Genomic DNA, 91,673 nt, shown 5'->3' with positions numbered 1-91,673 from the left:
CCACGCGGCCGGCACGGCCGGCCCGGACCAGGCGGCACAGACCGAAGCGGCGCTGACCCGGCTGCTCGACCACTACCGGCACACCGCGGCACGGGACGCGCGGCAGCCGGCCACGGCGGCGGCTACGGTGCGACGCCGATGCCCTGGCCGGTGAACTCGATCCAGTTGAGGTTGCCGAAACCGCTGGTCGGGCCGCCGGGGACGGTGGTGAACACGAGGTAGAGCCGGTGCGTGCCGCCCGGGTCGGCGATCGGCACGGTGGTGCTGGTGAAGGCGTTGTTGCCGCTGGTCGCGTTGACCGTGGCGGTGGCGACCACCGGCCCGGTGGGCGAGTCGAGCCGGAACTCCACGCCGAAGCGCGGCTGCCCGGCGGTGGCGGCGCTGCCACCGGAGGTACGCAGCGTCACCGACTGGATGTTCGTCAGGTTCACGGTGTTGTTGACCGCGATCCAGTCGCCCGGATCGAGGCTGCCGCGCTGCTGCCCGCCGCCGGTGTCGGCGCTGGTGCCCACGGTGGTCCCGGACTGGTCCCGGGCGAACTCCACCTGCTGCCGCTTGTCCTGGATGATCTGCTGGTCCACCGTGGTCAGTGCCGGCTGCCCGTTGGCCCCCCGGTCCGTGTAGGAGGCGCTGACGACGCCGTAGATGTAGCCGCCGTGGGAGGCGTCGTCGGCCTCCGTGGGCAGCACGCCGGAGCAGCCGAACTGGTTGGCCTCGCCGTGGCCGTGCTCGTCGTGGCCGAGCACGAAGGTCACCTCGACCTTGGCGCAGTCGACCGGTCCGTCCTCGGGGTCGGTGACGGTCACCGACCAGGGGATGCCGTCGCCCCAGTTGAAGAAGCCGCCTTCGACCGGGGTGTGCACGGTGACCGTCGGCGCGGTGTTGCCCACCGTGATCGTGGTGTTCGCCGACGCGCTCTTGCCGCTGGAGTCGGTCACCGTGAGCCGCGCGGTGTAGACCCCGTTGACCGTGTACGTGTGCGTCGGGTTGGGGTCGACCGAGTCGGTCGTACCGTTGCCGTCGAAGTCCCAGGCGAACGAGATGGAGTCCGCCGGGTCCGGGTCCTTCGACCCCTCGCTGGAGAAGGCGACGGTCAGCGGCGCCGTTCCGTTGGTCGGGGTGGCCGTGAGCACGGCGTTCGGCGCCCGCAGGCCCTTGACGTAGCTGAACTTCAGCATCGCCGCGTCCGGGTTGACGTTGAAGAACCCGTCGCCGTACGTCAGCAGGTAGAAGTTGCCGTCGGCGCCCCACTTCATGTCCATCGGGTTGTCGCAGAGGAACGGCTTGGCCGGCGTGGTGGGTGCCTGCCCGCAGTTCAGCACGTTGTTGATCTTCAGGATGTCGCCCTGGGCGTCGAGCCGGACCTCCTTGAGGGTGTCCCGGGTGAACTCGCCGAAGAAGATCGCGCCGTCGAAGTACGCGGGGAACTTCGTCTCCGACCTCAGCTCCGGGTCGAAGTCGTATTTCGCCGCGCCGTGCGGGCCCACGCCGCCCGTGCCGAGTTCGGGGAAGAGCACCGGGCAGGTCCGCGTCGGCGTCGACAGGTACGACTCGGGGCACGGCGTCGGGGCCTGGAACGAGTACCACAGCTCCGACTTCTCCACGGCGGGCAGTTCGGTCAGGCCGGTGTTGTGCCGCGAGGTGTTCCGCGGCGCCGCGCAGTCGAAGGGCGCGACCGGGGAGATCGGGCTGGTGGTCCAGTTCATCTCGATGTACGGCAGGTTCGGCTGCACGCACATCGGCCAGCCGTAGTTCGCCGGCTTGTCGACCACCATCATCCGGCCGGTGCCCGCCGGTCCCCGGCCGACCGCCGCGGTCGAGGAGTCGGGGGAGTAGTCGGTGACGTAGGCGACGTCGTTCTCGTCGAGGGTGATGCGGAACGGGTTCCGGAAGCCCATCGCGTAGATCTCCGGCCGGGTCTTGTCGCCCGGGTCCTGCGCCTCGGGGAACATGTTCCCCTCCGGCACCGTGTAGCTGCCGTCCGCCTGCACCGAGATACGCAGGATCTTGCCGCGCAGGTCGTTGGTGTTGGCGGAGCTGCGCCGCGCGTCCACGAAGGGCGCCTGGTAGACGCCGATGGCGCTCACCGAGTCGTTGTGCGGGGAGAAGCCGCCGGAGCCGCCGCCGCCGGCCGGGGTGTCGTCGCCGGTGACCAGCCAGAGGTTGTTGTCCGAGTCGAAGGCGATGTCGCCGGCCACGTGGCAGCAGGCGCCCCGGTCGACCGGCACCTGGAGGATCTTCTGCTCGGTGGCCAGGTCCAGGGAGGGCGTCTCGCCGTCGACGAACTTGTACCGGGAGAGCTGGAAGTACCCCTTCCACCGGTCCCAGGCCGCCGGGTCGGTGCTGGTGGTCGGCGCGCCTCCGGTGGGGGTGTCCAACGGGGGCGCGTAGAAGAGGTAGACCCAGCGGTTGGTGGCGAACTCCCGGTCGATCGCCGGCCCGTACATGCCGTCCTCGCTGTGGGTGTAGACCGGGATCTGGGCCAGCACCGTGGTCTCGTTGCTCTCCGGGTCGTGCAGGCGTACGCCGCCACGGCGGTCGGTCTGGATCACCCGGCCGTCGGGGAGCACGTCGAAGCCGATCGGCTCGTTGACGTTGGGCTGCGCCCCGATCACCGTCATCTGGTAGTTGGCCAGGACGGTGGCGCCGCAGTCGCCGTCGGTCACGCCGGCCGCCCACTGGATGGCGCCGCCGAGGTGGGCCCGCAGGTCGGTGCTGCCGAAGCTCTCCGGCGTCGCGCCGAGTCCGGTGTAGAAGGACCGGCCGCCCTGGTGGTCCTTGCACCAGGTGACCGGGTGGTCGAAGCCCATCGACCCGCCGGCGTACGTCTTCTCGTCCACGGTGGCCAGGACGTGCGAGACGCCCCGGACGTTGGTCGCGAAGTTGTACCACCGGTCGGTGTGCGCCCAGCGCTCCGGCAGGGTCGCGGAGGCGGGGTGCACGCGGTCGGCCACGGTGACCGTGGCCGGGGCCGCCGCCGTGGCGGCGCCCACGGCCCGGGTGCCGAGCACGTCGTCCAGGAACGACCAGCCCGGTTCGGCCTCGATCGCGGAGTGGACGCCGACGAAGCCGCCGCCGTCGCGGTAGTACCGCTCGAACGCGGCCTGCTGGCCGTCGGTGAGGACGTCGCCGGAGGTGTTCAGGAACACCACGGCGCGGAACTGCTTGAGGTGCGCCTCGTCGAACTTGCGGGCGTCGTCGGTGACCTCGACGGTGAAGCGCCGGTCGTTGCCGAGCTGACGGATCGCGTCGACCCCGGCGGCGGTGGCGGCGTGGGTGCCGTCGGCGGACCGGGTGAAGACGAGGACCTTGTACTCGATGCCGTTGCTGGTCGGGGCCGGAGCGGCGAGTGCGGGTGCCGGCTGCTGCTGGGCCGTCGCGACGAGCGTCGCGCCGACGAGGGTGAGAAGGCTGAGGTAGGTGGCGGCCCTTCGGCCGATCGGTCTGCGCATCGAACCTCGCTCTGGTCGGGCGGGTCCGCCTCAGCGCTGGGACGCCGCTGAGGAGGTCGCGGGGAGTACCAAAGAGCCTGGCCAGGTTCTACGCAGGACGATATTTGCGCCTCGGACCAAAGTGAAGAGGTTGGCGGCGGAAGTTTTCGATGGATGGGCCGAACTTTCGCTTCAATCGGCGAAAGTGGCCACAGGGATGGGACCGGGCGGCCGTGACGTGCCCGTACGCGCACGAGCGGGCCGGTCACCAGCTGGTGACCGGCCCGCGCGAAGGTGCGATCAGAGGGTGCTGTTGTTGGTGCCCGAGCCGGACGGCTTGCCGCGGGGGGTGGTGGTGGCCGACGTCGACCCGGAGGTCGAGCCGGTGCCCGACGAGCCGGAGCCCGCCTTCGCCCCCACCGTGGCCGGCGTCCCGGCGAACGCGTCGTCGGCGGCGGTCAGCTCCTGCTTGTTGCCGTTGCTGCTCAGCTTCTCGCCCAGCTTCGACTGGCCGAGCTTGTCCTTGCCCTCGCTGTAGAGGCGGGTCGCCTGGGCCTGCGCGACGCCGGCCGCCTCCTGGACGGTCGGGTGGTCGAGCACCTTGCGGCCCCGGATCACCAGCTCCTCGTACTTCTCCCGACCGGCACGGGCGCCCAGGACGAATCCCGCAGCCAGCCCGCCAAGAAACATGATCTTTCCGCGCATGGCGGCTCCTTCCGTACCTGACGCGCCGTCGTCCGGCGGGCTTACCCCGCCGGAGGCGACCAAATCGCGCCTGTCTCCTCTGTCCGCAGCTAACTACCCATCCTGCTCTCCGCTCATGCCTCCTTGTGCCGTGATGACGATTTGTCTGGTTTATTGTCGTGTCCGCGGGGCACGGGTCGCAGGGGTAACCCCCTGGACCAACACCCCCCGGAGTCCTGTACTCTTGTCTCCGTCGCACGGCGCGGGGAGATCCGCACCGGACGACGCAGCGGTCCCCCGTAGCTCAATTGGCAGAGCAGCCGGCTGTTAACCGGCAGGTTTTTGGTTCGAGTCCAAACGGGGGAGCTTCCACACCTGACGCCCGTCGGCCCCGCCGACGGGCGTTTGTCGTTCCGTGCTCCCGCCGGCCGCCGACGTTTCGGTGGTTTCGTGCCTCGCCGGCCGTCCGGTTTCCGCCACCGCGGGCGCTCCCGCCCGGCAGGATGGTCTGTGTCGACTTGGACTCACTCTGCGTCGATCGGTGCGTCGATTCTTGGGGTGGGTGCGGATGCCCGGAAGAGGAGGCCACGGCAGGATCACACTCGTCGCCGTGGCGGTCGTGCTCGCGTGGCTGGTCGTCGGGGCCGTCGCCGGACCGTTCTCCGGCCGGCTCGGCGAGGTCGCCACGAACGACAACGCCTCGTTCCTGCCCGCCGACGCGGAGGCGACCCGGGCGCAGGAACTGGCCGGACGGTTCGTCGCGCGGCAGACCACCCCCGCCCTGGTGGTCTACGCACGCGCCAGCGGCATCACCGACGCCGACACGCAGCGGGCGGCTGCCGACGCCACCCGGTTCGCCCAGGTGCCCGGGGTGGTCGGCCCGCTGCCGCCGCCGATCCCCAGCGAGGACGGGCAGGCCCTCCAGGTGGTGGTGCCGATCGACGACGCCGACGGCGAACGGATCGGCACGGTCGTCGAGGAACTGCGCGCCATCGCCGGCGGGGACCGCGACGGGCTGACCGTGGACGTGGCCGGGCCCGCCGGCCTGCTCGCCGACCTCATCGAGGTCTTCTCCGCCATCGACGGCACCCTGCTGGTCGTCACCCTCTGCGTGGTGCTGGTCATCCTGCTCGTCGTCTACCGCAGCCCGATCCTGTGGATCTTCCCGCTGCTCTCCGCCGGGATGTCCTTCGCGCTGGCCGCGGTCTTCGTCTACCTGCTCGCCGACGCCGACGTGATCAAGCTCAACGGGCAGGCGCAGGGCATCCTCACCGTGCTCGTCTTCGGCGCCGGCACCGACTACGCGCTGCTGCTCGTCGCCCGCTACCGCGAGGAACTGCACCGGCACGAGCGCCCCTGGGACGCGATGCGGACCGCCTGGAAGGGCGCCGCCCCGGCGATCGTCGCCTCCGCCGGCACGGTGATCGTGAGCCTGCTCTGCCTGCTGCTGTCCAGCCTCAACTCCAACCGGGCGCTCGGCCCGGTCGCCGCCATCGGCATCGCCGCCACCCTGCTGGTCATGCTCACCTTCCTGCCCGCCCTGCTGGTGCTCGGCGGGCGGTGGGCGTTCTGGCCGCGCCGGCCCCGGCCCGACCAGGCCGACCCGCGCACCGAGCACGGCATCTGGAGCCGGATCGCCGGCTTCGTGGCGCGGCGGGCCCGGCCCGTCTGGGTGCTCACCACCCTCGCGCTGGCCGTGCTCGCGCTGGGGCTGACCCAGCTCGGCGCGACCACGCTCGGGCAGTCCGACCTGTTCACCGAACGCACCGACTCGGTCGCCGGCCAGGAGGTGATCGCCCGGCACTACCCGGCCGGCACCGGCAGCCCCGCCACCATCTTCACCAACCAGCAGGCCGCCGGGCAGGTCGCCGACGCGGCCCGCGGCGTGCCCGGGGTGGCCGCTGTCCGGCCCGTCACCGCCCACCGGACCGGCCCGCCCGACCCGAACGCGCCGCCCACCGTCGTCGACGGCCGGGTGCAACTGGAGGCGACGCTCGCCGACCCGCCGGACAGCGACGGCGCCGAGCGGGCCGTCCGGGAGCTGCGGGCGGCGGTACACGCCGTGCCCGGCTCGGACTCCGTGGTCGGCGGCTTCACCGCGATCAACGTGGACACGTCGGACGCCTCGACACGGGACCGGAACGTGATCATCCCGGTCGTGCTGGCGGTGATTGCGATCATCCTGGCGCTGCTGCTGCGGGCGCTCCTCGCGCCGATCCTGCTGATCGCGACCGTACTGCTCAGCTTCGCCGCCACCCTCGGCCTCTGCGCGCTGATCTTCCGCCACGTCCTCGACTTCCCCGGCGTGGACACCTCGTTCCCGCTCTTCGCCTTCGTCTTCCTGGTCGCCCTCGGCATCGACTACAACATCTTCCTGATGAGCCGGGTCCGCGAGGAGTCCGTCAGGCGGGGCACCCGGGCCGGCGTGCTGACCGGGCTCGCCGTCACCGGCGGCGTGATCACCTCCGCCGGGGTCGTGCTCGCCGCGACGTTCTCCGCGCTCGCCGTGCTGCCACTGGTGGTGCTGGTCGAGCTGGGCGTGGCGGTCGCGGTCGGGGTGCTGCTCGACACCATCGTCGTCCGCTCGCTGCTGGTGCCCGCGCTGGCGTACGACATCGGTCCGAAGCTCTGGTGGCCGGGCCGGCTGTCCCGGACGAACGGTGAGCGGGAGGCGCGCGATGCTCGCTGAGACCGACGTCGTCGTGGTCGGCGGCGGCCTGGCCGGCCTGGCTGCGGCCCGGCGGCTGCACCGCGCCGGCGTGCCGTGGCGGCTGCTGGAGGCCGGCGGCCGGCTCGGCGGCCGGGTGGCCACCGACGCGGTCGACGGTTACCTGCTCGACCGTGGCTTCCAGGTGCTCAACACCGCCTATCCGCGGCTCGGCACCCTGCTCGACGTCGACCGGCTGCGCCTCGGCCACTTCACCTCCGGCGTGCTGGTGCGCAAGGGCGACCGGCTCACCCGCCTGGTCAACCCGCTGCGCGAGCCCACCGGCGCGCCCGGCACCGCCCTGGCCGGCGTCGGGTCGCTGCGCGACCGGCTGCGCCTCGCCGCGCTCGCCACCGGCTGCGCGACCCTCCCGAAGGGCCGGCTGCTCGCCGCGCCCGAGACCACCACCGAGATCGCGCTGCGCCGCGCCGGCCTCTCCGACAGGATCATCGAGGAGTTGCTGCGGCCGTTCCTCTCCGGCGTCTTCGTCGAACGGGAGCTGGAGACCTCCAGCCACGTGCTGTCGATGGTGCTGCGATCCTTCGCCCGGGGCCGGATCGGCCTGCCCGCCGAGGGCATGGCCGCGCTGCCCCGCGCCGTCGCCGACCCGCTGCCCGCCGAACTGATCGACCTGGACACCCCGGTCTCGGCGGTGGCGCCCGGCCGGGTCCGCACCCAGGCCGGCGACATCCGCTGCCGCGCCGTCGTGGTCGCCGTCGACCCGCCGGCGGCGGCCACGCTGCTGCCGACCCTGCCGGCGGTACGCATGCACAGCTACACGACGTACTACCACAGCGCCCAGGAGGCGCCGCTGGACGAGCCGATCCTGCTCGTCGACGGCGACCGGCGGGAGATCGTCGCGAACACGGTGGTGGTCAGCCGGGCCGCGCCGACGTACGCGCCGGCCGGGCGGCACCTGATCGCCACCTCCGTGGTCGGCCCCGCTGCCCCGCCCGAGCCGACCGTGCGGGCCGAGCTGACCCGGCTCTACGGACGGTCCACGGCGGACTGGACGCACCTGACCACCGTGTCGGTCCCGGACGCGCTGCCCGCCGCACCGCCGCCGCAGGGGCGGCTGCGCAAGCCGGTGGCGCTGGGGGAGGGCCTGTTCGTGGCCGGCGACCACCGGGACAGCCCCTCCGTCCAGGGCGCGCTGGCCAGCGGCTGGCGCGCCGCCGGAGCCGTCCTGGCGGAGCTGCGCGCGGGCTCCTGACGCTTGAATCGGCGGGTACGGGGCGCGGTGGGCCGGCTGCTCGCTGTTATCCTCGCGTTGCCCATCGTGCCGCCACCGCGGGGCGGTGAAGCCAGGGTTTCGTGCTGGCCGGTGATCGACCGGGCGGGATAGGATCCGGCGCGGTGCCGGGGCGGTAGCTCAGCCGGTTAGAGCAGTCGACTCATAATCGATCGGTCACGGGTTCGAGTCCCGTCCGCCCCACCCAAGTGTCGTTACTCGCCACCGCTCTTGCAAGGGCGGTGGCGAGTAGCGCCGAGGGTGTCGCTGGTGACGGCGTTGCTGGCTATGGCGGCATCCAGGCTGGCGGTGATGCGGTCGCGTAGCTCCTGCGGGAGGGCGATGGTGGCGTAGTAGCCCTCGATTGCGGTCTCTACGTCGAGGATGGGCAGCTTCGTGGTCGAGCGTTCCGAGGGCGATGGGGAGTAGTCCCAAGCATGCGGAGCAGCGCGTCCCAGGAGGGGGCATCCACAGAACGGGACGGTTGTTGAGTACGGGCCATGTCAATACCTCTCAGGTCAGATCTCGTCTGGACCTGGCGGAGACGCGGCCCGCAGGCCGAGGCCGGAATCGTTGGCGTCATGCGACTCCAACGAATGCAGATCTCGGCGCTGATCGTCCTCGCGCTCGTCGCGGCGCTTGCGCTCGTGCCGCTGCCGACGCTCCCCTACACCATGGGCTTCGCGCCGCACTGGGTGACCGTCCTGGCCGCCGTGCTGGGCGCGATCTTCGTGGTACGACCGCATCCGGCGGGGCTGCTGCCCACCGTACTGCTGCTCTGGTCGGCAGGCGGCGTCGTGCTCGACGCCTTCCGCGCGTTCTTCGCTGTCACGGGGATACCAGCGGGAGAGTTCGCGCGGGTCGACTGGCCCGGGATGGCGCTGCGCGGGCTCAGCCTGGCGGGCTGCGCGCTGCTGGGTGCGCTGCTGCTGCCTCGCATCAGAGTCCCAGGCGGGGTGTGGCTCGGGTACAGCGCGTTCGCGATCGGGTTCGTCTATCCCATGGCCAAGCTGTACTGGTCGTTCGGCGGTAAGCTGCTGCGTCCCGTGGGTTATGACGAGGGCTTCCCGTACGGCGAGCTGATCATGCTGCTCGTCGGAGCGGTGGGTTCGCTGGCCCTGGTCCAGAGGTGGGGGCGGTGGCTGCCGCGGCGGCTGGTGCTGGCGGGCGGCTGGACGGGCGCCGCCATGTTGACCACCATGGGGACCATGTCCGTTTTCGGCACGCTGTCTCAGCTGCTCGGCCTCACCCGAGGGCCCGTGCCGCTGTCCGATCCCGCGGCAGTGGTGACGGTCGGGCTCGTGTACGGGAGCTGGCTGCTGTTCGGGCTGGCGGTCGGCGGGGCCACGCTGTCCTACCAGCGGGCGACGCTGCGGTGATGCCACGGCGCGCGGACGTGGTCGTGGCCTTCGTCGTGGGGGTGCCGCTGTTCTCGCTGTCCGTGGTGGTGGCGGTGCTGTCGGTGCCGGGTGTTCGCGCGTCCCTGCTGGTGGGAACCTGCCTGGTGGCGCACGCGGCCGTCGCGTACCGGCGGTACGTCTGGGCGTTCTTCGTGGTCGCCGCCGCCTTCGCCGTACAGGTCGCCGTGACCGGGCTGTTCCTCGTGCTGCCGTCGGCGGCGCTGTTCCCGCTCGCGGTCTACTCCTGCGCCGCCTACGGCTGGCGCTACCCACCGCTGGTCGTCGGCATGGCGGGAGCGGGGGTGGCGGCGGCCAGGTTCGCGACCGACTCCAGTGTCGCGGCCGCTGACCTGGGGCCGAACCCGTGGCTGCTGTTCGGGCTGTTGGCCGCGGTGGCGGTCGCGGCGTGGGGGTTCGGCCTGTACCGGCGGACCCAGCTCGCCTACGTCGACCTGCTGCGAGAGCGTGCCCGCGACGCCGCGGCGCAGGCGACCGCGGCGGAACGGGCACGGATCGCCCGGGAAATGCACGACGTGGTCGCCCACGCGCTGGCCGTCATCGTCGCCCAGGCCCGGGGCGGCCGTTTCGCGCCTGCGCGCGCGGAGGAGATCCTGGCCACGATCGAGGCGACAGGGCGCAGAGCTCTCGCGGACATGCGGGCTGCCGTCGGCGTGCTGCGCACCGCACCCGAAGCGGCGGAGGCGGAGCGTCAGCCGCTGCCCGGCCTGGCCGACCTGCCGGAGCTGGTGGAGCGGACCCGGGGCGCGGGGCTGCCCGTGAAGGAGATTGTGCGGGGTGCGGCACACCCCCTCGGGCCGAGCGCGGACCTCGTCGCGTATCGCGTGGTACAGGAGGCGCTCACGAACACGCTCAAACACGCGGGCCCCGGCGCCAGCAGCACGGTCCGGCTGGAGTGGACGGACGATGCCCTGCACATCACCGCCAGCGACGCCGGCGGTTCCGCTGCCGACACGGTGCACGGGGGCGAGCCGGGGAACGGTCTGGCGGGGATGCGTGAGAGGGTGAACGCCGTGGGAGGGATCCTGGACGTCCGGACGGAGGAGGCAGGCGGGTTCGTCGTCGAGGCCCGCCTTCCGTACCGGATATGACCATTCGGGTCTACGTCGTCGATGACCAGGATCTGGTGCGTACCGGCACGGTGATGGTGATCGACGCGCAGGACGACATGCGCGTGGTGGGGCAGGCGGGCGATGGGGCGGAGGCGCTGGCCGGGCTGCGCGCGGTGGCGGCGGACGTGGTGCTCATGGACGTGCGGATGCCGCGCATGGACGGGGTCGAGGCGATCAGACGGCTGCTGGCGGCGGGAAACGAGCCCAAGGTGATCGTCCTGACCACCTTCGATCTGGACGAGTACGCCTTCGCGGCGTTGCGGGCCGGGGCGTCGGGGTTCCTGCTCAAGGACGCCCCCGCCGACGAGTTGCTGTCCGCGGTGCGGACCGTCCACCGCGGGGACGCGGTGATCGCGCCGTCCACGACACGCCGCCTGCTCGACCACGTCGCGCCGCGCCTGCCGGACGTCGCGCCGGACCCGCTGACCGAGCGTGAGCGCGAGGTGTTGCGGCACATCGCCTGGGGCGAGACGAATGCCGAGATAGCGGGATCCCTGTTCCTTTCTGAGGGCACCGTCAAGACCCACGTCGGCCGCATCCTGGCCAAGCTCGGGCTGCGCGACAGGGTCCAGGCGGTCATCTGGGCCTACGAACACGGCCTGAACAACCGTCCCTGATCTCTGGAGCAGGCGGGCAACAGCTCGCAGACGTCCTCTCGGGTCAGATGCCAAGCCACCAAAGGATTAACGGGCCACCGCTGACAGCCGGCCCGCGCGACGGCTGCCGACCCAGGGCGCCGCCGCCAGGCCCTGTGTCGAAGTCGGTCACAGCCACTCGTTGATGGCGGCGAGGTGGATTGTGGCCTCGTAGCGCACGGCCAGCTTGTCGAAGCGGGTGGCCACTGGCCGATTGCGTTTCAGCCGGTTGATACCGCACTCGACGGCGTGACGTTGCTGGTAGAGGTGCGGATCGAAGGCCGTTGGCCGGCCGCCTTTGGATTCCTTGGCCCGCCGGTGGGCGTCCTGGTCGGCCTTGCTCGGGATCGTCGCGGCGATCCCACGCCGGTGCAGGTAGGCCCGGTTCGCCCTCGACGTGTACGCCTTGTCGGCCAGGACCCGATCGGGGCGCGTCCTCGGTCGGCCGGTCGTCAGCTCGAAAGGTCCCGCCGGTCCGCCCTTCCGAGGGCGAACCAGAGCGCGGTCACTGATCGGGCGACGCCGTTACCGCGTCTGAAACAGCGAGTTCGCCTCCCGTTTTCGTCCCTGCACCCTGTGGTCGCCTCCTACCGTCTGCTTGGAATTCTGTGGTGAACAGCAGGCCGATCGCGATCACGCCCAGGGTGATGGACAGCGAGCGCAGGATGCCGACGTGGTTCGCAAGGAAGCCGAGAAGTGGGGGCCCGGCCAGGAAGGCTGTGTAGCCGATGGATGAGACGACCCCGACACGGACGGCCGCGTGCCTAGGATCATCGGCTGCTGCGCTGATGCCGAGCGGAAATCCCATCGCGGTGCCGAGCCCCCAGGTGATGACGCCGACCAAGGCAAGTGCTCTGTGCGGGCCGAAGATCGTGACCGCGAGGCCGAACATGGCGAGGACGGCGCTGGCGCGGGTGACGAGTCTCGGCCCGTATCGGTTGACGAGTGACGGCCCGAACCATCGGCCGAGGGTCATCGCGGCGACGAACATCGCGAAGCTCAGCGAGCCGACTGCTGCCGAGGTGTGGTGACCCTCGATCATGGCGGACGCGAGCCAGTCGTTGCCGGTGCCCTCGGAGAACGCCATGCTCAACACGAAGATGCCGAGAGCGAGCGTGCGTGGCTCGGTCCACGCACGCAGGGCGTTACGTGTCGGAGGGTGCGCGGATGGCTGGGCGGCCGTGGCCAGATATCGACGTGTGGACAGTGGCACCGCAACGGCGATAAGGGCTGCGACGACGGCCAGGTGAACGACGACCGGGATGTTGAACGCCGCGCAGGCTGCGGCGAAGCCGGCGCCGAGGACGGTTCCAGCGCTCAGGGAGGCGTGGAACCGGGACATTATCGACGTGCCGGTTTGTTGCTCGACGGCAGCGGCCTCGACGTTCATTGCCACGTCCCAGATGCCGGTACTCAGTCCGAGAAGCGCAAGCCCTGCGGCCGTGACGGTGAAAGCGCCTTGCGCGCCAATGCCAGCCAGGCAAAGCCCGGCCGCGCTGGCCAGGCTGGCCGCGGCCACGGCGCGGCGTGGGCTGGTGCGCGCCACGAGTGGTCCAGCCCCCAACAGCGACATGATCGATCCGATAGGCAGGGCGAGCAGCAACAATCCCAGCTGTTGCGGGCTCAACTGAAGCTGTGACTTGACGCTCGGGATGCGGGCCGCCCAGGTGGCGAAGGCAAACCCGCTACTCACGAACGCCAGGTATACCGCCGCTGTGGCAGCTCGCACCTGAGCACGGCTGTTACCCGCGGGCCCGACCAGCGGCGGTGACCCAACAGGACTATGAGTCATCCGCCACCTCCATGGGCACAAGGCGACGGATGTAGGCCATGACCTTCCCGGAATCGACCGGCCGGGTGGACAGGGTCGCGTGCAGGATCAGTCCTTCGATCAGCGCGTCGAGTGCCTCCGCGGTGTCGGGGTCGAAATGTCGCTGCAGCGAGCGGCGGGTGCTGTCCATCCACGCCTGCGTGATCACGCGGAGCTGGGGGTTGCGGGCGGCCGCGGCGTACAGCTCGTAGGCGAGGACCGCGCTGCGCTGGTTGTCGGCCAGGTCGGCCAGCATTGCCTCGACGACTTTCGCGCGGGCGTCGGTTCCCGGTTCGATCGCCGTCATCTGGGCGTCAAACGTTGCCGCTGCCGTCTCCGCGAGATGGGTAAAGGCCGACGTCAGAAGATGTTCGAGGGTGGCGAAGTGATATGTGACCGATCCCAACGGCACGTCCGCGGCAGCGGCCACCCGACGGTGGGTTGTTCCAGCCACACCATGCTCGGCGATGGTGTCCAGAGCGACTTCTATCAGCCGTTGGCGTCGATCCGGTTCGTACCGGCGGCGGCTCCGACCGGTGCCCTGCTGCCTGGCGGTCATCTGTCGTAGACCGACCGGATGACGCGAGCGGGGTTACCCACGGCGACAACGTCGGCGGGAATGTCCTTCGTGACGACCGCACCGGCGCCGATCACCGAGTTGTCGCCGATGGTGACACCGGGGCAGATCACGGCCATGCCGCCAATCCACACATTGTTGCCGATCGTGATCGGCAGAGCTGCCTCCCACTTGGCGCGGCGTGGTTCCGGGTCAATCGGATGCGTGGGCGTCAGCAGCTGCACGTTCGGGCCCATCAGCACGTCCTCACCGATGAGGATCTGCGCGACATCCAGAGCCATCAACCCGTAGTTGATGAACGTCCGGGCGCCGACGTGAATGTGGCTGCCGTAGTCGACGTGCAGGGGAGGACGAATCTCCACCTCAGCTCCCACCGAACCGAGCAGTTGCTCAAGCAGGGCGCGGCGCCCTTCAGAGTCTCGCGGATCGCTGTCGTTGAACGCCTTGGTCAGCACCATCGCTTGGCGCATCTCCGCTTCCAACTCCGGGTCCGCGCCCCGGTAGAGATCGCCCGCGAGCATGCGTTCCCGCATCGAACGCGGGTCGCCTTCGACAAGATCAAGAAGAGTCATGCGTACGATCGTACAAACAGCGTACGATCGTACGCAACGAGAGCGGGAGCGCCGAAAATCTGGCTGAGGTAGACCCAGATGGCCGCCTCCCCAGGGCGGGGCTGCGGCAGCGGGCTCGGCAGAACTAGCAACTACGGCCGCCGCCGATGAAGCGCCGACAGTGGCGACTGACGTCGATCCGGCTGTCCGCTTCGGGACTGAGCCATCTTCGCGGCCGACGCACTCGGCCAACCTGATCCTGACGCCGGGTGTCCGCCCGTCGTGGAGATCGGAGGAGCGATGAGGACCCACCCCCGATGGCGGTCGACCGGCACGATGCTGGTCGCGGCCCTGGCCACCGCACTGGTCGCCGCCCTGCTGCCCGCCTCGCCCGCGTACGCGCTGCCGTCCGGCAGCGGTTGGTCGGCCTCGTGGAGCTACTACCACCCCAGCGCCTACCAGTACGCCGGCACCCTGCCGGGCGTGCGGCTGACCGGGTACGCCACCGACAACTCGGGCACCAGCACGACGGTCGGCACCATCGAGGACACCGCCGCCGACGACCGCTGCGCCAGGGTGATGCTCTACGCCAAGGGCGTCGGCTACATCGCCGACCGGACCACCTGCGGCAACGGCAGCTATCTCACCTATTCCACCGGCAGTTACAGCCAGGGGCTCCTGGTGATCGTCTACCGGATGATCCCGGGCACGACCACCCAGGACAAGGGTTTCGCCATGTTCGTCCCCGGCTCGTCGGCCGACCCGGAGCTGCGGACCGTCGGCACCGGGGCGAGCTGGTCGTACTACACCTCGACGGCGTTCCAGTACACGGTGACCCGTCCCGGCGTGCGGCTGACCGGCTACGGCGCCCACCAGTACTCGGACCAGCGCTCCTCATTGAACACGGTGGAGAAGACCGCCGGCACGGTGGGCTGCGCCACGGGCAAGGTCACCGGCGGCGTGACCACCAGCGGCGGCACCTGCGTCAACGGCGGCAGCACGTCCTTCCACCGGTCCGACCTGACCAACATCCTGGAGGCGTCCGCCTGCTACCAGCCCTTCCTCGGCACCCGGCGGTGCGTGGCGATCACCATCCCCGAGCCCTGGTGACCCGGCCGACCCGACGCCCCCGGCCGGCCCGGGGGCGTCGGGTCCGTCACCGGCGGCTCTTGGGCAGGTCGAACTGGTCGGCGGCCTTGCAGTCGCGCGTGCCGCCGACGGCGCCCGGCCCGACCCGGTCGAGCGCCTGGCGCGCCCGGACCCGGCCCAGGTTCCAGGCGTACCAGGGGTCCGGCTCGTCGAGGTCGTCCGCGATCCAGCTCAGGGTGCAGCGGCGCACCGGGTCCGGCAGGCCGGACAGGGCGGGTGTCGCATCGGCGGAGAGCGCCCGCAGGTACCAGGCGTCGATCTTCCCCGTCTGCTCGTAGCGGGCGATGTTGCGGCGCGCCGCGTAGTCCTCGGGGTTGAGCACGGCCAGGCTCAGCAGCATCGCCACGGCGAGCGCCACGGTCAGCCGGGGGATCCAGGCTCCCCGCCACCGGATCCCGGCCGCGAGGATCATCAGGAAGACGGTGCCGAGCAGCAGCTCGAACGCCATCACGAAGAGACGTTCCCCGGTGAAGCTGTAGGCCTTCTGGTACGTGTACATCCGGGACAGCGCCGACACCACGATGACGAAGCCGAACGCGCTGAGCAGGCCGAGCAGGATCCGGAGCAGGTGGCGCTCGACCGGGCGATCCCGCCGTGCCCACCGGGCCACCCCGGCGAGCACCGCCAGCGTCAGCATCGTGACGACGACGAGCTGCCAGAACCCGCTGCGCGCGTACTCGGCGTAGCTGAGGCCGGCAGTGCGCAGCACGTGCCGCTCCCCGCCGAACAGGACGGTGAACTGCACCGCCACGAAACCGCCGAACAGCAGCGTCAGCGCGGTGATGACCGGTGCCCACTCCACGACGCCGAGGCGGGGCGTGCCGGGCCGGTCCACCGTCGACAGGTCGGGAGGCGCGGCCAGCGTGTAGACGGCGGCGACCGCGCTCAGTCCGCCGATGCCGGCGAGGAAGAGCCATTCGAACCTCGCGCCGGCGTCGACCTCGGGGATGAGCCCGTCGAGCACCACGGAGAAGGCGCCGTCGGCCGACGAGAGGAGCGCGCCGAAGACGACCAGCGCGGCCACCGTGGCCGCGGCGGACCCGACGACGCGACGGGCCAGGCCCGGGCTCGCCGGCGCCTGGAGGTGGCCGCCCACCCACGGCAGCCCTCGCAGCGCCGCGAACGGCGCCGCCACCAGGCTGAACAGGATGGAGCGTACGAGCCGGCCGCCCACGATCGCGAGGGTCGCGCAGCCGAGCGCGCCGAGGACGCAGAACGTCACCAGCCACCAGGCGTTGCGGAAGGCCAGGACCGAGAGCAGCGCCAGCGCGGCCCCCGCCCAGCCGGCGCGGACCCAGCGCTCGGCGCGCGGCAGGTCGGCGCCGGTGCGGCGGACCGCGACGACCACCGCGACGGTCAGGGTGAGCCAGCCCAGGAACCAGCCGATGCCGGTGCGGGTCAGCGGCACGAAGCACGCCAGCCCCAGCGCCCCGGCGAGGACGGCGGCCGGCACGGAGCGGTCCCGCGCCGCCTTCGGGCCCGGCCACCGCGTCTCGAGGAACGACGGCCGGATCGGCGGCGGCTGGTAGCCGCGGTACGGCGCCGGCCACGCGCCCGGCGTACCGGTCCCGAACGGCGCCTGGTGCGGGGCGGCGGTCGGTGGCGGGGCGGCGACCGGCGTCGGTGTGGCGGCGGGTGCCGGCGCGGCGACCGGTTGGGGCGGCGTGCCCGCCGCAGGCGCCGGGGTGGCGACGGCGGGCGGCGCGCCGGCACGGGAGGGCGACGGGTTTCCGGCGGAGGACGCCGTCGCCGCACGCGCGGCCTCCCGCGCCGGCTCGACGGCCGACGGCGAGCCCTTCGCGTCGGCGGCGGCCGTCGGGGCTGGTCGGGTGTCCGGGTCCGCCTGCCTCGGCACGACGGCCGGCCGGACCTCCCCGTCCGCCTGCTGCGGCACGGCGGCCGGGCGGGTGTCCGGGTCCGCCGGCGTCGGGGCGGCGGCGGTCGGGTCGGTGTCCGTGCCCGTCGGCGTCGGGGCGGCGGCCGGCACCAGCGGGATGAACACGGCGTACCCGCGCGTGCCCGGCGGGATGCTGACCGGGATCGCCCACGCGGGCGTGCCCTCCGCCCCGGGCCACACCATGGCGGGCGGCGCACCGTCGACGGGCGGCATGACGAGCAGGTACGGCGTCGCGTGCCCGGGGTTCTCACCGGCGGTGCTCGCGGGCCCCCCGGCGGTTTCCGGGGACCCCGGCACCGGTGGCGGCTGGGTCACGGGACCCTCCTCGATCGAATGGTCCGCACACTGTACGACCGATCCCGATCCCTTCGCCGCCCGGTGAACGCTCCGCGATCCGCCCCGCACGCGGAGGTGATGCCGGGTGGTCGGCGGGGTCGGCCGTCCAGGGTGGTCAGGCCGGAATCGCGGATGGCGCCGGTGGCCGTTCCGAGAATGCGCAACCAACCGGGTATGCGGGCCGCCGCCACGAAAGGCGCGAGCCGCCGCCACGAAAGGCGCGAGCCCGCGTTAACCTCCCGGCGCGGCCACCGCGTTCACCTGGCGGGAGGTACGCATGTCCGACAGCCCGCACCCGCCGCCACCGGAGGGCTTCGCCGAGTTCGTGGCGGCCCGGTCCGGCGCCCTGCTGCGCTCGGCCTGGCTGCTGACCGGAGACGCCGGCCGGGCGGAGGACCTGCTCCAGACCGTGCTCGCGGTCGCCTGGCGGCGCTGGCCCGGCATCGTCCACGGCGGGCATCCCGAGGCGTACCTGCGGCGGGCGCTCTTCACCACGTACGCCTCCTGGTGGCGGCGGCGGTGGCGGGGCGAGGTGCCGGCCGCCACGACGCCGGAGACGTACGGGGCCGGCGACGTGGCCGGCGAGTCGGCCGACCGGGACGCGGTGCGCCGCGCGCTGGCCCGGCTCAGCCGCCAGCAGCGGGCGATCGTGGTGCTGCGGTACGTCGAGGACCTGTCCGTGGAGCGGACCGCGCAGGTGCTGGGCTGCTCGGGCAACACGGTCAAGGTGCAGTCCTCGCGCGCCCTGCGCAGCCTGCGCGCCGACCCGGACCTGCGGTTGTTCACCGATCGGGAGGTCGTGCCATGAGTTCTGACGACTCCGACGTCCGGCGGCTGCTCGCCGACGCCGTACCGCCGCTGGCGGCCCCGCCGGACCGGTTGGCGGCGGTCGGCTCCCGGGTCCGCCGGCGCCGGCGGCGGCTGGCCGCCGGCTCGGCGGCGGCTCTGGTCCTGGCGGTGGGGCTGACGGTCGGGGTGCCGCAGCTCGTCGCCGGCGACCGGGGCGGTCCCCGGCCGTCGCCGGCCGCCACCGACGGGCCGGTCGACGAGGCCGCCTGCCCCGACGACATCGGCCGGCGGCCCGGGCTGGAGTCGGTGCGCTACGGCGACGACGTGCCACTGGTGCCGGCGGGCGCGGTGGAGGTCACCGCCTGCCAGGTGCCGGTCGGCGGCGGGCCGCGGGCGGCGGACCGCGTCGGCCCCCGGGTGCTCACCACCGGGGTCGACGAGATCGTCGGGCTGCTCAACGCGATGCCACCGACGCAGACCGGGCCGGACGGGCGGCCCCGGGTGGCCGACCCGACCGACCCGGGGCTGCGGTGCACCCCGGTGGCCCGGTACGAGGAGACCGCCTACGTGCTGCGCTACCCCGACCGGGCGCCGGTGACCGTGTGGACCGACGACAACTGCGCGGTCGCGGTCACCGACAGCCACGGGCGGGGGCTGGACCGCCGGCTGTTCGGCGCGTTCCTGGACCGGTACCGGGCGCAACTCGCCGCGGCCACCGACCCGGCCACCGTCGCCACCCCTGCCTGCCCGACGAGCATGCCGGTCGACCGGGTCCGGCTGACCCCCTCGAACCCCGGGCCGCCCGACCGGATCGCGGTCAACCAGGCCGGGCCCGACACCGTCCTGATGACCCCGCTGGTCGCGTTGGCCGCCTGCCGGTACGAGGTGGACGGCGGGAACGCCCGGCTGGTGCGCCGGGAGACCCGGCGCGACGGGGCGGACGCGCTCCGGCCGGTGCTCAACGCGGCCTTCGCCCGGTCGGTGCCGGCCAGCGACTGCGGCGACTGGCCGGGCTACCCGCCGCCGACCGCGTTCGACACCGTGACCGTGGCGGACGCGACCGGCGCCACCGCCGAGTTCTGGGTCCGGCACACGCCCTGCCGCAGCGCCGTCCGCGCGCACCACCGGGGCAGCGAGCCCACGCCGGAGCTGCTCGCCGCCCTCACCCGGTTGCTCGGGCCGCCACCGGGCTGACCTGCCGACGGCGGCGCCGGGTGGGGACCCGACGCCGCCGGGCCGGTCAGACGTACGGCCGGGTGGCGTACGCGGCCCGCAGCGCGGCCAGCCCCGCCGGCTTCGGCACCAGCGTGCCCCAGCCGGAGTTGAAGTAGTTGGTGCACACGATCCGGGGCCCCCGCTCGGCGTTGAGCTGGGCGATCGCGGCCGGCACGGTGGCGATCCAGGCCGCCTGGTCCGGGACTTCCGCCACCCGTACGCCCCACTCGGCGATGATCACCGGCCGGGAGAGCGCGACCGGGCCGAGGTCGGCCACCGCCCAGTCCTTCGTCCGGCGGAACCGGGCCAGCGCGGTGTGCGTGGGGCTGGTGGCGTAGGCGTTCCACTGGAGGAAGTCGAGTTTCGCCATCAGCGCCTCGGGGTGGGTGCGTTGGTAGGAGCCCCGGTCGAAGCCGCCCAGCCCCACCGAGAAGGTGGTCCCGGCGGGAAGCTGCCGCGCCTTGAACCAGTCCACGATGTACGTCATCGCCTGCACCGCCCGGGCGTCCGACTGGGCCCAGGTGTAGCTGACGCCCGCCTCGGTGGTGCCGAACTCGTGGTCGGTGTCCAGTTCGGAGGCGAGCTGGATGTTCACTCCGAACCCCATGGTCCGGTACTGGGACAGGGCACGGGCGAGCAGCCCGTCGCAGTGCCCGGCGAGGACCTGGCTGTAGCCGTACGCCCGGGGCCAGGTCGTGCCGGGCCGCTGCTGGATGGTCATCGCGGGCGCCGGGACGGTGTAGGTGACGCCGTCCACGGTGAAGGTCTGCGGCCCGGCGTTGGGCGCGCCGTAGTGCTTCAGCTCCAGCACCATGTTCATCCGCACCCCGGCCTTGCCGAGCGTGACCAGCCACGGTCGCTGGTAGCCGGGGAAGGTGTAGCCGTCGGCGAGGCTGCGGTACTGGGTCAGCGAGCGGAAGTTCCCGCCGGCCATGTCGGCCGTCGGGTCGGCGCCGCCGGAGAGGTAGTAGCCGCCCAGCACCGGCGCGGCGATCGTGTAGTCGGCGGTGGCGGTGGCGGTGCGCCCGCCGTTGTCGCGGACCGTGACGGTGACCCGGGGCATCACGCCACCGCCCGGTAGACGGCCACCGAGCCGTTGTCCGACAGCCGGGTCCAGGTGCGGCCGGAGTCGTCGGTGACGGTGACGGTGAGCGGGTCGATGACGGCGGTGACCTTGACCGGGGCGCTGCTGTTGCCCTGCGCGTCGGTGACCACGATCGTGACGGTCACCGGCTTCGTGTCGGCGTCGCCGTAGGTGACCGTCAGGGTCATCTGGTCGCCGGGCGAGTAGGTCGAGGCGTTCAGGGATGCGGTCGCGGTGGGAGCGGCCATTGCCGGCTCCTCTCGTGCTCGGTCGCCGGACCGGCTCCGGCGCGTGGCCACGGCCGGTCCGGCTGCGGAGGGATCGGGGGCGGGCGACGACCGGCCGCCGGGCACGCGTCGGCGCGGCCGGGGACCGGTCCGGGGGTACGACTCGCCGACCGCGCTCGGCTCGGGGTCGCCGCGCGCGGCCCGACGGCCGCCGGAGTGGTGACGTCGGTGTCGGTGAGGCGGCACCGGCCCTGGCGCCCGGGACGGTGGCTGCCGGAGCGCGGCCTCGCGGTGCGCGGGCCGGTCGGCGCTGCGTTACGCCGGGGGCCGTCGCGGGGCCGGCTCGGTGGTGGCGGCGTCGGCGGGGACGGTGCTGCCCCCGCCGGACCCGAGGAATGGGATGTGGCCCGCCATCCTTACGCCTCTCACCTGCTACAACAGTGCGACGCCGAGGTGGCCGGCGTCCTGTCCGCTACCCGACCGCCGTTTCGTCAGCCAGCCGACTGCGGTCGGCGGGGAACTGTGCGGTGCGTGTCGTCGCCGACCGGGACGGGCGTTGCCGGTTCGCCGCGCGGCGGGTTCGCCGCGCTGCCGACTCGCCGCGCGGCGGGTTTGCCGCGCTGCCGGTCCGCCGCGCGGCGTCCGGGCCGCGGCGTCCGGGGCGCGGCGTCCGGGGCGCGGCGTCCGGGGCGCTCGGGCGACACGGCCGGCCCCCCGCCCCGGCGTCAGTAGGCCAGCTCCACCGGCCGGCCGAGCACCCGGGCGCCGTTGTTGCCGAGCCAGCCCTCGGCCGCAGCCGCGTGCTGGCTGAAGGTGTGGATGTCCCGGAACCGCCGCTGGAGCGGGGACGAGTCCCGGGCCGCCCCGCCGCCGGCCGCCCGGTAGCAGGTGTCGACCGCGGCGGCGGCCCGCTCGGTCACCCACGGCAGGGCGGCGGAGATCCGGGGATGCAGCCCGGGGATCGCCGCCGGATCCGTGGCGCACGCCGCCCAGAGTTCGTCGGCCAGGTCCCGCAGCAACGCCCGCGCCGCCCGTACGTCGAGGTCGGCGCGGCCGAGCTGGAGGCGGAAGGCGGGCGAGTCGGCCAGCGACTGCCGGGCGTAGAGGCGCTGCCGGCCGCCGTCGAGCAGCGCGACCATGTCGTCCAGCGCGCCCTGCGCGATGCCGACCGCCACCGCGCCGAGGTGCAGGACGAAGTGGACCAGCGGTGCCACGAAGCCCGGCCCCGGCACACAGGGCGCGCCGGTGAACAGGTCGAAGCTCTCCTCCGCCGGGCAGAACGCGGAGGTCACCTCGACGTCGTGGCTGCCGGTGCCGCGCAGGCCCAGCGCGTGCCACGTGTCGTGCACCGTGAACCGGGAGGCCGGGAAGAGCATCGAACGCACCTCCGGCGGCGTCCCCGCCGGCCCGGGCAGCGGCTCGCCGTCCCCGGTCAGCACGCAGTTGCCGAAGATCCAGTCGGCGTGCCGCGCACCGCTCGCGTACGCCCACCGGCCGGTGACCTGGAAGCCGCCGTCGGCCAGCTCGGCCCGCCCCTGCGGGGCGAAGCCGCCCGCGACGACCACGTCCGGCCCGTCGGCGTAGAGCTTGTCGAACCGGTCGCGCGGCAGCATCGCCAACAGGTGCGGCGTCTCCGCGCCGATCATCACCGTCCACCCCGTCGAGCCGTCCGCCCGCGCCAGCGTCTCCAGCACCCGCAGCCCCGTGCGCAGGTCCGCCTCGTACCCGCCGTGGCTGCGGGGGACGAACATCCGGAAGCAGCCGGCCGCCCGGAGCGCGTCGAGCAGGTCGGCGGGGAGTGCCCGTGCCGCCTCGATCTCCCCGGCCCGCCGGGACACCTCCGGGACCAGCGCGTCCACCGCCCCGACCAGCCGATCCCGGTGCCGCTGCTCCATGGTTCCTCCTCGCGTCGTGGCCCACCCACCACGATGGACCCGTCGGCGACCCGGGGGCCAGGGACACCGGCACCGGATGCCCGGGACATCCCGCGCCGCGCGACGTCCACCCGGCCGGGACGAACCGGCCCGCATTCCAGGCGACTGTCGCCGGACCGACATTCGCACTGGAACGTCGGGGGATCACCAACCGGCCCCGCGACTGCCAGGATTCTCGGCATGTCGGTCCAGCAGCCCCCGCCCGCGGCGACCCACGGCGACCGCCGGCACCCGGTCGCCGCCTGGCTCGTCCTCGTCGGCTGTGCGCTGCTGTTCGTCGCCACCGCCGTCTGCTGGGTGCTCGCCCGCCGGCCCTGGGGACTGTCCCAGCTCTACTTCCTGGTCGACTTCACCGACTGCGCCGTCTACGGCGTGGTCGCCTGGCTGATCCTGCTGCGCCGGGGGCACCCGGTCGCCTGGCTGCTCGCCGCCACCGGGCTCGGCGGCGGGTTCGCCGCGCTCAGCGCCCAGTACGTCGACCTGCTCGGGGTGCACCCCGGGCTGCCCGACCCGGTGCTGCTCACCTCGGCCCGGCACTGGGCCTGGGCGCCGGGGATGCTCTCGCTGATCGTGGTGCTGCCCTGGCTGGTCCGGGAGGGCCGGCTGCCGCGGCCGGCCCGGGCGGCGGTACTGGCCGGCGCCGTGGTCGTCGCCGGCTACGTGTTGTTCCAGCTCACCTGGCCCGGGCCGGGCGCGAGCGGGTCGGGCGCGCCGCTGCCGATCGCCAGCGTCGGGTGGGCGGAGTTCGTCGAGCGGGTGCAGCCGGCCCTGCTGGTGGCCGTCCCCGCGCTCGGGCTGCTCACCGCCGCCGGGGTCGCCGCCCGCCGTCGCCGGGGCGCGCCCGCCGAGCGCGTCGGGCTGGGCTGGCTGGCCGTCGGCACGCTGCTGCTCGCCCTGAGCTTCGCGCCGGTGGCCCTCCCGGAGGGCTGGGCCCGGCCGGTGCCCGACGAGGCGCCCCCCGTCGCGATGCTCGCCTCGCAGGCGTTCTTCCCGGCCGCCGTGCTGGCGGTGGTGCTCCGGCAGCGGCTGTGGGGCATCGAGATCGCCGTCCGCCGCACCCTGGTCTGGTTCCTCATGACGTTTCTGCTGGTCGCCGCGTACGTGCTGGGGGTGTCGGTGCTGGACGCGCTGCTGCCGGCCACCCCGGCGGTGCCCGGGGCGCTCGTCACGGCGCTGGTCGCGATCGGCGTGCAGCCGGGCCGGATCCGGGTGCAGCGCCGGGTGGACCAGCTGATCCACGGCGCGGCGGCCGAGCCGCTGCGCGTGGTGCGCCGCGTCGGGCACCGGATCAGCGCGACCGGGGACGCGGCCGACGTGCTCACCGAGGTGGCGCGCAGCCTGACCGACCTGTTGCGCCTCGGCGCCTGCGCCATCGAGGTGGACGGGCCCGAGGGCTGTTCCGCGCGGGCCGAGTCGGCCGGGCCGCCCGGCGCGCCGCTGGTGCTGCCGCTGCGCCGGGGGGAGCGCGAGGTGGGCCGGCTCACCGCGTGGGCCCGGGCGGGGGAGCGGCTGGACGGGCGCACCCGGGCTGCGCTGCTCGACCTGGTGCCGCTGGTCTCCTCCGCGGCGAGCCTCGCCGCGACCAGCGGCGCGCTGGCCGCGTCCCGGGCCCGGCTGGCCGAGGCCCGCGACTCCGAGCGGCGCAAGTTGCGCCGGGACCTGCACGACGGCCTCGGGCCGGCGCTGGCCGGGGTGGCGCTCGGCGTGCAGGCCGCCCGGAACCTGCTCGCCGTCGACCCGGACGCGGCCGGCCGGCTGCTGGACCGGCTGCGCGACGAGATGGACCAGAGCGTCGAGCAGGTCCGCGACCTCGCCCGGAATCTGCTGCCGCCGGTGCTGGGCGAGCGGGGCCTGGTGCCGGCCGTGCACGAGCTGGCCCGGCGGTACGACGGCGCGCCGCTCCTGGTCGAGGTCGACGCGGCCCCGCTGCCGCTGCCCGAGCCGGTGGCCACCGCCGTGTACGGCATCGTGGCCGAGGCGCTGCGCAACGCGCACCGGCACGCCGCCGCCCGGACCTGCCGCATCGCGCTGACCGTGGACGAGGCGGGCCTCACGCTCACCGTCGCCGACGACGGGGCCGGGATCCCGCCCGGGGCGCCGCCCGGCGTCGGCATGCTGTCGATGCGCGAGCGGGCCGAGGGGGTGGGCGGGACGTGCGCGGTCGGTCCGGGGCCGGCCGGGGGCACCCTGGTCACCGTCCGAGTGCCCGCCAACCGGTGCGCCGTGCCCACCCGCGCCCCGGCGGAGCGGCCCCCGGACCGCGCGCCGTGGCCGCTGGAGGGCGTGGGCACCGCCGGCACGAGTCCGACGAGCCCACCGCACGCCGCGGTGTCGTCGCGCGAGGTGGTGGTGTCGACGCCCGACGGCCCGTCGTCGCCGGGCCCCGGCGACCGGACGGCCGTCGACCTGGCTGCGGGCCGGACGGTGGGGGTGGCGTCGTGACCGGGACGGATGGTGGGGGTGGCCCGGCTGTGGGCCGGACGGTGGGGGTGGCCTGGTGACCGGGCCGGACGGTGGGGGTGGCCTGGTGACCGGGCCGGACGGTGGGGGTGGCCTGGTGATCGGGCCGGACGGCGGGGTGATCCGGGTCGCGGTGGTGGACGACCATCCGGTCTTCCGCCTCGGCATGACCGCGCTGCTCGCGAGCACCGCCGGCCTGCGGGTGGTCGGCGAGGCCGCTGACGCCGACGAGGCCCTGCGGGTGGCCGACACCCTGCGCCCGGACGTCATGGTCATGGACCTGCACCTGGGCGGCCGGTCCGGGGTGGAGGCGACCCGGGAGATCGTCGGGCGGCACCCCGGGATCGGGGTGCTCGTGGTCACCATGCTGGACGACGACGACTCCGTCTTCGCGGCGCTGCGCGCCGGCGCCCGCGGCTACCTGCTCAAGGGGGCCGCGCCGGGGGAGGTGGAACGGGCGGTCCGGGCGGTGGCCAACGGCGAGGTGCTGCTCGGCCCGGCGGTCGCCGCCCGGGCGGTGGGCTTCCTGGCCGGCGCCCGGGCGGCCGGCCCGGTGCCGTTTCCCGAGCTGACCGACCGGGAGCGCGAGGTGCTCGACCTCGTCGCCCAGGGACTGAGCAACGTGGTGATCGCGCGGCGGTTGACGCTCAGCCCGAAGACCGTCCGCAACCACCTGTCCAACGTGCTCACGAAGCTCCAGGTCGCCGACCGGGGCCAGGCGATCCAGCGCGCCCGGCAGGCCGGCCTCGGCCAGCTCTGAGTTCCGCCGAAGCCGGCGGCGTACGCGTCGCGCAGGGCCGGTCAGCCGAACTCCATCGCCTCCGTGCTCCGGATCGGGCCGACCGGGTCGCCGTCGAGCAGGTGTCCGGCGACGTCGAGGCAGAGGTGCCAGCCCGCAGCGGCTCCCTATGCTCGGGGTCATGGAACTGCGGATCTTCACCGAACCCCAGCAGGGCGCGACCTACGACGACCTGCTCGCCGTGGCCCGCTGCGCGGAGGACGCCGGCTACGGTGCCTTCTTCCGCTCCGACCACTACCTGAAGATGGGCTCGGTGAGCGGCGACCCCGGCCCGACGGACGCGTGGACCACGCTCGCCGGACTGGCCCGGGACACCCGGCGGATCCGGCTGGGCACGCTGATGACCGCCGCCACCTTCCGGCTGCCCGGCCCGCTGGCCATCACGGTGGCGCAGGTCGACCAGATGAGCGGCGGACGGGTCGAGCTGGGCATCGGCACCGGCTGGTACGCCGAGGAGCACACCGCGTACGGGATCCCCTTCCCGTCGCTCGGGGAGCGCTTCGACCGGCTGGAGGAGCAGCTCGCCGTCATCACCGGGCTCTGGGCGACGCCGCCGGGCAAGACGTTCGACTTCGCCGGGACGTACTACCCGGTCAGCGACTCGCCGGCCCTGCCGAAGCCGGTGCAGGACCCGCGCCCGCCGATCCTGCTCGGCGGCATGGGCCCGAAGCGGACGCCCCGCCTGGCCGCCCGCTACGCCGACGAGTTCAACCTGCCGTTCGCCTCGGTCGAGGACTCGGCCGCCCAGTTCGGGCGGGTCCGGGACGCCTGCGCGGAGGCGGGCCGGGACCCGGCCGAGCTGTGCTGGTCCAACGCGCTGGTGCTCTGCTGCGGCCGGGACGACGCCGAGGTGGCCCGGCGGGCGGCTGCCATCGGCCGGGAGCCCGACGAGCTGCGCGCCAACGGCCTGGCCGGCACCCCCGCCGAGGTCGTCGACAAGATCGGCCGGTACGCGGAGATCGGCAGCGAGCGGCTCTACCTCCAGGTGCTCGACCTGGCCGACCTGGACCACCTGGAGCTGGTCGCGGCCGAGGTGATGCCCCAGCTCTGAGCCGCGCGGCGGTCCGGGTAGCCGTCCGGCGACCGTCAGGCCCGCGCGGCCGGCCGCCCGGCCCGGGGCGCCGGCCCGGGGTGGGGCACCGGGTGCGGCGCGGGCGGGGGCGCGGGCGTCGGTCGGGGCCCGGGCGTCGTGCCCACCGGGTCCGCCCCGGCCGGCGGCGCCCCCGACGGGGCCGGCCCGGTGCCGGTCGGGTCGATCTCCTCCTCGAAGGGGAACACGTCGGCGCGCGGGGCGGGATCGCGGTAGCTGCTCATCGGCGTAGGGTTCCCCGACGACGGCGGTGGTAACCGTCGCCGGGAGGCGGTCACCCGTCCACGGGCGACGCACCCCGACGACCACGGCCACGGGCAGGGGGATCGACGTGGAACTCGACGGCGCCGGGGCGGCCCGGACGGACGGCCCGCCGCGCCCCCGGGGCGACGCCGCCCCGCCCGGCGGCACGACCGGGGCGGTGCCGGGCGCCAACTGGGCGGGCAACGTCCGCTACGCCGCCCGCCGGCGCCACCGGCCGTCGTCCCTCGACGAGCTGCGCCGGCTGGTGGCGGGCAGCGACCACGTCCGGGCCGTCGGCACCGGGCACTCCTTCAACCGGCTGGGGGACACCGCCGGCGACCTGGTCTCGCTGGCCGGGATGCCCGCGACCGTCGCGCTGGACCCGGACCGCCGGACCGTCACCGTGCCGGCCGCCATGCGGTACGGAAACCTCGCCGCCCGGCTGCACGAGCGGGGGTACGCCCTGGCCAACCTCGCCTCCCTGCCGCACATCTCGGTGGGTGGGGCGGTGGCCACCGGCACCCACGGCTCGGGCGAGACGGTCGGCAACATGGCCACGTTCGTCGCCGGGCTGGAGTTGGTGACGGCCGACGGCGACCTGCTGACCGTCGACCGGGCGGCGGACGGGGACACGTTCGCCGGGATGGTCGTCTCGCTCGGCGCGCTGGGCGTGGTTACCCGGCTCACCCTCGACGTGGTACCCGCGTACGACCTGCGCCAGTACGTCCGCCTCGGCCTGCCCCCGGAGGCGCTGGACGCGGCGTTCGCCTCGGCGTACAGCGTCAGCGTCTTCACCGACTTCCGGGGGCCGCGGCTGCGGGAGGTGTGGCTGAAGCAGCGCGCGGACGCCGCCCCGCCGACGGTGGACTGGCTGGGCACGACGGCGGCCGACGCGCCGCGACATCCGGTGCCCGGCATGCCGGCGGAGCACTGCACCCCGCAGCTCGGCGTGCCCGGGCCGTGGCACGAGCGGCTGCCGCACTTCCGGCTCGGGTTCACCCCGAGCAGCGGCGACGAACTCCAGTCGGAGTACCACGTGCCGCGCGGCGCGGGGGCGGCCGTGCTGGCCGCGTTGGCGCCGGTCGCGCACCTGATCGCGCCGGTGCTCCAGGTCTGCGAGCTGCGAGCGGTGGCGGCCGACGGGCTCTGGCTCAGCCCGAACCACGGGCGGGACAGCCTCGCCGTGCACTTCACCTGGATCGCCGACCCGGCGGCGGTGTTGCCGGTGGTGACGGCGGTGGAGGAGCGGCTCGCGCCGTTCGCGCCGCGCCCGCACTGGGGCAAGGTCTTCGGGCTCGCCCCGGCGGCGGTCGCCGCGGCCTGGCCCCGGTACGCCGACTTCCTCGACCTGGTGCGCCGGCTCGACCCGGCCGGCACGTTCCGCACCGACCTGCTGGACCGCTACCTCCCCCGGGACTAGCGTCCCCGACGCCGTCGGTACAGGCCCCGGACAACGTTGGTCAGGCATCGACGCCCCCGGTCAGCCCTCAAATGCCTGCGCCAGGAGGATGGCGAGGCGCTCGGCCACGCCGGGGGCGTGCAGGTGGAGCCGAGCCACGTTCACCGCGTCCTCGCCGACCACCGCGAGCAGCGCCTGGCTGCTGACGGCGTAGACGCTCAGGTAACCGCCGGCGTTGCGGACGGTGGACTGGCGGAACGACCCCTGCCCGAGGCTCAGGCCGACCTGCCGCCCCAGCCCGAACGTGCTCGCGGCGAGCGCGGCCAAGTCGTCCGGCCGGCTGCCCTCGGGCATGTTGTGGGTGATGAGGAGTCCGTCCACGCCGCCCAGGACGCACCCGTTCACACCGGGGATCTGGAGCCGGAGTTCCGAGAGTTCGGTGTCGATCGCCCGGTACGGAAGAGAGCGGCTGCCGGCCAACGATTCCGGGAGGGGCTCCGCCGGCGGCAGCGTGCTGGTCTGCCGGACGCGGCGGGGAAGCGCTGTGTCGTGCGTTCCGGAGACGCTCACAACTCCAGGTGCTCCTCGACGCTTCGAAGCTGGTGGCGGGCGAGCGCCAGGTTGGCCCGGCTCTTGCTGAGCATCAGGTAGAGGAAGAGTCCCTTACCGCTGCGGCTGGTGACCGGTCGGATGATGTGGTACTGCGAGCCGAGCGTGATGAGGATGTCCTCGATCTCCTCGTCGAGGTTGAGCATTTCTATTGTGCGCATCTTCGCGCGGACGACGTCGGTGTTGCCGGCGGCGGCGATGGTCAGGTCCAGCTCGGCTGTACCTCCTGCCACGCCCAGCGTCATCCCGCTGGTGTAGTCCACCACCGCGGCACCGATCGCGCCCTCGATCTGCATCGCGCTCTTGAGCGAGACGTCAAGGTTCGCCACGAAACTCCCCCAGAGTCATAGAAAAGGCGTTCCCCGCACCGTGGGTGTCGTGGTGGACACGGGTTGGGCGATGCCTGCACAACAATGGTGAGAGGTTTGCATACTGGCTGGTCGGACCCATCGGGAGGACTCCCCGACCACCTGACCAGACAGCCGGGCCACGGTTGCGGAGCGGAAATGTGCCGGCCCAGTGGATGGAGCCCCAGCCTTCGGTCTGTTAGCGGGCCGGCGCTTCCTCCGGTCAGCCGCCGGGTCGGCCGGCCATCTGCTCGCGCAGGCTGCCGCGCTGCACCGCCCGGCTGATGTCGCTCGGCGAGACGATCCCGACCAGCCGGCCGTCGGTCACCACCAGCGCCCGCCCGTCGGCGCACTCGCTGAGCCGGGGCAGCAGGTCGTTGAGCGGCTCCTCCGGCCGCGCCAGCACCAGCTCGTCGGCGCGGCAGGCCACCTCGGCCAGCGTGGTGGTGGCCCGGCGGTCCGCCGGGATGCCGCGGACCCGGTCGAGGGTGACCAGGCCGACAGGCCGGTCGTCCTCGGTCAGCGGCAGCGCCGTGTGCCGGTACGCGAAGAGGTAGTGGTCGACGAAGTCGGCCACGGTCATCTGTCCCGACGCGGTCTGCGGCTGCGGCGTCATCACGTCGGCCACGTGTATCCCCCGCAGCGCGCTGCCCATCCGGGCCTGCCGCTCCTCCATGCCGGCGGCGCCGATCAGGAACCAGCCGATCAGGGCCAGCCACAGCCCGCCGAAGCCGACCCCGGCCAGGAACTGCCACAGCCCCAGGCCGATCAGCAGCGCGCCGAGCACCCAGCCGGCCCGGGCGGCGACGACCGACGCCTTCGTCCGGTCGCCGGTCGCCTTCCAGACCGCCGCGCGCAGCAGCCGCCCGCCGTCCAGGGGGGCGGCGGGGAGCACGTTGAAGACCGCCAGCAGCACGTTGATGCCGGCCAGCCACGCCAGCGCGCCGAGCGGCAGCCCGTCGACCCCGGCCAGGGAGAGCACCACCGCGATCGCGCCGAAGAAGAACCCGATCAGGAGGCTCACCAGCGGGCCGACGCCGGAGATGCGCAGCTCCGCACCCGGGTTGGGTGCCTCGCCGCGCAGCTCGGCCACCCCGCCGAAGAGCCACAGCGTGATGCTGCCGACCTGCAGCCCGTTGCGCTTGGCGACGATCGCGTGGGAGACCTCGTGGGCGAGCAGGCCGAGGAAGAAGACGACCGCCGCGGCGAGCCCCGCGAGGACGTACGCGATCACGGGCCGGTCCGGGTACGCCCGGGGGAACTGGTTGGCCGACAGCGCCCAGGCGATCAGCACGAAGATGACCAGGACGCTCCAGTTGACCCCGACCGGCACGCCCGCGATCCGGCCGAGCCGGAAACTCGCCCTCATGCCTGGGGACTACCCCCGGAAAGTGCTTCCATGCGTTGAAAGAGCAGGTCGAAGCCCTGGTGATGATTGACGAATGTTCAATTTACATATATCTATCTTATGGACGTCGCAAGTCTCTTGATCACCGCCACGGCCGGTGGCCGGGACACGCAGAGGAGCCCCCGTGAACCCACGTACCTTCCGTCGCGCCACCCTCTCGCTGGGCATCGCGGCCACCACCCTGGCCGCAGCGGTCGCCACCCCTGCGTATGCCCGGCCCGACCATTCCGCACCCGCACCCGCATCCGTGCCGGCGACCGTCGCCGCCAGCCCCGTGTTCACCGTGATGGACGGCGTGGCCCGTCAGGTGGCGGACGCCCTCGCCGATCGGGCCATCATGGGTGGGCTGAGCGCCTCCGCCGCGAACGGCCCCGTTGACCTGCTCGCCGTCAACCTGAGCGGACGACTCGCCGGCGACCTGCGCTCGGCCAACCAGCGGCTGTTGATCGCCAAGGGCCTGCCAGCCGGCACCGGCTCGCTGTTGCGGTTGCGGCTGGCCCACCCGGACATGCGTGCGGCACTGGCACGCGGCGAGGCGCCGCTGGTCGCCGCCACCCCAACCGACGACTCGGCGACGAGCGTGACCGCGTACGACCGCTCCGGCGGCACGGTGGTGCTGGACGCCGTCCGGGTGCCGCAGCGGCCGGTGCTGCTGGTCGACGTGGACACCGAGCGGGCGCTTTCCGCTGGTTTGACCGTGATGCGCGAGGAACTGGGCGCGTGGGGCATCCGCCAGGCGGCTCCGGTGCCGCCTGCGTCCCGTGCCTCGGGCGGTGAGGTGACCGCCGCAGCCGGTTACTGGGCCACCAAGGTTGATGCCGTCCGGCTCGGCGACGACAAGGAGCCGTGGATCAAGGGCGGTGCCGAGATCTACAACATCGTGGCCGGGTTCGGGCTGGACGGCAAGGTCAAGGTCGACCTGGTGCAGATGCCGTACCTGGACCACGACGGCACCACGTACTACCCGAACCAACTGCTGGTGCACTTCTCGTCGTACAAGTACAACCTGGCCGACGTGGTCATGATGGAGGACGACGGGGACACCAACTACTCCGCACTGGTCAAGGCGATCGCCGGCGCGCTGCTGGTGATCGTGGACGGCGGCGCGTACACCCCGCTGGTCAACGCAATTCTGGACGCCATTCCGACGTCCTGGTACACCGATGACCCGGACTTCGTGGATGCCTGGTACACCCTGTCCACCGCCAGCAGCGGCCGGAAGTACGGCGCGGCCGGCAACGGCTGGATGGACGTCACCGGATACTGGGTGCAGGAACTCTGACAGTGAGGATGTAGGAGCGGGTGACCCGGCTTCCCCGGGTCGCCCGCCGCCCGTCCGGGACACGGGCGGAAGGCTCCCGCATCACACCCCTGGATGGCTTGAGTCGCCATGCCGACATCTGGGCATGGATGCGGGTCGCCCGTCGGGATAGTTGCGAGGGTGGCGGGGCTGACCCTTGAGAGCGACGATCCGTACCTCTGGCTGGAAGATCTTGGTGGGGCGGACGCGGCCCGCTGGGTGCGGGACCGCAACGCGGAGACCGTCGCCGCGCTGACCGGCGGCGAGGCGTTCGCCGCCCTGCGGGCCGAACTCCGGCAGGTGCTCGACGCCGAGGACCGCATTCCCTATCCCGGGTGGCGTGGGGACGGCTACTACTACGGCTTCTGGACCGACGCGGCGCACCCGCGCGGGATGTGGCGGCGGACGACGCTTGACGAGTACCGCCGGCCCGAGCCGAAGTGGGACGTGCTGCTCGACGTCGACGCGCTGGCCGCCGAGGAGGGCGAGAACTGGGTCTGGAGCGGGGCGACGGTCCTGCGGCCCGGCTACCGGCGCGGCCTGGTCGGCCTGTCCCGGGGCGGCGCCGACGCCGTCGTGGTGCGCGAGTTCGACCTGGCCCGCCGTGCCTTCGTCGAGGACGGCTTCACGCTGCCCGAGGCCAAGAGCGACGTCTGCTGGATCGACACGGACCACGTCTACGTCGGCACCGACTTCGGGCCCGGTTCGCTGACCGCCTCCGGCCATCCGCGCACGGTCCGACGGTGGCGGCGGGGCACGCCGCTGAGCGAGGCCGATGTCGTCTACGAGGGTTCCGCGGACGACGTCGCCGTGTACGCCTCGCACGACCCGACGCCCGGGTTCGAGCGCGACTTCGTGGGCCGCAGCCTGGACTTCTACCGCACGGAGAACTACCTGCTGACAGCGGCCGGCGAGCGGATCCGGATCCCCGTGCCGGAGGACGCGCAGTGGGACGTACGCCGGGAGTGGCTGCTGATCCGGCTGCGCTCGCCGTGGGCGGTCGGCGGGGTGACCCATCCCGCAGGCACCCTGCTGGCGGCCCGGTTCGACGCGTTCCTCGCCGGGGAACGGGAGATGGCGGTGCTCTTCCGGCCGGACGACCGCAGGGCGCTGAGCTACCACTTCTGGACCCGGAACCATCTGATCCTGGCCATCCTCGCCGACGTGCGGAGCCGGCTGGAGGTGCTGACGCCCGGCGGAACGGGATGGCGGCGGGAGCCGCTGGCGGGGGTGCCGGAGTTCGACCACAGCGGGATCGTGGACACGGACCCGGACCACAGCGACGCCTACCTGCTCGCCTCGGAAGGGTTCCTCCAACCGGCGACGCTGCGGCTCGGCCACGTCGGCGGCCAGGTGGAGACCCTCAAGCAGGAGCCGGCGTCCTTCGACGCGGACGGCCTGGTGGTACGCCAGTTCTTCGCCACCTCGGCCGACGGCACGCGGGTGCCCTACTTCGTGGTGGGGGATCCGCAGGCGCCCGCCGGGCCGACGCTGCTCACCGGGTACGGCGGGTATGAGATCTCCCAGACCCCGTGCTACAGCGGGATCATCGGCCGGGGATGGCTGGCCCGGGGCGGCACCTACGTGGTCGCGAACATCCGGGGCGGCGGGGAATACGGCCCGCAGTGGCACCGCGCCGCGCTGCGGGAGAACCGCCCCCGGGCGTACGAGGACTTCGCGGCGGTGGCGGCCGAGCTGGTGACACGCGGGATCACCACGCCGGCGCAGCTCGGCATCGAGGGCGGCAGCAACGGTGGGCTGCTCATGGGGGTGATGCTGACCCGCTATCCGTCGCTCTTCGGCGCGGTCGTCGCGAGTGTGCCGGTGCTGGACATGCGGCGCTACCACCGGCTGCTGGCCGGCGCCTCGTGGATGGCGGAGTACGGCGACCCGGACGAGCCGGCCGACTGGGCGTACCTGCGCCGGTACTCGCCGTACCACAACGTCCGCAGCGGGTCGGCGTACCCGCCGGTCCTGCTCGTCACCTCGACCCGCGACGACCGGGTGCACCCCGGGCACGCCCGCAAGATGGCCGCCCGGCTGCGCGAGCACGGCCACGACGTGTCCTACTACGAGAACGTCGAAGGCGGGCACGGCGCGGCGTCGAACAGCGAGCAGCGCGCGTTCATCTGGGCGCTGACGTGTGAGTTCCTGTGGCGGAAGCTGGCCGGACGGCCGCGCCAGCCTCTGCCGCGCCAACTTCCGCCGGTCGACGCGCGGGCGGGCGGGTCGGCCGGAGAATCCGGCACCGACAGCCCGCAGGCGCGGGAGCGCGGCGTCCCCGCTGACCAGGCGCTCGAAGGATAGGGAACTACCGAATCGGCCGGAGCCCGCCGACAGCCCGTCCGCGCAGAAGCCGGGCCGACCGGCCCACCTTCGCAGCAGTTGCCGGGCTCGATGCCGTCAGGCGGTCGGGGGTGGCACGGGCAGCTCGTCGACCACCAGCACCTCGGTGCCGGGGCGCACCTCGGCCAGCAGTTTCCGCTGCCCGCTCTTGGTCAGCCGGATGCAGCCGTTGGTGGTCTTCCTGCCCAGCTCGCCGTCGTGGTACCAGCTGTGTATGCCGATGTGCGCCCCGCGCAGGCTGGCCGGCACCGACTCCGGGTCGTCGGGCACCGCGCCGAGGGCGAAGATGTCCACGCCCCCGTACACGTCCTGCGGCGGCGGGGTGCGGCCGAGGATGAAGGTCCGGCCCAGCGGGGTCTCCTGGCCCCGCTGGCCGAGGCTGATCTCCCAGGACTGGACGGCCTGGCCGGCGCGGTACCAGGTCAGCCGGTGCGGCTTGCGCTCGATCACGAGCTGGTCGCGCAGCGGCACGGTGGTGAAGCCGCCGGGCGGCAGCCAGGCGAGGGTGCGGTTGGCCGAGGGGAGCAGCACGGCCGTCCAGCCGGCGCGCCGCTGGGCGATCGGCATGGTCAGCTCGACGCCGTTGATGGTGGGGGCGAGGAAGGCCAGCGGCCGCCCGCCGGGGGCGGTGTAGGCGGCGATCTCGCGGGTCGGGTGCAGGCCCTCGGTCAGCGGCGTGGTGTCCAGGGTGTCCGGGTCGGCCGGGAATCCGGTGGGCGCCGGGCCGTAGTCGACCACCGGCAGGTCGTCGGGCGCGGGCGCGGCGACGGGCACCCGCTCCGGCGTCGCCGCCGCGCTGCTCGGTGCGGCGGCGGTCGGCGTGGGCGGCGCGACGATCGGAGGTGCGGTGGGCGTGCCGTCGGGGGTCAGTGCCCAGCCCGTGGCCCCGACGGCCGCCAGCAGCAGGGGTACGCCCACGGCGACGGCCAGCAGGCCCGCCCGCCGCCGGATCATTTGGTCAAAACGCACAAAACCACTGTAACGGGTGGAGAGCGACGAAACCCCCGCCCTGGCCGGAAAGTCGACCGGGGACGGGGGCCGTCGGTGGGGTGGCGGGTCAGCTGAGGCGGGCGCCGACGTGGATGGCGACCGCGTCGTGGGCGGGTATGTTCGCGGCGAACCAGCCGTTGCCGTCCACAGTGATCACCGGCCCGCTGCACGTGCCGTTGGCGAAGGTGCCGTGGATGACGTCGCAGTAGCGGCCGGCCGGCAGCCCGGCGTGGTAGGACCGGCCGGTGATCGCGTGGTCCTCGTCGTTGACCGTCAGATAGCCCTTGCCGGCCCGGCTGAAGGCGATGTGGTTGTTGCCGTTGTCGTACCAGTTGGCGACGCCGGCGCCCTCGGTGGCGTTGCGGAAGCCGACCATGTTGGCGATCACCGGCCAGCGGTGCTCGCACTCCCAACCGGAGTAGCAGGTGGTGTCCAGGGTCCGGCCCGAGCCGTCCGAGGGCGGGCCCTGGTCACGCTGGCTGAACGTGTAGCTCGACATGACCGTCGGGGAGCCGTACGGCCAGCCGAGCATGAACGCGTTGGCCAGCGCGTAGATGCCCCGGTCGCGATAGGTCAGCACGCCGCCCACGTCGCGCTGGGTGTCGTGGTTGTCCACGAAGACCGCCGCCGAGCCGCTGGGCAGGTGCCCCCAGCCCTCGCCGAAGTTGCGCAGGTAGGCGAGCTTCTCGGAGCGGAAGACCCGGGCCAGGTCCTTGCCGTAGCGGAACTCGTGCACGTCGCCGTTGCCGGTGTACTCACCCGGCTGGATCGGCTCGCCGGCCCCGTGGATGACCTCCTGCACCAGGTACGCCGGGCGGGACAGCTTGCCCTTGATGGCGGCGATGTCGGCGGCCGGCATGTGCTTGCTGGCGTCCATCCGGAAGCCGTCGACGCCGAGCGAGAGCAGGTCGTTGAGGTACCCGGCGATCCGCGTCCGGACGTAGTCCGACTCGGTCTTCAGGTCGGCGAGGTTGACCAACTCGCAGTTCTGCACCTCGTAGCGGTCGTTGTAGTTGGCGATGTCGTCGTTGCCGTTGCGGCCGCAGTGGTGGAAGTCCTGGGTCTGGTAGATCCCGGGGTAGTCGTAGTGGCCGTACGACGAGCCGGCCCAGCCGGTGCCGCCGTTGTCCTGCCCGGACATGTGGTTGACCACCGCGTCCACGATCACCTTCACCCCGGCGGCGTGGCAGGCGTCGACCATGGACTTGAACTGGGCGCGGGTGCCCTTGCGGGACTCGATCCGGTAGCTGACCGGCTGGTAGGCCAGCCACCACTGCGAGCCCCGGACGTGCTCCTGCGGCGGGGAGACCTGGACCCAGCCGTAGCCCTTGGGGCCGAGGGTGCTCTGGCACTCGGCCGCCACCGAGGCCCAGTTCCACTCGAAGAGGTTGGCGAGGACCTTCTTGCTGCCGGCCGGGGCGGCGGCGGCCGGGGGCGCCGTCGCGGCGGCGGGGACGATCAGGCCCGCGATCACGCCGAGGGCGACGATCGCCGACAGACGTCGACGTCTCTGCATCGGAGGACTCCTGACGGGGTGCGGGGGCGGGGCGGCGGCGGGCCGGGGGGAGGGCCCGATGCTGCCGGAAAATTGCAGCCCGGTCTGAAAGTTTCCGAAAGATTACAAGCGTGTTGCGGCGACTGTCAACGCATGGACATGCGTCACTGCGGTGAGGTGAAGGGCAGCCGCGCCGTCCGTGAGGGCGGCACCGCGGCTCGCCACGGCCGAGTCGCCCCCGCCGGCGGAAGACGCGAGGCGGGGGCGAGGGCCGAAGGTCAGCGGGCCGGCGTGAGGCGGTCGGTGCCCAACCGGTCGCGGAGCACCTCGGGCACCAGCACCGAGCCGTCGGGCTGCTGGAACTGCTCCAGGATGGCCGGGAACAGGCGGCTGGTGGCCAGCGCCGACCCGTTGAGGGTGTGCACGAAGCGGGTCTGCTTGCCACCCGGCTCCCGGTAGCGGATGGCCGCCCGGCGGGCCTGGTAGTCGCCACCCCAGGAGACCGACGAGACCTCCTTGTACTTGCCCGTGCTCGGCATCCACACCTCGATGTCGAGGGTCTTCCTCATCGCGGCGCTGGCGTCGCCGGCCGACAGCAGGGTGCGCTGGTAGTGCAGGCCCAGCGCCTCGACCAGGCTCTCCGCGTGGCCGACCATCGCCTCCAGCGCGGCGTCGGCCTGTTCGGGCAGGGTGAACTGGAAGATCTCCACCTTGTTGAACTGGTGGCCCCGCACCGTGCCGCGCTCGTCCGAGTGCGAGCCGGCCGCCTCGCGTCGATAGCAGGGGGTGTAGGCGAACACCTTCAGCGGCAGCTTCGCGGTGTCCAGGATCTCGTCCTGGAACGCCCCGAGGATCGCGGTCTCCGCCGTGGGCAGCAGGAACTGCCCGCGCGGCGCGGACTGCCGGTCCAGGTGGTAGACGTCGTCGTAGAACTTGGGGAACTGGCCGGCGGCGAAGCCGGCGGTGTCCAGCAGCAGGTGCGGCGGGAGCAGGAACTCGTAGCCGGCCTCGATGTTCCGCTCGATCAACCAGTTGACCAGCGCCCACTCCAGCCGGGCGCCCAGGCCCGTGTACATCCAGAAGCCGGAGCCGCCGAGCTTCACGCCGCGCTCGTGGTCGACCAGACCCAGCGCGCGGCTCAGCTCCACGTGGTCGCGGACCTTCTCGATGGCCGGCGGCGCACCGAAGGTCTTGACGACCCGGTTCGCCTCCTTGCCGCCGCCGACCACGTCGTCGGCCGGGAGGTTGGGCAGCTCGCTCATCCGGTCGCGCAGCCGGGTCTGCACCTCGTCGAGCTGACTCTCCAGCTCGGCGAGCTGCTTGCGCTCGGCCTCCGGGGCGGTCACCTGCGGCTCGGTGCCGGCCCGCTTCGCCTGCGCGTACGCGCGCGCCTCGGCCTTGCGGCGCTGCCGCTCGGCGTCGATCCCACTGATCAGGACACGGCGTTCCTGGTCGAGCCGCTGGATCTCGTCCAGGGCACGGGTGACCTCGGCGGGATCCAGTCGCTTCGCCAGCGCGGTCTCCACCGCCTCGCGATCCTTCCGGATCAACTCCATGTCGAGCATGCTGCTCCGTACGCCTCCGTCCGGACGTCAGGTGGACCCACCGATGCTACCGTCGCGGCCCGGTCGCGCCCCGGGCCGGTCCGGACACCGCCCGCCGCCCCCACGACCGCCCCGCGCGGCGCGACCCGCGAGCCCGACCGTGCCCGCCCTCGTGTAAGGAAGGGTCCCTTGCAATCGCCAGGCGATTGCAAGGGACCCTTCCTTACACCTCAGAGCCGGATCGGCATCAGGATGGAGAAGGCGTCGGCGTCGTCGGGGCGGCGGACGGCCAGCGGCGCGATCGGGCCGTCCAGCTCCAGCAGCAACTGCCCCGGGCCGGCGGCGTCGAGGGCCTGGAGCAGGTAGTCGCCGTTGACGCCGACCCGGAACGCGTCCTCCTCCCCGGCCAGCTCGTCCGCACCGAGCAGCCGCACCCCGCCCCGGCCGTCCGGCCCGAGCACGGTCACGGCGAGCGGGGCGCCGTCGTGCCGCCGGCTGACGACGGGGGCGTCGGCGCTGGTCAGGGCCGACCGCAGGGCGGCGGCGTCGACCGTCAGCCGGTGCGCCGGCCCGTCGCCGGGGTCGGCGCGCAGCAGGCGGGCGTAGTCCGGGAAGTCGTACGGCAGGACGGCGGCGTCGACCGTACGGCCGGCGACGGAGACCGAGATCGTGCCGCCGGCCACGGTCAGGTGCGCCTCGGGGGTGCTCCCCGCGCCCGTGTCGAGCAGGGCCCGCGCCTCGTCGACGAAGGCGACGGGGGCGAGCACCCGCGCCGGCGGCCCGTCGACCCGGCCGGCCGCCCGGGCCAGGGCCATCCGGTGCCGGTCGGTCGCCACCAGCCGTACGCCGTCGCCGTCGGCGTCGAACAGCACGCCGGTCAGCACCGGCAGGTCGGGGTCGGTGCCGACCGCGAAGCGGACCGCGTCCACGGCGGCGGCCAGGTCGACACGGGACAGGACGAGGCGGGTGGTCATCGGGCGCTCCTCCGGATCGATCAGCGTACGGATCCGGGAGAGCTCGCGGCGGGCGTCGGCGAGACCGTCCTCCAGGCGGCGCAGGTGCGCGTCCAACAGGCGGTGCACCTCGGCGGGCTCGGACCGCAGCGCGGCGGCGATCTCGGCCACCGGCATGCCGACCCGGCGCAGCCCGGCCACCAGCCGGGCGGGCGCCACCTGGTCGCCGGTGTACCAGCGGTAGCCGGTGACCGGGTCGACCAGGGCGGGGGTCAGCACCCCGGCCGAGTCGTAGAACCGCAGGGCGCTCACGGTCAGCCCGCTGGCCCGGGCCAGCTCGCCGATGCTGCGCAGGTCGCTCTCCACGGCGGTGATCCTGTCGTCTCAACCTGGTCGAGGGTCAAGCCACCGACCGCCCGGGCCGCCGGTCGTGTCCGGCCTCGTCGCCGGTCACGTCGGTCGGTCGGTCGGGGCCCACGGGTCAGCGGGGCTCGTCGAGCACCCGGAACGTCATCCCGGCCCGCACCAGCCGGTCCAGCAGCGCGTCACCCATCGCGGTCACCGGCGTGACCTGGCCCGAGGTCGCCGGCAGGTCGTCGGTGGCCAGGCAGAGCGCGGACTCGGCGAGCATCTTCGCCGTCTCGTCGTACCCGGGGTCGCCGCCGGCCACCTCGGTCCGCACGCGCCGGCCGCCGCCGGCGCCGACGAACCGGACCCGGAACCAGGACCTCGCCCGCTGCTGCGGCGTCGGCCCCTGCCCGGCGGCGAGCCGGCCGAGCAGCCAGCGCCGGGCCGGCGGCAGCTGCACCAGGCCGACCAGGCCGCCCAGCCCGACCGCGCCCGCCAGCACGGTGGGCAGCCGCTTCACGGCGGCGAAGTGCCGGTAGCGGAAGTCCGGGCCGTACTCGGGGCGGGCGGCGGCGGAGCGGCGTACCACCTGCGGGTCGATGGTCGGCAGCGGCACCGTCCACATGCCCAGCTCCCCGTCGCGGGCGATTCGCCCGGGCACCGCGCGCGCCCGCCGCCCCGTCGGGCGCGGCTCGACCTGCCGGCGCTCGCGCGCCGCCCGGGACGTCTCGGCCCGCCGGGAGAAGGCGAGCAGCGCCGAGTGGTACGTGCCGGCGGAGAACCGCCCACCCGCCCGGACGAAGCCGTCGACGGTGATCGGCACGCCGGCCGGCAGGTGCTTGAGCGTGAACCAGACGCCCAGGTCGTGCGGGACCGAGTCGAAGCCGCAGGCGTGCACCAGCCGCGCCCCGGTGCGCACCGCCTCGTCGTGGTGGCGCACGTACATCAGGTCGACGAACTCCGGTTCGCCGGTGATGTCCAGGTAGTCGGTGCCGGCGTGGGCGCAGGCGGCGACGAGCGGCTCCCCGTGGTGGACGTACGGGCCGACGGTGGTGGCCACCACCCGGGCGCTCTCGGCCACCGCCCGCAGCGAGGCGGCATCGGTGACGTCCGCGGTGAGCAGGGGCAGCCCGGCCAGCGCCGGGTCGATCGCGGCCAGCCGGTCCCGGACGGCGGCGAGCCTGCCGGGGTTGCGCCCGGCGAGGGCCCAGCGCAACCCGGGCGGGACATGGCGGGCGAGGTACTCGGCGGTCAGCCCGCCCGTGAAGCCGGTGGCCCCGAACAGGACGACGTCGTACGCCCGCTGCTCACGCATCCGCCGAGTCTGCCACCCACGACGCCGGGCGGTCGACGGCGGAGCGGTCCGCGCGGAGCACCTCGCCGGTCTCGGCGAGCTGCTTGACCTCCCGCAGCGCCTGGCGGATCAGCAGCCCCGGATCGTCGCCGACGAGGTGGGCGGCGATTCCGGTGGGGGCCGCGCCGGCCAGCGGCCGCGCGGCCAGTTCCGTGCCCCGGCAGCCGGGCGCCGGGCGCAGCTCCACCTGCACCGCGCCGCCGAGCCGGCGCAGGGGCTCCGGCCAGCGTCCGCCGGGTAGCACCTCGGCGGGCGCGCGGTCGACGGTCACCACCTGCCAGCGCGTGGGCCGCGGGTCGGCCCCGGCCGCACGGGGCCAGGCCCGTCCCTGCCGGCGTACGGCCAGCGCCCGCAGGGCCGCCGCCCCGGCCGTCGTGGCGAGGGCGAGCCCGGCCCCGGTCATCCCCGCGATGCGTCCCACCGGTCCCTCCGTCCCCGCGCGTCCACCTCGGTGTCCTTCGTCCCACCGGCCCCCGTCGGGCGCGGCCGGTCGCCCGCGTGCCACCAGGGTCGCCACGGCCCGGGTGACGCAGGCTCCCCTCGAAGGGGTGAACCGGGCCCGGCCGGGTAACCGCCCGCCGCATGGCCTGGGGAGTGGACGCGTCGTGAGGGTGGGGCCGGATGCCGGAGCACGTACGGGACACCGGGGTCGTCGCGGTCGCGGGCGGGCCGGCGGGGGCGCCGCTGCTGGCGTCCCGGCTGAGCCCGGCCGCGCCGCCGGAGCCGCTGCTGCTGCGGCCCCGGCTGCTGCGGGCGCTGGACGCGGGGACGGCCGGCCCGGTCACCCTGGTCTGCGCCCCGGCGGGGTGGGGCAAGACGACGCTGCTCGCCTCCTGGTTCCGGGCTGCCCGGGAGGCCGGGAGCCACCCGGGCCGGACGGGGGAGGGGCCGGTGACGGCCGCGGCCGAGGGCGCCCGGGACACGGCGGCGGCCGGCGCGAGCCCCGGCGACTTCGGCGCGGCGGCGGACGCGCCGGCGGGGCCCGCCCGGCCGTTGCCGGCGTGGGTGTCGGTGGAGGCCGGCGACGACGGGGACCGGCTCTGGTCCTACCTGGCGGCGGCGCTGCGCGCGGCCGCCGATCCCGCCGACGACGCGCCGGGCCCACCCGTGCCCGACCGCTCGCCCCGCCCCGACCAGCTGGAGGTGCTGGCCGCGGCCCTCGCCGCCCGGGAACGGCCGGTGCTGCTGGTCCTGGACGACCTGCACCGGATCACCGACCCGGCGGCGCTGACCGGGCTGGACTTCCTGCTGCGGCACGCCGAGCAGCGGCTGCGGCTGGTGGTCGGCGCGCGTGGCGGGCTGCCGCTGGCCGTGCACCGGCTGCGGCTGGCCGGGGAGCTGACCGAGATCGGCCCGGAGGAGCTGGCCTTCACCGGCGACGAGGTCGCCGACCTGCTGACCGCGCACGGGGTGATGCTGCCGGCGGCCGGGGTGCGCCGGCTGCGGGAGCGGACCGGCGGGTGGCCGGCGGCGCTGCGGTTCGCGTCGCTGGCGCTGCGCGGGCAGTCCGACCCGGCCCGCTGGGCCGAGCAGTTCGGTGGCGACCAGCCGGACGTCGCCGGCTACCTGCGCGAGGAGGTGCTGGCCGGGCTGGCCCCGGAGGCCCGGGACGTGCTGCGTCGCTCCGCCGTGGCCGACGCGGTCTGCGCCGGGCTCGTCGACGCGCTCACCGGGCGGGCCGACGGCGAGCAGGCGCTGGCGGGCCTGGCCGGCGACGGCGGGCTGCTCCGGCGCGACGACAGCCGCCCGCCCTGGTACCGCTGCCACCCGCTGCTGGCCGACCTGCTGCGGGCCGAGCTGGGCCGGCTGCCCGCCGACGAGCTGCGCGACCTGCACCTGCGGGCGGCCGGCTGGTACGCCGACAACGGGCGGCCCGCCGACGGGCTGCGGCACGCGCTGGCCGGCGGGGACTGGGACCGGGCCACCGAGCTGTTCGTCACCCGCTGGCCGGAACTGGTCCCGTACGACCGGGACGAGCCCGGGGGACCGGCGCCCGTCCCCCCGCCGCCGGAGGCCGTGCGGCGCGACCCGGAGCTGGCGCTCGCCTGCGCCGCCGAGCGCGCCCGGGCCGGGGACGCGACCGCGGCCACCGGGCACCTGCGCGTCGCCGTGGACGCCGCCCGGTCGCTGCCAGCGCCGCGCCGGGACCGCTTCCGTCGGCTGGTCGCCGCGCTGGAGGTCACCCTGGCCCGGTTGGCCGGCGACCCCGAGGCGGTACGCGCCGCCGCCGCCCGGCTGCTCGCCGGCCGCCCCGCGCCGGACTCGGCGGTTCCGATCTCGCCACCGGCGACCGGCGCCCCCGCGACGGACGCATCACCGGCCGGCGTGCCCGCGAGCGGCGTGCCAACAACGGGCGGGCCCATCGGCGGCACGACCGGCGTGCCCGCGGCGGGCGGGCCGACCGGTATGTCCCCGACCGGCCCGGAGTGGCTGGAAACCGCCGCCTGGCTGCTCGCCCCGGGGCCCGCACTGCCGGTCGAGCCGCGCGGCGACGCCGCCGAGGACGCCGACGTGCGTGCCGTCGCCGGCACCGCGCTCGGGTTGGCCGACATGGCCGACGGCGACCTGGCCGCGGCCGGGCCCGCCTTCGTCCGGGCGCTGGCGGCGGCCCGGGACGCGGGGCGGCCGCGTACCGAGCTGGTGTGCGCCAGCCGGGCGGCGCTCCTGCACGCCGTGTGGGGCGAGCTGCGGACCGCCGAGGCGCTGGCCCGGGACGCCCTGGCCATGCCGCCGTGCCAGGGCTGGTCGTGCCGGGAGGACTGCGCGCACGGGTACCTCGCGCTGGCCCTGGTCGCGCTGCACCGGGACCAACCCGAGGAGGCGGAGGCGCACCTGGCGCTGGCCGGGCCGGCCACGGGCGAGCCGACCGTGGCGGCGACGGCGGCGCTGTGCCGGGCGGGCCTGCTGCGGGACGCCGGCGACCTGCCCGGTGCGCACCGGGCACTGGCCGAGGCCCGGGAACGGCTGGCCGACCGGCCGCGGGCCGCCGAGTTGGCGTCCTGGCTGCTGGCCGCCGAGGCGGACCTGCGCGGGGCCCGGGGTGACCTGGACACGGCCCGGCGCCTGCTCGCCGACCGGGTGCGGGACGGGGCCGATCCGCCGCTCGCGATCGCGCTGGCCCGGGTGGAACTGCGCGCCGGCGACCCCCGCGCCGCCGGGTACGCGCTGCCCGACTGGGAGGCGCCCGGGTCGGCCGACTGGCCGCTGCCCGTACGCCTGGACGCCGCGGTGCTGGACGCGGTGCTGGCGCGGCGGGCGGGCGACGACCGGCGGGCCGGACGGGTGCTGGAGCGGGCCCTCGACCTGGCCGGCCCGGAGGGGTTCCGGCGGGTGTTCACCCGCGCCGAACCCGGGGTCCGGGACCTGCTCGCCGCCCACCTCGACGCGGGCACCGCCCACTGGCCGACTGTCAGCGACCTGGTCCGGGGCGCCGACACGCCGCCCGACCGGGCTTCGGCGGACCAGCGCCCGGCGGCGCTCGACGAGCCGCTGACCGAGCGGGAGCTGACGATCCTGCGCTATCTGCAGAGCATCCTGTCCAACGTGGAGATCGCCGCCGAGTTGTCCCTGTCGGTCAACACGGTCAAGACCCACGTGCGCAACATCTACCGCAAGCTCGATGCCACCCGCCGCCGCGAAGCCGTCCGCCGCGCCCGCGACCTCCACCTGATCTGACCGCGTGGGCGGGTGAGTCAGGGGGTGGCGGCGGCGTCGACGGCGGCCAGGAGGTCCGCGAGGTCGTAGCCGGCGTCGTGGCGGACCCCGTTGACGAACAGGGTCGGGCTGGCCTCGACGCCGCTGCGGATGCCCCCGACGAAGTCCCGCCGGACCCGGTCGCCGTGCGCCTGCCGCTCCACCTCCGCGTTGACCTCGTCGGCGGGCAGGCCGAGCTGCGCGACGCCGAGCGACAGGTGCACCGGGTCGAGCTGGTCCTGGTGCTCGTAGAGCCAGTCGTGCATCGCCCAGAACCGTCCCCGCCGCCCGGCCGCCTCGCTGGCCTCTGCGGCGTGCTCGGCGTACGGGTGCATGTTGGTGATCGGGAAGTGCCGGTACGCCAGCCGCACCGTCTCGGCGCGCTGCCGCAGCACCTCCCGCAGGTTCTGGTACGCGGCCCCGCAGAACCGGCACTGGAAGTCGCCGTACTCGACGATCGTCACCGGCGCGTCCACCGGCCCACGGACGTGGTCGTGTTCGGTCACCGGGGTCCGCAGGCGGGCGGTGACCTGCAGTGGTGTGGTCATCCGGTCATCACCCGCCGATCCGTGCCGAGGCGCTCCGGCGCGAGCAGCCGGCCGTCGTCCGCTCGCCGCGGGCGTGCGGCGCCGGGCCGGGTGGCCGGCGTGCGGGAGCCGGGCGCGGCGCGCCCGGCTCGGGTCGACCCCTTCGGATCAGTCATGTCTCCCAGGCTGTCCCTGGGCGGGGTGAGCGCGGCTCACCCCGCCCGGGTGGTTCGGCCCGCGTGCCCGTCGGGCCACCTCCGCCGGCCCTCGCCGCCGGGGTCGGGGGCCGATCGAGGGGCCCGGCGGCTCAGGCCAGCACGGGGGCGACCGCGATGTGGTTCTGCACCTCGCGGATGCCCGGGGCACACCAGGCGGTGCGTTCCACCTCCGCCCGCTCCGGCATCGAGTGGACCAGTCCGCCGAGCACCACCGTGTCGCCGTGCACCCGGACGGTGATCCGTTCCGCCTCGGTGGCCCGGTTGCGGGCCAGCGCGTCGACGATCCGGGCGGCCAGGGCGTGCCCGTCCGGCCGGGTGTCGGGGCGGACGGTGATGCCGTTGCTGACCCCGCGTACGCCCGTCAGCCGGGCCACCGCCCGTTCGGCGGCGCGGCGCTGGTACTCCCAGTCCACCTCGCCGTGCAGCGTCACCCAGCCCTGCGAGACCGTCACGTCGAGCTGCTCCAGCGGGACGAAGGCGTCCCACTCCAGCGCGTGCCCCGCCGCGGCGGCGATGTCCGGGTCGGCGCGTTCGGCGCCGGTGCCGATGCGTACCGCCAGGTCGTTGGCGACCGCCCGGACGCGGGCGACCCGGTGCGCCGCCCGTTCGGCGGCCCACTTCTTGGCGTAGCTGTCGACCCGACCGGTCAGCGTGACCACGCCCTCGGAGACGGTCACGCCGATCTCGTGCGGTCGCACCCGGGGTTCCCAGGTCAGCTCGTCGAGGACGGCGGACTGGATGTCCTGGTCGGTACGGGTGATCGTCTCGATGGCCATCTGTCACTCCTCACGGGATAGCTGCCTGTGCACACGGACCCGCCGGGACCGATCCTGGCGTGGGCGGGGGTGAGCGGCCCTCACCCGACCCGGGTGGCTGTGCCCTGCCCGGGAGGTACGGCGCGGGCCCCGGCCGACCCTCAGGGGGCGACCGGGGCCCGCGGTGTGCCCGTAGGTCGGGGCGGGTCAGCCGTCGAGGCCGACGGGGGAGTTGGGACGGTCCACGTCGACGAACTCGATGTCGTCCGCCGCCCGGTCGTCCCGGCTGCCGGCGGCTCGCGCGGCGGTGCCGGCGGCCCAGCCGATCGCCGCGCCGACCAGCGCGGCGCCGATCAACAGCGTCCAGGGCAGCGTGGGGCGGCGGCCGGCGAGCGCGTCGAAGGCCAGGGTGGCCCGGCGGCGCGCCTCGTCCGCCGCGGAGCCCACCAGGTCGCCGGCCTCGTCGGTGAGGCCGGAGCCGCCGCGGCGGGCCGACCGGGCGGTGTCGCGGACACTGTCGCCCGCGGAGCTGACCGCCGAGACCAGGTTCTGCCACGCCTGGTCCGCGATCCGCTCGGGCTTGCTGCGGCGATCCAGCAGATTGGTACCGAACATGGTGGGTTACCTCCTCGGGCCGAAGCCGGCGGCCACTTCGGACTTCGACGTCTCACCGGCGCGTCATGGCTCGCTCGTTCCGCCTGTGCCCAACCGGGCACCTCCGCAAACCCTCGCCGGACGCGGGGCGAGCCCGGTCACCGGGCTGGGGCCCTCGCCGTGCGTCAGCGGAGCGTGACCACCGCGATCACGCCGCGCGCGAAGTCGTCGTCATCGTCGTCGTCATCGTCGCCGCCGCCGAAGCCGCAGGCCAGCACGAGGGCCAGCAACGCGCCGACGCCGGCCAGCGCGGCAAGTCTCCTGATCATCGATCGTCCTTCCGTCGTGGTTCCCGCTCTCCGGGCCGATGCTAGGCAGGATGGGCAACCCGCGGGCGGGAGCGGGGCCGGCCACGCCAGGAAGTTCGGGTGCCGGGCGGTGCCGGCGGGAGACGGCTACCCTGGGTCGGCGACGCGTCAGCGGCAGCTGATCGTTGGGTGAACAAGAAGTGAAAAGTCCGGACAAGGGCGACTTGGTGCGCCCTCATCCGCGAATTGCTCATCCCGAGGGGTGGCGACCGAGGCCGTCGGAGGAATACTCTCGGTCGCGGCCCGCGTACTGATGAGGCGCCCGTCGGACGGGCGAGTGGAGGTGCTCGCGTGAGCCTGTCGATCGTGAAGTCGGTTATGCCCGGTGGTGTCATCGAGATCGCCCCCCGGGGCGAGATCGACGTCGACACCGCATACGAGGTGCGCGAGGCGATCGCCGAGGTCCTGGCCAAGGGGCGCCCCAGCCGGATCGAGCTCAACATGAGGCTCGTCACCTTCATCGACTCCGTCGGTATCAGCGCGATGGTCGCCGGCTTCCAGACCGCCGAGGTGAGCGGCGTCAAGCTCGTCGTCACCGAGCCGAGCCGGTTCGTGCACCGGCAGCTCTGGGTGACCGGCCTGCTCGGCCTCTTCGGCGCCCCTGAGCCCTACTACGCCGGCGTGCCCGCCCCCGAGGTCCTCCCCGGCGCCTGACCCGCCGGCAGGGGTCCCGCCGGTGCCCCGTTGGCGTCAGTCGTCGCCGCGGCCCGACAGGTCGATGTCGGACGCCTCGGTGACGCGCGCGGATCGCACGGCCGGCATCCGCGCGCGGAGCGGCGCGCCGTTGCCAGCGCGCCGCCGGTGCGCGACGATCGGGCGACGGCGACGGTGGGGAGACGGCGTGCTCAGGCGGGATTCCTTCAGCTACACCGTCCAGGCGCGCTGCTCGCTCGCCGACGCCGCGGGGTTGCTCGCGGACCCGGCCCGGCAGCAGGACCTGCACCCGCTGATCGTCCGGGTCCGCCGGGTGTCGCCCCGTCGCGGCGCGCGGGCCAGCTACCTCATCACCGACCGGCTGGCCGTCGGGCCGCTGCGCCTGCCGGTCACCTACCGGGCCGACGTCCTGGTCGACGGGCCGGACGAGATCGTCACCGTGGCGCGGCAGTGGCCGGCCACCACGGTGCGCAACCGGACCCGACTGCGGGCCGAGCCGGACGGCGTGGTCCGGATCGACGTCGAGATCACCCTCACCGCGCCGGTCCCGCTCTTCGGCTACGCCTTCCGCCAGGCGCGCGCCGCCCACCTGGGGCTGGCGGCCCGGCTCGGCGTCGCCCTGGGCGGGCACCCGCCGGAGTCACCGCCCGCCTGAGCCGGGCATCGACGACGCCGCCACCTCCCCGGCCGACGGCCGGGGAGGTGGCGGCGGGAAGGCGGTCGCCCCGGTGACCCGCGAGCGGGTCACCGGGGCCGGGGCGTCAGTAGACCGACAGGTGCACGTGGTTGGTGTGGTCGCTGGACGGGTCGCCGTTGGCGCCGCTGTACGACTTCCATCCGCTGCTGGGCAGCCAGATCTGCCTGTACCAGATCACGTAGAGCACGGCGAGCCGGTCGGCGTTCTTGACGAAGTACGCCGCCAGGTTGTTGCCGTACGTCCTGTCGCCGCCGGTGGCGTCGCCCCCGAACCCGCCCTTCTGGGCCGCGAAGTCGCAGGCGCGACCCTTGGGGTGCTCCCCGGAGCCGCCGGGGCGGTAGCAGGAGACGTAGCGGGTGAAGCCGGCCGCCTTGGCCTGGTTGAGCGCGTGCAGGGTGCGCGGGGTGATGCAGCCGTTGGCGGGGGTGGGGTCGTTGACGCTGCACGACTCGGACGGCCAGGACCCGTCGGAGTTGCGCGGCGCCGGCTTCGCCGTCGCGGTGGAGCTGCCGCCCGGCCCGCCGCCGCTTGACTGCGACCGGTTGGCCACCGTCAGCGCCCGTTCCGCCTGGTCCTTGCGCTTGGCCATCAGCGTGACCTGCTTGCGCTGCTCCCGGATCTCGCCGTCCAGGGCGAGCTTGGTGCGGGCGGCCTGGTCGCGGGTCTCCTGGAGCTCGCGGAGCGCCCGGTCCTCGTTGGCGGCCACCGCGTCGAGGGCGGCGGCCCGGTCCATGAAGCCGTCCGGCGAGCCGCTGTTGAGCAGGGCGGACGCCACCCCCAGCCGGCCGGTCCGGTAGGCCACCCCGGCGATCTCGCCGACCTTGCTGCTCCGCTCGGTCAGCTCGCTCTCGGTCGTCTTGAGCTGCGCGGCGAGCTGCTGCTGCCGCTTGACCGACGTGTCCAGCGCCCGCTTGGCGTCCAGGTAGCCCTTGCTGGCGGCTTCGAGCTGGGCCCGCAGGGCGGGCGTGCCGCCCTCCTCGTCCTGGCCGGGGGCCGCGGCGAGCAGGCCGGCCCGGGAGGCGGCCGCTGCGGGGGTGGTGGTGACCGGGGCGACCGCGGCGCCGAGGGCGAGCGTCACGGCGATCAGGGCCGCCAACCGGGCGGCGCGTCGTCGTACAGGTGCCATCACTGGCATACACGTGTCCTTCCGTCAGCCGCCGACCGGGTTAGCTGACGGGTTCGGGACGGAAGATCCCTACCGCTGACGCGGATGCACCCCACGAACATGGTTCCCCGGTTCGCCCCGCCGGGCGATTAGGCGGCGGCCACCGCCGGCACCGGTGGGTGCCGCCTGGCGGAGGCCGGAACCGAGCCTACCGGTGCCGGTGTGACTGGTGCAGCACGGGTGACTGAGGGTGCCTGTCTGCTTACCGTCAAATCCGGCATAAGTCAACAATACTCTCCCAGATTTAAGGCTGTGCTCATTACCACTCAACCGACCCGCAGGCCCCGGGAGACGCCCCCGGCTCGATCTGCAACGTCGCGTGCTCGATCTGGAAGTCCTCGTGCAGGGCCGTCCGGGCCGCGGTGAGCACCGCGCCGACCTCCGCGCCCGGCTTCATGGTCAGGTGCGCCGAGGCCACCTCCATCCCGGAGGTCAGCGTCCAGACGTGCAGGTCGTGTACCTCGGCCACGCCGGGCACGGCGGCCAGCCGGTCGTGCACCCTGGTGACCTCGAGGTGCTCCGGCGCGGCCTGCACCAGGATGCGCAGCGCGGCGCGCCCGAGTCGCCAGGTGCGGGGCAGGATGAACAGCCCGATCGCCACCGCGACCAGCGGGTCCGCCCACCACCAGTCGGTGACGGCGATCAGCAGGGCCGCGCCGATCACGCCGAGTGAGCCCAGCAGGTCGCCCAGCACCTCCAGGTACGCGCCCTGCATGTTGATGCTCTCCTTCGCCCCGGACCGCAGGAGGGCGAAGGCGGCCACGTTGGCGAGCAGGCCGAGCACGGCGACCGCGAGCATCGGGCCGGCGAGCACCTCCGGCGGGTCGCCGAACCGGCGTACGGCCTCGACGACCACGTAGACCGCGACGCCGGAGAGCAGCACGGCGTTGGCCAGGGCGGCCAGCACCTCCAGCCGGTAGAGGCCGAAGGTGCGCTGCGGGTCCGCGCCGGCGCGGCGGGTCGCGGTGATCGCCGCGAGCGCCATGCCGATGCCGAGCACGTCGGTGAACATGTGCCCGGCGTCGCTCAGCAGGGCCAGTGAGCCGGTGCGGAAGGCGGCCAGCGCCTCCACCACCATCAGGGCGCCGAGCAGCGCGAACGCCGCCCAGAGGCGGCCCCGGTGGCGGTGCGCGGCATTCGCGACCGACCCGTGGTGGTGGTCATGACCTGCACCCACGCGCCCACCTTCCGTCACCCGTCCGGACCCGGTTCAATCTATGCTCACATCGCAATATGTGCAAGTGACTGCCCGGCGGCGGCCGGGACGACTCAGCCGGTCGGGTCGACGGTGGTCAGCCGCTGGGTGGCCCGCGACAGCGCGACGTAGAGCGTCCGTACGCCCGAACCCGGGTCGGCCCGGATCTCGCCCGGGGCGACCAGGACCACGCCGTCGTACTCCATGCCCTTGGCCTCCAGGCTGGTCACCACCTGTAGGCGCGGCGCGCCCAGCCCGCCCAGCCACCCGGCCACCTCGTCCCGGCGGGGCACCGGGGTGATCACGCCCACGGTGCCCTCCACCTCGGCCAGCAGCGCCGTGGCCGCCGTCACCACGGCGGCCTCCAGCTCCACCGGCGGCACCACCAGCTCGACCGGGTCGACGCCGGTGGAGCGCACCGCCCTGGGCAGCGGGAGGTCCGGGTGCAGCCGGCGGATCTCGGCCGCCGCCACCGCGAAGATCTCCGCCGAGTTGCGGTAGTTCGTGGTCAGGGTGAAGTGGTGCCGCTTGCGCCGGCCCAGCGCCTGGTCCCGGGCCCGGGTCAGCTCCTCCGGGTCGCCCGTCCACGCGGTCTGCGCCGGGTCGCCCACCACCGTCCACGAGGCCAGCCGGCCGCGCCGGCCGATCATGCGCCACTGCATCGGCGAGACGTCCTGCGACTCGTCGACCACGACGTGCGCGTACTCCCGGTAGTCCTCCGGGCGCTGCCGCGCCGCCTCGCGGGCCGCGCGCTGCCGGTCGGCGAACGTGCTCAGCTCGCGGACCCCGCCGGCCAGCTGGAACGGGTCCCGCTTCGGCCGGGCCGGCTTCATCGGCTTGCCGAGCAGCGCGTCCAGCTCGTCCAGCAGCGCGATGTCGGCGATCGTCAGCCCGACGCGGTCCAGGCTCCGGTACGCGTCGGTCAGCAGCCGGACCTCGGCGCCGGAGAGGATCCCGCCGGCGTACCGGCGCAGCCGGTCGGGGCGGGCCAGCCAGCCCAGCACGTGCCGGGGGTGCAGCCGGGGCCACCACGCCTTGAGGAACTCCCGGAACTCCGGCCGCTCGGCGATCTCGTCCTCGAACGCGCGCTGCTCGGGCAGCCGGCCGATGCCCAGCCGACGGGCCTGCGCCCAGAGCGCGGCGAAGACGCCGTCGAAGCCGGCGCGGCGCACCTCGTTGCGGCGGGCTCCCCGGGACATCGCGCGCTCCCGGATGGCGTCCAGCTCGCGGCGGTCCAGCCGGAGCAGCTCGCCCCGGTAGAGCAGGCGTAGCTCGGCCGGGCCGTCCGGCACCGCGTCCCGGGCCGCCCGTTCCAGCACCCGGCGCATCCGCAGCGAGCCCTTGACCGCCGCCACGGCCGGCGGGTCGGTACGGGTGGCGCTCATGCCCGGGAACAGGGTGCCCAGCGAGTGCAGCGTGGCGGTGTCCTCGCCGAGCGAGGGCAGCACCGAGGCGATGTACTCGACGAAGACCGAGGACGGCCCGACCACCAGGATGCCGCCGCCGGCGTACCGGCTGCGGTCGGAGTAGAGCAGGTACGCGGCCCGGTGCAGGGCGACCGCCGTCTTGCCGGTGCCGGGGCCGCCGGAGACGATCGTCACCCCGGAACCGGGGGAGCGGATGGCCTCGTCCTGCTCCCGCTGGATGGTGGCGACGATGTCCCGCATGCCCCGGCCGGTGGCCTTCGACAGCGTGGCGAGCAGCGCGCCGTCGCCGACCACCGCCATGTCGGCGGGCGCGGCGGCGGGATCGAGCAGGTCGTCCTCGATCCGGGTGACCCGCTCACCGGAGGACTGGATCATGCGCCGCCGCACCACGCCCAGCGGCTCCGCCGGGGTGGCCTGGTAGAAGGCGGCGGCGGCCGGGGCCCGCCAGTCGACCACCAGGGTGGTCGCGTCCTCGTCCCGGATGCCGAGCCGCCCGACGTGCAGCACCTGCCGGTCGCGCAGGTCCAGCCGGCCGAAGACCAGCCCCTCGTGCTCGGCGTCCAGCACGTGCCGGCGCTGCGCGGCGTGGAACACCATCGCGTCCCGCTCGACCAGCGCCCCGAAGTTGCCGACCCGGGCGAGCCGGTAGCCCTCCTTCTCGGCGCGGACCGCCGACCGGCGCAGCTCGGCCAGTCGGGCGTACACCCGGTCGAGGTGCCGCTGCTCCACGGCGGTCTCCTGCGCCAGGGTGGTCTGGTCGGTCAACGGTCGCTCCTCCTGACGTCGGCGGCGGGCGGCGCGAACCGCGCGAACCACGCCAGGCCAACCGCAAGAGGGTACGGCCCGTGCGCAACCAGCCGCGCCTGAGGTGCGGGAAAGGAGCCCGCGTCACTCCGCCCGGCCTGCCCGCGTCACCCCTTCCGGGTGGTGGTGGGCGCGGCGGAGCGGGCGTCGGCGAGCACCTGGCGGAGCACGCCGCCCAGCGCCGCGTTGACCTCGGCGGGGCGTTCCATCATCAGCATGTGCCCGGCGCCCGGACAGACGGTCAGCTCCGTCGCCGGCAGCACGGCGGCGATCGACTCGGCGCACGGCGGCGGGGTGAGCCGGTCCCGGTCGCCGACCAGCGCCGCCGCCGGCAGGTGGGCGAGCCGGGCGAGGGTGTCCAGCCGGTGCTGCGCCCCGATCGAGGCGCGGAACCCGCCGATCGAGCGGAGCGAGGCGCGGGCCACCGCCGAGGTGACCAGCCGGATGTCGTGCGGGTCGCAGCGGTCGCCGAAGAGCATCCAGCGGATGCTGGGGCGCAGGGCCCGCAGCAGCGCCCGGGGTGGCCGCCAGGACCCGCACCGGGCCAGCACGCCGGCCCCGGTGGTCTCGGCGAGCCGGATCAACCGGGCGATCCGGGGCGACAGGCCGTAGGCGGTGTGCGTGTGCCCCTCGGCCGTCGTGGAGACGAAGACCAACCCGGCGGCCCGGGCGGCGAAGTGCTCGGGGTGCCGGTGCGCGTACTCCATGATCGTCATGCCGCCCATCGAGTGGCCGGCGAGCACCACCCGGCCGTCCGGGGCCACCTCGTCAAGCACCGCGGCCAGGTCGTCGCCGAGTTGGGCGAGGGTGGCGGTGGGCAGCGCCATGCAGCTCGACCGGCCGTGCCCGCGGGCGTCGTAGGTCACCACCCGTACCGCGCCGTCGAAGCGTTCCCGCAGGTCGGCGAGCTGCCGGTGCCAGGCCCGCCCGTCCAGCGTCCAGCCGTGCAGCAGCACCACGGTGACCTCGGCGTCGGCCGGCCCTGTCGCCTCGACGTGCAGACACACGTCGTCGGGAAGACGTACCTCGACGTGCTCTGGCATCGCCACCTCCCCAAGGCCGCGCTGGTCCGCAACACCGGGGATACCCGGTGGTAACACCGGCTACCCGTCATGACACCACAGCAACCGTGCCGGTGAGAAGATTCGCAACCCGTCCGGGCGCCGGCCGGGCCGGCCATGCTGGGGGCATGGGGTCGCCGCAGGCAACGCCGCCCGGGCCCGCACCGGCCGGGCGGGCGGCCGGCGGCACGCCCCGGGCCGCCCTGGCGGAACTGCTCGCCGGCAACCGCCGGTTCGTCAGCGGCCAGCCGATCCACGGCCACGACGTCACCGCCGCCGCCGCGGCGGCCTCCGGGGACCAGCAGCCGTACGCGGTGCTCCTCGGCTGCATCGACTCGCGGGTGCCGCTGGAGGCGATCTTCGACCAGACGTTCGGCTCGATCTGCGTGATCCGCACCGGCGGGCACGTGCTCGACCGGGCCGTGCTCGGCTCCATCGAGTACGTGGTCGGGGAGTTGGGCGTACCGCTGGTGGTGGTGCTCGGGCACGAGCGGTGCGGCGCGGTCGCCTCCGCCGTGGACGTGCTGCGCGGCGGGCGGTCACCGGGCGGCGCGCTGGCGCACCTCGTCGAACAGATCGCCCCGGCGGTGACCGAGGTGGGCGTCGACGATCCTCGGGCGCATCCGCTGGCGGTCCGCCGGCACGTGCTGCGGACGGTGGCCGCGCTGCGCGCCGACGACCTGCTCGCCGGCCCCGTCGCCGCCGGCCGGCTGGCCGTGGTCGGCGCCCTCTACGACCTGGCCACCGGCGAGGTCGCCCTGCTCGAGGTGTAGCGGAAGGATCCCTTCGCTACATCAGTCCACAGACGCGGAACCGCCCGCCGGGATGATCCCGACGGGCGGTCCAGGTGTCGCGTGGGGGAGGGCTCAGCCCTCGAAGACGCCGGCCTCGACGAGGCGCTTCTCGGTGGCGTCCCAGCCGTCACCCGGGTGGGTGGCGTTGAGGTTGTTGAGCTCGGCCCGGATCTTCGCGGCGTGGCCGGCGGCAGCCAGCGTCCGGATCTCCTCGACGAAGGCCTCGGAGTCGGTGCGCAGGTGCGCGGTCTTGCCGTTGGTCAGGTTCCGCACGTAGGCGTGCTTGCCGCCGTTGAGCGGGATGACGTACTTGAACTCGCCCAGCACGCTGAGGGCGCCACCCTGGCCAGCCTGGCCGGCCCGGACTGACGCGCGCGCGGTCTTAGAGGTGTTGCTCGCCACGGAGGTACTCCTTGCAAGACGTACGGGAGGACGGAACGTCCGGGGGCTGTGCGGACGGCACCTGGTGAGTGGGCCCGCGGAAGTTGTGCGCGGCACAGGCCGCCGATGGAACTGTACACGACCACGGTCCCTGGCTGGTTATCGCGTCTGGAGGGGTCAACGGCGGTCACCCGTCCGACTATTCCGACCGGCGAATTTTCCGATTCCCTGGCGCACCATCCGTCACACCAGTCATCATGTGTTCCAGAAGCCACTCGGGTGATCGAGGTCGTAGGGGAAGACGCACCTCGCTCTCCGGGAGGTCTCCGTGCCAACGCGTGGCGTCGTATACGTCCACTCGACCCCACTCGCCGTGTGCTCACACGTCGAGTGGGCGATCGCGCGCGTCCTCGCTGCGCCGGTCAACCTGCAGTGGACGGCTCAGCCCGTCGACCCCGGCGCTCGCCGGGCCGAATGCGGGTGGACCGGTCGTCCGGGGACGGGCGCCGAGCTGGCTGCTGCCCTCCGGCAGTGGCCCATGATCCGTTTCGAGGTCACCGAGGAGCCGAGCGCCGGCGCCGACGGCGAGCGCTTCATGTACGTCCCGGGGCGCGGCCTGTTCCGCGCGACCGTGGGCGCGGCCGGCGACATCCAGCTCGGCGAGGACCGGCTGCGCAGCCTGATGGCGGGCGCGCGGGCGCCGGAGGCCCTCGCGCACGCGCTCGACAAGGCGCTCGGCACCGCCTGGGACGCCGAGCTGGAGCCCTACCGCTACGCCGGCGACGGCGCCCCGGTGACCCTGCTCACCCGCGTCGGCTGACGTCCCACGTCCGGCCGCACCCCGGCCCGGCGGTGGCGCGCAGGTCAGGTTGCCCCGATAAGGGGTGAACTGGTGGGATGGGCCGCGTGTCGACTACCCCGCGACGTGCCGGCGTCGCGCTCGCCGCCCTGACCGCCCTGCTCCTCTCCGGATGCTCGGAGCCAACGGACCGCCGCCCCGAGCCCGCGTCGACGAGCGCCGCGGCCACCCCGACACCCGGCGCGAGCCTGCCCGCCGCCGACCCGGCCGCCCGCGCCGCCGCCCTGGTCGGCACGCTCGCCGACGAGGACCTGGTCGGCCAGGTGCTGATGCCCTACGCCTACGGCGACTCGGCGACCCGGGTCTCGCCCGGATCGAAGGCCGGCAACCAGGCGCTCGCCGGGGTGGACACCCCGGCCGAGATGATCGCCAGGTACCGGCTCGGCGGGCTGATCCTGGTCGGCTTCAGCGCCGACGACCCGACCAAGGGCAACCAGGAGACCACCAACGTCGACAACCCGGAGCAGGTCCGCGAACTCACCACCGGCCTGCGCGAGGCCGCCGGTCGGCTGCCAGCCGGTCAGGCGCCGTTCCTGATCGGCACCGACCAGGAGTATGGCGTGGTCACCCGGATCACCGACGGGGTGACCCTGCTGCCCAGCGCCCTCGCCGCGGGCGCGGCCGGGAAGCCGGAGCTGACCGAGGCCGCCTGGCGGGCGGCCGGCACCGAACTCGCCGCGATGGGCGTCAACCTCGACTTCGCCCCGGTCGCCGACGTGCTCGCCACCCGCAGCACCGTGATCGGCTCCCGGTCGTACGGGGCGGACCCGAAGGTGACCGCGGGGCAGGTGGCCGGCGCGGTCCGCGGGTTGCAGGCCGCGGGCGTCGCCGCGACCGTCAAGCACTTCCCGGGCCACGGGCACAGCGCCGCCGACTCGCACGAGGACCTGCCGGTGCTCGGCCAGTCCCGCAAGGCGCTGGAGACCGGTGCCTGGCCGCCCTTCTCCGCCGGCATCGACGCCGGCGCGATGGCCGTCATGTCCGCCCACCTCGACGCCCGGTCGGTGGACCCGGGCACCGCGGCGACCTTCTCGCGCAAGCTGCTCACCGACGTGCTGCGCGGCCAGCTCGGCTTTCAGGGCGTGGTGATCACCGACGGGATGAACATGCCGCCGGCGAAGCGCTGGTCACCGGGGGAGGCCGCGGTGCGCGCGCTGCAGGCGGGCAACGACCTGATCCTGATGACGCCGCACGTCGGCCAGGCGTACGACGGGCTGCTCGCCGCGCTCCGCGACGGCTCGCTGCCCCGGGCCCGCCTCGTGGAGGCCGCGACCCGGGTGCTGACCATGAAGTTCAAGCTCGCCGACCGGCCCACGCCCGAGCTGTCCACGCTGGGCGGCCCGGCGCACCGGAAGGCGGCGGAGGACCTGGCGGCGGCGGCCGTGACGGTGTTCCGCGGCGCCTGCGGCGGCGGGGTGCGGGGCCCGGTGACCGTCACCTCCTCCGGCGGGCGCGACCACACCCGGGCGGCGCTGACCGAGGCGCTCACCTCGGCCGGGGTGAAGGTGGTGCCCAGCGGCGGCACGGTGGTGCACCTGGTCGGGTACGGCGACGGCGCCGGCGACCTGCGCGCCGACGCCGCCGTCACGGTCGCCATGGACACCCCGTACGTGCTGGCGAAGGCGAAGTCACCGACCCTGCTGGCGACGTACTCGTCCAGCCGGGCGTCGATGACCGCCCTCGCCGGGGTGCTGGCCGGCAAGGCGCGGCCGGAGGGCCGGTCCCCGGTGCCGGTGCCCGGCCTGCCCGCCACCACCTGCGCCGGCTGAGCGCCTCAGTCGCGGTTGATCCGGGCCGACTGCTTCACCAGCTGGTACGCCGGCAGCAGGTCCTCCGGGTCCGGGGCGTCCAGGCTCAGCACGATCGGACCGTAGAGGGAGGACAACGCGATGGCCCGGTCCGTGTCGCCGTCCGCCGTGTAGCTCGCCTCCACGGCGTCGAGCGTGCCGGCCCGCAGCCGCCGGTACTGCGTGTCCGAAGCCTTCGGCGAGTACGCCTCGACGAAGTGCTTCAGGTGCGCCTCGGCGCCGCCGGCGACCCCGTCGACCCGCCAGACCCGGAGGAACCCGAGTTCGCCGGTCGGCCGGGCGTCGAGTTCGCACAGCATCCTGGCATTGCCGACGGTCGGCTCGCCGAACTCCGCCGAGCCCTTCACCGCCTCGACCTTCCACCTGGCCGGCAGCGAGAAGGTGATCGGCAGCTCGCAGGGCGTTCCCTTCGTGCCGACGGTGGTGCTGGCGGCCGCGGCGGCCACCTCGTCGTGCCAGGGCGGGCCGGGGGTCACCGGCGAGGCGGTGGTGCTCGGCGCGGCCGACGGCGAACCGCCGGCCGCCGGCGTCTCCTTCGCGTCGGCGCAGCCGCCGGTCAGCGCGATGGTCAGCGCCGCGAGCACGGCGGCGCGGGTACGTCGTTCCATGTGTCCATTCCCCGTCGACGATGAGAGCCGGCCCATCAAAGCGGGGCGGACGGACGGCGTCAAGCCGGTTGGCCTAGTGGGCCGCGCGCAGCGCGGCGACCAGCCACTCCACGGCCGGGACCGCGGGCGGGAACGGTTCCCGCCGGTTGAGCACGCCGATCAACTGCCAGTACCGCTCCACCCGCCGGTCGGTGAAGGCGGCGATCCCGTCGGCCATCGCCCGGCGCTGGTCCGGGGTGAGCGTCGGGTCCACCATCTCGTCGAGCACCGCCCGAGCCTCGGGCGACGCCGGGTCGATCCCGGCGGCCAGGGCCGCACGCGCCGGCTCGACCGACGGCATCGGCTCCGGTGGCGGCGCCGTCGCGTCGGCCGACCCGGCCACCGCCATCTCGCGTACCCGACGGCGGAAGTCCGGGTCGGCCACCAGCTCGGCCAGCTCCAGCCAGGCGTCCACCTCCTCGTCGGTGGGCTCGTCCGGCAGGTCCGCCGGCAGCGCCCGCATGGCCTGGGCCAGGCCGGCACCCAGGTCGACGTCGACGCCGTCGAAGACCTCGGCCACGAAGTCGTCGATGATCCGCTGCCGCTCCCGGGCGGAGAGGCGGGCCAGGTCGTTCATGATTCTCAACTCCTCGGTCGTACTGCCACGTCGGGTGACCGACCGCAGCACCGCCCGGCGCAGCCGCAGCGTCCGGATCTCCGCGTCCAGTGCCCGGACGTGCGCCTGCGCCACGTCCCGGACGGTGGACTGCCGGTCCACGATCCGGCGTACGTCGTCCAGGCCGATGCCCAGCTCGCGCAGGGAGCGCAGCAGCTCCAGCCGGGCCACGGCGGCTGCGTCGTAGAGCCGGTAGCCGCCCGGCGATCGGCCGGTCGGGGGCAACAGGTCCAGGTCGGACCAGAAGCGGATGGTCCGGACCGAGAGGCCGGTCCGGCGGGCGAGCTGCCCGATGGTGAACAGGTCGGTGCGGTCGTCCACGTCGAAGAGCCTCCTGTCTCCAGCCGCTGGAGAGTCAACCCGGAAACGGGCTCGCGGCCACCCGCCGCACCTGGCACCCTCTGCGCAGATGGGAACGGCACAGGGTTTCGCGTACGCCGAGCGCTCCGACGGCACCGTGGTGATCACCCACCACGGGCGGGTGGCGGGCACGTTGCGCGGCGGCCGGGCGGCGGAGTTCCTCGCCGAGGTCGACGACGACCCGCAGCTCGTGATGGCCCGGTGGACCGGCAACTACCGCCGGGGCAACGAGCGGACCGCCCGCCGGCACCCCCGCAACCGGGGCTGAACAAACGCGAGGGGCCCGCGCTCGGGTGAGCGCGGGCCCCTCGACGGTACGTGCGACTACAGCGGGATGTTGCCGTGCGCGCCCCGGGCCGCCGGGGCGGCGGCGAGGGCCTCGGCGATGCGGCGACGGGTCTCGGCGGGGGTGATGACGTCGTCGACCACGCCGATCTCCAGGGCGCGGTTGACGCCGCCCGCGACCCGGGTCTGTTCCTCGATCAGCCGCGCGCGCAGCGTCTCGCGTTCCTCGGCGGGGGCGGCGGCCAGCTTCTTGCGGTGCAGGATGTTGACCGCGGCGCTGGCGCCCATGACGGCGACCTCGGCGTGGGGCCAGGCGAACACGGCGGTCGCCCCCAGGGAGCGGGAGTTCATCGCGATGTACGCCCCGCCGTAGGCCTTGCGGGTCACCAGGGTCACCCGGGGCACGACGGCCTCGGCGAAGGCGTGCAGCAGCTTCGCGCCGCGGCGCACCACGCCGTCCCACTCCTGGCCGAGGCCGGGCAGGTAGCCGGGCACGTCGACCAGCACGATCAGCGGCACGCCGAGGGAGTCGCACATCCGCACGAACCGGGCCGCCTTCTCGGCGCTGGAGGCGTCGAGGCAGCCGCCCAGGCGCAGCGGGTTGTTGGCGATCACCCCGACGGTACGGCCGGCGAACCGGCCCAGGGTGGTGACCACGTTCGGCGCCCACTTGGCGTGCAGCTCCACCCCGGGAGCGTCCAGCAGCGCCTTGACCACCGGCTTGACGTCGTAGGCCCGGTTCGTCTCCGCCGGCATCTTCGCCGCCAGGTCGTGCCCCTGGTCACCCTCCACCGCCACGTCGTCGGGCGACAGCCGACCCTGGCGTCCCAGCAGCGCGGCGAGCTTGCGCGACTCGGCCAGCGCCGACTCGTCGTCCTTGCACGTCACGTGGACCACCCCGGAGCGGCGGCCGTGCGGCTCCGGCCCGCCCAGCCGCTCCATGTCGACCTGCTCACCGGTGACGCTGCGTACCACCTCCGGACCGGTCACGAAGATCCGTCCGGCCCCGCTCATGACCACGATGTCGGTCAACGCCGGCCCGTACGCCGCGCCGCCGGCCGCGGGACCCAGCACCACCGAGATCTGCGGCACCCGCCCCGACGCGCGCACCATCGCGGCGAACACCTGACCCACCGCGTCCAGCGCCACCACGCCCTCGGCCAGCCGGGCCCCACCGGAGTGCCACAACCCCAGCACCGGCACCCGCTCCCGCACCGCGGTGTCGATGGCGTCCACGACGTGCCGGCACCCCTCGGTGCCCATCGCCCCGCCCATCCGCGTGGCGTCGGTCGCGTACGCGACCACCGGCGTGCCGTCGATCTCGCCCCGCGCCCACAGGACGCCGGAGGTGTCCCGGGGCGCCATCAACCGCAACGAACCGGCATCGAACAGCGCCCGCAGCCGCAACTCCGGATCTCGGTGGTCCACGACGGGTGAAGTGTCCGCACCAACGGCGGTGGTGGTCACGTGAGCCTCCAAGGCTGTGGTCTCAGGCCCGCGTGAAGACGAGAGCCACGTTGTGCCCGCCGAAGCCGAACGAGTTGTTCAGCGCGGCGGGGATGTCCAGGTGGCGCGCCTTGTTCGCGGCCACCTCCAGGGTGAGGCCGTCGTCCGGGTCGTCGAGGTTGATCGTCGGGGGCACGACACTGTCGCGGATCGCCAGGATGGTGGCGATCGACTCCAGCGCGCCCGCCGCACCCAGCAGGTGACCGGACATCGACTTGGTGGAGGACAGCACCGGGTGGTCGCCGAGCGCCTCGTGCAGCGCCTTGATCTCCGCCACGTCACCGACCGGGGTCGACGTGGCGTGCGCGTTGACGTGCGTGATGTCGGACCTGGCGACGTCCGCGTCGGCGATCGCCTTCGCGATGGCCCGGATCGCGCCCTCCCCCTCCGGGTGCGGCTGCACGATGTCGTAGCCGTCGGAGGTGATGCCGGCCCCGGCCAGGCGCGCGTACACCCGGGCACCCCGGGCGGCGGCGTGGTCCGCGCGCTCCAGCACCAGGATGCCCGCGCCCTCGCCGAGCACGAAGCCGTCGCGGCCCTTGTCCCACGGCCGGGAGGCCCGCTCCGGCTCGTCGTTGCGCGTCGACATGGCCCGCATCGAGCTGAAGCCGGCGATCGGCAGCTGGTGGATGACCGCCTCGGTGCCGCCGGCCACCACCACGTCGGCGCGGCCGGCGCGGATCATGTCCAGGCCGAGCGCGATCGCCTCCGCACCGGTCGCGCAGGCGCTGGCCACCGAGTGCACCCCCGCCTTCGCGCCCAGCTCCAGCCCCACCCAGGCGGCGGGGCCGTTCGGCATCAGCATCGGGATGGTGTGCGGGGAGACCCGCCGCGGGCCGGAGGCCTCCAGGACGTCGTCCTGGGCGAGCAGGGTCAGCGCGCCGCCGATGCCCGAGCCGACGCTGACGCCCAGCCGCTCCCGGTCCAGCCCGGAATCGGCCAGGCCGGCGTCCGCCCAGGCCTGCTGCGCCGCGATGATCGCGATCGCCTCGGAACGGTCCAGCCGGCGCAGCTTGACCCGGTCGAGCAGGCCGGCCGGATCCACCGCGAGCTGGGCGGCGATCCGGACCGGCAGCTGCTCGGCCCACTCCTGGGTGAGGGCACTCACCCCGGAGCGGCCGGCGAGCATGGCGTCCCAGGTCGACGCGACGTCCCCGCCCAGCGGGGTGGTCGCGCCGAGCCCGGTGACGACGACGTCGGTGTGCGCCATGATCAGGACTGCGCCTCGATGTAGCTGACGGCGTCCCCGACGGTCTTCAGGTTCTGCACCTCGTTGTCCGGGATCTTGACGCCGAACTTCTCCTCGGCCGCCACCACGACCTCCACCATGGAGAGCGAGTCGACGTCCAGGTCGTCGGTGAAGGACTTCCCCTCGGCCACGTCGTCCGGGTTCACCCCGGCAACCTCTTCGAGGATCTCGGCGAGGCCGGCGGTGATCTCGTCACGGGTCATTGCGGTTTGGTTCCTCTCATCGGTTTCACTCGACGGCCGACGACGCCGGCCGTCACTCCCCGGCGCTGGCGCGCCGGAGGGGCTTCAGGGGCAGCGGACGACCTGACCGGCGTAGGTCAGGCCGCCGCCGAAGCCGAAGAGCAGCACCGGGGCGCCCGAGGGCACCTCCCGCCGCTCGACCAGCTTGGACAGGGCCAGCGGCACGCTCGCCGCCGAGGTGTTGCCGGACTCGACGATGTCCTTGGCGATGATCGCGTTCGGGATGCCGAGCCGCTTCACGATGCCGTCGATGATCCGGGCGTTGGCCTGGTGCGGCACGAAGGCGGCCAGCTCCGACGGGTCCACCCCGGCGCGCTCGCACGCCTGCCGGGCCAGCGGCGCCAGCTCGGTGGTGGCCCAGCGGAAGACCGACTGCCCCTCCTGCTGGATGTACGGGCGCCAGCCCTCGATGCGTACCGCGTCGCTCTTCTCCGGGGCCGAGCCCCAGACCACCGGGCCGATGCCGGCGGGCTCGTCCTCGGCGGTGGCCGTCACCACGGCGGCGCCCGCGCCGTCGGCGAAGATGATGCACGTGGAGCGGTCCGTCCAGTCGACGATGTCGGAGAGCTTCTCCGCGCCGATCACCAGGGCGTTGCGCGAGGCGCCGGCCCGGATGGCGTGGTCCACCGTGCCCAGCGCGTAGGCGAAACCGGAGCAGGCCGTGTTGATGTCGTACGCCCCGGGCGCGGTGATGCCGAGCTTGGCGGCGACCCGGCAGGCGACGTTCGGGCTGCGGTCGACGGCGCTGCAGGTGGCGACGACGACCAGGTCGATGTCGGCGGCGGTGAGGCCGGCGTTGGCCAGCGCCTTGCCGGCGGCGGCGGCGGCCATGTCGGTGACCGACTCGCCGTCGGCGATCCGTCGGGTGACGATGCCGACCCGGTCGCGGATCCACTCGTCGCTGGTCTCCACCAGCTGCGCGATCTCGTCGTTGGTGACCACCCGGGAGGGCTGGTAGTGCCCCATGGCGAGGATCCGGCTGCCGGTCATGCGTGACCTCCGATGCGAACGAGCGGCTGGCCCGGCGCGACCGGGTCGTCGTGGTGGGCGAGCCACTCGGTGAGCACCCCGCCGGCGTGGGCGGCCACCTCGACCGGGCCCTGCCGGGTGGCGATGTGGCCGACGACCTGCCCGGCGTCGAGCGTCTCGCCCTCGGCGAGGCTCTCCGCCGGCTCGAAGGTGCCGGCCGACGGGGCCACCACCACGCGGAACTGCATGGTCGGCTCGTGGCTCGGCGCCATCCCGTGCCGGGCGATCAGGTCCCGTGCGGCGGGCAGGTCGTCCGGGGTGTTCAGGGTGACGATCTCCGGGAGGCCGCTCTCCTTGAGCTCCCGCTTGACCAGGCCCGCGAGGGTGCCCGCCGGGGGCAGCTCGATCACGCCGGTCACCCCGAGGTCGGCCAGCGTGCGCATGCAGAGGTCCCAGCGCACCGGCGCGGTGACCTGCCGGACCAGGCGCTGCACCATGTCGCGCCCGTGGTCGACCGCGGCGCCGTCGATGTTGGACAGCAGGATCCGGGTCGGGTCGGCGGGGGTGATCCCGGCGGCGACGGCGGCGAGCGCCGCCTCGGCGGGGGCCATGTACGGGGTGTGGAAGGCGCCGGCCACCTTGAGGCGGATCACCCGGGCCTTGGTCGGCGGCTCGGCGGCGAGCTTCTCCAGGCCCGCGACCGCGCCGGCGGCGACGAACTGGCCGGCGCCGTTGCGGTTGGCCGGGTGCAGCCCGTGCGCGGCGATCGTGGCGAGCACCTCGTCGGGGTCACCGCCCAGCACGGCGGCCATCCCGGTCGGCTCCAGCGCGCAGGCGTCGGCCATCTCGCGGCCGCGTACGCCGGCGAGGGTGATCGCCGCCTCCGCGGGCAGCACCCCGGCGAGCGCCGCCGCGCCCAGCTCGCCCACGCTGTGGCCGGCGGTGACGGTGACGTCGTACATCGGCAGGTGTTCGGCGGCGAGCAGCGCCGCCGCGACCAGCAGCGGCTGGGTGCGGGCGGTGTCCTTGATCTCGTCGGCGTCGGCCGCGGTGCCGAGGTGCACCAGGTCGACCCCGGCCATCGCCGACCACCACCGCAGACGGGCCTCGGCGCCGGGCAGGTCGAGCCAGGGGGTCAGGAAGCCGGGTTTCTGGGAACCCTGGCCGGGAGAGAGTACGGCGAGCACGTCTATGACTCTCCCGGATACGCGCGGGTAGCGCTGTGCCGCCCTCGACCAAACCGCACTAGAACCTTTGGAGGGTTCCTACAAAGATCGGCGGTGATCGTCACCCGACTGTGATGTTTTCCTGGCGGCTGGGGTCATTGTCTGGGTTGGGACCACCGGGACCACCGGGTCGAGCCGGCCGACGGTGAGCGCCACCTGGAGGGCGAACGCGTCCCGCGCGGTGAGCGGCGAGAAGCCGGTCACGTCGGCGATCCGCCGCAGCCGGTAGCGCACCGTGTTCGGGTGCACGAAGAGGGCGCGGGCGGCGCTCTCCAGCGTGCCGCCAGCCGCGAAGAACGCGTCGAGGGTCTCCAGCAACTCGCCACCCGCCCGCACGAGCGCGGCGTAGACGTCGTGCCGCAGCCGCCGGCGCGCCTCCGCGTCACCGGCCAGCGCGCGCTCCGGCAGCAGGTCGCCCGCCGGCACCGGCCGGGGCGCGGTCGGCCAGGCGGGGGCGGCCCGGAAGCCGGCCAGCGCGGCGCGGGCCGACTCGGTCGCCTCGTCCAGGCTCGGCACGGCCGGGCCGACCACCACCGGCCCGTCGCCGAACGCGCCGAGCAGCTTGACGGTGGCGGCGACGGGATCGGCGGCGCCCCCGAGCACGATGACCAGCCGGTCGCCGTGCACCCCGCCGATCACCTCCGCGCCGATGCGCCGGGCCTGCCGGTGCACGGTGTGCAGCACGGCGGACACCTCGCCGCCGGGGGAGCGGCCGACCGCCACCGCCACCGGCGGGGCGTCCGCCCAGCCGAGCGCCGCCGCGCGGCTGGCCAGCACGTCCGGCGAGTCGCCCCGCAGCAGCGCGTCCACCAGCAACGCCTGCAACCGGGCGTCCCAGGAGCCGCGGGACTCGGCGGCCCGGGCGTACGCGCGGGCGGCGGCGAAGGCGATCTCCCGGGAGAACCGCAGCACCGCCTCGCGCAACTGCTGCTCCTCGCCCGGCGCGGCCAGGTGCGAGACCTGCTCCTCGACGACGTCGATCATCACCTTGATCAGCGCCACCGTCTGCTGGAGGCTGATCGAGCGGGCCAGCGCCTGCGGCGCGGTGGCGAAGACCTCGTCGGAGACCTCCTGGGTGCTGTCCGCCGTGCCACCGCCGTCGCGCAGCCACTGCACCAGCGACCGGGCGCCGGCCTGGGCCACCAGCATCACCCAGGAACGGTGGTCGGCGGGCAGGTCACGGAACCAGGGCAGGGCCTCGTCCATCCGGGCCACGCTGGCGGTGGCCAGCGCCCCCGCCGCCCGCTCGATCCGGCGCAGCGTGGCCGACAGCTCCGTACCGCCCGGCTCGCTCACCGCTCCAGCCTGACACGTCCCGACCTGGACCTTCACGCCGGGCGGCACGCTCGGCGGTGACCCCGGGCGGGGCCGGCGGGTCGGGTCAGGCGGGCGGGGGAGCGGGCAGCCCCAGCTCCTGGGCCAGGATGGCGGCCTGCACCCGGCTGCGCAGGTCCAGCTTGGCGAGGATCCGGCTGACATGGGTCTTGGTGGTGCTCTCCGCCATCGCCAGCCGGTCGGCGATCTGCTGGTTGGACAGCCCGAGCCCGAGGCAGGCCAGCACGTCCCGCTCCCGGGGGGTCAGCGCGTCCACCGCCGCCCGGGTCGCCCCGGAGGCGGCCGGGGCGGTCGCCGCGAACGCGGTGATCAGCCGGCGGGTCACCGCCGGGGCGATGAACCCCTCGCCCCGGGCGACCGTCCGCACCGCCGCCACCAGCCCCTCGGCATCGGTGTCCTTCAGCACGAAGCCCGCCGCGCCGGCCCGCAGCGCGCCGAAGACGTACTCGTCGAGGTCGAAGGTGGTGAGCACGAGCACGTCGGCGAGCCGGTCGGCGACGATCTCCCGGGTGGCCGAGATACCGTCCAGCCGGGGCATCCGCACGTCCATGACCGCCACGTCGGGCCGCAACTCGCGGCACAGCCGGACAGCCTCCGCGCCGTCGTCGGCCTCGCCCACCACGGCGACCCCGGGCGTGCCGGCCAGGATCAGCGCCAGCCCGGCCCGCACCGCCGGCTGGTCGTCGGCGAGCAGCACCCGGATCACCTCGGCCATGACACGTCCCGTCCCCTCACGCCGCCTCGCCCGTCGGCAGCTCCACCCGTACCCGCCAGCGGCCCTGCGCCGGGCCGGCGGCGAACCGCCCGTTGAGCAGCGCCGCCCGCTCCCGCATCCCGATCAGGCCGGCGCCCGCGCCGCTCGGCGCGCCACCGTCGGCGCCCACCCGGTTGTCCACGCCCACCACCACCCCCGCCGGCTCGTACGCGACCAGCAGGTCGGCCTCGCCGGCGCCGTGCTTGAGCGCGTTGGTCAGCGACTCCTGCACGATCCGGTACGCGGCCAGGTCCACCCCGACCGGCAGCGGGCGGGGCTCGCCGCGCCGGGTCACCCGCACCGCCAGCCCGGCGGCGCGGGCCCGGTCGACCAGCCCGTCGACCTCGCTCAGCCGCGCCCGGGTCGTCTCGTCCGTCGCGTCGACGGCCGGCCCGCTCCCCGCCGGCTCCCGGAGCAGGCCGATCATCTGCCGCATCTCCGCCAGGCCCTGCACGCTGTTCTCCCGGATCACCCGCAGCGCCGACTGGACCTGCGCCCGGTCGAGCCCCGGCACGGAGAGCGCGGCCGTGGCGTGGATCGCCACGCGCTCAGGTGGTTGGCGATCACGTCGTGCAGCTCCCGGGCCATCCGGGCCCGTTCCGCGCTGACCGCCTGCCGCCGGTCGAGCTCCACCAACCGCGCGGTCTGCTCGGCCCGGGCCCGCTCGGCCGCCGCCTGGTCCCGGTACTGCCGCACGCTGATCCCGGTGAGCACCGGCAGCACCCCGGCCAGCACCACCAGCACCCCGAAACCCACGCCCCGCCAGTCACCGGTCAGCAGCACCCCCGCCGCCGCGCCGAGCACGCTCAGCCCGACCATGACCCGCAGCAGCCAGCGCCAGGTCCGCGCCGAACCGAACACGCACGCGTCGTAGAGCACCTGGGTGTAGACGAGGACGGTGGCCACCGAGCCGCCCATCGCGAGGTCGACCACCGCCGCCACGGTGCCGAGGGCCAGGCTGCCGCGGCTGGCGACCCGGCGCAGGCCCACCGCCACGCAGGCCGCCGCCAGCGGCAGCAGGAACAGCGGCTCCGGCAGGCCCGGGTGCCAGGGCAGCTGCGGCTGTGTGCCCAGGGCGTACATGACCGCGCCGCCGGCCAGGGACGCGGCGGCGAGCATCAGGTCCCGGCCGGCGGTGCCGGGCCCGAGCCAGGTCGGCGCTCGCATGGCCCCGATCCCACCACACCGGCCGCCGCCCGGGCTCCGACCGCCGGAGGAGCCCGCCCCGCCCCACCCCCACCGAAAGATGTACGCCGCCCGGCCCGGTGGGGGTGGGAGTGCGGGTGCAGGGCCGCGGGGCGGGTGTGGGGACGGTGGGGGTGGGTCCGTCGAAGGGGGGAGGGAGATCTCGTCTTCGGCGGTGAGGGTTGCGCGCCCGGGGCGGGGCAGGGTGGTGGGGCACGAACGGGGAGGGGCAGGAATGCTGCTGGGAGTCATCGTCGCCTGCGAGATCGGGTTCTGGGTGGTGCTCGCCGCCGGGCTGGTCGCGCGGTATCCGCTGCGCCGGCCGCGGCTGGGCGCCGCGCTGCTGGTCTGCGTACCGCTGGTGGACCTGGTGCTGCTCGCGGCGAGCGCGCTCGACCTGCGGCGCGGCGCCACCGCGGACGTCACCCACGGCCTGGCCGCCGCCTACCTCGGCTTCTCGGTGGCTTTCGGGCACTCGATGATCCGCTGGGCCGACCAGCGCTTCGCGCACCGCTTCGCCGGCGGCCCGCCGCCGGTCAAGCCGCCGCGGCACGGGTGGGCGCGGACCCGGCACGAGTGGCGGGAGTGGGGCAAGGGCCTGCTCGGGTGGGCGATCGCCTGCGCGCTGCTCGGGGCGGCGATCGTCTGGGTCGACGACGCCGAGCGGACCCGGGAGCTGACGAACTGGATCGGCAGACTCTCCCTCGCCATCGTCATCTGGCTGGTCGCCTTCCCGGTCTGGGAGACGATCTTCCCGCGCCGGGCGCGGCGCTGACCCGGGTCCGGCTGCACGGCCCGTCGGTGCCGGCCAGTACGGTGACAGGGCACGTCGGGGCGACCTCGGCGGGCGTGGCGAGCGTGAGGAGACCGGATGGCGCACGGGGAGGCCGAGCACGGCTGCGCCCAGGGTGAGCCCTGCCGGACGGGCCACCACGACCAGCAGGCGGCCGCCAAGCATCACCGCCGGCTGCCCGGCGGGTTCCCGGCCCATGCGCCGGAGCCCCCTGGTCGTGCGGCGGAGCGTGCCGACGAGGACGCCCCGGTGCCCCGGCAGCGTGCCGCCGAGGCGGCCCTGCCCGGCGAGGTCGAGCCGGCGGCGGCGCAGGGCTGCCGCAGCGACCTGCCCGGTTGGGCCGGCGCGCACCGGCACGGCCCGGTCCGCCCCCGGCACCGTGTCGTCCGCCGGGAGCGACCGCCACGCCGCTGGTGCTGACCCCACTGGGCGCCGTCCACGTGGCACGGACGTTCCCGCTGGCGCAGGCCGCCGACGCCCACCGCCTGACGGAGGCGGGGCACGTCCGCGGCGGGGCGGTCCTGGAGGTCTGACCCGTCGAACCGGCCCGGCCGCCGGGACGGTCGGGCGACGGCGGGACGGTCGGGCGACGGCGGGACGGTCGGGCGACGGCGGCCCCGGGGGCGGTGCGTGTGCCGGCGGCGGCGCGGGCCGTCAGCGGGTGCGGCGGCGGACCAGCAGCGCGATCCCGGCGAGACCGGACGTGATCACCAGCACCACCGCCACGTTGAGCAGCAGCAGTCGCTGCAGCTCGCCGAGGGCCTCGTCGATGTCCTTCGCCGGGTTGAGCGCGTCCTCCGGGATGACCCGCTCGCCGCCGCCGACGCCACCGCTCACCGTGTCGAACTGCCGCTCCAGCGGCACACCGGCGGTGCGGAGCGTCTCCGACATGCTGAGCCGGCCGAGGAACCACCCCGCGGCGGTCTTGCGGGAGTCGGGCTGCTTGGCGGGCCGGTAGACCCGCGGGCCGCCGACCGCCTTCGGGTAGAGGTCGTACGTCTGCTTCGGAACGTCTCCGGCGAACACCACGACCGTGTACTTCGGACCGAGGTCGGCCGCCTTCGGGCCACGGGCCTGCCCGGTGCGGCCGAGGAAGTTGACCTGGTCGATGACCGCCACGACGTGCGCCGGGTGGGCGTCGGCGTGCAGCCGCAGCGGCTCGGCCAGGCCCTCGCCGGTGATCTCCACGCCGGCGGGCGGCGGCTTCGGCGCCGCCTTCGCCGCCCCGGCGAGGCCGAGCGACAGGACCGTCGCCGCGAGCCCGCCCGCCAGCACCGCGACCAGTCGCCGCATCGTCCGGACCATCGCCGCCTCCTCGCCCCGTTCGATGGATGGCTTGCTGCAGGTCACGCGTTGCCTGGCCGACGGAGTGACCGAACCCGCACACATCGGGTGCCCACTCTCAAGACTCCGCAGAACGTCGATCGGTTGCAGCTCGTGGAACAGTAATTGGAACTATCTGCGATCTGGGCCCGACAAATGAGCGGTAGCCGTTGATCAGCGGGCGGATCGTACCTTTACGGAGGGGTTCATGGGGGGCAGGGTCCCACGTGCGGCGCGTACCTGGCCAGTGGTGGTCGGCGTGGCGCTCGGTGTGTCGCTGGCGCTGCCGGCCGCGCCGGCCGCCGCGCACAACTCGCTGACCGGCAGCGATCCGCGCAACGGCGCCCGGGTGGCCGAGGCGCCGACCCGGATCGAACTCCGGTTCCTGGCGAAGCCCGACCCGGGCACGACGAAGATCACAGTCACCGGGCCGGACAACGTGGCCGCGTCGGGCGGCCCGCCGACCTTCTCCGGCTCCCGGGTCAGCATCCCGTTCACGCCCGGCAAGGCGGGGCTGTACGTCGTCGGCTACCGGTTGGCGTCCAGCGACGGGCACCCGGTCTCCGGTGAGGTGCGGTTCACCCTCACCACCGGCACCCCCGCCGAACCGCCCCCGTCGACCGGTCCGACCGCGCCGGCGTCGGCCGTACCGTCGCCGACCGGCTCCGCGGCGCCGAGCTCGGCCGCGCCCGTCCCGACGGGCGGCGGCGCGACGGCGGCTGCGGTGCCGACGGCCGGGCGGAGCGAGGGCGCGGCGGGGCGGGGCTGGCTGTGGGCGCTCGGCGGCGCCGTGGCGCTGGCCGCCCTCGCGGCGGGCCTGCTGCTCCGCCGCCGCTCCGCCCGCCGCTGACCGTCACCGCCGGCCCGACAGGCCAGCGCCCGGGCCGGTCGGCCGGCCCGGGCGCTGACGGTACGTCTGCCGTGGTCAGACGAGGCGGACCCGGGCGGCCCGCAGCCGGCTCAGGGTGTGCTCGCGGCCGAGCACCTCCAGCGACTCGAACAGCGGCAGCCCGACCGTGCGGCCGGTGACCGCGACGCGCACCGGCGCCTGGGCCTTGCCGAGCTTGAGGCCGCGCTCGGCGCCGACCGCCTCCAGCGTCGACTTCAGCGTCTCCGCGTCCCAGGACTCCAGCCCCTCGAAGGCCCCCGTGACGGCGTCCAGCAGCTCCGCCGAGCCCTCCTTCATCGCCTTGGCCCAGGCGGCCTCGTCGACCAGCGGCGCGGCGAGGAAGAGGAAGTCGACGTTCGGCACGATCTCGCTGAGCACCGCGATCCGGGTCTGCGCCAGCGGGGCCACGGCCGCGAAGGCGTCCGCGTCGAACTCCTCCGGCTGCCACGGCGGCGGGGGGATCGTGCCGGTGCCGGTCAGCCACGGCCGGCAGGCCTCGACGAACTCCTCGACCGGCAGGGCCCGGATGTACTCGCCGTTGAACGCGCGCAGCTTCTTCTCGTCGAAGAACGCCGGCGAGGGGTTGACCTCCGCCAGCCGGAACTCCTCCTCGATCACCGACCACGGGACGATCTCCCGGTCGCCGGAGGGCGCCCAGCCGAGCAGCATCAGGTAGTTGCGCATCGCCGCGGCGAGGTAGCCCTCGTCCCGGTACGCCTCCAGGGCCACCTTGTCCCGCCGCTTGGAGAGCTTCTGCCGCTTCTCGTTGACCACCACCGGCACGTGCGCCCAGACCGGCGGCTTGACGCCGAGGGCGTCCCAGAGCAGCTGCTGCTTCGGCGTGTTGGGCAGGTGCTCCTCGGCCCGGATCACGTGGGTGATCCCCATGGTCATGTCGTCGACCACGTTGGCCAGCAGGAACACCGGCGAGCCGTCGCCCCGGGCGATGACGAAGTCCTCGATCAGCTTGTTCTCGAACGTCGGCTCGCCGCGGATCAGGTCGACCACCACGGTCGCGCCCTCGTCGGGCGTGCGGAAGCGCAGGGCGCGGCCCTCGCCGGGCGGCAGGCCGCGGTCGCGGCAGAAGCCGTCGTAGCCCTGGTACTGCGAGCCGGTGCGGGCCTGCACGGCCTCCCGGGTGCAGTCGCAGTAGTACGCCCGGCCGGACTCGTGCAGCCGCGCGGCGGCGGCCCGGTGCTCGCCGGCGTACTGGGACTGGAAGTAGGGGCCCTCGTAGCTGCCGCGCTCGATGCCGATCCAGTCCAGTGCCGAGAGGATGCCCTCGGTCCACTCCGGCTTGTTGCGCGCCGCGTCGGTGTCCTCGATGCGGAGCACGAACACCCCGCCCTGCTGCTTGGCGTAGATCCAGTTCTGCAGCGCGGAGCGGGCGCCGCCGACGTGGAACATACCGGTCGGGGAAGGGGCGAAGCGTACACGTACCGTCACGCCCCCCAGCCTACGGCGGCCCGCTAGCGGATTCGGCCAGGGGTGCGGCTCAGGGCACCGAGCGGATCTTCAGCACCAGGACGCTGCCCAGCACGGTGACCGCGGCGGTGACCGCGTAGAGCGCGGGGTAGCCGCCGAGGTGCATCACGAGCGGGGCGGAGACGGCCGGCCCGAGCACCTGCGGGGCGGAGTTGGCGATGTTGATGACGCCGAGGTCCTTGGCCCGGTCCGTCGCGGCCGGCAGCACCTGGGTGATCAGCGCGGCGTCGACCGACAGGTAGACCCCGTAGCCGGCGCCCAGCAGCAGCGCGGCGGCTACGACGACGGGCCAGACCGGCGCGACGGCGAGCAGCAGCGCGGCGACGGCCATGATCCCGCCGGCGGTGATCACGAAGACCTTCCGCCGGCCGGTCCGGTCCGACAGCCGGCCGGCCACCACGGCGGTGCCCGCAAGGCCGGCGGTGTAGAGCAGGATCAGCACCAGCAGGCCGCCCTCGGGGTCGGCGTGGCGCACCTCGTCGGTGAGGAAGTAGAGCAGGTAGAGCGTGCCGAGCGCGTTGCCGAGCTGGACCAGGAACCGGGTGATCCAGGCCCAGCCGAAGTCGGGGTGGCGGCGGGGCGAGACCCACATCGCGGCGAGCAGGGCGCGCGGTCGCAGCGCCGGGCGGTGCGCCCGGGGCAGCGGGTCGTCGGCGGTGAGCAGCGCGAACGGCAGGGACAGCAGCAGCACCGCCGCCGCCACCGCCAGGTAGCCGGCGGCGGTGCCGGTGACCAGGGCGGTGACCAGCACCACCCCGAGCACCAGCCCCAGCGCCTGGGGGATGCCGACCCAGCCGGAGACAGCGCCCCGCTGGGCGACGGGCACCCGGTCCGGCACGGCGGCGGTCAGGCTGGCCAGCATCGCGTTGAAGCAGACCTGGGCGGCGACCCAGCCGAGCGTGACCCCGGCGACGGTGCGTTGCTGGGCCAGCAGCACCAGGGCTGCCGCGCCGAGCACCGCGCCGCCCGCGGTCCAGACGTGCCGGCGGCCGAACTCCCGCCCGGCCAGCCGCAGGCAGGTCCGGTCCGACAGCGCCCCGGCGAGGGGGTTGGCGAGCACCGCGGCGAGCGCGCCGAACCCGGTGACCACGGCGAGCACGGCCTCCTTGTCGGCCGGCGCGATCCGTTCCACCTGCTGCGGCAGCAGCACCTGGATCGGCGTGAAGAACGCCATCCAGACCCCGAGGTTCGCGGCGAAGACCAGCGCGACCCAGCTCCGCTGGACCGGCACGGTCGGTTCGGCGAGCGCCGCCGGCAGCGACCCGGGCGTCGGGTCGACGGTGGTCACGGCCGGCTGATCAGGTCGCGGAACCAGGCGTACGAGGACTTGGGCGTACGGGCCTGCGTCTCGAAGTCGACGTGCACCAGGCCGAAGCGCTTGGTGAAGCCCTGCGCCCACTCCCAGTTGTCCAGCAGCGACCAGACGAAGTAGCCGGTCACGTCCACGCCGTCGTCCATCGCGGCGCGCACGGCGCGCAGGTGCCCGTCGAGGTACGCGATCCGCTCCGGGTCGTGCACCCGGCCGTCGGCGTCGGGCACGTCGTCGTACGCGCAGCCGCTCTCGGTGACCTGGATCGGCGGCAGGTCGTCGCCGTACGTGCGGTGCAGCCAGCCGAGCAGCTCACGCAGCCCGTCGGGGGCGACCGGCCAGTCGAACGCGGTGCGCGCATACCCGTCCAGCGGCACCAGCTCGAACGGCAGCGGCGAGCCCTCGTCCGGGGCACGTACGCCGGTCGGGTTGTAGTAGTTGACCCCGAGCACGTCGATCGGGGCGGCGACGACGGCCAGGTCGCCGTCGCGCACCACGGTCTCGTCGAAGCCGAGCTCGACAGGGTAGCCCCGGCCGAGCAGCGGGTCGGTGAAGAGCCGGTTGTGCAGCGCCTCGTACGCCGCGCCCGCCGCCCGGTCGGCGTCGCTGTCGCCGGCCGGCCGCACGGGCGAGTAGTTGTTGGCGATGGCGACCGGGCTCGTGGTGCGCGCCCGCAGCGCCGCGACGGCGAGGCCGTGCCCGAGGAGTTGGTGGTGGGCGACCGGGAACGCGTCGAAGAGCAGCGTCCGCCCGGGGGCGTGCTCGCCCGTGCCGTGGCCGAGGCTCATGTGGATGAACGGCTCGTTGAGGGTGATCCAGAGCTTCACCCGGTCGCCGAGGCGGGCGGCGGTGGCGTCGGCGTACTCGGCGAACCGGTGGGCGGTGTCCCGGGCGAGCCAGCCGCCGGCGTCCTCCAGGGGCTGGGGCAGGTCCCAGTGGAAGAGGGTGGCGACCGGGTCGATGTCGTGGGCCAGCAGGTCGTCGACCAGCCGGTCGTAGAAGTCCAGCCCGGCGGCGTTGACCGGACCGTCGCCGGTGGGCCGCACCCGGGGCCAGGCGACGGAGAAGCGGTACGCCGAGACGCCCAGCCCGGCCAGCAGCGCGACGTCCTCCGTGTGCCGGTGGTAGTGGTCGCAGGCCACGTCGCCGGTGCTGCCGTCGGCGATGCGGCCGGGGTCGTGGGCGAAGGTGTCCCAGATGGACGGGCCGCGCCCGTCCTCGCCGACGCCGCCCTCGATCTGGTAGGCCGAGGTGGACACTCCCCAGCGGAATCCGGCGGGGAACTCGGGCATCGCTGCGGTCGACATGCGCCCTCCCGTCGTACGTGAATCGTGCTCGCGACTCTAGGGGCCGGCCGGGCGTTGCGCCATAGGCCGTACGAAGCCGCAGCGCAATGGATTTCGGCGTGTCTTTTTCCGAACCCGTCCAGGTACGTCCGAATTTGCGCATAGAGTGCCGATATCGTGGGATGTCCTCACTGGAGGAAAGACGGAAATGATCCTCGTGGAACGCAGTGCGCACGTGATGGCGCCAGTGGAAGCGGTCTGGAACGTCGTGCAGCGGGCCGAGCAGTTGCCGGCCTGGCTGGCGGGGGTCCGTGCGGCCGAGGTGCTCTCGGGAGAGGGCTTCGGGCGGCGACAACTGGTCCAGGCCGGCCGTGGCGCGGCGCATGAGGCCGAGGTGATCGCCTACCAGGAGCCGACCCTGATCGGCTGGCGCGAACGCGCCAAGGGCGCCGGTGCCCGGGCGGAGGCGCGCACCGAGATCTACGTCCAGCTCACCGCCGACGACGAGGAGGAGGGCGGGACGATCGTGCGGCTCATCGTCGTCCGGTGGCCCGCCGGTCCGGTCAAGGCCGCCCTGCTCCGCCTCGGCCTGCGCAGGGTCGGCGCCGACCTGGAGGACTCGCTCGCCCGGCTGACCGACCTGGCCGCCGTCGGCTGACCGGGCCGGTCCTGGCGTCGCCCGCGCGACGGTGGTGGCCCGGTGTCCCCGCCAGGGACTCCGGGCCACCACCGTTCGTCCCCAGGCACGACGATGGGCCCGGCACGGATGCGCCGGGCCCATCGTCGCGTACGACCTAGCTGTCGCCGCCGGTCTCGCCGACCGGGGCGGCGTTGACGTCCTCGATGGCGTACTTCTTGGCCGCCTCGGCGGGGACGTTCGCCGGCACCACGCCGCGTAGGGCGAGCTGCCGCAGCGTCGCCACCGCCACGGACTCGGCGTCGACGTGGAAGTGCCGGCGCAGGGCGTGCCGGGTGTCGGACATGCCGAACCCGTCCGTGCCGAGCGAGGTGTAGTCCCCGGGCACCCAGCGGGCGATCAGGTCCGGCACCGCGCGCATCCAGTCGCTGACCGCGACCTTCGGCCCGTCGGCGTCGGCCAGCTTCCGCGCCACGTACGGCACCCGCTGCTCCGCGCCCGGGTTGAGCAGGTTGTGCTCCTCGCACTCCACCGCGTCGCGGCGCAGCTCCGTCCAGGAGGTCACCGACCAGACGTCGGCGGCCACGCCCCAGTCCTGGGCGAGCAGCTGCTGCGCCTTGAGCGCCCACTGCATGCCCGTGCCGGAGGCCAGGATGTTCGCCTTCGGGCCGTCGACCTGGGGCGCCGGAGCGTAGCGGTAGATGCCCTTGAGAATCCCCTCGACGTCCACGCCCGCCGGCTCGGCCGGCTGCAGGATCGGCTCGTTGTAGACCGTCAGGTAGTAGAAGACGTTCTCCTGGGCGTCGCCGTACATCCGGTGCAGGCCGTTCTCGAGGATGTGCGCGATCTCGAAGGCGAACGCCGGGTCGTACGCGACCACCGCCGGGTTGGTGGCGGCGATCAGGTGCGAGTGGCCGTCCTCGTGCTGGAGCCCCTCACCGTTGAGCGTGGTGCGGCCGGCGGTGGCGCCGAGAAGGAAGCCCCGGGCCATCTGGTCGGCGGCGGCCCACAGCCCGTCGGCGGTGCGCTGGAACCCGAACATCGAGTAGAAGATGTACATCGGGATCATCGGCTCGTCGTGCGTCGCGTACGACGAACCCGCCGCGGTGAACGAGGCGACCGAGCCGGCCTCGTTGATGCCCTCGTGCAGGATCTGCCCGCCGATGGCCTCCTTGTACGACAGGAACAGCTCCCGGTCGACGGAGGTGTAGCGCTGGCCGTGCGGCGAGTAGATCTTCTGCGTGGGGAAGAGCGAGTCCATGCCGAAGGTGCGGGCCTCGTCCGGGATGATCGGCACCCAGCGCTTGCCGAACTCCTTGTCCTTCATCACGTCCTTGAGCAGGCGGACGAAGGCCATCGTGGTGGCCACCTTCTGCTTGCCCGAGCCGCGCTTGACGTCGGCGAAGCGCTCCGGGCCCGGGATGGCCAGCCGCTTGCTGCCCGGCCGCCGCGACGGCAGGTAGCCGCCGAGCTGCTGGCGCCGCTCCTTGAGGTAGGCGATCTCGTCGGACTTCTCGCCCGGGTTGTAGTACGGCGGGAGGTAGGGGTTGTCCTCCAGCACCTTGTCCGGGATGTCCAGGTAGAGCCGGTCGCGGAAGGTCTTCAGGTCCTCCAGCGTCAGCTTCTTCATCTGGTGCGTGGCGTTGCGGGCCTCGAAGTGCGAGCCCAGCGTCCAGCCCTTGATCGTCTTGGCCAGGATCACGGTCGGCTGGCCGGTGTGCTCCATCGCCGCCTTGTAGGCCGCGTAGAGCTTGCGGTAGTCGTGCCCGCCCCGCTTGAGGTTCCAGATCTCGTCGTCGCTGAGGTCCTCGACCATCTTGCGGGTCCGCTGGTCGCGGCCGAAGAAGTGCTCTCGGACGTACGCCCCGGACTCCGCCTTGTAGGTCTGGTAGTCGCCGTCGGGCGTGGTGTTCATCAGGTTGACCAGCGCGCCGTCGGTGTCCGCCGCCAGCAGCGGGTCCCACTCGCGGCCCCAGACCACCTTGATGACGTTCCAGCCGGCGCCCCGGAAGAACGCCTCCAGCTCCTGCATGACCTTGCCGTTGCCCCGCACCGGCCCGTCGAGCCGCTGGAGGTTGCAGTTGATCACGAAGGTGAGGTTGTCCAGCTCCTCGCGGGCGGCCACGCCGATCGCGCCGAGCGTCTCCGGCTCGTCCATCTCGCCGTCGCCCAGGTACGCCCATACGTGCTGGTCCGAGGTGTCCTTGATGCCCCGGTGGTGCAGGTAGCGGTTGAACCGCGCCTGGTAGATCGCGTTCAGCCCGCCCAGGCCCATGGAGACCGTGGGGAACTCCCAGAAGTCCGGCATCAGCCGCGGGTGCGGGTACGACGGCAGGCCGCCACCCGGGTGGGACAGCTCCTGGCGGAAGCCGTCGAGCTGGTGCTCGGTCAGCCGCCCCTCGAGGAACGCCCGCGCGTACATGCCGGGGGAGGCGTGGCCCTGGTAGAAGATGTGGTCGCCGCCGCCCGGGTGGTTCTTGCCCCGGAAGAAGTGGTTGAAGCCCACCTCGTAGAGGGAGGCGGAGCTGGCGAAGGTGGAGATGTGTCCGCCGACGCCGATCTCGGGGCGCTGCGCCCGGTGCACGAGCATGGCCGCGTTCCACCGGACGTACGCCCGGATCCGCCGCTCCACGTGCTCGTCACCCGGGAACCACGGCTCGCGCTCCGGCGGGATGGTGTTGATGTAGTCGGTGGTGGTCAGCGACGGCACCCCGACCTGGCGCTCGCGGGCCCGCTCCAGCAGGCGCAGCATGACATAGCGGGCGCGCTTGGTTCCGCGCTCGTCGATGACACCATCGAGCGACTCGACCCATTCGCTGGTCTCTTCAGGGTCGATGTCCGGAAGCTGGCTCGGCAGACCAGCGGTGATCACCGGGCGCTTGCGTTCCGTAGCCACAGGCGTTCCCTCGGTTCTGTGTGGGATAGGTCTCTAGCGTCATCCTGCCCCCTGGTGGCACCCGCCGTCACGCCCACCGCCCCGAGACGCGACGCTGAACACAGGTACCCGCCAGTAACTTTCTGCGACCGCCGATCCACCAGTCGATCCGCCCGTCCATGTCCGGTCCGGTGGCGGGGACTCCGGCGGCGGTTGGTCACCCACTCGGGCAGAATGCGTCGTATGCGCAGTGAGTTGATCACGGTCCAGACCGGGTCCCGGCCGGCCGTCCGGGACATCACGGCGGAGGCCGAGCGGTTCGTCGCCGGTCAGGGCGATGGCCTGCTGCACGTCTTCGTGCCGCACGCCACGGCGGGGCTGGCGCTCATCGAGACCGGCTCGGGCTCCGACGACGACCTGCTCACCGCGCTCGACGACCTGCTGCCCACGGACGACCGCTGGCGGCACCGGCACGGCTCGCCCGGCCACGGGCGCGACCACGTGCTGCCGGCGTTCGTCCCCCCGTACGCGACGCTGCCCGTGGTCGACGGGCGGTTGGCGCTGGGCACCTGGCAGTCGCTCTGCCTGGTCGACCCCAACGGCGACAATCCCACCCGGACCGTCCGGTTCTCCTTCCTCCCCGGCTGACCGCCCCGCCCCGCATCGGGGCAGGGACGGTGCCGGGTGGGCCTTCCGCGTCGCCGGTCAGGCGGCGGTGGCGAGCTGGGTGACGCGGACGCGGGTGACCAGCGCGTCGAGCAGGCCGCGCAGCAGCGCCTCGGTGGTCTCGTCCTTGACGGTGCCGTCGAGGGCCAGCTTCTCGTGCGCGTTCGTCACGATGATCTCCGGCTTGCTCAGCACGGCCGAGTCGGTCCAGAGGAAGAGCTGCCGGAGCTGGAGCTGGGCTCGTACGGTGCCCATGCCGGTCGGCGCCGCGCCCATGATGGCCACCGGCTTGTGCGCCAGGGGCGACACCCACGAGGTGATCGGGAAGCTCGGCCGGGACGCCCAGTCGAGCGCGTTCTTGAGCACGCCCGGCACGCCGTAGTTGTACTCGGGGGTGGCGATGAGCAGCGCGTCCGCCGCCGCGATCCGCTCCCGCAGGTCCGCCACGGGCGCGGGCGGCTCGGGCTCGACGTCCTCGCTGAAGGGCGGGATGGCGCCGAGGTGCTCGTACCGCTCGATGGTCATGCCCTCGGGGGCGAGGCGCTGCGCGGCCCGGATCAGCGCCGTGTTGAACGACGCGTCGCGCAGGCTGCCGGAGATGGCGAGGACCGAGAGGTCGGACATGCGGGAACTCCTCCGTCGGGTGCCCATCGCGATTTGCGTGAGCTGCTCGATAGTAGAGCTGCTCAACTATTGAACCGCAAGTAGGATGTGAGGCGTGGCGCAGCACACCGACCTCTCCACCCGACCCGCTCCGGGCGACCGCCCCGAGCTGGCCGGCGACGTGGTGCGCCGGATCATGCACCTCGCCTCCGCGCTGCGGCACCACCAGGACGTGGAGGTCAACGCGCTGGGGCTCACCCCCGCCGCCGCCCGGGCGCTGCACGAGCTCGACCCCGACCGGCCGCTGCCGGCCCGGGACCTCGCCACGGTCCTCGGCTGCGACCGCTCCAACGTGACCGCCCTGGTCGACAAGCTGGAGCAGGCCGGGCTGGTGGAGCGGCGGATCGACCCGGCGGACCGGCGGCAGAAGACCCTGGTGGTGACCGACGAGGGTCGGCGGGTGCGGGCCCGGGTGCGGCAGGTCATGTCGGACTCCCGACTGCTCGCCGGGCTCACCGTCGACGAGCTGGCGAGCCTGCGCGAGCTGGTGTGGAAGGTCTCCGACGGCGGCTGCCCCGAGTCGTGCGGCGACGCCTGAACCGCCCCGCGTCGTTCGTGTCCGGGTGGGCGAGTCGGGCGCTCGTCGGTAATGCTGTCCGACGTGACCACCCCGCAAGATCTCGACGACCGGTTCCGGGAGGCGCTGGCCGCGCTGGCCGCCCCGCACCAGCCGCGTGACCCGGCACGGCCGGTCACCGACGACACGACGCTCACCGGCGCCCGGGTCCTGGACCTCTTCGACGCCCAGGTGACCAGCCGCCAGCTCGACCTGGCGGGGCGCTGGCTGCGCAGCTTCGGCGAGGGGTTCTACACGATCGGCTCCGCCGGCCACGAGGGGAACGCCGCGGTCGCCGCCGCCCTGCGCGCCACCGATCCGGCGCTGCTGCACTACCGCTCGGGCGCCTTCTACTGCGTCCGCGCCGGTCAGGCCGCCGACGCCGCCCGACCCGACCCGGCCGACGACCCGGCCGACCGGCCCGACCAGCCCACCGACGCCGACCCGGCACCCCCGGACGACGACGCCAGCCGCGCGGACGGGCCCGGCCCAAAGGAGCCGGCCGACGCGCCGCCGACCGCCGGGGCCGCCGCGGACCGGCCGCTCCCCCCTGGGTACGCCGAGGCGGCCCGCGACGTGCTGCGGGGGATGGTCGCCTCCAGCCGGGAACCGATCGCCGGCGGGCGGCACAAGGTCTTCGGCCGGGCCGACCTGGCCGTCGTCCCGACCACCTCCACCATCGCCTCGCACCTGCCCCGCGCCGTCGGGATGGGGCTGGCCGTGGAACGCCTGCGCCGGCTGGACACGGCCGGCCGGCGCGCCGGGGAGGGGGTGCGGGTCGGCAGCGGCGGGGGAGCGGCGCACGCCCCCTGGCCGCCCGACGCCATCGTGGTCTGCTCGTTCGGCGACGCCTCGGTCAACCACGCCAGCGCCACCGCCGCGTTCAACACCGCCGGCTGGTACGACCACACCGGCCTGCGCATCCCGGTGCTCTTCGTCTGCGAGGACAACGGCCTCGGCATCAGCGTCCGCTCCCCGAAGGGGTGGGTGGAGACCGCGCTGCGGTCCAGGCCGGGCATCCGCTACTTCGCGGCCGACGGCGGCGACCTGGTGCGGGCGTACGAGGTGGCGGCCGAGGCGGCGGCCTGGGTCCGCCGGCACCGGCGCCCGGCCGTGCTGCACCTGTCGACGGTACGGCTGATGGGGCACGCCGGCGCGGACGCCGAGACCGCGTACCGCGGCGCCGACGAGATCGCCGCCGACCTCGACCGGGACCCGCTGGTCGGCACCGCGCGGCTGCTGGTCGAGGCGGGCTTCGCGTCCGGCGACGAGCTGCTGGCCCGCTACGACGAGATCGGCTGGCAGGTGCGCCGGATCGCCGAGGAGGTGCTGGACGAGCCGAAGCTCGCCGCGCCGGCCGAGGTGGTGGCGCCGCTGGCCCCCCGCCGGCCGGTGCGGGTCGCCCGCGCGGTGGCGGACGCGGCGGCCCGGGCCGGCGGCCCCGGCGCCGGCGCGCGGGCGGAGGCGTTCGGCGGCAAGCCACCCGAGCTGACCGGCCCGCTGACCCTGGCGCAGAGCATCAACGCCGCGCTCGCCGACGGGATGCTCGACCACCCGCAGATGGCCGTGTTCGGCGAGGACGTCGGGGCCAAGGGCGGCGTGTACGGGGTGACCAAGGGGCTGCGGGACCGGTTCGGCGCGGCCCGGGTATTCGACACCCTGCTCGACGAGACCTCGATCCTCGGGCTGGGGCTCGGTGCCGGGCTGGCCGGGATGCTGCCCGTGCCGGAGATCCAGTACCTGGCGTACCTGCACAATGCCGAGGACCAGGTGCGCGGCGAGGCGGCGACCATGCAGTTCTTCTCGCAGGGGGCGTTCCGCAACCCGATGGTGGTGCGGGTGGCCGGGCTGGCGTACCAGGAGGGCTTCGGCGGGCACTTCCACAACGACAACTCGGTGGCCGTACTCCGGGACGTGCCGGGCCTGGTGATCGCGGTGCCGGCGCGGCCGGACGACGCCGCGCCCATGTTGCGCACCTGCCTGGCCAGCGCGGCGGTGGACGGCAGCGTCTGCGTCTTCCTGGAGCCGATCGCGCTCTACCACACCCGCGACCTCTACGCCGACGGCGACGGCGAGTGGCTGGCCCCCTATGCCGAGCCGGGCGCGTGGACCGGCGGGCACGTGCCGATCGGGCGGGCCCGGGTCTACGGGGTCGGCTCCGCCGAGGACGTCACGATCATCACGTTCGGTAACGGGGTGCGGATGTCGCTGCGTGCGGCGGCGACCCTTGCCGACGAGGGGATCGGCGTCCGGGTGGTGGATCTGCGCTGGCTCGCCCCGCTGCCGGTGGCGGACATCATCCGGGAGGCCGCCGCGACCGGCCGTGTGCTGGTGGTGGACGAGACGCGCCGGTCCGGCGGGGTGGGCGAGGGGGTGATCGCCGCCCTGGTCGACGCCGGATATGTCGGGGCGGCGCGGCGAGTGGCCGGAGTTGACTCGTTTGTACCATTAGGTCCGGCGGCGCGTCAGGTCCTGGTCTCCGAGGAAGCAATTACCCAGGGTGCCCGTACGCTCCTGGCACGGTAAATTCCGTTCCACCCGGTGCGCCACTTGCGCGGGGAGCCACAACTGTGTGGACTTGCCTGACGGCGTCGCACGACGCCGCCAGCAGGGATGAGATGAGGAGGCACGCGACAGTGAGCGCGACCGCTGGTCAGGCCGCCGACGGGGTACGCAGCCTGGCGGACCGGTTCGGGATCGAGCCGGGGATGGTCGTCATGGAGATGGGGTACGACGACGACGTCGACCAGGATCTCCGGGACGCCCTGACCGACCGCTGTGGAGAGCTGGTCGACGAGGACACCGACGAGGTGGTCGACGCGGTGCTGGTCTGGTACCGCGACGGCGACGGTGATCTCTTCGAACTCCTCGTCGACGCCCTCGGCCCGCTGGCCGACAACGGTGTCGTGTGGCTGCTCACGCCCAAGGCCGGGCGCGAGGGGCACGTCGAGCCGAGCGAGATCGCCGAGTCCGCGCCCACCGCCGGCCTCCAGCAGACCTCGACCGTCAACGCCGGCCGGGACTGGAGCGGCGCCCGCCTCGTCCTGCGGCGCGGGGCCAAGGGCAAGAAGTAGGCGCCGCTGTGGCACCCGGCGGCGCCCATCGCCGGGTGTGGCAGGCTGGTGCCCATCCGACCCCATCCTGAGGAGCTCGCATGCCGATCGAGGTTGGCGCCGAGGCGCCGGACTTCGTGCTCAAGGACCAGAACAACCAGGAGGTCCGGCTCTCGGACTTCCGCGGCAAGCGCACCGTGCTGCTGGTCTTCTACCCGCTCGCCTTCACCGGCATCTGCCAGGGTGAGCTGTGCGAGGTGCGGGACAACCTCAACGAGTACGTCAACGACGACGTCCAGGTGCTCACCGTCAGCGTCGACTCGGTCTACGCCCACAAGATCTGGGCCGACCGGGAGGGCTACCAGTTCCCGCTGCTGGCCGACTTCTGGCCACACGGCGCGGTGGCCCAGGCGTACGGCGTCTTCAACGACGTCGCCGGCATCGCCAACCGGGGCACCTTCGTCATCGACAAGGCGGGCGTGGTGCGCTTCGCCGAGATGAACATGCCGGGCGAGGCCCGCGACCAGCATGGCTGGCGCAAGGCCCTGGCGGAGGCCGTCGCGGCCTGACCAACCGGGCACACCGTACGACCGGGCGGGCGGGTGGCAGGGTAAGCTTGCCAGCCTCCGGCCCGCCGTACGGGCGTTCCGGGCGCGTAGCTCAGTGGGAGAGCACTCGCCTTACAAGCGAGGGGTCGCAGGTTCGAAACCTGCCGCGCCCACCCATCACCACCAGCACAAACGCCGCTGTGAATATCACAGATCCCGCCGATGACAGCAACGGTGACAGCAACCGGGCTCATGAGAGTCGCTCGTCGAGCTTGCCGAGCGCCTGCCGCATGACGTCAAGGTTGGCGTGCGAGTAGATCTTCAGCGTGATCTTCACGTCGGCATGCCGGGCGATGGCCTGGACGACGTGCGGCGGGACGCCCAGCTCCATCAGCAGGGACACGACGGTGTGTCGCAGGTCGTGCAGCCGGACGTCTGGGCAACCGGCCTTCTCTCGGAGGGCGGCAAAGTGACGGTTGAGGTTGCGAGGCTCTATCGGAGTACCCACCTCGCTTGGGAAGACAAGGCCGTGATCCTGCCAGACCGCGGCGACCCGGTCGCGTTCCCGGCGCTGGCGCTCCTGGTGGTCGAGCAGCGCCAGCCAAGTCCAGTCGGGCAGGGGAAGGACGCTGTCCGAGTCCTCGGTCTTGGTGTCTTGCAGCCGTAGCTTCCCGCCGGCCCGCTGCACGGTCTGACCGATAGCAGCGGTGCCAGTGTCGAGGTCGAGGTCTGACCAGCGCAGCCCGAGGAGTTCACCGCGCCGCAGTCCGAGAGTCGCGGCCACGACGTAAAGCGCGTGGAGCCGGTGTCCCTCAGCAGCGGCGAGGAGCTTGCGCACCTGGTCGACGGACAGGCCCTTGCCGACCTTGTACCGAGGCGAGGGGACGCGGACCAGCTTGGCAACGTTGCGGGACACCAATTCCTCCCGCATTGCGTGTTGGAGCGCGTTGCGGAGCACAGCGTGTACGAACTGGATCTGTCGGGCACTTGGGTATCGCTGGCAGCACCGGCCGACGCCTGACGCGGGCAACCGACGGCGGTCGTCGACCGGAAGACCGGCCGGACTGCCCATGTGATCCGTCAGCTGATGTGCGACGCGGTTCCGTCAGGTGATGTGCGACGGGTGGTCTAGGAAACTGAGGTAGCGATCCGCGGTCGCTGGCCTTTGATGCTACGGACTGGCTGGTTGGTGGTGCGTCGGACGACTTTGGTGTCTCCGTCGGTGAGGTCGATGGCCAGGGTCGTGTCGGAGACGGTCACCGTGACGGTCTGGTGTCGGTGGGCTCGGCTGAGGGCGACTTTCTGGCCGGTGACCATGATGATGCCGCTGTTGGAGGCTCGCCGTTGCACGCGGACGGGTTCGACCGAGGGTCGTGGTGGTGGCCCGGCTGGTCGGGCTCCGTGTAGGCGTTTCACCTGCTCGGGGCGTAGCGGGTTGGTGCGGGTGCGCAACAGTTCGCGGGTGTCGAGGTCGTAGAACATCAGGGTGGTGGGTTTGATGCGGATGCCGACCCGGCGGCCGGCGAGGATCTCGGCGGCCAGGACGATGTGTTGGCCCAGTGAGACTCCGCCGCCTCGGTTGACGCAGCGTTCGACCTCGATGGCGTCGCCGTCCTCGATCGGGGGCAGGGGTGACGGGCCGGCCGGCGTGGCGCCCTGCCGGGCGAGGGCGGCCAGGTCGTTGACGCTCAGGTGGGACCGGACGGTTTTGATCCGGATGCCGGCGATGAGGACGTGGATCAGGTCGCAGTCGGCCCAGATCCGGGCCACCATTCCGGCTCGGTGGGTGCCCATCCAGAACTGGCGTTGACACACCATCAGGTTGCCCGACGGCGGCACGACCCGATCGAACTCCACCGGCCCACCAGTCCATGCTGGCGGTGACTCGGCCGGTTGAGCTGGTCCGGTGTCGGTGACGGTATGCCCGGCCAGGGCGGGGACGGGGTCCAGGGTGGGTGGCAGCCACAAGTCGACCAGTGCCCGCTGCTGCGCGGGAACCGGCTGGAACCGGTCAGCCGGGGTGACCGGCGTCTTCGCATCGAGGGCCTGGTGGGGTCGGTCGGTGTTGTAGTGCAGCACGTAAGCGTCCACCCGGCTTGGGCTTCCCGGAGGCTGGTGAACGGGCCGGCGGTGTCGAGGAAGTCGGGGCGGACGGTGCCGTGGAACCGTTCCACCTTGCCGTTCTGGTTCGGTGACGCGGGTGCGGTCAGCCGGTGCGTGATGCCGTTGTGGCGGCAGATCTTGTCGAACAGCACCTCACCGGTGCGGGGCCGGTACTTACCGAACCGATCGGTGAACTGCTTGCCGTTGTCGGTGATGATCTCCTCCGGGACCCCGAAGCGGGCCAGGGCCTCCGCCAGCGCCAGACACACCGCCCGGCCGGTGGCCCTCTCCACCACCTTGGCGATCACGCAGTACCGGGAGTGGTCGTCAACGGCGGTGACCAGCTTCGCCTCCCGCAGCACACCAGTGGCCGGGTTGACCAGCTGCACTCCGCCGACGATGTCCATCTGCCACAACTGCATCGGCGCGGGCCGTTCCCACCGCTTATACGAGTCCTTCGGCCGTTTCCGGGGCCGCGCCCGCAGCAGACCCTGCCGCTGCAGAATCCGGTCGATCGTCCGTTCCGACGGCACCACCAGGTCCTCGACCACCCACGGGCCGGGCTTGCGCAGCATCTCCAACCGGATCCGCCGGGAGCCCCACCGGGGATGCTCCCGACGCATCTCCGCCACCGCGACCTCAACCGCCTCCGCCACCTGACCGGGACACGAGTGCGGCCGATGCGACCGGTCAGCCAACCCCGCCAACTGCTCAGTCAGATACCGGCCCACCCACCGATGCACCGTTGACCGATGCACCCCACATTTGGCGGCCACCTCCACCACATCCGACCCGGCCAGCACCGCACGAACCGCGTCCAACCGTTGCTCGACAACCGACAAGACAACCAGTGCCAATCCCGGCCTCCCCGAGTCCCGACGTCCCGCGGAGACGTCGGGCCCAGAGTGCCGAAACCGACCACTGTCGCAGATCACCTGGCGGACGCGTGTCGCACATCAGTCGACGGAGGACAGGTCGGCTGCCGGCGGTCTGGGAGGACTTTCTGTGCATCTATCAAGGCGGCCCTGAGCGGGCCGCACGCGCCGCCGCCTGGGCGCGCGCCGGCCGCTGCCGCTGTCGCTCTGCGGCCGTCACGCCTGACGCCCGGCGGCTGGCGCGGAGAGCGGGAAGCCCGGTGGGCCGCCGCAGACGGGGTAACGGGGAGAGTGGTGGAGGTTTCTCCGCCGGCAGCCGGCCGCGCCGCGCCCGAGCAGCGCGGCGCAGGAAAGGGCGCGCCGGGTCCGCGCGGCAAGCCCCAAGCATGGGGGCGGTATCCGCGCGAAGGCGCGGTAGTCGTCCAGGAGCCGGCTCCGCAGCCGCCCAGGGTCAGGTCAACTGCTCACCTGGGAGGGGGAGGGGTGGCCGCCGGTGGCCAGCTCCGACCCCGGGAGCCGGGTCCGTGCCGGGCGAGGTTGGGTCAACTGCGCCACTGTGGCGGTGTCCGCCGGGGGCGCGGTCCGTGACACGAGAGCCGACTCAGTTTGTTCCGGCAGCGTCCGTACGTGCGTCAAGGTCCGCTTGACGCGGCGGGCCGGGTGGCCTGCTCCCCGGAAGGGCAGTCGGCGGCAGACAGTGAGCCGTTCCGCGCAAGGGAGACAGTGCGGTAGGTGACAGTCCGACTTGTCCGGAGTGCATGCACGGACGCGTCAGGGACGCTGCTGCGACGAAACGACGCAGGACCTCGATATGGAGTGCTTCTACCACGGTCCGTAGAGCAGGATTTTCCCAAAATTAACAAACTGATTGATTTAAGTCCGGCTATGTGTCTGGTTGGCGACACCGGATGGCCATGGATTGTTGATGGCGCAACCGATGGTGGAACTTCCACGGGCGGCGTTTAGTGGTGCCATCGTTGCAGAACGCTCCGATCGTCGAGTTTGGACAGCGGCAGCACCGCCACCGAACGGCGGGGGTGGGCTGCACGTGGTCAACACGCTCGAAGCCCCCACCCAACTTGCCGCAGATCGCCTGTGGATCCCACTTCAAGATCAACTAACAGGATCAACTAGGTCCGGGAACCTGAGTAGTTACCCCGCGTCGCCAGGGGACTCCGGCGGGACACGGGAGGAGCGTCGCCCCATGCCCAACCCCACCCCAACCCTCAGTCGCCCCGTCTTCGAACCGAGAGGTCGAGCTGGGTGGTGCCGTCCTGGCCAAGGGTTCGCTCCTGCTGCTGTTGTTCGGGTCGGCGAACCGCGACGAAGCGGTGTTTCCCGACCCGGACGCGGTCGACTTGGGCGGACCGAATGTTCACGACCGCCTCGCGTTCGGCGCAGGCCTGCACGCATGCCCAGGAGCCCCCCCTTTTTTTGCCCGCGCCGAGATCACAGTCGCGTTGCGGACGCTGCTTGACCAGGCTGCCCGGCCTGCGTCTCGCCGACGACTACACGCCGACCTATATCGCGAACCACGTCTTCCGCGGGCTGGAATCCCTGCACGTATCGACGCATGAAGGATTGATCCAGAGCTGTTGCCACAAGGGAGTAGTTGCATCTCATCGGAGGTCCCCATGTCCGTCCCGAACGATCGGCTGGTCGACCCTCAGGTCGTCCCATCCGTCACAAAATCCTGGCGACCACGTCACCGCGTTTTGGCGTTCGTCGTCGCCCTCATGGTTGGTGCTTTTTCGGCAATTACTGTCGCGTCTCCCGCGCAGGCTTGGTTCATCACCGCGAACATGGTGCGCAACTTGCAGACGGGATGGTGCCTGGACAGCAACTGGGCCGGTGATGTCTATACGCTCCCATGCAGCCTGCCCATGGGGACCAACCCACACCAGGTGTGGGAGGTCCACGGGGTCATGAGCGGCTTATCAGACCCTGTCGTCCAGCTCAAAAATAAGGCGACCGGCCGGTGCCTCGACACCATTTATGGCGATAACCCGAGGACGGTTACCTTAGACGGCCATTACTGCCCAACCGGCGTCACTAACACACTTCCCCCGGCTTATGTTTGGCGTACATTTTTCTTCGCGACAGGTAGCAAGTGGAATTCTGTACAGTTCAAAAGCTACATGTCTACCAGTTACTGCCTTGACAGCAATTACGGGGACGTGTACTCCTTCCACTGCAACGGAGGAAACTGGCAAAACTGGAAGCTAGGCTATTAACTCATCGTCGGCGGCTCGCTCATTGGGGCTCGGCGGCTTTGATCGGGCGTGCTGTTCAGGTTCCCCGCGCGTGTCGGAGCGTTGACATCGCTGTAGTTAACTCTTCTTCTCATTAAATTTGGGTGTGAGCGAGCCGCTATCCTTTGTGGATCTGCGGCTCGCTTCGCTGAGCCATTCCGCGTAGGGGTTTAATCACCGGATCGTCGTCGAGGTCGAGGCACGCAACCCTGAGCCCCTGCTGGAAGTACGCGCCGTCCTCGGTCTTGAAGTCGACAACGTGTCGCCGCCAACTGCACCACTGGGTGCCGTCCCCCGGACGCCACACTGCGGCGAGCCGCCCGTTATCGGTCGTCAGAGTGCCGAGGCGCTGCCCTTGGGCGAAGTAGGTCCGATCCCGGGCAGCGAAGTCGTCGCCCGACATGCCCCAGTGGACCCATTGTGTGCCGTCGCCGGGGCGCCATACGGCGGCGAACTTTCCGTCCTTGATCAGGAGGGTGGTGATGCGGAGTCCTTGTGGGAAGTAGGTGGAGTCCTTGGCTTTGACGTCGTCCTCCGACATGCCCCAGTGCACCCACTGCGTGCCGTCGCCCGGGCGCCATACAGTTGCGAAGGCATCGGTCATGGTGTCCCTCCTGTCAGGCGGCGGGTGAGGCGGTCGGCTCTATCACGCCCATTCCTCGCGTCTCGAGGCGTCTTGGAGCCTGGTGGCGGCGGTGAGGCTGGGTCGAGCACCGTCCCCGGGCCCCATCATGACGAAACCTTCTTCGCCTCTTCCAGTGCCTTCTCGTACTCCTTCTTGGCTACCGTCAGTCTCGCCTGAAGTTCGAGCATGGCGTCTCGACGCTCCTCGGCGGTTTCACCCGGATTTACCTGACCCAGCAAAGCCTTGACCGACGGCGTGTTCATGGCTGGGGTGTAAGGGTTCTCGGGATTCAGGAGATGCTCGACATGGTTGAGCGCCATCGAGATGGTCTGGACCCTTTCGAGAGCTTGCAGCAGCCTGTTCTGCGCCTCCTGCTCGGCAGGGCTGAGATTTACCTCGTCCGAATCTGAGTCCATGAGCGCCCATCCTTACCGTGAGGACTGTTCGCAGGCCGAGCGGTTGCGGCTATCGTCCGAGTTTAAGAACTTTTCGTCGGATCCACGTGACAACGGCCGGTTGTCCGACGCGGCGACGTGAATCTGCGGCGGCCAGGGCGAGCGGAGTTCATGGACGAGCTGCGAGGGGGCCACAGGTGCGGAACCTGCCGCGCCCACACCGACCAGCACGCGCAGCGGGCCGCCGGATCACCGGCGGCCCGCTGCGTCACAGGTCGTCGTATCGCTGAGCAGGCTGGCGGTCAGCTCGCGCAGACGGCGTACGCGCGCACCTTCCAGTTGCTGCTGAAGCCGTCCTCGTCCTCCGCGGCGCTGACGGTCACGGTGGTCGAGGTCGTGGGCAGCATCTGGGTCAGGCGCACCTGGCCGTCGCCGCCGAGGATCTCGCCGCCCACTCCGTGCACCCGGGTGCCGGGCGGGCAGGTGGCCACGGC

At 73.5% G+C, this 91,673-nt stretch carries 83 protein-coding genes, 3 tRNA genes, 3 pseudogenes and 1 riboswitch (1 of these 90 only partly in view); of the genes and pseudogenes, 36 read left to right on the top strand and 53 right to left on the bottom strand.

Annotated features, from left to right (window positions below):
• Nucleotides 1–122: 122 nt before the first annotated feature.
• On the bottom strand, nucleotides 123–3,452 hold the full coding sequence (locus AB0G14_RS07460) for a ThuA domain-containing protein (protein WP_357694702.1): 3,330 nt from the start codon (nucleotides 3,450–3,452) through the stop codon (nucleotides 123–125).
• A 279-nt stretch (nucleotides 3,453–3,731) separates the two neighbouring features.
• The gene (locus AB0G14_RS07455) at nucleotides 3,732–4,136 is read right to left on the bottom strand and encodes a hypothetical protein (RefSeq protein ID WP_357694700.1); all 405 of its coding nucleotides are present in this window, start codon (nucleotides 4,134–4,136) and stop codon (nucleotides 3,732–3,734) included.
• Nucleotides 4,137–4,408: 272 nt separating this feature from the next.
• On the opposite strand from AB0G14_RS07455, the gene AB0G14_RS07450 reads away from it, so the two are divergent.
• The 7 genes from AB0G14_RS07450 to AB0G14_RS07420 all read left to right on the top strand — a co-directional run bounded on the left by AB0G14_RS07450 (nucleotide 4,409) and on the right by AB0G14_RS07420 (nucleotide 11,200).
• Nucleotides 4,409–4,481, top strand: a tRNA-Asn gene (locus tag AB0G14_RS07450).
• 202 nt (nucleotides 4,482–4,683) lie between these two features.
• The gene (locus tag AB0G14_RS07445; protein WP_357694698.1) at nucleotides 4,684–6,804 is read left to right on the top strand and encodes an MMPL family transporter; all 2,121 of its coding nucleotides are present in this window, start codon (nucleotides 4,684–4,686) and stop codon (nucleotides 6,802–6,804) included.
• On the top strand, nucleotides 6,794–8,035 hold the full coding sequence (locus AB0G14_RS07440; protein WP_357694696.1) for an NAD(P)/FAD-dependent oxidoreductase: 1,242 nt from the start codon (nucleotides 6,794–6,796) through the stop codon (nucleotides 8,033–8,035). Before AB0G14_RS07445 ends, AB0G14_RS07440 begins: the two co-directional genes overlap by 11 nt.
• Before the next feature lie 148 nt (nucleotides 8,036–8,183).
• Nucleotides 8,184–8,257, top strand: a tRNA-Ile gene (locus AB0G14_RS07435).
• 377 nt (nucleotides 8,258–8,634) lie between these two features.
• Complete coding sequence (locus AB0G14_RS07430) at nucleotides 8,635–9,432, top strand: hypothetical protein (RefSeq protein ID WP_357694694.1); 798 nt, start codon at nucleotides 8,635–8,637, stop codon at nucleotides 9,430–9,432.
• Nucleotides 9,432–10,562 (top strand): histidine kinase, encoded by a 1,131-nt coding sequence (locus tag AB0G14_RS07425; RefSeq protein WP_357694692.1) that lies wholly within the window; start codon nucleotides 9,432–9,434, stop codon nucleotides 10,560–10,562. The genes AB0G14_RS07430 and AB0G14_RS07425 overlap by 1 nt, the downstream gene beginning before the upstream one ends.
• Nucleotides 10,559–11,200: a response regulator transcription factor gene (locus AB0G14_RS07420; protein ID WP_357694690.1), complete on the top strand. Its 642-nt coding sequence runs from the start codon at nucleotides 10,559–10,561 to the stop codon at nucleotides 11,198–11,200. The genes AB0G14_RS07425 and AB0G14_RS07420 overlap by 4 nt, the downstream gene beginning before the upstream one ends.
• A 147-nt stretch (nucleotides 11,201–11,347) precedes the next feature.
• On the opposite strand, the pseudogene AB0G14_RS07415 reads toward AB0G14_RS07420, so the two are convergent.
• The 4 genes and pseudogenes from AB0G14_RS07415 to AB0G14_RS07400 all read right to left on the bottom strand — a co-directional run.
• Nucleotides 11,348–11,665, bottom strand: a pseudogene (locus tag AB0G14_RS07415) (transposase); the annotation flags it as partial.
• Between the two features lie 58 nt (nucleotides 11,666–11,723).
• Entirely contained in the window at nucleotides 11,724–12,911 is a 1,188-nt protein-coding gene (locus AB0G14_RS07410; RefSeq protein ID WP_357694688.1) for an MFS transporter, read from the bottom strand.
• Between the two features lie 88 nt (nucleotides 12,912–12,999).
• On the bottom strand, nucleotides 13,000–13,587 hold the full coding sequence (locus AB0G14_RS07405; protein ID WP_357694686.1) for a TetR family transcriptional regulator C-terminal domain-containing protein: 588 nt from the start codon (nucleotides 13,585–13,587) through the stop codon (nucleotides 13,000–13,002).
• On the bottom strand, nucleotides 13,584–14,177 hold the full coding sequence (locus AB0G14_RS07400; RefSeq protein ID WP_357694684.1) for a sugar O-acetyltransferase: 594 nt from the start codon (nucleotides 14,175–14,177) through the stop codon (nucleotides 13,584–13,586). The genes AB0G14_RS07405 and AB0G14_RS07400 overlap by 4 nt, the downstream gene beginning before the upstream one ends.
• Before the next feature lie 279 nt (nucleotides 14,178–14,456).
• Here AB0G14_RS07400 and AB0G14_RS07395 point away from each other — a divergent pair, with 279 nt between their 5' ends.
• Nucleotides 14,457–15,266 carry a hypothetical protein gene (locus AB0G14_RS07395; protein ID WP_357694683.1) on the top strand — a complete coding sequence of 270 codons (810 nt, stop codon included), beginning with the start codon at nucleotides 14,457–14,459 and terminating at the stop codon, nucleotides 15,264–15,266.
• A gap of 46 nt (nucleotides 15,267–15,312) precedes the next feature.
• On the opposite strand, the gene AB0G14_RS07390 is transcribed toward AB0G14_RS07395, so the two are convergent.
• Nucleotides 15,313–17,517, bottom strand: a complete 2,205-nt coding sequence (locus AB0G14_RS07390) for a DUF4153 domain-containing protein (protein ID WP_357694682.1) — start codon at nucleotides 17,515–17,517, stop codon at nucleotides 15,313–15,315.
• Between the two features lie 298 nt (nucleotides 17,518–17,815).
• On the opposite strand from AB0G14_RS07390, the gene AB0G14_RS07385 reads away from it, so the two are divergent.
• Together AB0G14_RS07385 and AB0G14_RS07380 are read left to right on the top strand one after the other, a co-directional pair.
• Entirely contained in the window at nucleotides 17,816–18,346 is a 531-nt protein-coding gene (locus AB0G14_RS07385) for a SigE family RNA polymerase sigma factor (RefSeq protein ID WP_357694681.1), read from the top strand.
• Entirely contained in the window at nucleotides 18,343–19,521 is a 1,179-nt protein-coding gene (locus AB0G14_RS07380) for a hypothetical protein (protein ID WP_357694680.1), read from the top strand. The genes AB0G14_RS07385 and AB0G14_RS07380 overlap by 4 nt, the downstream gene beginning before the upstream one ends.
• A 46-nt stretch (nucleotides 19,522–19,567) precedes the next feature.
• Here AB0G14_RS07380 and AB0G14_RS07375 read toward each other — a convergent pair whose 3' ends face one another.
• The 3 genes from AB0G14_RS07375 to AB0G14_RS07365 all read right to left on the bottom strand — a co-directional run bounded on the left by AB0G14_RS07375 (nucleotide 19,568) and on the right by AB0G14_RS07365 (nucleotide 22,748).
• Nucleotides 19,568–20,605 carry a hypothetical protein gene (locus tag AB0G14_RS07375; RefSeq protein WP_357694678.1) on the bottom strand — a complete coding sequence of 346 codons (1,038 nt, stop codon included), beginning with the start codon at nucleotides 20,603–20,605 and terminating at the stop codon, nucleotides 19,568–19,570.
• Nucleotides 20,605–20,874 carry a hypothetical protein gene (locus tag AB0G14_RS07370; protein ID WP_350686327.1) on the bottom strand — a complete coding sequence of 90 codons (270 nt, stop codon included), beginning with the start codon at nucleotides 20,872–20,874 and terminating at the stop codon, nucleotides 20,605–20,607. The genes AB0G14_RS07375 and AB0G14_RS07370 overlap by 1 nt, the downstream gene beginning before the upstream one ends.
• 704 nt (nucleotides 20,875–21,578) lie before the next feature.
• On the bottom strand, nucleotides 21,579–22,748 hold the full coding sequence (locus AB0G14_RS07365; protein WP_357694676.1) for an acyl-CoA dehydrogenase family protein: 1,170 nt from the start codon (nucleotides 22,746–22,748) through the stop codon (nucleotides 21,579–21,581).
• A gap of 219 nt (nucleotides 22,749–22,967) precedes the next feature.
• Here AB0G14_RS07365 and AB0G14_RS07360 point away from each other — a divergent pair, with 219 nt between their 5' ends.
• The 3 genes from AB0G14_RS07360 (at nucleotide 22,968) to AB0G14_RS07350 (ending at nucleotide 27,097) form a co-directional block, all read left to right on the top strand.
• Nucleotides 22,968–25,229 (top strand): sensor histidine kinase, encoded by a 2,262-nt coding sequence (locus tag AB0G14_RS07360; RefSeq protein ID WP_357694674.1) that lies wholly within the window; start codon nucleotides 22,968–22,970, stop codon nucleotides 25,227–25,229.
• 55 nt (nucleotides 25,230–25,284) lie between these two features.
• Nucleotides 25,285–26,007, top strand: a complete 723-nt coding sequence (locus AB0G14_RS07355; RefSeq protein WP_357694672.1) for a response regulator transcription factor — start codon at nucleotides 25,285–25,287, stop codon at nucleotides 26,005–26,007.
• Nucleotides 26,008–26,167: 160 nt separating this feature from the next.
• Nucleotides 26,168–27,097 (top strand): LLM class F420-dependent oxidoreductase, encoded by a 930-nt coding sequence (locus AB0G14_RS07350; RefSeq protein ID WP_357694670.1) that lies wholly within the window; start codon nucleotides 26,168–26,170, stop codon nucleotides 27,095–27,097.
• A gap of 35 nt (nucleotides 27,098–27,132) precedes the next feature.
• Here AB0G14_RS07350 and AB0G14_RS07345 read toward each other — a convergent pair whose 3' ends face one another.
• Nucleotides 27,133–27,360: a hypothetical protein gene (locus AB0G14_RS07345; protein WP_357694668.1), complete on the bottom strand. Its 228-nt coding sequence runs from the start codon at nucleotides 27,358–27,360 to the stop codon at nucleotides 27,133–27,135.
• A 197-nt stretch (nucleotides 27,361–27,557) separates the two neighbouring features.
• On the opposite strand from AB0G14_RS07345, the gene AB0G14_RS07340 reads away from it, so the two are divergent.
• Nucleotides 27,558–28,799 carry an FAD-binding protein gene (locus AB0G14_RS07340; protein ID WP_357694716.1) on the top strand — a complete coding sequence of 414 codons (1,242 nt, stop codon included), beginning with the start codon at nucleotides 27,558–27,560 and terminating at the stop codon, nucleotides 28,797–28,799.
• A 60-nt stretch (nucleotides 28,800–28,859) separates the two neighbouring features.
• Here AB0G14_RS07340 and AB0G14_RS07335 read toward each other — a convergent pair whose 3' ends face one another.
• The 3 genes from AB0G14_RS07335 to AB0G14_RS07325 form a co-directional block, all read right to left on the bottom strand.
• Nucleotides 28,860–29,348, bottom strand: a complete 489-nt coding sequence (locus AB0G14_RS07335; protein ID WP_357694666.1) for a roadblock/LC7 domain-containing protein — start codon at nucleotides 29,346–29,348, stop codon at nucleotides 28,860–28,862.
• Nucleotides 29,345–29,716, bottom strand: a complete 372-nt coding sequence (locus AB0G14_RS07330; protein ID WP_357694664.1) for a hypothetical protein — start codon at nucleotides 29,714–29,716, stop codon at nucleotides 29,345–29,347. The genes AB0G14_RS07335 and AB0G14_RS07330 overlap by 4 nt, the downstream gene beginning before the upstream one ends.
• A gap of 241 nt (nucleotides 29,717–29,957) precedes the next feature.
• Entirely contained in the window at nucleotides 29,958–31,103 is a 1,146-nt protein-coding gene (locus tag AB0G14_RS07325; RefSeq protein ID WP_357694662.1) for a site-2 protease family protein, read from the bottom strand.
• 163 nt (nucleotides 31,104–31,266) lie between these two features.
• On the opposite strand from AB0G14_RS07325, the gene AB0G14_RS07320 reads away from it, so the two are divergent.
• Nucleotides 31,267–32,424, top strand: a complete 1,158-nt coding sequence (locus AB0G14_RS07320) for a DUF3103 family protein (protein WP_357694660.1) — start codon at nucleotides 31,267–31,269, stop codon at nucleotides 32,422–32,424.
• A gap of 159 nt (nucleotides 32,425–32,583) precedes the next feature.
• On the top strand, nucleotides 32,584–34,749 hold the full coding sequence (locus tag AB0G14_RS07315) for a prolyl oligopeptidase family serine peptidase (protein WP_357694658.1): 2,166 nt from the start codon (nucleotides 32,584–32,586) through the stop codon (nucleotides 34,747–34,749).
• Nucleotides 34,750–34,845: 96 nt separating this feature from the next.
• On the opposite strand, the gene AB0G14_RS07310 is transcribed toward AB0G14_RS07315, so the two are convergent.
• The 6 genes from AB0G14_RS07310 to AB0G14_RS07285 all read right to left on the bottom strand — a co-directional run bounded on the left by AB0G14_RS07310 (nucleotide 34,846) and on the right by AB0G14_RS07285 (nucleotide 41,875).
• Nucleotides 34,846–35,757, bottom strand: a complete 912-nt coding sequence (locus tag AB0G14_RS07310; protein ID WP_357694656.1) for a L,D-transpeptidase family protein — start codon at nucleotides 35,755–35,757, stop codon at nucleotides 34,846–34,848.
• An 88-nt stretch (nucleotides 35,758–35,845) separates the two neighbouring features.
• The gene (locus AB0G14_RS07305; protein WP_357694654.1) at nucleotides 35,846–37,294 is read right to left on the bottom strand and encodes an alpha-amylase family protein; all 1,449 of its coding nucleotides are present in this window, start codon (nucleotides 37,292–37,294) and stop codon (nucleotides 35,846–35,848) included.
• Nucleotides 37,295–37,551: 257 nt separating this feature from the next.
• Nucleotides 37,552–38,838, bottom strand: coding sequence for a serine--tRNA ligase (serS, locus tag AB0G14_RS07300; RefSeq protein WP_357694652.1), 1,287 nt, complete (start codon nucleotides 38,836–38,838; stop codon nucleotides 37,552–37,554).
• A gap of 209 nt (nucleotides 38,839–39,047) precedes the next feature.
• Nucleotides 39,048–40,124 (bottom strand): MerR family transcriptional regulator, encoded by a 1,077-nt coding sequence (locus AB0G14_RS07295; RefSeq protein WP_357694714.1) that lies wholly within the window; start codon nucleotides 40,122–40,124, stop codon nucleotides 39,048–39,050.
• A gap of 127 nt (nucleotides 40,125–40,251) precedes the next feature.
• Nucleotides 40,252–41,433 carry a saccharopine dehydrogenase NADP-binding domain-containing protein gene (locus tag AB0G14_RS07290; RefSeq protein ID WP_357694650.1) on the bottom strand — a complete coding sequence of 394 codons (1,182 nt, stop codon included), beginning with the start codon at nucleotides 41,431–41,433 and terminating at the stop codon, nucleotides 40,252–40,254.
• Nucleotides 41,426–41,875, bottom strand: coding sequence for a hypothetical protein (locus tag AB0G14_RS07285; RefSeq protein ID WP_357694712.1), 450 nt, complete (start codon nucleotides 41,873–41,875; stop codon nucleotides 41,426–41,428). Before AB0G14_RS07285 ends, AB0G14_RS07290 begins: the two co-directional genes overlap by 8 nt.
• 218 nt (nucleotides 41,876–42,093) lie before the next feature.
• Between AB0G14_RS07285 and AB0G14_RS07280 the strand changes: the two genes are divergently transcribed.
• Nucleotides 42,094–45,147, top strand: coding sequence for a LuxR C-terminal-related transcriptional regulator (locus AB0G14_RS07280; protein ID WP_357694648.1), 3,054 nt, complete (start codon nucleotides 42,094–42,096; stop codon nucleotides 45,145–45,147).
• Between the two features lie 17 nt (nucleotides 45,148–45,164).
• On the opposite strand, the gene AB0G14_RS07275 is transcribed toward AB0G14_RS07280, so the two are convergent.
• The 5 genes from AB0G14_RS07275 to AB0G14_RS07255 form a co-directional block, all read right to left on the bottom strand.
• Complete coding sequence (locus AB0G14_RS07275) at nucleotides 45,165–45,713, bottom strand: thioredoxin domain-containing protein (protein WP_357694646.1); 549 nt, start codon at nucleotides 45,711–45,713, stop codon at nucleotides 45,165–45,167.
• On the bottom strand, nucleotides 45,710–45,868 hold the full coding sequence (locus tag AB0G14_RS07270) for a hypothetical protein (RefSeq protein ID WP_357694644.1): 159 nt from the start codon (nucleotides 45,866–45,868) through the stop codon (nucleotides 45,710–45,712). The genes AB0G14_RS07275 and AB0G14_RS07270 overlap by 4 nt, the downstream gene beginning before the upstream one ends.
• 131 nt (nucleotides 45,869–45,999) lie before the next feature.
• The gene (locus AB0G14_RS07265) at nucleotides 46,000–46,686 is read right to left on the bottom strand and encodes a BON domain-containing protein (RefSeq protein WP_357694642.1); all 687 of its coding nucleotides are present in this window, start codon (nucleotides 46,684–46,686) and stop codon (nucleotides 46,000–46,002) included.
• A gap of 186 nt (nucleotides 46,687–46,872) precedes the next feature.
• Nucleotides 46,873–47,280, bottom strand: a complete 408-nt coding sequence (locus AB0G14_RS07260) for a hypothetical protein (RefSeq protein ID WP_357694640.1) — start codon at nucleotides 47,278–47,280, stop codon at nucleotides 46,873–46,875.
• A gap of 164 nt (nucleotides 47,281–47,444) precedes the next feature.
• Nucleotides 47,445–47,588, bottom strand: coding sequence for a hypothetical protein (locus AB0G14_RS07255; protein ID WP_357694638.1), 144 nt, complete (start codon nucleotides 47,586–47,588; stop codon nucleotides 47,445–47,447).
• 330 nt (nucleotides 47,589–47,918) lie between these two features.
• Between AB0G14_RS07255 and AB0G14_RS07250 the strand changes: the two genes are divergently transcribed.
• Nucleotides 47,919–48,281 (top strand): STAS domain-containing protein, encoded by a 363-nt coding sequence (locus AB0G14_RS07250; protein WP_357694636.1) that lies wholly within the window; start codon nucleotides 47,919–47,921, stop codon nucleotides 48,279–48,281.
• Between the two features lie 187 nt (nucleotides 48,282–48,468).
• Nucleotides 48,469–48,936 (top strand): SRPBCC family protein, encoded by a 468-nt coding sequence (locus AB0G14_RS07245; protein ID WP_357694634.1) that lies wholly within the window; start codon nucleotides 48,469–48,471, stop codon nucleotides 48,934–48,936.
• A 106-nt stretch (nucleotides 48,937–49,042) separates the two neighbouring features.
• On the opposite strand, the gene AB0G14_RS07240 is transcribed toward AB0G14_RS07245, so the two are convergent.
• The 4 genes from AB0G14_RS07240 to AB0G14_RS07225 all read right to left on the bottom strand — a co-directional run bounded on the left by AB0G14_RS07240 (nucleotide 49,043) and on the right by AB0G14_RS07225 (nucleotide 54,612).
• Nucleotides 49,043–50,104, bottom strand: coding sequence for a hypothetical protein (locus AB0G14_RS07240; RefSeq protein ID WP_357694710.1), 1,062 nt, complete (start codon nucleotides 50,102–50,104; stop codon nucleotides 49,043–49,045).
• A 13-nt stretch (nucleotides 50,105–50,117) separates the two neighbouring features.
• Nucleotides 50,118–50,249: riboswitch (cyclic di-AMP (ydaO/yuaA leader) on the bottom strand.
• 153 nt (nucleotides 50,250–50,402) lie between these two features.
• The gene (locus AB0G14_RS07235) at nucleotides 50,403–51,320 is read right to left on the bottom strand and encodes a cation diffusion facilitator family transporter (protein ID WP_357694632.1); all 918 of its coding nucleotides are present in this window, start codon (nucleotides 51,318–51,320) and stop codon (nucleotides 50,403–50,405) included.
• A 92-nt stretch (nucleotides 51,321–51,412) separates the two neighbouring features.
• On the bottom strand, nucleotides 51,413–53,530 hold the full coding sequence (locus tag AB0G14_RS07230) for an AAA family ATPase (RefSeq protein ID WP_357694630.1): 2,118 nt from the start codon (nucleotides 53,528–53,530) through the stop codon (nucleotides 51,413–51,415).
• Between the two features lie 146 nt (nucleotides 53,531–53,676).
• On the bottom strand, nucleotides 53,677–54,612 hold the full coding sequence (locus AB0G14_RS07225; protein ID WP_357694628.1) for an alpha/beta hydrolase: 936 nt from the start codon (nucleotides 54,610–54,612) through the stop codon (nucleotides 53,677–53,679).
• Nucleotides 54,613–54,758: 146 nt separating this feature from the next.
• Between AB0G14_RS07225 and AB0G14_RS07220 the strand changes: the two genes are divergently transcribed.
• Complete coding sequence (locus AB0G14_RS07220) at nucleotides 54,759–55,403, top strand: carbonic anhydrase (protein WP_357694626.1); 645 nt, start codon at nucleotides 54,759–54,761, stop codon at nucleotides 55,401–55,403.
• Nucleotides 55,404–55,496: 93 nt separating this feature from the next.
• Here AB0G14_RS07220 and AB0G14_RS07215 read toward each other — a convergent pair whose 3' ends face one another.
• Nucleotides 55,497–55,826, bottom strand: a complete 330-nt coding sequence (locus tag AB0G14_RS07215; RefSeq protein ID WP_357694624.1) for a hypothetical protein — start codon at nucleotides 55,824–55,826, stop codon at nucleotides 55,497–55,499.
• A gap of 307 nt (nucleotides 55,827–56,133) precedes the next feature.
• Here AB0G14_RS07215 and AB0G14_RS07210 point away from each other — a divergent pair, with 307 nt between their 5' ends.
• Together AB0G14_RS07210 and AB0G14_RS07205 are read left to right on the top strand one after the other, a co-directional pair.
• A complete protein-coding gene (locus AB0G14_RS07210) occupies nucleotides 56,134–56,625 on the top strand; it encodes a DUF3145 domain-containing protein (RefSeq protein WP_350707719.1) in 492 nt (163 codons plus the stop codon).
• A 77-nt stretch (nucleotides 56,626–56,702) separates the two neighbouring features.
• Complete coding sequence (locus AB0G14_RS07205; protein WP_357694621.1) at nucleotides 56,703–58,433, top strand: glycoside hydrolase family 3 protein; 1,731 nt, start codon at nucleotides 56,703–56,705, stop codon at nucleotides 58,431–58,433.
• Between the two features lie 5 nt (nucleotides 58,434–58,438).
• Here the strand turns inward: AB0G14_RS07205 and AB0G14_RS07200 are convergent, their stop codons facing one another.
• A complete protein-coding gene (locus AB0G14_RS07200; protein ID WP_357694619.1) occupies nucleotides 58,439–59,080 on the bottom strand; it encodes a lipoprotein in 642 nt (213 codons plus the stop codon).
• Nucleotides 59,081–59,153: 73 nt separating this feature from the next.
• Entirely contained in the window at nucleotides 59,154–60,056 is a 903-nt protein-coding gene (locus AB0G14_RS07195; protein ID WP_357694617.1) for a MerR family transcriptional regulator, read from the bottom strand.
• 88 nt (nucleotides 60,057–60,144) lie between these two features.
• Here AB0G14_RS07195 and AB0G14_RS07190 point away from each other — a divergent pair, with 88 nt between their 5' ends.
• Complete coding sequence (locus AB0G14_RS07190) at nucleotides 60,145–60,363, top strand: hypothetical protein (RefSeq protein WP_357694615.1); 219 nt, start codon at nucleotides 60,145–60,147, stop codon at nucleotides 60,361–60,363.
• A gap of 56 nt (nucleotides 60,364–60,419) precedes the next feature.
• On the opposite strand, the gene AB0G14_RS07185 is transcribed toward AB0G14_RS07190, so the two are convergent.
• The 9 genes and pseudogenes from AB0G14_RS07185 to AB0G14_RS07145 form a co-directional block, all read right to left on the bottom strand.
• Complete coding sequence (locus AB0G14_RS07185) at nucleotides 60,420–61,808, bottom strand: carboxyl transferase domain-containing protein (protein WP_357694708.1); 1,389 nt, start codon at nucleotides 61,806–61,808, stop codon at nucleotides 60,420–60,422.
• 61 nt (nucleotides 61,809–61,869) lie between these two features.
• On the bottom strand, nucleotides 61,870–63,096 hold the full coding sequence (gene fabF / locus AB0G14_RS07180; RefSeq protein WP_357694613.1) for a beta-ketoacyl-ACP synthase II: 1,227 nt from the start codon (nucleotides 63,094–63,096) through the stop codon (nucleotides 61,870–61,872).
• A 2-nt stretch (nucleotides 63,097–63,098) separates the two neighbouring features.
• On the bottom strand, nucleotides 63,099–63,338 hold the full coding sequence (locus tag AB0G14_RS07175; RefSeq protein WP_007072348.1) for an acyl carrier protein: 240 nt from the start codon (nucleotides 63,336–63,338) through the stop codon (nucleotides 63,099–63,101).
• 84 nt (nucleotides 63,339–63,422) lie between these two features.
• Nucleotides 63,423–64,367 carry a beta-ketoacyl-ACP synthase III gene (locus AB0G14_RS07170; protein WP_350707730.1) on the bottom strand — a complete coding sequence of 315 codons (945 nt, stop codon included), beginning with the start codon at nucleotides 64,365–64,367 and terminating at the stop codon, nucleotides 63,423–63,425.
• Entirely contained in the window at nucleotides 64,364–65,533 is a 1,170-nt protein-coding gene (locus tag AB0G14_RS07165) for an acyltransferase domain-containing protein (protein WP_357694611.1), read from the bottom strand. The genes AB0G14_RS07170 and AB0G14_RS07165 overlap by 4 nt, the downstream gene beginning before the upstream one ends.
• 78 nt (nucleotides 65,534–65,611) lie before the next feature.
• Nucleotides 65,612–66,883 (bottom strand): annotated as a pseudogene (locus tag AB0G14_RS07160) (helix-turn-helix domain-containing protein); the annotation flags it as partial.
• A gap of 70 nt (nucleotides 66,884–66,953) precedes the next feature.
• The gene (locus AB0G14_RS07155; RefSeq protein ID WP_357694609.1) at nucleotides 66,954–67,622 is read right to left on the bottom strand and encodes a response regulator transcription factor; all 669 of its coding nucleotides are present in this window, start codon (nucleotides 67,620–67,622) and stop codon (nucleotides 66,954–66,956) included.
• A gap of 16 nt (nucleotides 67,623–67,638) precedes the next feature.
• Nucleotides 67,639–68,205, bottom strand: a complete 567-nt coding sequence (locus tag AB0G14_RS07150) for a hypothetical protein (RefSeq protein ID WP_357694607.1) — start codon at nucleotides 68,203–68,205, stop codon at nucleotides 67,639–67,641.
• Nucleotides 68,130–68,828 (bottom strand): histidine kinase, encoded by a 699-nt coding sequence (locus tag AB0G14_RS07145; RefSeq protein WP_357694605.1) that lies wholly within the window; start codon nucleotides 68,826–68,828, stop codon nucleotides 68,130–68,132. Before AB0G14_RS07145 ends, AB0G14_RS07150 begins: the two co-directional genes overlap by 76 nt.
• A 253-nt stretch (nucleotides 68,829–69,081) precedes the next feature.
• Between AB0G14_RS07145 and AB0G14_RS07140 the strand changes: the two genes are divergently transcribed.
• The 3 genes from AB0G14_RS07140 to AB0G14_RS07130 all read left to right on the top strand — a co-directional run bounded on the left by AB0G14_RS07140 (nucleotide 69,082) and on the right by AB0G14_RS07130 (nucleotide 70,172).
• A complete protein-coding gene (locus AB0G14_RS07140; RefSeq protein ID WP_357694603.1) occupies nucleotides 69,082–69,621 on the top strand; it encodes a hypothetical protein in 540 nt (179 codons plus the stop codon).
• Nucleotides 69,622–69,717: 96 nt separating this feature from the next.
• The gene (locus AB0G14_RS07135; protein WP_350707739.1) at nucleotides 69,718–70,059 is read left to right on the top strand and encodes a hypothetical protein; all 342 of its coding nucleotides are present in this window, start codon (nucleotides 69,718–69,720) and stop codon (nucleotides 70,057–70,059) included.
• The gene (locus AB0G14_RS07130; RefSeq protein WP_357694601.1) at nucleotides 70,053–70,172 is read left to right on the top strand and encodes a zinc-binding dehydrogenase; all 120 of its coding nucleotides are present in this window, start codon (nucleotides 70,053–70,055) and stop codon (nucleotides 70,170–70,172) included. The genes AB0G14_RS07135 and AB0G14_RS07130 overlap by 7 nt, the downstream gene beginning before the upstream one ends.
• 121 nt (nucleotides 70,173–70,293) lie before the next feature.
• Here the strand turns inward: AB0G14_RS07130 and AB0G14_RS07125 are convergent, their stop codons facing one another.
• Nucleotides 70,294–70,944, bottom strand: a complete 651-nt coding sequence (locus AB0G14_RS07125) for a hypothetical protein (protein ID WP_357694599.1) — start codon at nucleotides 70,942–70,944, stop codon at nucleotides 70,294–70,296.
• Between the two features lie 226 nt (nucleotides 70,945–71,170).
• Here AB0G14_RS07125 and AB0G14_RS07120 point away from each other — a divergent pair, with 226 nt between their 5' ends.
• Entirely contained in the window at nucleotides 71,171–71,812 is a 642-nt protein-coding gene (locus tag AB0G14_RS07120) for a copper resistance protein CopC (RefSeq protein WP_357694597.1), read from the top strand.
• Nucleotides 71,813–71,887: 75 nt separating this feature from the next.
• Here AB0G14_RS07120 and gltX read toward each other — a convergent pair whose 3' ends face one another.
• From gltX to AB0G14_RS07105, 3 genes are read right to left on the bottom strand one after another with little or no spacing between them, the layout of a single operon-like run.
• A complete protein-coding gene (gene gltX / locus AB0G14_RS07115) occupies nucleotides 71,888–73,297 on the bottom strand; it encodes a glutamate--tRNA ligase (protein ID WP_357694595.1) in 1,410 nt (469 codons plus the stop codon).
• A 49-nt stretch (nucleotides 73,298–73,346) separates the two neighbouring features.
• Complete coding sequence (locus AB0G14_RS07110) at nucleotides 73,347–74,624, bottom strand: MFS transporter (protein ID WP_357694593.1); 1,278 nt, start codon at nucleotides 74,622–74,624, stop codon at nucleotides 73,347–73,349.
• Nucleotides 74,621–75,952, bottom strand: coding sequence for a GH1 family beta-glucosidase (locus AB0G14_RS07105; RefSeq protein WP_357694591.1), 1,332 nt, complete (start codon nucleotides 75,950–75,952; stop codon nucleotides 74,621–74,623). The genes AB0G14_RS07110 and AB0G14_RS07105 overlap by 4 nt, the downstream gene beginning before the upstream one ends.
• A 187-nt stretch (nucleotides 75,953–76,139) precedes the next feature.
• On the opposite strand from AB0G14_RS07105, the gene AB0G14_RS07100 reads away from it, so the two are divergent.
• The gene (locus AB0G14_RS07100) at nucleotides 76,140–76,589 is read left to right on the top strand and encodes an SRPBCC family protein (protein WP_350707749.1); all 450 of its coding nucleotides are present in this window, start codon (nucleotides 76,140–76,142) and stop codon (nucleotides 76,587–76,589) included.
• Nucleotides 76,590–76,725: 136 nt separating this feature from the next.
• On the opposite strand, the gene aceE is transcribed toward AB0G14_RS07100, so the two are convergent.
• Entirely contained in the window at nucleotides 76,726–79,464 is a 2,739-nt protein-coding gene (aceE, locus tag AB0G14_RS07095) for a pyruvate dehydrogenase (acetyl-transferring), homodimeric type (protein ID WP_357694589.1), read from the bottom strand.
• A 222-nt stretch (nucleotides 79,465–79,686) separates the two neighbouring features.
• Here aceE and AB0G14_RS07090 point away from each other — a divergent pair, with 222 nt between their 5' ends.
• A complete protein-coding gene (locus AB0G14_RS07090) occupies nucleotides 79,687–80,091 on the top strand; it encodes a YjbQ family protein (RefSeq protein WP_357694587.1) in 405 nt (134 codons plus the stop codon).
• A 57-nt stretch (nucleotides 80,092–80,148) separates the two neighbouring features.
• On the opposite strand, the gene AB0G14_RS07085 is transcribed toward AB0G14_RS07090, so the two are convergent.
• A complete protein-coding gene (locus tag AB0G14_RS07085) occupies nucleotides 80,149–80,733 on the bottom strand; it encodes an NADPH-dependent FMN reductase (RefSeq protein WP_357694585.1) in 585 nt (194 codons plus the stop codon).
• Between the two features lie 175 nt (nucleotides 80,734–80,908).
• Between AB0G14_RS07085 and AB0G14_RS07080 the strand changes: the two genes are divergently transcribed.
• The 5 genes from AB0G14_RS07080 to AB0G14_RS07060 all read left to right on the top strand — a co-directional run bounded on the left by AB0G14_RS07080 (nucleotide 80,909) and on the right by AB0G14_RS07060 (nucleotide 85,102).
• The gene (locus AB0G14_RS07080; RefSeq protein WP_357694706.1) at nucleotides 80,909–81,310 is read left to right on the top strand and encodes a MarR family transcriptional regulator; all 402 of its coding nucleotides are present in this window, start codon (nucleotides 80,909–80,911) and stop codon (nucleotides 81,308–81,310) included.
• Between the two features lie 51 nt (nucleotides 81,311–81,361).
• Nucleotides 81,362–83,854 (top strand): transketolase C-terminal domain-containing protein, encoded by a 2,493-nt coding sequence (locus tag AB0G14_RS07075; RefSeq protein ID WP_357694583.1) that lies wholly within the window; start codon nucleotides 81,362–81,364, stop codon nucleotides 83,852–83,854.
• A gap of 110 nt (nucleotides 83,855–83,964) precedes the next feature.
• On the top strand, nucleotides 83,965–84,402 hold the full coding sequence (locus AB0G14_RS07070; RefSeq protein WP_357450928.1) for a DUF3052 domain-containing protein: 438 nt from the start codon (nucleotides 83,965–83,967) through the stop codon (nucleotides 84,400–84,402).
• Nucleotides 84,403–84,482: 80 nt separating this feature from the next.
• Nucleotides 84,483–84,950 carry a peroxiredoxin gene (locus tag AB0G14_RS07065; RefSeq protein ID WP_357694581.1) on the top strand — a complete coding sequence of 156 codons (468 nt, stop codon included), beginning with the start codon at nucleotides 84,483–84,485 and terminating at the stop codon, nucleotides 84,948–84,950.
• 80 nt (nucleotides 84,951–85,030) lie between these two features.
• A tRNA-Val gene (locus tag AB0G14_RS07060) sits at nucleotides 85,031–85,102 on the top strand.
• A 77-nt stretch (nucleotides 85,103–85,179) separates the two neighbouring features.
• On the opposite strand, the gene AB0G14_RS07055 is transcribed toward AB0G14_RS07060, so the two are convergent.
• The 3 genes from AB0G14_RS07055 to AB0G14_RS07045 all read right to left on the bottom strand — a co-directional run bounded on the left by AB0G14_RS07055 (nucleotide 85,180) and on the right by AB0G14_RS07045 (nucleotide 87,967).
• The gene (locus AB0G14_RS07055) at nucleotides 85,180–85,845 is read right to left on the bottom strand and encodes a site-specific integrase (protein WP_357694579.1); all 666 of its coding nucleotides are present in this window, start codon (nucleotides 85,843–85,845) and stop codon (nucleotides 85,180–85,182) included.
• A gap of 212 nt (nucleotides 85,846–86,057) precedes the next feature.
• Nucleotides 86,058–86,786 carry a hypothetical protein gene (locus AB0G14_RS07050; protein WP_357694577.1) on the bottom strand — a complete coding sequence of 243 codons (729 nt, stop codon included), beginning with the start codon at nucleotides 86,784–86,786 and terminating at the stop codon, nucleotides 86,058–86,060.
• Complete coding sequence (locus tag AB0G14_RS07045) at nucleotides 86,747–87,967, bottom strand: IS481 family transposase (protein ID WP_357694575.1); 1,221 nt, start codon at nucleotides 87,965–87,967, stop codon at nucleotides 86,747–86,749. The genes AB0G14_RS07050 and AB0G14_RS07045 overlap by 40 nt, the downstream gene beginning before the upstream one ends.
• A 1,193-nt stretch (nucleotides 87,968–89,160) precedes the next feature.
• Between AB0G14_RS07045 and AB0G14_RS07040 the strand changes: the two are divergent.
• Both AB0G14_RS07040 and AB0G14_RS07035 read left to right on the top strand, forming a co-directional pair.
• Nucleotides 89,161–89,484, top strand: a pseudogene (locus AB0G14_RS07040) (cytochrome P450); the annotation flags it as partial.
• Between the two features lie 57 nt (nucleotides 89,485–89,541).
• The gene (locus AB0G14_RS07035) at nucleotides 89,542–90,141 is read left to right on the top strand and encodes a hypothetical protein (protein ID WP_357694573.1); all 600 of its coding nucleotides are present in this window, start codon (nucleotides 89,542–89,544) and stop codon (nucleotides 90,139–90,141) included.
• Between the two features lie 136 nt (nucleotides 90,142–90,277).
• On the opposite strand, the gene AB0G14_RS07030 is transcribed toward AB0G14_RS07035, so the two are convergent.
• The 3 genes from AB0G14_RS07030 to AB0G14_RS07020 form a co-directional block, all read right to left on the bottom strand.
• Nucleotides 90,278–90,763: a hypothetical protein gene (locus AB0G14_RS07030; protein WP_357694571.1), complete on the bottom strand. Its 486-nt coding sequence runs from the start codon at nucleotides 90,761–90,763 to the stop codon at nucleotides 90,278–90,280.
• Between the two features lie 125 nt (nucleotides 90,764–90,888).
• Nucleotides 90,889–91,200, bottom strand: coding sequence for a hypothetical protein (locus AB0G14_RS07025; RefSeq protein WP_357694569.1), 312 nt, complete (start codon nucleotides 91,198–91,200; stop codon nucleotides 90,889–90,891).
• A gap of 281 nt (nucleotides 91,201–91,481) precedes the next feature.
• On the bottom strand, nucleotides 91,482–91,673 hold the 3' portion of the coding sequence (locus AB0G14_RS07020; protein ID WP_357694567.1) for a hypothetical protein. It continues 684 nt past the right edge of the window; only the last 192 of its 876 coding nucleotides appear in the window; its start codon lies off the right edge, out of view — the gene reads right to left on this strand; the stop codon is at nucleotides 91,482–91,484.

Origin of the sequence: Micromonospora sp. NPDC023814 (assembly GCF_040639595.1) — a bacterium.
In the GTDB taxonomy this organism is placed as follows: Bacteria; Actinomycetota; Actinomycetes; order Mycobacteriales; family Micromonosporaceae; genus Micromonospora.
The sequence above is the reverse complement of the archived record's forward strand: the minus strand, read 5'-3'. Positions and strand labels throughout refer to the sequence as shown.

What these genes read in the sequence shown, in the direction of transcription:
- AB0G14_RS07460 (WP_357694702.1), bottom strand. Translation starts at nt 3,452, where the DNA reads ATGCGCAGACCGATCGGCCGAAGGGCCGCCACCTACCTCAGCCTTCTC.
- AB0G14_RS07455 (WP_357694700.1), bottom strand. Translation starts at nt 4,136, where the DNA reads ATGCGCGGAAAGATCATGTTTCTTGGCGGGCTGGCTGCGGGATTCGTC.
- AB0G14_RS07445 (WP_357694698.1), top strand. Translation starts at nt 4,684, where the DNA reads ATGCCCGGAAGAGGAGGCCACGGCAGGATCACACTCGTCGCCGTGGCG.
- AB0G14_RS07440 (WP_357694696.1), top strand. Translation starts at nt 6,794, where the DNA reads ATGCTCGCTGAGACCGACGTCGTCGTGGTCGGCGGCGGCCTGGCCGGC.
- AB0G14_RS07430 (WP_357694694.1), top strand. Translation starts at nt 8,635, where the DNA reads ATGCGACTCCAACGAATGCAGATCTCGGCGCTGATCGTCCTCGCGCTC.
- AB0G14_RS07425 (WP_357694692.1), top strand. Translation starts at nt 9,432, where the DNA reads ATGCCACGGCGCGCGGACGTGGTCGTGGCCTTCGTCGTGGGGGTGCCG.
- AB0G14_RS07420 (WP_357694690.1), top strand. Translation starts at nt 10,559, where the DNA reads ATGACCATTCGGGTCTACGTCGTCGATGACCAGGATCTGGTGCGTACC.
- AB0G14_RS07405 (WP_357694686.1), bottom strand. Translation starts at nt 13,587, where the DNA reads ATGACCGCCAGGCAGCAGGGCACCGGTCGGAGCCGCCGCCGGTACGAA.
- AB0G14_RS07400 (WP_357694684.1), bottom strand. Translation starts at nt 14,177, where the DNA reads ATGACTCTTCTTGATCTTGTCGAAGGCGACCCGCGTTCGATGCGGGAA.
- AB0G14_RS07395 (WP_357694683.1), top strand. Translation starts at nt 14,457, where the DNA reads ATGAGGACCCACCCCCGATGGCGGTCGACCGGCACGATGCTGGTCGCG.
- AB0G14_RS07385 (WP_357694681.1), top strand. Translation starts at nt 17,816, where the DNA reads ATGTCCGACAGCCCGCACCCGCCGCCACCGGAGGGCTTCGCCGAGTTC.
- AB0G14_RS07380 (WP_357694680.1), top strand. Translation starts at nt 18,343, where the DNA reads ATGAGTTCTGACGACTCCGACGTCCGGCGGCTGCTCGCCGACGCCGTA.
- AB0G14_RS07375 (WP_357694678.1), bottom strand. Translation starts at nt 20,605, where the DNA reads ATGCCCCGGGTCACCGTCACGGTCCGCGACAACGGCGGGCGCACCGCC.
- AB0G14_RS07370 (WP_350686327.1), bottom strand. Translation starts at nt 20,874, where the DNA reads ATGGCCGCTCCCACCGCGACCGCATCCCTGAACGCCTCGACCTACTCG.
- AB0G14_RS07365 (WP_357694676.1), bottom strand. Translation starts at nt 22,748, where the DNA reads ATGGAGCAGCGGCACCGGGATCGGCTGGTCGGGGCGGTGGACGCGCTG.
- AB0G14_RS07360 (WP_357694674.1), top strand. Translation starts at nt 22,968, where the DNA reads ATGTCGGTCCAGCAGCCCCCGCCCGCGGCGACCCACGGCGACCGCCGG.
- AB0G14_RS07350 (WP_357694670.1), top strand. Translation starts at nt 26,168, where the DNA reads ATGGAACTGCGGATCTTCACCGAACCCCAGCAGGGCGCGACCTACGAC.
- AB0G14_RS07345 (WP_357694668.1), bottom strand. Translation starts at nt 27,360, where the DNA reads ATGAGCAGCTACCGCGATCCCGCCCCGCGCGCCGACGTGTTCCCCTTC.
- AB0G14_RS07325 (WP_357694662.1), bottom strand. Translation starts at nt 31,103, where the DNA reads ATGAGGGCGAGTTTCCGGCTCGGCCGGATCGCGGGCGTGCCGGTCGGG.
- AB0G14_RS07305 (WP_357694654.1), bottom strand. Translation starts at nt 37,294, where the DNA reads ATGCAGAGACGTCGACGTCTGTCGGCGATCGTCGCCCTCGGCGTGATC.
- serS (WP_357694652.1), bottom strand. Translation starts at nt 38,838, where the DNA reads ATGCTCGACATGGAGTTGATCCGGAAGGATCGCGAGGCGGTGGAGACC.
- AB0G14_RS07290 (WP_357694650.1), bottom strand. Translation starts at nt 41,433, where the DNA reads ATGCGTGAGCAGCGGGCGTACGACGTCGTCCTGTTCGGGGCCACCGGC.
- AB0G14_RS07285 (WP_357694712.1), bottom strand. Translation starts at nt 41,875, where the DNA reads ATGACCGGGGCCGGGCTCGCCCTCGCCACGACGGCCGGGGCGGCGGCC.
- AB0G14_RS07280 (WP_357694648.1), top strand. Translation starts at nt 42,094, where the DNA reads ATGCCGGAGCACGTACGGGACACCGGGGTCGTCGCGGTCGCGGGCGGG.
- AB0G14_RS07275 (WP_357694646.1), bottom strand. Translation starts at nt 45,713, where the DNA reads ATGACCACACCACTGCAGGTCACCGCCCGCCTGCGGACCCCGGTGACC.
- AB0G14_RS07270 (WP_357694644.1), bottom strand. Translation starts at nt 45,868, where the DNA reads ATGACTGATCCGAAGGGGTCGACCCGAGCCGGGCGCGCCGCGCCCGGC.
- AB0G14_RS07265 (WP_357694642.1), bottom strand. Translation starts at nt 46,686, where the DNA reads ATGGCCATCGAGACGATCACCCGTACCGACCAGGACATCCAGTCCGCC.
- AB0G14_RS07260 (WP_357694640.1), bottom strand. Translation starts at nt 47,280, where the DNA reads ATGTTCGGTACCAATCTGCTGGATCGCCGCAGCAAGCCCGAGCGGATC.
- AB0G14_RS07255 (WP_357694638.1), bottom strand. Translation starts at nt 47,588, where the DNA reads ATGATCAGGAGACTTGCCGCGCTGGCCGGCGTCGGCGCGTTGCTGGCC.
- AB0G14_RS07240 (WP_357694710.1), bottom strand. Translation starts at nt 50,104, where the DNA reads ATGGCACCTGTACGACGACGCGCCGCCCGGTTGGCGGCCCTGATCGCC.
- AB0G14_RS07225 (WP_357694628.1), bottom strand. Translation starts at nt 54,612, where the DNA reads ATGCCAGAGCACGTCGAGGTACGTCTTCCCGACGACGTGTGTCTGCAC.
- AB0G14_RS07220 (WP_357694626.1), top strand. Translation starts at nt 54,759, where the DNA reads ATGGGGTCGCCGCAGGCAACGCCGCCCGGGCCCGCACCGGCCGGGCGG.
- AB0G14_RS07205 (WP_357694621.1), top strand. Translation starts at nt 56,703, where the DNA reads ATGGGCCGCGTGTCGACTACCCCGCGACGTGCCGGCGTCGCGCTCGCC.
- AB0G14_RS07200 (WP_357694619.1), bottom strand. Translation starts at nt 59,080, where the DNA reads ATGGAACGACGTACCCGCGCCGCCGTGCTCGCGGCGCTGACCATCGCG.
- AB0G14_RS07190 (WP_357694615.1), top strand. Translation starts at nt 60,145, where the DNA reads ATGGGAACGGCACAGGGTTTCGCGTACGCCGAGCGCTCCGACGGCACC.
- fabF (WP_357694613.1), bottom strand. Translation starts at nt 63,096, where the DNA reads ATGGCGCACACCGACGTCGTCGTCACCGGGCTCGGCGCGACCACCCCG.
- AB0G14_RS07175 (WP_007072348.1), bottom strand. Translation starts at nt 63,338, where the DNA reads ATGACCCGTGACGAGATCACCGCCGGCCTCGCCGAGATCCTCGAAGAG.
- AB0G14_RS07170 (WP_350707730.1), bottom strand. Translation starts at nt 64,367, where the DNA reads ATGACCGGCAGCCGGATCCTCGCCATGGGGCACTACCAGCCCTCCCGG.
- AB0G14_RS07155 (WP_357694609.1), bottom strand. Translation starts at nt 67,622, where the DNA reads ATGGCCGAGGTGATCCGGGTGCTGCTCGCCGACGACCAGCCGGCGGTG.
- AB0G14_RS07145 (WP_357694605.1), bottom strand. Translation starts at nt 68,828, where the DNA reads ATGCGAGCGCCGACCTGGCTCGGGCCCGGCACCGCCGGCCGGGACCTG.
- AB0G14_RS07140 (WP_357694603.1), top strand. Translation starts at nt 69,082, where the DNA reads ATGCTGCTGGGAGTCATCGTCGCCTGCGAGATCGGGTTCTGGGTGGTG.
- AB0G14_RS07135 (WP_350707739.1), top strand. Translation starts at nt 69,718, where the DNA reads ATGGCGCACGGGGAGGCCGAGCACGGCTGCGCCCAGGGTGAGCCCTGC.
- AB0G14_RS07125 (WP_357694599.1), bottom strand. Translation starts at nt 70,944, where the DNA reads ATGGTCCGGACGATGCGGCGACTGGTCGCGGTGCTGGCGGGCGGGCTC.
- AB0G14_RS07120 (WP_357694597.1), top strand. Translation starts at nt 71,171, where the DNA reads ATGGGGGGCAGGGTCCCACGTGCGGCGCGTACCTGGCCAGTGGTGGTC.
- AB0G14_RS07105 (WP_357694591.1), bottom strand. Translation starts at nt 75,952, where the DNA reads ATGTCGACCGCAGCGATGCCCGAGTTCCCCGCCGGATTCCGCTGGGGA.
- AB0G14_RS07100 (WP_350707749.1), top strand. Translation starts at nt 76,140, where the DNA reads ATGATCCTCGTGGAACGCAGTGCGCACGTGATGGCGCCAGTGGAAGCG.
- AB0G14_RS07090 (WP_357694587.1), top strand. Translation starts at nt 79,687, where the DNA reads ATGCGCAGTGAGTTGATCACGGTCCAGACCGGGTCCCGGCCGGCCGTC.
- AB0G14_RS07085 (WP_357694585.1), bottom strand. Translation starts at nt 80,733, where the DNA reads ATGTCCGACCTCTCGGTCCTCGCCATCTCCGGCAGCCTGCGCGACGCG.
- AB0G14_RS07080 (WP_357694706.1), top strand. Translation starts at nt 80,909, where the DNA reads ATGCACCTCGCCTCCGCGCTGCGGCACCACCAGGACGTGGAGGTCAAC.
- AB0G14_RS07075 (WP_357694583.1), top strand. Translation starts at nt 81,362, where the DNA reads ATGCTGTCCGACGTGACCACCCCGCAAGATCTCGACGACCGGTTCCGG.
- AB0G14_RS07065 (WP_357694581.1), top strand. Translation starts at nt 84,483, where the DNA reads ATGCCGATCGAGGTTGGCGCCGAGGCGCCGGACTTCGTGCTCAAGGAC.
- AB0G14_RS07035 (WP_357694573.1), top strand. Translation starts at nt 89,542, where the DNA reads ATGTCCGTCCCGAACGATCGGCTGGTCGACCCTCAGGTCGTCCCATCC.
- AB0G14_RS07030 (WP_357694571.1), bottom strand. Translation starts at nt 90,763, where the DNA reads ATGACCGATGCCTTCGCAACTGTATGGCGCCCGGGCGACGGCACGCAG.
- AB0G14_RS07025 (WP_357694569.1), bottom strand. Translation starts at nt 91,200, where the DNA reads ATGGACTCAGATTCGGACGAGGTAAATCTCAGCCCTGCCGAGCAGGAG.